The sequence below is a fragment of the Burkholderia sp. L-4 genome (assembly GCF_056856535.1).
This window is the reverse complement of sequence record NZ_JBXEOX010000002.1, coordinates 170150-284999: the sequence shown is the minus strand read 5'-3', so window position 1 is coordinate 284999 and position 114850 is coordinate 170150. Positions and strand designations below refer to the sequence as shown.

Annotated in this window: 97 protein-coding genes and 3 pseudogenes (2 of these 100 cut by a window edge); 48 read left to right on the top strand and 52 right to left on the bottom strand. The window is 67.8% G+C overall.

The annotated features are described in order from the left end of the window. Window positions 1–492: the 5' end (the start) of a YadA family autotransporter adhesin gene (locus tag AC1VVG_RS18045; RefSeq protein ID WP_482835977.1), read on the bottom strand. It extends 1182 nt beyond the left edge of the window; 492 of the gene's 1674 nt are visible here — the first part of the coding sequence; its start codon is at window positions 490–492; its stop codon lies beyond the left edge, outside the window. Between AC1VVG_RS18045 and AC1VVG_RS18040 the strand changes: the two genes are divergently transcribed. Then, the gene (locus AC1VVG_RS18040) at window positions 455–1081 is read left to right on the top strand and encodes a hypothetical protein (protein WP_482835976.1); all 627 of its coding nucleotides are present in this window, start codon (window positions 455–457) and stop codon (window positions 1079–1081) included. The genes AC1VVG_RS18045 and AC1VVG_RS18040 overlap by 38 nt on opposite strands. Here the strand turns inward: AC1VVG_RS18040 and AC1VVG_RS18035 are convergent. The 6 genes from AC1VVG_RS18035 to AC1VVG_RS18010 form a co-directional block, all read right to left on the bottom strand. Further along, the gene (locus AC1VVG_RS18035) at window positions 1026–6827 is read right to left on the bottom strand and encodes an ESPR-type extended signal peptide-containing protein (RefSeq protein ID WP_482837181.1); all 5802 of its coding nucleotides are present in this window, start codon (window positions 6825–6827) and stop codon (window positions 1026–1028) included. The genes AC1VVG_RS18040 and AC1VVG_RS18035 overlap by 56 nt on opposite strands. Window positions 6828–7843: 1016 nt before the next feature. Continuing rightward, window positions 7844–8182 carry a hypothetical protein gene (locus tag AC1VVG_RS18030; RefSeq protein WP_034185996.1) on the bottom strand — a complete coding sequence of 113 codons (339 nt, stop codon included), beginning with the start codon at window positions 8180–8182 and terminating at the stop codon, window positions 7844–7846. Window positions 8183–8500: 318 nt separating this feature from the next. Further along, entirely contained in the window at window positions 8501–9403 is a 903-nt protein-coding gene (locus AC1VVG_RS18025; protein ID WP_034185997.1) for a hypothetical protein, read from the bottom strand. Window positions 9404–9498: 95 nt separating this feature from the next. Beyond that, window positions 9499–9717: a hypothetical protein gene (locus AC1VVG_RS18020; RefSeq protein WP_006480563.1), complete on the bottom strand. Its 219-nt coding sequence runs from the start codon at window positions 9715–9717 to the stop codon at window positions 9499–9501. Window positions 9718–9955: 238 nt separating this feature from the next. Further along, the gene (locus AC1VVG_RS18015) at window positions 9956–10606 is read right to left on the bottom strand and encodes an NADPH-dependent FMN reductase (protein WP_034185998.1); all 651 of its coding nucleotides are present in this window, start codon (window positions 10604–10606) and stop codon (window positions 9956–9958) included. A 318-nt stretch (window positions 10607–10924) separates the two neighbouring features. After that, complete coding sequence (locus AC1VVG_RS18010) at window positions 10925–11230, bottom strand: NIPSNAP family protein (RefSeq protein ID WP_049028850.1); 306 nt, start codon at window positions 11228–11230, stop codon at window positions 10925–10927. A gap of 281 nt (window positions 11231–11511) precedes the next feature. Between AC1VVG_RS18010 and AC1VVG_RS18005 the strand changes: the two genes are divergently transcribed. Then, window positions 11512–12300 (top strand): GNAT family N-acetyltransferase, encoded by a 789-nt coding sequence (locus AC1VVG_RS18005; protein ID WP_049028849.1) that lies wholly within the window; start codon window positions 11512–11514, stop codon window positions 12298–12300. Window positions 12301–12785: 485 nt separating this feature from the next. Here the strand turns inward: AC1VVG_RS18005 and AC1VVG_RS18000 are convergent, their stop codons facing one another. The 3 genes from AC1VVG_RS18000 to AC1VVG_RS17990 all read right to left on the bottom strand — a co-directional run bounded on the left by AC1VVG_RS18000 (window position 12786) and on the right by AC1VVG_RS17990 (window position 18276). Next, window positions 12786–13439, bottom strand: coding sequence for a lytic transglycosylase domain-containing protein (locus AC1VVG_RS18000; RefSeq protein WP_482835975.1), 654 nt, complete (start codon window positions 13437–13439; stop codon window positions 12786–12788). A 104-nt stretch (window positions 13440–13543) separates the two neighbouring features. Further along, window positions 13544–14899, bottom strand: coding sequence for a DUF3999 domain-containing protein (locus AC1VVG_RS17995; RefSeq protein ID WP_482835974.1), 1356 nt, complete (start codon window positions 14897–14899; stop codon window positions 13544–13546). Next, window positions 14896–18276 carry a DUF2339 domain-containing protein gene (locus AC1VVG_RS17990; protein WP_482835973.1) on the bottom strand — a complete coding sequence of 1127 codons (3381 nt, stop codon included), beginning with the start codon at window positions 18274–18276 and terminating at the stop codon, window positions 14896–14898. Before AC1VVG_RS17990 ends, AC1VVG_RS17995 begins: the two co-directional genes overlap by 4 nt. Window positions 18277–18771: 495 nt before the next feature. Here AC1VVG_RS17990 and AC1VVG_RS17985 point away from each other — a divergent pair. From AC1VVG_RS17985 to AC1VVG_RS17930, 12 genes and pseudogenes are all read left to right on the top strand, one after another. Beyond that, a pseudogene (locus AC1VVG_RS17985) lies at window positions 18772–20063 on the top strand (quaternary amine ABC transporter ATP-binding protein); the annotation flags it as partial. Continuing rightward, entirely contained in the window at window positions 20056–20952 is an 897-nt protein-coding gene (gene choW, locus AC1VVG_RS17980; protein ID WP_034186004.1) for a choline ABC transporter permease subunit, read from the top strand. The pseudogene AC1VVG_RS17985 and the gene choW, both read left to right, overlap by 8 nt. 108 nt (window positions 20953–21060) lie before the next feature. Continuing rightward, window positions 21061–22059: a GlxA family transcriptional regulator gene (locus AC1VVG_RS17975; RefSeq protein ID WP_034186005.1), complete on the top strand. Its 999-nt coding sequence runs from the start codon at window positions 21061–21063 to the stop codon at window positions 22057–22059. Window positions 22060–22169: 110 nt separating this feature from the next. Continuing rightward, window positions 22170–23117, top strand: coding sequence for a choline ABC transporter substrate-binding protein (locus tag AC1VVG_RS17970; RefSeq protein ID WP_482835972.1), 948 nt, complete (start codon window positions 22170–22172; stop codon window positions 23115–23117). A gap of 586 nt (window positions 23118–23703) precedes the next feature. After that, a complete protein-coding gene (locus tag AC1VVG_RS17965; protein ID WP_482835971.1) occupies window positions 23704–24741 on the top strand; it encodes a fimbrial protein in 1038 nt (345 codons plus the stop codon). A gap of 64 nt (window positions 24742–24805) precedes the next feature. Further along, window positions 24806–24988, top strand: coding sequence for a hypothetical protein (locus AC1VVG_RS17960; protein ID WP_049035325.1), 183 nt, complete (start codon window positions 24806–24808; stop codon window positions 24986–24988). Window positions 24989–25195: 207 nt separating this feature from the next. Beyond that, on the top strand, window positions 25196–26398 hold the full coding sequence (locus tag AC1VVG_RS17955; protein WP_482835970.1) for an HlyD family secretion protein: 1203 nt from the start codon (window positions 25196–25198) through the stop codon (window positions 26396–26398). A 3-nt stretch (window positions 26399–26401) separates the two neighbouring features. After that, window positions 26402–28501 carry a peptidase domain-containing ABC transporter gene (locus AC1VVG_RS17950; protein WP_482835969.1) on the top strand — a complete coding sequence of 700 codons (2100 nt, stop codon included), beginning with the start codon at window positions 26402–26404 and terminating at the stop codon, window positions 28499–28501. Then, window positions 28498–29805: a TolC family outer membrane protein gene (locus AC1VVG_RS17945; RefSeq protein ID WP_482835968.1), complete on the top strand. Its 1308-nt coding sequence runs from the start codon at window positions 28498–28500 to the stop codon at window positions 29803–29805. Before AC1VVG_RS17950 ends, AC1VVG_RS17945 begins: the two co-directional genes overlap by 4 nt. Then, the gene (locus AC1VVG_RS17940; RefSeq protein WP_226103930.1) at window positions 29795–30709 is read left to right on the top strand and encodes a hypothetical protein; all 915 of its coding nucleotides are present in this window, start codon (window positions 29795–29797) and stop codon (window positions 30707–30709) included. The genes AC1VVG_RS17945 and AC1VVG_RS17940 overlap by 11 nt, the downstream gene beginning before the upstream one ends. Window positions 30710–30730: 21 nt before the next feature. Then, window positions 30731–30829, top strand: a pseudogene (locus AC1VVG_RS17935) (glycine/betaine ABC transporter substrate-binding protein); the annotation flags it as partial. A gap of 248 nt (window positions 30830–31077) precedes the next feature. After that, on the top strand, window positions 31078–31704 hold the full coding sequence (locus AC1VVG_RS17930) for a trimeric intracellular cation channel family protein (protein ID WP_059556941.1): 627 nt from the start codon (window positions 31078–31080) through the stop codon (window positions 31702–31704). 9 nt (window positions 31705–31713) lie between these two features. Here AC1VVG_RS17930 and AC1VVG_RS17925 read toward each other — a convergent pair whose 3' ends face one another. Continuing rightward, the gene (locus AC1VVG_RS17925; RefSeq protein ID WP_482835967.1) at window positions 31714–32139 is read right to left on the bottom strand and encodes a PACE efflux transporter; all 426 of its coding nucleotides are present in this window, start codon (window positions 32137–32139) and stop codon (window positions 31714–31716) included. A gap of 147 nt (window positions 32140–32286) precedes the next feature. Here AC1VVG_RS17925 and AC1VVG_RS17920 point away from each other — a divergent pair, with 147 nt between their 5' ends. Next, window positions 32287–33231, top strand: coding sequence for a LysR substrate-binding domain-containing protein (locus AC1VVG_RS17920; RefSeq protein ID WP_482835966.1), 945 nt, complete (start codon window positions 32287–32289; stop codon window positions 33229–33231). On the opposite strand, the gene AC1VVG_RS17915 is transcribed toward AC1VVG_RS17920, so the two are convergent. The 3 genes from AC1VVG_RS17915 to AC1VVG_RS17905 all read right to left on the bottom strand — a co-directional run bounded on the left by AC1VVG_RS17915 (window position 33218) and on the right by AC1VVG_RS17905 (window position 35493). Then, complete coding sequence (locus tag AC1VVG_RS17915; RefSeq protein ID WP_049035331.1) at window positions 33218–34348, bottom strand: WD40/YVTN/BNR-like repeat-containing protein; 1131 nt, start codon at window positions 34346–34348, stop codon at window positions 33218–33220. The two genes, AC1VVG_RS17920 and AC1VVG_RS17915, sit on opposite strands and share 14 nt — an antisense overlap. 67 nt (window positions 34349–34415) lie before the next feature. Then, window positions 34416–34685 (bottom strand): MoaD/ThiS family protein, encoded by a 270-nt coding sequence (locus AC1VVG_RS17910; RefSeq protein WP_034186013.1) that lies wholly within the window; start codon window positions 34683–34685, stop codon window positions 34416–34418. 118 nt (window positions 34686–34803) lie between these two features. Further along, complete coding sequence (locus AC1VVG_RS17905; RefSeq protein ID WP_034186014.1) at window positions 34804–35493, bottom strand: aspartyl/asparaginyl beta-hydroxylase domain-containing protein; 690 nt, start codon at window positions 35491–35493, stop codon at window positions 34804–34806. Window positions 35494–35701: 208 nt separating this feature from the next. Between AC1VVG_RS17905 and AC1VVG_RS17900 the strand changes: the two genes are divergently transcribed. After that, window positions 35702–36046, top strand: a complete 345-nt coding sequence (locus AC1VVG_RS17900; protein ID WP_124607561.1) for a DUF4148 domain-containing protein — start codon at window positions 35702–35704, stop codon at window positions 36044–36046. A 71-nt stretch (window positions 36047–36117) separates the two neighbouring features. Further along, window positions 36118–36393: a DUF4148 domain-containing protein gene (locus AC1VVG_RS17895; protein ID WP_034186202.1), complete on the top strand. Its 276-nt coding sequence runs from the start codon at window positions 36118–36120 to the stop codon at window positions 36391–36393. Window positions 36394–36573: 180 nt separating this feature from the next. On the opposite strand, the gene AC1VVG_RS17890 is transcribed toward AC1VVG_RS17895, so the two are convergent. The 3 genes from AC1VVG_RS17890 to AC1VVG_RS17880 form a co-directional block, all read right to left on the bottom strand. Beyond that, entirely contained in the window at window positions 36574–37101 is a 528-nt protein-coding gene (locus AC1VVG_RS17890) for a cytochrome b (protein WP_034186016.1), read from the bottom strand. A gap of 69 nt (window positions 37102–37170) precedes the next feature. Next, window positions 37171–38586 (bottom strand): ATP-binding protein, encoded by a 1416-nt coding sequence (locus AC1VVG_RS17885; RefSeq protein ID WP_059556938.1) that lies wholly within the window; start codon window positions 38584–38586, stop codon window positions 37171–37173. Further along, a complete protein-coding gene (locus AC1VVG_RS17880) occupies window positions 38583–39242 on the bottom strand; it encodes a response regulator (RefSeq protein ID WP_034186018.1) in 660 nt (219 codons plus the stop codon). Before AC1VVG_RS17880 ends, AC1VVG_RS17885 begins: the two co-directional genes overlap by 4 nt. 294 nt (window positions 39243–39536) lie before the next feature. Here AC1VVG_RS17880 and AC1VVG_RS17875 point away from each other — a divergent pair, with 294 nt between their 5' ends. The 3 genes from AC1VVG_RS17875 (at window position 39537) to AC1VVG_RS17865 (ending at window position 42204) form a co-directional block, all read left to right on the top strand. Then, a complete protein-coding gene (locus AC1VVG_RS17875; RefSeq protein WP_049029880.1) occupies window positions 39537–39887 on the top strand; it encodes a hypothetical protein in 351 nt (116 codons plus the stop codon). 62 nt (window positions 39888–39949) lie between these two features. After that, entirely contained in the window at window positions 39950–41119 is a 1170-nt protein-coding gene (gene hpnI, locus AC1VVG_RS17870) for a bacteriohopanetetrol glucosamine biosynthesis glycosyltransferase HpnI (RefSeq protein WP_080287712.1), read from the top strand. Further along, entirely contained in the window at window positions 41116–42204 is a 1089-nt protein-coding gene (locus AC1VVG_RS17865; RefSeq protein ID WP_482835965.1) for a lysylphosphatidylglycerol synthase domain-containing protein, read from the top strand. Before hpnI ends, AC1VVG_RS17865 begins: the two co-directional genes overlap by 4 nt. Before the next feature lie 28 nt (window positions 42205–42232). On the opposite strand, the gene denD is transcribed toward AC1VVG_RS17865, so the two are convergent. The 8 genes from denD to AC1VVG_RS17825 all read right to left on the bottom strand — a co-directional run bounded on the left by denD (window position 42233) and on the right by AC1VVG_RS17825 (window position 50395). Then, window positions 42233–43204, bottom strand: a complete 972-nt coding sequence (denD, locus tag AC1VVG_RS17860; RefSeq protein WP_482835964.1) for a D-erythronate dehydrogenase — start codon at window positions 43202–43204, stop codon at window positions 42233–42235. A 28-nt stretch (window positions 43205–43232) separates the two neighbouring features. Then, on the bottom strand, window positions 43233–44009 hold the full coding sequence (gene otnI, locus AC1VVG_RS17855; RefSeq protein WP_482835963.1) for a 2-oxo-tetronate isomerase: 777 nt from the start codon (window positions 44007–44009) through the stop codon (window positions 43233–43235). A 67-nt stretch (window positions 44010–44076) separates the two neighbouring features. After that, a complete protein-coding gene (locus AC1VVG_RS17850; protein WP_059556935.1) occupies window positions 44077–45402 on the bottom strand; it encodes an MFS transporter in 1326 nt (441 codons plus the stop codon). Window positions 45403–45528: 126 nt separating this feature from the next. Next, a complete protein-coding gene (gene otnC, locus AC1VVG_RS17845) occupies window positions 45529–46167 on the bottom strand; it encodes a 3-oxo-tetronate 4-phosphate decarboxylase (RefSeq protein WP_049029523.1) in 639 nt (212 codons plus the stop codon). Then, entirely contained in the window at window positions 46164–47453 is a 1290-nt protein-coding gene (gene otnK, locus AC1VVG_RS17840) for a 3-oxo-tetronate kinase (protein WP_482835962.1), read from the bottom strand. Before otnK ends, otnC begins: the two co-directional genes overlap by 4 nt. A gap of 19 nt (window positions 47454–47472) precedes the next feature. Then, window positions 47473–48363 carry an L-threonate dehydrogenase gene (ltnD, locus tag AC1VVG_RS17835; RefSeq protein WP_049029526.1) on the bottom strand — a complete coding sequence of 297 codons (891 nt, stop codon included), beginning with the start codon at window positions 48361–48363 and terminating at the stop codon, window positions 47473–47475. A 70-nt stretch (window positions 48364–48433) separates the two neighbouring features. Next, a complete protein-coding gene (locus AC1VVG_RS17830) occupies window positions 48434–49138 on the bottom strand; it encodes a FadR/GntR family transcriptional regulator (RefSeq protein ID WP_034186027.1) in 705 nt (234 codons plus the stop codon). A 189-nt stretch (window positions 49139–49327) separates the two neighbouring features. Then, window positions 49328–50395 carry a GlxA family transcriptional regulator gene (locus AC1VVG_RS17825; protein ID WP_034186204.1) on the bottom strand — a complete coding sequence of 356 codons (1068 nt, stop codon included), beginning with the start codon at window positions 50393–50395 and terminating at the stop codon, window positions 49328–49330. 287 nt (window positions 50396–50682) lie between these two features. On the opposite strand from AC1VVG_RS17825, the gene AC1VVG_RS17820 reads away from it, so the two are divergent. From AC1VVG_RS17820 to AC1VVG_RS17795, 6 genes are read left to right on the top strand one after another with little or no spacing between them, the layout of a single operon-like run. Continuing rightward, window positions 50683–52068 carry an L-serine ammonia-lyase gene (locus AC1VVG_RS17820; protein ID WP_034186028.1) on the top strand — a complete coding sequence of 462 codons (1386 nt, stop codon included), beginning with the start codon at window positions 50683–50685 and terminating at the stop codon, window positions 52066–52068. Window positions 52069–52082: 14 nt separating this feature from the next. Next, complete coding sequence (locus AC1VVG_RS17815) at window positions 52083–53327, top strand: sarcosine oxidase subunit beta family protein (RefSeq protein ID WP_006480591.1); 1245 nt, start codon at window positions 52083–52085, stop codon at window positions 53325–53327. Window positions 53328–53342: 15 nt separating this feature from the next. Next, window positions 53343–53657, top strand: coding sequence for a sarcosine oxidase subunit delta (locus tag AC1VVG_RS17810; RefSeq protein ID WP_034186029.1), 315 nt, complete (start codon window positions 53343–53345; stop codon window positions 53655–53657). Then, window positions 53654–56665, top strand: a complete 3012-nt coding sequence (locus AC1VVG_RS17805) for a sarcosine oxidase subunit alpha family protein (RefSeq protein ID WP_059556933.1) — start codon at window positions 53654–53656, stop codon at window positions 56663–56665. The genes AC1VVG_RS17810 and AC1VVG_RS17805 overlap by 4 nt, the downstream gene beginning before the upstream one ends. Then, a complete protein-coding gene (locus AC1VVG_RS17800; RefSeq protein WP_049036441.1) occupies window positions 56655–57287 on the top strand; it encodes a sarcosine oxidase subunit gamma in 633 nt (210 codons plus the stop codon). The genes AC1VVG_RS17805 and AC1VVG_RS17800 overlap by 11 nt, the downstream gene beginning before the upstream one ends. Next, on the top strand, window positions 57284–57724 hold the full coding sequence (locus tag AC1VVG_RS17795) for a dihydroneopterin aldolase (protein ID WP_034186032.1): 441 nt from the start codon (window positions 57284–57286) through the stop codon (window positions 57722–57724). The genes AC1VVG_RS17800 and AC1VVG_RS17795 overlap by 4 nt, the downstream gene beginning before the upstream one ends. Before the next feature lie 223 nt (window positions 57725–57947). Here the strand turns inward: AC1VVG_RS17795 and AC1VVG_RS17790 are convergent, their stop codons facing one another. From AC1VVG_RS17790 to osmF, 6 genes are all read right to left on the bottom strand, one after another. Beyond that, the gene (locus tag AC1VVG_RS17790) at window positions 57948–58634 is read right to left on the bottom strand and encodes a lytic transglycosylase domain-containing protein (RefSeq protein ID WP_482835961.1); all 687 of its coding nucleotides are present in this window, start codon (window positions 58632–58634) and stop codon (window positions 57948–57950) included. Between the two features lie 169 nt (window positions 58635–58803). Next, on the bottom strand, window positions 58804–59199 hold the full coding sequence (arr, locus tag AC1VVG_RS17785) for an NAD(+)--rifampin ADP-ribosyltransferase (RefSeq protein WP_049036444.1): 396 nt from the start codon (window positions 59197–59199) through the stop codon (window positions 58804–58806). A 32-nt stretch (window positions 59200–59231) separates the two neighbouring features. Beyond that, window positions 59232–59999 (bottom strand): ABC transporter permease, encoded by a 768-nt coding sequence (locus AC1VVG_RS17780; RefSeq protein ID WP_482835960.1) that lies wholly within the window; start codon window positions 59997–59999, stop codon window positions 59232–59234. After that, complete coding sequence (locus tag AC1VVG_RS17775) at window positions 59996–60934, bottom strand: ABC transporter ATP-binding protein (RefSeq protein ID WP_200087877.1); 939 nt, start codon at window positions 60932–60934, stop codon at window positions 59996–59998. Before AC1VVG_RS17775 ends, AC1VVG_RS17780 begins: the two co-directional genes overlap by 4 nt. Continuing rightward, on the bottom strand, window positions 60931–62109 hold the full coding sequence (locus AC1VVG_RS17770) for an ABC transporter permease (RefSeq protein WP_069705517.1): 1179 nt from the start codon (window positions 62107–62109) through the stop codon (window positions 60931–60933). Before AC1VVG_RS17770 ends, AC1VVG_RS17775 begins: the two co-directional genes overlap by 4 nt. Then, window positions 62106–63029, bottom strand: coding sequence for a glycine betaine ABC transporter substrate-binding protein OsmF (gene osmF / locus AC1VVG_RS17765; RefSeq protein WP_069705516.1), 924 nt, complete (start codon window positions 63027–63029; stop codon window positions 62106–62108). The genes AC1VVG_RS17770 and osmF overlap by 4 nt, the downstream gene beginning before the upstream one ends. A gap of 166 nt (window positions 63030–63195) precedes the next feature. Between osmF and AC1VVG_RS17760 the strand changes: the two genes are divergently transcribed. Further along, the gene (locus AC1VVG_RS17760; protein ID WP_200087878.1) at window positions 63196–64125 is read left to right on the top strand and encodes a 2-hydroxyacid dehydrogenase; all 930 of its coding nucleotides are present in this window, start codon (window positions 63196–63198) and stop codon (window positions 64123–64125) included. Window positions 64126–64146: 21 nt separating this feature from the next. On the opposite strand, the gene AC1VVG_RS17755 is transcribed toward AC1VVG_RS17760, so the two are convergent. Together AC1VVG_RS17755 and AC1VVG_RS17750 are read right to left on the bottom strand one after the other, a co-directional pair. Next, window positions 64147–64515 (bottom strand): NUDIX domain-containing protein, encoded by a 369-nt coding sequence (locus AC1VVG_RS17755; protein WP_482835959.1) that lies wholly within the window; start codon window positions 64513–64515, stop codon window positions 64147–64149. A 131-nt stretch (window positions 64516–64646) separates the two neighbouring features. Continuing rightward, entirely contained in the window at window positions 64647–66611 is a 1965-nt protein-coding gene (locus AC1VVG_RS17750) for a Xaa-Pro dipeptidyl-peptidase (RefSeq protein ID WP_482835958.1), read from the bottom strand. 503 nt (window positions 66612–67114) lie between these two features. Between AC1VVG_RS17750 and AC1VVG_RS17745 the strand changes: the two genes are divergently transcribed. Beyond that, window positions 67115–67924 carry a hypothetical protein gene (locus AC1VVG_RS17745; protein ID WP_069705512.1) on the top strand — a complete coding sequence of 270 codons (810 nt, stop codon included), beginning with the start codon at window positions 67115–67117 and terminating at the stop codon, window positions 67922–67924. A gap of 8 nt (window positions 67925–67932) precedes the next feature. Here AC1VVG_RS17745 and AC1VVG_RS17740 read toward each other — a convergent pair whose 3' ends face one another. Beyond that, entirely contained in the window at window positions 67933–69201 is a 1269-nt protein-coding gene (locus tag AC1VVG_RS17740; RefSeq protein WP_083286537.1) for a lipoprotein-releasing ABC transporter permease subunit, read from the bottom strand. Between the two features lie 291 nt (window positions 69202–69492). Here AC1VVG_RS17740 and AC1VVG_RS17735 point away from each other — a divergent pair, with 291 nt between their 5' ends. Continuing rightward, window positions 69493–75495, top strand: a complete 6003-nt coding sequence (locus AC1VVG_RS17735) for an alpha-2-macroglobulin (RefSeq protein ID WP_482835957.1) — start codon at window positions 69493–69495, stop codon at window positions 75493–75495. 54 nt (window positions 75496–75549) lie between these two features. Continuing rightward, window positions 75550–77961: a penicillin-binding protein 1C gene (gene pbpC, locus AC1VVG_RS17730; protein ID WP_482835956.1), complete on the top strand. Its 2412-nt coding sequence runs from the start codon at window positions 75550–75552 to the stop codon at window positions 77959–77961. A 21-nt stretch (window positions 77962–77982) separates the two neighbouring features. Here pbpC and AC1VVG_RS17725 read toward each other — a convergent pair whose 3' ends face one another. The 6 genes from AC1VVG_RS17725 to AC1VVG_RS17700 form a co-directional block, all read right to left on the bottom strand. Beyond that, window positions 77983–79389 carry a methyl-accepting chemotaxis protein gene (locus AC1VVG_RS17725; protein ID WP_069246007.1) on the bottom strand — a complete coding sequence of 469 codons (1407 nt, stop codon included), beginning with the start codon at window positions 79387–79389 and terminating at the stop codon, window positions 77983–77985. 248 nt (window positions 79390–79637) lie between these two features. After that, the gene (locus tag AC1VVG_RS17720; RefSeq protein ID WP_069246006.1) at window positions 79638–80708 is read right to left on the bottom strand and encodes a porin; all 1071 of its coding nucleotides are present in this window, start codon (window positions 80706–80708) and stop codon (window positions 79638–79640) included. 360 nt (window positions 80709–81068) lie between these two features. Then, window positions 81069–82949: a sigma-70 family RNA polymerase sigma factor gene (locus AC1VVG_RS17715; RefSeq protein WP_482837180.1), complete on the bottom strand. Its 1881-nt coding sequence runs from the start codon at window positions 82947–82949 to the stop codon at window positions 81069–81071. Beyond that, window positions 82933–83247, bottom strand: a complete 315-nt coding sequence (locus AC1VVG_RS17710) for a high-potential iron-sulfur protein (RefSeq protein ID WP_034186207.1) — start codon at window positions 83245–83247, stop codon at window positions 82933–82935. The genes AC1VVG_RS17715 and AC1VVG_RS17710 overlap by 17 nt, the downstream gene beginning before the upstream one ends. Before the next feature lie 98 nt (window positions 83248–83345). Then, the gene (locus AC1VVG_RS17705; protein WP_034186046.1) at window positions 83346–84551 is read right to left on the bottom strand and encodes a c-type cytochrome; all 1206 of its coding nucleotides are present in this window, start codon (window positions 84549–84551) and stop codon (window positions 83346–83348) included. 80 nt (window positions 84552–84631) lie between these two features. Further along, window positions 84632–86353, bottom strand: a complete 1722-nt coding sequence (locus AC1VVG_RS17700; protein WP_034186047.1) for a methanol/ethanol family PQQ-dependent dehydrogenase — start codon at window positions 86351–86353, stop codon at window positions 84632–84634. A gap of 432 nt (window positions 86354–86785) precedes the next feature. Between AC1VVG_RS17700 and AC1VVG_RS17695 the strand changes: the two genes are divergently transcribed. Then, window positions 86786–89116, top strand: coding sequence for a TonB-dependent receptor (locus tag AC1VVG_RS17695; protein ID WP_482835955.1), 2331 nt, complete (start codon window positions 86786–86788; stop codon window positions 89114–89116). 59 nt (window positions 89117–89175) lie between these two features. On the opposite strand, the gene AC1VVG_RS17690 is transcribed toward AC1VVG_RS17695, so the two are convergent. Continuing rightward, window positions 89176–90165 (bottom strand): alpha/beta fold hydrolase, encoded by a 990-nt coding sequence (locus AC1VVG_RS17690; RefSeq protein WP_124669598.1) that lies wholly within the window; start codon window positions 90163–90165, stop codon window positions 89176–89178. A 317-nt stretch (window positions 90166–90482) separates the two neighbouring features. On the opposite strand from AC1VVG_RS17690, the gene AC1VVG_RS17685 reads away from it, so the two are divergent. From AC1VVG_RS17685 to AC1VVG_RS17655, 7 genes are all read left to right on the top strand, one after another. Further along, window positions 90483–92513: a sigma-54-dependent Fis family transcriptional regulator gene (locus AC1VVG_RS17685; protein ID WP_049035952.1), complete on the top strand. Its 2031-nt coding sequence runs from the start codon at window positions 90483–90485 to the stop codon at window positions 92511–92513. 314 nt (window positions 92514–92827) lie between these two features. Then, window positions 92828–92902 carry a pyrroloquinoline quinone precursor peptide PqqA gene (gene pqqA, locus AC1VVG_RS17680; protein ID WP_006485436.1) on the top strand — a complete coding sequence of 25 codons (75 nt, stop codon included), beginning with the start codon at window positions 92828–92830 and terminating at the stop codon, window positions 92900–92902. 70 nt (window positions 92903–92972) lie between these two features. Beyond that, window positions 92973–93896 carry a pyrroloquinoline quinone biosynthesis protein PqqB gene (gene pqqB, locus AC1VVG_RS17675; protein WP_049035953.1) on the top strand — a complete coding sequence of 308 codons (924 nt, stop codon included), beginning with the start codon at window positions 92973–92975 and terminating at the stop codon, window positions 93894–93896. A 2-nt stretch (window positions 93897–93898) separates the two neighbouring features. Continuing rightward, window positions 93899–94618, top strand: coding sequence for a pyrroloquinoline-quinone synthase PqqC (gene pqqC, locus AC1VVG_RS17670; RefSeq protein WP_034186052.1), 720 nt, complete (start codon window positions 93899–93901; stop codon window positions 94616–94618). Further along, the gene (pqqD, locus tag AC1VVG_RS17665) at window positions 94615–94896 is read left to right on the top strand and encodes a pyrroloquinoline quinone biosynthesis peptide chaperone PqqD (RefSeq protein WP_049035955.1); all 282 of its coding nucleotides are present in this window, start codon (window positions 94615–94617) and stop codon (window positions 94894–94896) included. The genes pqqC and pqqD overlap by 4 nt, the downstream gene beginning before the upstream one ends. Window position 94897: 1 nt before the next feature. Next, window positions 94898–96037, top strand: coding sequence for a pyrroloquinoline quinone biosynthesis protein PqqE (pqqE, locus tag AC1VVG_RS17660; protein WP_482835954.1), 1140 nt, complete (start codon window positions 94898–94900; stop codon window positions 96035–96037). A 212-nt stretch (window positions 96038–96249) separates the two neighbouring features. After that, window positions 96250–96948 (top strand): energy transducer TonB, encoded by a 699-nt coding sequence (locus AC1VVG_RS17655; protein ID WP_482835953.1) that lies wholly within the window; start codon window positions 96250–96252, stop codon window positions 96946–96948. Window positions 96949–96966: 18 nt separating this feature from the next. On the opposite strand, the gene AC1VVG_RS17650 is transcribed toward AC1VVG_RS17655, so the two are convergent. Next, entirely contained in the window at window positions 96967–97305 is a 339-nt protein-coding gene (locus tag AC1VVG_RS17650; protein ID WP_482837179.1) for a helix-turn-helix domain-containing protein, read from the bottom strand. Window positions 97306–97383: 78 nt separating this feature from the next. Between AC1VVG_RS17650 and AC1VVG_RS17645 the strand changes: the two genes are divergently transcribed. Both AC1VVG_RS17645 and AC1VVG_RS17640 read left to right on the top strand, forming a co-directional pair. After that, window positions 97384–98283: a hypothetical protein gene (locus AC1VVG_RS17645; RefSeq protein ID WP_034186055.1), complete on the top strand. Its 900-nt coding sequence runs from the start codon at window positions 97384–97386 to the stop codon at window positions 98281–98283. A 207-nt stretch (window positions 98284–98490) separates the two neighbouring features. Beyond that, complete coding sequence (locus AC1VVG_RS17640) at window positions 98491–98721, top strand: hypothetical protein (RefSeq protein ID WP_034186208.1); 231 nt, start codon at window positions 98491–98493, stop codon at window positions 98719–98721. 85 nt (window positions 98722–98806) lie between these two features. On the opposite strand, the pseudogene AC1VVG_RS17635 reads toward AC1VVG_RS17640, so the two are convergent. The 5 genes and pseudogenes from AC1VVG_RS17635 to AC1VVG_RS17615 all read right to left on the bottom strand — a co-directional run. Then, window positions 98807–98932, bottom strand: a pseudogene (locus tag AC1VVG_RS17635) (helix-turn-helix domain-containing protein); the annotation flags it as partial. Continuing rightward, on the bottom strand, window positions 98929–99807 hold the full coding sequence (locus tag AC1VVG_RS17630; RefSeq protein ID WP_175026750.1) for an alpha/beta hydrolase: 879 nt from the start codon (window positions 99805–99807) through the stop codon (window positions 98929–98931). The pseudogene AC1VVG_RS17635 and the gene AC1VVG_RS17630, both read right to left, overlap by 4 nt. Before the next feature lie 110 nt (window positions 99808–99917). Further along, complete coding sequence (locus AC1VVG_RS17625; RefSeq protein WP_034186057.1) at window positions 99918–100658, bottom strand: alpha/beta fold hydrolase; 741 nt, start codon at window positions 100656–100658, stop codon at window positions 99918–99920. Then, window positions 100655–101461, bottom strand: a complete 807-nt coding sequence (locus AC1VVG_RS17620; protein ID WP_482835952.1) for a DinB family protein — start codon at window positions 101459–101461, stop codon at window positions 100655–100657. Before AC1VVG_RS17620 ends, AC1VVG_RS17625 begins: the two co-directional genes overlap by 4 nt. A 105-nt stretch (window positions 101462–101566) precedes the next feature. Beyond that, window positions 101567–101998: a YciI family protein gene (locus AC1VVG_RS17615; protein WP_049035962.1), complete on the bottom strand. Its 432-nt coding sequence runs from the start codon at window positions 101996–101998 to the stop codon at window positions 101567–101569. Window positions 101999–102205: 207 nt separating this feature from the next. Between AC1VVG_RS17615 and AC1VVG_RS17610 the strand changes: the two genes are divergently transcribed. Beyond that, window positions 102206–102436 carry a hypothetical protein gene (locus AC1VVG_RS17610; RefSeq protein ID WP_034186060.1) on the top strand — a complete coding sequence of 77 codons (231 nt, stop codon included), beginning with the start codon at window positions 102206–102208 and terminating at the stop codon, window positions 102434–102436. Window positions 102437–102481: 45 nt separating this feature from the next. Here the strand turns inward: AC1VVG_RS17610 and AC1VVG_RS17605 are convergent, their stop codons facing one another. From AC1VVG_RS17605 to AC1VVG_RS17590, 4 genes are all read right to left on the bottom strand, one after another. Further along, entirely contained in the window at window positions 102482–102721 is a 240-nt protein-coding gene (locus AC1VVG_RS17605; protein WP_482835951.1) for a hypothetical protein, read from the bottom strand. Beyond that, window positions 102718–104142, bottom strand: a complete 1425-nt coding sequence (locus AC1VVG_RS17600) for an MFS transporter (RefSeq protein WP_482835950.1) — start codon at window positions 104140–104142, stop codon at window positions 102718–102720. Before AC1VVG_RS17600 ends, AC1VVG_RS17605 begins: the two co-directional genes overlap by 4 nt. Before the next feature lie 152 nt (window positions 104143–104294). After that, window positions 104295–105056, bottom strand: a complete 762-nt coding sequence (locus AC1VVG_RS17595; protein WP_034186063.1) for an ABC transporter permease — start codon at window positions 105054–105056, stop codon at window positions 104295–104297. A gap of 3 nt (window positions 105057–105059) precedes the next feature. Further along, entirely contained in the window at window positions 105060–106004 is a 945-nt protein-coding gene (locus AC1VVG_RS17590) for an ABC transporter ATP-binding protein (protein ID WP_473375625.1), read from the bottom strand. A gap of 420 nt (window positions 106005–106424) precedes the next feature. On the opposite strand from AC1VVG_RS17590, the gene AC1VVG_RS17585 reads away from it, so the two are divergent. The 7 genes from AC1VVG_RS17585 (at window position 106425) to AC1VVG_RS17555 (ending at window position 113825) form a co-directional block, all read left to right on the top strand. Beyond that, a complete protein-coding gene (locus tag AC1VVG_RS17585) occupies window positions 106425–106721 on the top strand; it encodes a cupin domain-containing protein (protein ID WP_226227894.1) in 297 nt (98 codons plus the stop codon). Between the two features lie 620 nt (window positions 106722–107341). Then, on the top strand, window positions 107342–108955 hold the full coding sequence (locus AC1VVG_RS17580) for a DUF2957 domain-containing protein (RefSeq protein WP_482835949.1): 1614 nt from the start codon (window positions 107342–107344) through the stop codon (window positions 108953–108955). Window positions 108956–109026: 71 nt separating this feature from the next. Continuing rightward, complete coding sequence (locus AC1VVG_RS17575) at window positions 109027–110280, top strand: DUF2957 domain-containing protein (protein WP_482835948.1); 1254 nt, start codon at window positions 109027–109029, stop codon at window positions 110278–110280. A 74-nt stretch (window positions 110281–110354) separates the two neighbouring features. Next, window positions 110355–111179 (top strand): OmpW/AlkL family protein, encoded by an 825-nt coding sequence (locus tag AC1VVG_RS17570; protein WP_034186067.1) that lies wholly within the window; start codon window positions 110355–110357, stop codon window positions 111177–111179. A 121-nt stretch (window positions 111180–111300) separates the two neighbouring features. Continuing rightward, window positions 111301–111804, top strand: a complete 504-nt coding sequence (locus AC1VVG_RS17565) for a hypothetical protein (protein WP_049035976.1) — start codon at window positions 111301–111303, stop codon at window positions 111802–111804. Window positions 111805–111990: 186 nt separating this feature from the next. Next, window positions 111991–112494: an activator protein gene (locus AC1VVG_RS17560; RefSeq protein WP_226252756.1), complete on the top strand. Its 504-nt coding sequence runs from the start codon at window positions 111991–111993 to the stop codon at window positions 112492–112494. Between the two features lie 209 nt (window positions 112495–112703). Next, complete coding sequence (locus AC1VVG_RS17555; RefSeq protein ID WP_059556915.1) at window positions 112704–113825, top strand: hypothetical protein; 1122 nt, start codon at window positions 112704–112706, stop codon at window positions 113823–113825. 270 nt (window positions 113826–114095) lie between these two features. On the opposite strand, the gene betA is transcribed toward AC1VVG_RS17555, so the two are convergent. After that, window positions 114096–114850, bottom strand: partial view of a choline dehydrogenase gene (betA, locus tag AC1VVG_RS17550; RefSeq protein ID WP_059556914.1) — the 3' portion only. It continues 946 nt past the right edge of the window; 755 of the gene's 1701 nt are visible here — the last part of the coding sequence; its start codon lies beyond the right edge, outside the window — the gene reads right to left on this strand; the stop codon is at window positions 114096–114098.

Below are 114850 nucleotides of genomic sequence, written 5' to 3'. Positions count from 1 at the left end.
GCTGGCCGTGGCCTGGTTGCCCAGCGCGATCGTGTTGTCCGCGGTGGCCTGGTTCGCGCTGCCGAGGGCGAGCGCGCTGGCGCCGGTTGCGGTGTTCTGGTTGCCGAGGGACACCGCGCCGTCGCCGGTCGCCGTGTTGTTCGCACCCATCGCCACCGCGCCGGTACCCGTCGCCACGTTCGGATCGCCGATCGCGACCGCGCCGTCGCCGGACGCGGTGTTGCCCGAGCCGATCGACACGGCCTTGCCGCCCGTTGCCGACGCGTTCTGGCCGATCGCGACCGAGCCTGCGGTCTGCGCGTTCGAGCCGTCGCCGACGGCCACGCTGCTGGCGCCCGCCGCGCTGGCGTTCACGCCGGCGGCGAGGGCGTTGGTGCCGGTTGCGCCCGTGTTGTCGTAGTTGGCTTGCTGCGTGCCGTTGTCGTTGACGCTGTAGTAGTGCGTCTTCGCTGCGTTGATCGCGGTCGACGTCGAGGTCGACAGCGACGACACCGAGCTGTTCGTGCTGCTCAGGCCGGTAGACAGCGAGCCGATGCCGGTCGACGTCGACGTGGACAGCGACAGGATCGTGCTGTTCGTGCTGCTCAGGCCAGTGGACAGCGAGTTGAGGCCGGTCGAGGTCGAGGTCGACAGGGACGTGATCGAGCTGTTTGCCGACGAAAGGCCGGTCGAGGTCGAGGTCGACAGCGAGGTGATCGAGCTGTTCGCCGAGGACAGGCCCGTCGACGTGGAAGTCGACAGCGACGACACCGAGCTGTTCGTGCTGCTCAGGCCGGTGGACAGCGAGTTGATGCCGGTCGAGGTCGAGGTCGACAGCGAGGTGATCGAGCTGTTCGCCGAGGACAGGCCCGTCGACGTGGAAGTCGACAGCGACGACACCGAGCTGTTCGTGCTGCTCAGGCCGGTGGACAGCGAGTTGATGCCGGTCGAGGTCGAGGTCGACAGCGAGGTGATCGAGCTGTTCGCCGAGGACAGGCCCGTCGACGTGGAAGTCGACAGCGACGACACCGAGCTGTTCGTGCTGCTCAGGCCGGTGGACAGCGAACTGATACCGGTCGAGGTCGAGTCGACAACGACGTGATCGAGCTGTTTGCCGACGAGAGGCCCGTCGAGGTCGAAGTCGACAGCGAATCGATCGAGCTATTTGCCGAGGACAGGCCGGTCGAGGTCGAGGTCGACAGGGACGTGATCGAGCTGTTCGCGGACGACAGACCCGTCGAGGTCGAGGTGGACAACGACGTGATCGAGCTGTTCGCCGACGACAGGCCGGTCGAGGTCGAGGTCGACAGGGACGTGATCGAGCTGTTCGCGGACGACAGACCCGTCGAGGTCGAGGTGGACAACGACGTGATCGAGCTGTTCGCCGACGACAAGCCGGTCGAAGTCGAGGTGGACAACGACGTGATCGAGCTATTCGCCGAGGACAGGCCGGTCGAGGTCGAGGTCGACAACGAATCGATCGAGCTGTTGGCCGACGACAAGCCGGTCGAGGTCGACGTGGACAGCGAGGTGATCGAGCTGTTCGCCGAGGACAGGCCCGTCGAGGTCGACGTGGACAGCGACGTGATCGAGCTGTTCGCCGACGACAGGCCGGTCGACGTCGAGGTCGACAACGAATCGATCGAGCTATTTGCCGAGGACAGGCCGGTCGAGGTCGAGGTGGACAGCGAGGTGATCGAGCTGTTCGCGGACGACAGACCCGTCGAGGTCGAGGTGGACAACGACGTGATCGAGCTGTTCGCCGAGGACAGACCCGTCGACGTCGACGTCGACAGCGAAGTGATCGAGCTGTTGGCCGACGAGAGCCCCGTCGACGTCGAGGTCGACAGCGAGGTGATCGAGCTATTGGCCGACGACAAGCCGGTCGAGGTCGACGTGGACAGCGAGGTGATCGAGCTGTTCGCCGACGAGAGGCCAGTCGAGGTCGAGGTCGACAGCGAAGTGATCGAGCTATTCGTCGACGACAGACCCGTCGAGGTCGAAGTCGACAGCGAATCGATCGAGCTGTTGGCCGACGACAGGCCCGTTGAGGTCGAGGTCGACAGCGAAGTGATCGAGCTGTTCGCCGAGGACAGGCCGGTCGAGGTCGACGTGGACAGCGACGTGATGGAGCTGTTCGCGGACGAGAGGCCCGTCGACGTCGAGGTCGACAACGAATCGATCGAGCTGTTGGCCGACGACAAGCCGGTCGAGGTCGACGTGGACAGCGAGGTGATCGAGCTGTTCGCCGACGAGAGGCCAGTCGAGGTCGAGGTCGACAGCGAAGTGATCGAGCTATTCGTCGACGACAGACCCGTCGAGGTCGAAGTCGACAGCGAATCGATCGAGCTGTTGGCCGACGACAGGCCCGTTGAGGTCGAGGTCGACAGCGAAGTGATCGAGCTGTTCGCCGAGGACAGGCCGGTCGAGGTCGACGTGGACAGCGACGTGATGGAGCTGTTCGCGGACGAGAGGCCCGTCGACGTCGAGGTCGACAACGAATCGATCGAGCTGTTGGCCGACGACAAGCCGGTCGAGGTCGACGTGGACAGCGACGTGATCGAGCTATTCGCGGACGAGAGGCCCGTTGAGGTCGAAGTCGACAGCGAAGTGATCGAGCTGTTGGCCGAGGACAGGCCCGTCGAGGTCGACGTGGACAGCGAAGTGATCGAGCTGTTGGCCGAGGACAGGCCCGTCGAGGTCGACGTGGACAGCGAAGTGATCGAGCTGTTGGCCGAGGACAGGCCCGTCGAGGTCGACGTGGACAGCGAAGTGATCGAGCTGTCTGCCGACGACAGGCCGGTCGAGGTCGAGGTCGACAGGGACGTGATCGAGCTGTTGGCCGACGAGAGGCCCGTCGAAGTCGAGGTCGACAGCGAGGTGATCGAGCTGTTGGCCGACGACAAGCCGGTCGAGGTCGAGGTGGACAGCGAAGTGATCGAGCTGTTCGCCGAGGACAGGCCCGTCGAGGTCGACGTCGACAGCGAAGTGATCGAGCTATTTGCCGACGACAGGCCGGTCGAGGTCGACGTGGACAGCGAGGTGATCGAGCTGTTCGCCGAGGACAGGCCCGTCGACGTCGAGGTGGACAGCGAAGTGATCGAGCTGTTCGCCGACGACAGACCCGTCGAGGTCGACGTGGACAGCGAAGTGATCGAGCTGTTTGCCGACGACAAGCCGGTCGAAGTCGAGGTGGACAGCGAAGTGATCGAGCTGTTTGCCGACGACAAGCCGGTCGAAGTCGAGGTGGACAGCGACGTGATCGAGCTATTCGCCGAGGACAGGCCGGTGGAGGTCGAAGTCGACAGCGACGTGATCGAGCTATTCGCGGACGACAGGCCCGTCGACGTTGACGTGGACAGGGACGTGATCGAGCTGTTCGCCGACGAGAGGCCAGTCGAGGTCGAAGTCGACAGCGAGGTGATCGAGCTGTTAGCCGACGAGAGACCGGTCGAGGTCGAGGTCGACAGGGACGTGATCGAGCTGTTCGCCGAGGACAGACCCGTCGACGTCGACGTCGACAGCGAAGTGATCGAGCTGTTGGCCGACGAGAGCCCCGTCGACGTCGAGGTCGACAGCGAGGTGATCGAGCTATTGGCCGACGACAAGCCGGTCGAGGTCGAGGTGGACAGCGAAGTGATCGAGCTGTTGGCCGACGAGAGCCCCGTCGACGTCGAGGTCGACAGCGAGGTGATCGAGCTATTGGCCGACGACAAGCCGGTCGAGGTCGAGGTGGACAGCGAAGTGATCGAGCTGTTGGCCGACGAGAGGCCCGTCGACGTCGACGTCGACAGCGAGGTAACCGAGCTGTTGGTCGAGCTGAGGCCCGTCGACAGCGACGTGATACCGGTCGACAGCGACGCGATGGCGCTGCCCGACGTCGACACCGTCGTCGACAGCGAGTCCACGACCGAATTGGTAGCGTAGAGTTGCGAGCCGTTGATCGCATCGGTGCTGTTCGCGGCGATCCGACCGGCCGCGACATTGGTCACCTGACGCTCGGCGCCAGGCGCACCCACGCTGACCACGCTGGTCGGATTGCCGCCTTGGAACGTCGCCGTCACGCCACCGACAGTGCCGGTCGGCGTCGGGTTCGGCGCCGCCGTCGTGGAGCCGCTGCCGAGTGCAACGTCGCCGGCGTTGTTGGCCGTCGCGTTCTGGCCGATCGCGACTGCACCGTTTGCCTTCGCGTTCGCGGTGTCGCCGACTGCGACGCTGCTCGTACCCGCGGCGCTGGCGGCCACGCCGGCGGCGAGCGAATTGACGCCGGTCGCGCCGTTGTTGTAGTAGTTGGCCTGTTGCGTACCACCGTCGTTGACGCTGTAGTAATGCGTCTTGGCGGCTTCGATCGCGGTCGAGGTCGACGTGGACAGCGAGGTGATCGAGCTGGTGGAGGAGCTGAGACCGGTGGACAGCGACGAGATACCGGTCGAGGTCGACGTGGACAGAGACAGGATCGAGCTGTTGGCCGATGACAGACCCGTCGACGTGGAGGTCGAAAGCGACGTGATCGAGCTGTTGGCCGACGAGAGGCCCGTCGACGTGGACGACGACAGCGACGTAACCGAGCTGTTAGCCGAGCTGATGCCCGTGGACAGCGAGTTGATGCCGGTCGAGGTTGAGGTCGACAGCGAGGTGATCGAGCTGTTGGCCGACGACAGACCCGTCGACGTGGACGACGACAGAGACGTGACCGAGCTGTTTGCCGAGCTGATGCCCGTGGACAACGAGTTGATGCCGGTCGAGGTTGAGGTCGACAGCGAAGTGATCGAGCTATTGGCCGAGCTGATGCCCGTGGACAACGAGTTGATGCCGGTCGAGGTTGAGGTCGACAGCGAAGTGATCGAGCTGTTGGCCGAGCTGATGCCCGTGGACAACGAGTTGATGCCAGTCGAAGTCGAGGTCGACAGCGAAGTGATCGAGCTGTTGGCCGACGAGAGGCCGGTCGACGTGGACGACGACAGAGACGTGACCGAGCTATTGGCCGAGCTGATGCCCGTGGACAGCGAGTTGATGCCGGTCGAGGTCGAGGTCGACAGCGAAGTGATCGAGCTGTTGGCCGATGACAGACCCGTCGAGGTGGACGACGACAGCGACGTGACCGAGCTATTGGCCGAGCTGATGCCCGTGGACAACGAGTTAATGCCGGTCGAGGTCGAGGTCGACAGCGAAGTGATCGAGCTGTTAGCCGACGAGAGGCCCGTCGACGTGGACGACGAAAGCGACGTAACCGAGCTGTTAGCCGAGCTGATGCCCGTGGACAACGAGTTGATGCCGGTCGAGGTCGAGGTCGACAGCGAGGTGATCGAGCTGTTGGCCGACGACAGGCCCGTCGAGGTGGACGACGACAGGGACGTGACCGAGCTGTTAGCCGAGCTGATGCCCGTGGACAACGAGTTAATGCCGGTCGAAGTCGAGGTCGACAGCGAAGTGATCGAGCTGTTGGCCGACGACAGACCCGTCGACGTGGACGACGACAGCGACGTGACCGAGCTGTTAGCCGAGCTGATGCCCGTGGACAACGAGTTGATGCCGGTCGAGGTCGAGGTGGACAGCGACGTGATCGAACTGTTAGCTGACGACAGACCCGTCGACGTGGACGACGAAAGCGACGTGACCGAGCTGTTTGCCGAGCTGATGCCCGTGGACAACGAGTTGATGCCGGTCGAGGTCGACGTCGACAGCGAAGTGATCGAGCTGTTGGCCGACGAGAGGCCGGTTGACGTGGAAGTCGACAGCGAACGGATCGAGCTATTCGCCGACGAAAGGCCGGTCGACGTGGAGGACGAAAGCGACGTAACCGAGCTATTGGCCGAGCTGATGCCCGTGGACAGCGAGTTGATGCCAGTCGAGGTCGAGGTCGAGAGCGACGAAATCGAGCTGTTTGCCGACGACAGGCCGGTCGACGTCGAAGTCGACAGGCTGCCGATCGCGCTCGTGGTCGTGCTCATGCCGGTGCTGAGCTGGGCGACGGTGACCGCGTCCTGCGGTGCCGAGCCGTCGGCGACGTTGGTGATGCGGCGCAGTGCCGTGGAGCTGCCGACGGACACTTCCGACAGCGGTGCGGCGCTGCCGGTGAGGTAGCCCGTCCCGCTCGGTGCCGCAGCGCCGGTCACGCTGCCTGCACCGATCGCGACGCTGGACGCGTAGTTGGCCGTGCCGCCGAGTGCCAGGGCGTTGGTGCCGGTTGCCGTCGCGGCATTGCCGATGGCGGACGCGCCGGAGCCGGCCGCGGTGGCCGCCGAACCAAGTGCCGTGCCGTTGGTGCCTGCCGACGTGACGACCGCGTTCGAGCCGATCGCGATACCCGACGTCGTTGCCGAGTTGACGTTGGAAAAGCGGCCCAAAGCAATGGCGTTGGTGCCGGCTGCAACGGCACCGCCCGAGCCCGAACTGTTGCCGCCGCCGATTGCGATCGAACTGCTGCCCGACGCCGTGGAGTCGTTGCCGACCGCCGTCGCCCCCGTGTTCAGCGCCTTTGCGCCCGAGCCGATACCGATCGCGCTTGCGCCGGTCGCCGTCGTGGCCTGACCGAAAGCCTGCGAATAGTTGCCCGACGCCGTTGCGTTCGCGCCGATTGCAATCGACGTCGAACCACTGGCCGTCGTGGTGCTCCCGTTGTTACCGCCAATTGCGATCGCCTGTGCGCCCGTTGCGGAGACGCCGCCCCCGCCGTTGCCTGCTACATACTGCGCATGCGCGACGCCCGCCCCCGCGACGAGAACGGCGGCTGCAACGGCCTTCACGACGGCCGACTTGTTCGGCTTGCCCCGGGCCGAATCGTGTTCCGATGCCGCGACCCAGGCGCCAAGAGCTTCGTTCCAGATCGAGCGGTATGTGCGGTTCATGTCCTGCTACCTCCAAATGTGCACGCCACACACCGGTCTCTTTTGTTAGAGGAATGCTCCGTGCGCTCGCGCGAATCTCAAAATTGATGGGCGGAGTTTATTGGAGGTGGTTTTTATAGATTGATAAAAAGTGATAAATAGACGGTTTTGAAAGTTAAAAGATGGTTAATGAACCGCGTTTCTGCGTGTCAATGAAGAATGATTTTGAAAGATGTAAGAATGTGTCTCGTTGGGTTCTGGCTTGCTTGGGGTTGTCAATATTTTTGTATGAAAATCATGTACTTACACTTGTTGTGTGGGCTGGGTTACACAAGCGAACGCCTCAAAAGTAAGACAAATGAAATAGCAAACGTTTGCGCATCGGCAAATTCTTTCAGCAATGTAATGTTGATTTGCCGGCCGATGGATAATGTCTTTGAAATCTTGTTAACCTGTTAATTTGAGATTTAACTCAAATTGATTTTTATTTAAATTGATTTCGTGAAAATCAATTTAATTGAAAATATTGAATATCCGACTGTGCTGAATTGCGCATCCTGGCCGACGCCGGTGCCCGTCTGACGGGCGTTCCGGGCCGGCAGGTTCGCCAAAGTTGTAAAAAAGTGCTACGGAGCAATTGATCAGCGCCCAAGCATTCTTTTTCGGATTTGTCCTATTGACGATATCGGCGTGTAAGTGGAGCGGGATGGGCGGGACAATCGGCGGGAGGCCGCCCTGTGGCGGTCTCCTGTCGGGTAACGACAGATTGTTGAACGCGCCGGCAGGGCATGTCGGCAGGGCCCCCAAATTGTCAGATCAGGGGTGACAATTGGCCCGTGTGCCGCATAAAAAAGGGCGGGTACACCTGTGTCGGGGACGCGACATATGGCGGCTACGCGCGCTCGACGCGTCGAAGCTTCAAACCGACAACTGCTGGCCAAGGCGGAACAACGCGGGTTCGATGCCGTGCCCCGTCCCGGAAGCACGGGCGATCCTTTGTGTCTACATGCCGACTTGCCGAACGAGCGTGGCCGCCGTCACGGTCTCACTGCGGGCGTACAGTCGATGGCCACGGTGGCGGACGGCCCCTGCGTCGCACTCGATCCGGCCAGCGCGGTCAGCAACCCGGCCTGATTGGTCAGGCACTGAACGTTGACCGTATGCGCGTCGATTGGAGTCATCGTGATATTGCGGCCTTGCCACATGAAGACAAGGTTCGTCGACGGGATGTTCAAAGGCGTTGTCGTGCCGGTGGCGGTGCATTGGCCACCGGAGGGCGAACTGCATTGCAACGAGATGGAGGAGCCGGCGGCGAATGTGGTGCCGGCGGCGCCGGCAAGGACGATCCCGGCCACGGCATGGGAAATCGATTTCATTTGGAATCCTGAGTAGTATATGGGAGGCTTGACGATCCGGCCGCGCCATGGCCTGACTCACGAACCGTCAGCCCTCTCGCGACGCGTGCGGCGACATCCCCGGTACGGCCAGCGCCGGCCTGTCATCGCGCAACATAACGTACGTTGGCGTGACGACGCATGTCAAGAAAATGCAGGGCCTGAAAGCGATTCGGTCGTAGCGGTAGCGAGTGCCGGCCGAGGGGCGGCATTTGCGAACCTCGAGCGTGCCTGTGACGGTGTTCCGCAGACGCGGCGATCGCCGGTTGCCGGACCCGGCAACCGGGCAATCCTCCGGTCTTACTTCTTCAGAAACCGCAGCGCGAACCGCGCCATGCGCGGCACGAACATCGGGCGCAGCAGGCGCTCGTCGTACCCGGCCATCCGCCGGTCGTTCTCGGCCAGACACAGCTCGATCAGCTCGCGCGGGTTCAGCGCGTCGCCGATATCCGCGGTGCCGGTCGCCGGGAAGTTCGCGTCGCGCGCGGCGCCATTCGCATCGATGCCGCGCGCGATGTTCATGCGGTCGCGAATCAATTGCACCCACACCGCCGCGACACGCGCGAAGAACCACGGCCGGCGCCACCACGGCATCGTGCGCCAGTACCACGCATACCAGTTCACGAAGAACAGGATATGGCGGCCTTCTTCCTGGATCACGGGCTCGAAGGTGTCGACGAGCTCGGGCGGGAAATAACCGGAGCGCTGCGCGGAGCGGAACAGGCCGAATGCGAAGAAGCTGTCGATGCATTCGCTGAAGCCCGTCATCATCCACGACCATTCGGGATCGGTCGGCGCCGGGTAGGGCGGCTCCGGCGCGAGCCGGATGCCGTAAGCCTCGACGAGCTTCGACAGCACGACCTTGTGGCGGGCTTCCTCGTTGCCGTCCATCTCGAGCGCGCGGCGCAGCAGCGGATCGCCGACCGTCGCCGCGTAGGTGGCGACGCGGATCGACGCACGGCCTTCGGTTTGCACCGCGATGTCCCAGATCGGCAGCGACGTGAGCCGCCGAAGTTCATCGGGCTTGAGCGGCGGCCAGTCGATCACGGCCGGCTTGTACGGATTGTGTGTGTCGAGCAGCATGCGGCAGAACATCTGCATGTGCGCATCGGAACCGATCCGGACCGGACCTTGCCTCTCGAAGGTCCAGTTGCGCATTGCGTGATCTGCGGCTGCGTGCTCTTCCTGCAGCGTGTCACTCATGGCTATTGTTATGCGATTGCGGATCGAAAGATTCTTGCACAGCTTCCGTAATCGCGTATTTTCGAGTGGCCATGTGCACGCCGGCCCGGCGGACGTCAAGCGTTGGTGTCGACCCAGAGGCGGCCCCAGCGCGACGCATAGGCGAGCGCGTGCTCCTCCTCGAAGAAGAAATCGATTGCATCGAACGACACGGAGCGCGGCGACGGCCCGCCGCTCGCCCGCTCGATCGTCAGGTTGGCGGCGAACAGCCCGTTCGGCAACCGGGCAGCGGCGGGAGCGACTTCATAGCCCTTGTAGCGGATCGTACGGTTCATGGCATGCGCGGAGAAAGTTCGGACTTTCAGCGTACGAAAACCTGCCGGCGCCGTGAACCAATCTTTCGGCCAATGCTAATCACGCGGCAGGCCGAATCGTTATCGAGGGGGGACGCGGGGGAAGGGCGACGCAGGGGAGACGACGGCGTGCGCGGCCGGCGGTCGCGCATCGGAAAACGCGCCGCGCGCGCCCGTCGAACCTTGTCGGCCGGGCGCGCGCGACGTAATGCGGCGGAGATTACTGGTTGGCGATCTTCAGCACGGGGGCGAGCGCATCGACCGATGCCGCGTGCGACGCTGCCCGATGCGATGCGAAGGCGAGCGCAAACTCGGCCGCTTGCGCGCCGACCGTCTCGAGCTGCGCGGCGACTTTCGGATCCGAGCAGTCGTCGGCGCTTTCGAAGCGTGTTTCGAGCGTGTTCACGGTCGCGCCGAACGGCGTCGGCCAGCCGCGCAGCGCATGGACGATCGACCGCACCGACGTGAGCACGGTGCCGGCCGCCTGCCAGCCGTAAGCGGTGACGATCAGGCCGACCGCGCGGCCGTCGAGATAGGGGCGTTCGTCGGCGCGCAGTTCCTCGAGCGTATCGAGCGCGTTCTTCACGAGACCGGAGACGCCGCCGTGATAGCCGGGCGTCGCGATGATGATCGCGTCGGCCTGGCGCACGGCGTCGATCAGTTCGCGCTGCGCGTCGGTCAGCGTTTTGTGTTCGGGGGCGTAGTGCGGCAGCGTATGCAGGAACGGGCCGTCGAACAGGCGCGTTCGTGCGCCGGCAGCCTGTGCACCGCGCAGCGCGAACGTCAGCGCGCGTTCGGTGGACGACGCGGCTCGGGTGGTGCCGCCGATACCGACGACGAACGGGCGGCGGTGTTGATCGAATGCAGTCAAGGGGCGCTCCTGGGGGATGGCTTGCCCGGCTAAGCACAGGCTTAAAACCAGATGGTAACGACCCCGCCGCCACTCTGAAAACGACTTTTCGTTCTATCGATATGCCGCGCGACGGGGCAAACGTGTGCGAGGCCGCGCAAATCGATAGCAGAAATGCTTGGTTGGGACGGTGCGCCAAGGTCGATAAGATGAATCCGTCTCCTCCATGATGTCTCTACTGACATGGGTTGGCCCCGCCGCGCGGATGCAGGCGGGGCTTTTTTTTGGTTCATCGAGGATGGCCGGAAAACGGGGCGCGATGCTTTCGGTCGTGACGCGTTATTCGAATACCGGCCGGAAGAAGCTGCGCTCATAGCGGACGATGCAGCGCGTTTCCTCCGCGTAGCGGAACGCGGCCTGGCAGGCCGGATCCTCCATCGAGCGTTCACGGTAGCGCTCGTATTCGGCGAGACTCGGGAACGAGAACATCGCGAGCGCGATGTCGTTCGCGCCTTCGGACGGCAGGAAGTAGCCGTGATGCGTGCCGCCGAACTTTTCGACGAGCGGAATCCACATCTTGCCGTAGGTTTCGAACTCGGCGAGCTTGTACGGATCGATGACGTAGCGAAGGAAGCAGGTGACCATGAACACTCGCATTGCGGTATGGGAGCAGCGAGTCTGGAGCGCGTCGCCGCACGTGTCAACGGCATGCGTGCCCGGCATCGATATCGCCGCGTGACGGGGTGCTTGCGCGAACAACGATCGGTGTGATTTCAGGGGTTTGCAACGACACGTGCGGCGTTGCGGGACGTACCGTTTTCATCGCGTCCGCCACGCCCGCTTCCCCAAACTTTTACGACATTTTTTCTTGCGACAGCGGCTGGCGCGCTCATAGACTTCGGGCATCCCCATCACGGAGCATGGCCATGTCGATACCCTGGAACGCGATCGCCGAACGTCCTTCCGTCGCGCCGCCTTTCGTGAGCGCCGACCGGGTGGTCGTACGGCGTTTCGATCCGGCATTCGACAGCTATGCGCAACTCACGCCGATGCTGCATCGCGCCTTCGCGCGGCTCGGCGCGATGGGGCTGAACTGCACGTGCGTCGATCAGGACGAGGACGTCACGCGCCGCCGCGCGGAAGCCGGCGAGTGCTACGTCGCCGTCCGTGGCGGGCGCGTCGTCGGCACCGCGACGCTGTATGCGACCGATCCGTCCTCGGCATGCTCGCTGTACCGGCGCGAAGGCGTCGCGAGCGTGCGCCAGGTGGCGGTGGACCCCGATTGTCAAAGCCGCGGGATCGGCGCGTTGCTGCTGTCGTTCGCGGAGCAGTGGGCCGCGTTGCGCGGCTACACGCTGCTCGCACTGGATACGCCGCATCCCGCCGCGCACTTGCTGGCGTTCTACGGCGCGCAGGGCTTCGAGGTCGTCGACGTGATGCGTTTTGCCGGCAAGCGCTACGACAGCGCGATTCTCTGCAAGCGGCCCGTCGCGCATGTTGCGCGGCGTGTGTCGCCGGTGTCGCGGCTGGCCGCACGGGTCGCGGCCGTGCGGCGTCTTGCGTATGGGTTGCCGTCGCGCGTGGCCGCGGTGGCCCGGCGCGATCTGCACGTGCGCCGCGGCGCGGGCTGGGCCGCGCGTCGTGCGGCCGGCGCCGCAAGCTGCCGCTCGTCGCCGTGGCGGCCGCGCCAGCACGGGCGCTACACGTTCGGCTGAGCGCCGCGCCCCGGTTCCCTTTCCGGTTTTTGCCGCGTAGGCGTCACGTGAGCGGAGTGTGGCGCTCCCGCTCGTGTACGGCCCTCGATACCCCCCGCCGCGTCGCGGCGAACGGACGTTTACGCGCTTTTTATGCGCTGGCGTGATCCTTTGCCGCGGTCTTCACGCGAACCTTCATAAGATGGTCGTATGGAACCCGGACGCGGCTCGTGCGGTTGCACGCAGGCAGCCGTCGCGCGACGCACCGGCAAGAGGACGCCCACCATGCCTCTCGCTCATGTGGCTCATGTGACATGACTCGCGCCGCGTGCGCTGTTCCGCCATCCGGTGATGTTTTGCACGTACGTCGGCAGCATCCCGCCGACGCTTGCTCGAAGCGCCGCGCTGTTCATCCAGGTCGAAGCGCCGGCTGCATTACCGCACAGCGCGAAACACGGCGGGGCCGCGAAGACGCTTTCGGCGCCCCCTGGTGTCGCGCGTCGCGCTCAGGGATTAGCGGCCGTCCGCAGTGCATTGGCCGGGGTGCCGTTCGACCGGCGCAATTGCGCATCGAATTGCCGCACGCGCAGCGCGACGCGCTGCGCATAGCGTTTCGTGCCGCCGTTGTAGCGCACGAGCGCGGTTTCGATGTCGCCGTCCGCATCGTCGAGATAGCCGCGGAAGATCGCCGCACCGATCCGCACGTTGGTTGCCGGATCGGACAGGTCTTTCACATGCGCGACGAGGTCGCGGTGCGCGGCGGGCAGCACCTGCATCAGCCCGCGCGCACCCGCGACGCTGGTCGCGTGGCGATCGAAGCCCGATTCGACCGCGATGATCGCGAGCAGCAGCGCCGGTGCGAGCCCGTAGCGGTCCGATTCGGTCTGCACCGCGCGCGCGATCGTGCAGGCTTCGGCATACGCGACGTGAAAGCGGTTGCGCAGTGCGGTGACGATCGTGTCGAGGGTGGGCGACGGCGACGCGGCGGGCGTGCTGGCGGCGGTCACGGGCACGGCCGGCGCGTCGTCGGCGTGCGCGGGCAGCGCGACCGACAGCGACAGCGCGAACGGGAAAAGCAGCGCAAGCCGTTTCAACGGCAGCGTCGGGCACGGACGCGTGCGCAGTGCCGGCCGGTCGTGCAATGGATAGGTTTCCTGCATGTCGTCGCGTCATGGTTCCGATGCGACGACTGTACGCAGTTACGCGTTGCGACCGTCGAAAGAAACGGGCGTGCCTAATAAACGCTGCATAAAGACGCGCGGCGTCACGCGTCGCGGCCGCGCGAGTCGCCGCCGCCTTTCGCGAGTCGCCACGCGATCGTGCCGAGCACGCCGACCGCGACGACCAGCGCGCCCCACAGCACGAAGCGGCGAGTCGCGTCGGTATCGGCGGGCGCCGGCGCGACCGCCGATACCGGCAGTGCCGCGCCGACCCGTGCGGGCCGCACTTCGGGCGCCATGCCGACCAGCAGCGCCTCGCGGCTCACCGCCGACGACACGAGCGACGCGTTGCCGACACCGAGCGTAAACGGCGGTGTGCCGCGCGCGACGAAGGTCAGCGCGGCCGGATGCCAGCCGATCGCGACGGCCGGCTGCCCGCCGCCGAACCCGCCGTTACGCATGTCGACGACGATCCGCCATGCACGGTCCGTATTCGCCGCGAACTCGAGCGGCGGATTGCGCTGCTCGCCGGCCTTGCCCTGCAGCCGGAACAGCACGGCGCCCGCGACGTCGCGCCACGGCACCTGCGCGTCGGAGCGGCTCTGCAACGTCGCGCGCGCAACCGTATTCGGTTGCGGCAGGTCGATGCGCACGCGATCGACCGGATAGGCGCCATCGGTGTCGAACAGATACTCGCCGGCCGTACCGCCGGCACGCACGCGCACGGCGTTGCGCCATTGGCGCGGCACGGACGCGGTATCGGTTCCGCGAGCGTCACGCGGATGCGTCTCGACGTCGATCGACGCGATCGCGGGTGCGTCGTCGAGCCAGTCCAGCCGCAGGTAGCGGGGCGCCGCGCCTTCGAGTGCGATACGCTCCTGCACCAGCATGTCGTCGCCGTGGCCGACTTTCAGCAGTTGCGTGCTGCCGAGCGACCGCCAACTGCGCAGGTCGTCGCTCGCTTCGATCGCGACACGTCCCTGGTAGCGGTCGTCGCCCACATGCACGAGCAGCGCGTCGATGGTGCCGTCCGTATGCGACAGGTCGACGAGATCGGTGCCATGTTTCGTGCGCGCCGGCGCGGCGCTTGCCGCGCGCAGCGCGCCGTCCGGGCCGACCGTCACGCCGAGCGGCGCGCCGCCGTTGTCGGCGCGGGCCGGCGGCAGCGGAAACCAGTGCACCGGCGTGCGCGTCGGCGGCACTGCGGGCGTGGTCGCGGCGGGGGCGTCGAGCGAATACGGCACCGGTTCGCCCGCGCCGTTGAAGATGCGCACGTCGCCGAGATCGTCGCGCCGGCTCGCCGCATACACGCGCTGCGGCACGGTGAGCTGGTAATACGCGGCGCTGCCGTCGAGGTCGAGCGCGAAGCGATGTGTCACGCGTGCGACGTCCGGCATGCCGTCGGCCGCCGCGAACGACGCGAGCAGGCTCAGTCCGAGCAGGGCGGCGAGTCGCTTCATGACTGCTCGTCCTGTTGTGCGGCGGCTTTCGGCGGCAGCGGCGAGAAATAGCCGATCAACAGCAGCAGCACGCCGATGCCGATGAACGACACGATGCGCTCGATGCCGGTCACGTGCGACAGGTCGAACAGGAACAGCTTGATGACCGTGAGCGCGAGCAGCGCGGCGCCGACGAACCACAGCGGACGCAGCCCGCGGCGCGTGGCCCAGATCGCGATCGCGAGCGCGCAGAGCGTCCAGTACACGGATACCGAGGCCTGCACGAGCGTCGATTCCGCCATCGCGCCGAATTCGTACGGCACGCCTGCCCAGTGATGCAGCGTGCGCAGCAGGATCGCGTTCAGCCACAGGAACGCGGTGGCGCCGGCCGCGCTCAGCAGCGCGACGCGATACTTGCCGAACGACCCGCCGAGCTTGCGCGCGCGGATGAACCACGACGCGGCGAGCGCATAGACGACTGCTAGCACGAGATCGAGCGGGTTGAAGAGCGGCACGCGCGCCCAGCTTCCGCCGTCCTGCGTGAAGTTCGCATAGAAGGTCCACATCCACATCACTACGATCAGCGGCAGCGACGCGAATGCGCAGATACGGGCGATGCCGTCGCGGCGCGTCAGCCACATCCCGGCGAACGCGAACAGGCTCCAGCCGACCATGAACACCTGCTGGATGCCGAACGACGACAGCACGGTGTCGAGGTCGTAACCGGTGTGGAAGCGGTGATGCAGCGTGCGCAGCATCAGCGCGTTGAACCACAGGAACACGGTCGCGATCGCCGCATAGTCGACCACGCGCGGATGCCACGCGACGCCGAGCGCTTTCAGGCGGCGCAGCCACGCGGCGAACGCGACGAAGACGAGACACTGCGCGATGTCGAGCGGATTGAGCAGCGGCAGCCAGAAGAGGGGTGCCGCGCTGCCGTCGCTGACCGTGCTCGCGATGCTCCATAACCACAGCAGCGCGGCGAGCGGCGCGGCGCCCCACACCTGGTACGCGCGCGGGAACGCCGCGACCGGCCAGCGCAGCCGCGCGCCGGGGCCCGACACGAGCAGGAGCAGCGCGCCGAAGCCGTATGCCCATGCGCTCCAGCTCCATGCGCCTTCGGGGACGAACGCGCGCAGGCGCCAGAAGCCTTCGAGCGACAGCAGCCCGCACAGGGTCCAGAACATCAGCGTATGCAGCGGCGCGACGATGCCGGCGGCAATCGATGGCACCGTGCCGCTCCCGGCATCGGCGCGAGCCGGGCCGCGCGCCTGCCGCCACAGTAATGCAAGCCCCGCGCCGACGGCGACGGGCCATGCGAATGCGCCGATACCCGACAGCGGGGCTTCATGCGCATCGAACGCGCGCAGCGCGAGCAGCGCCAGCACCGGCGTGAGCGCGAGCGCGGGCCATTCGGCGAGCGGCCACGCGAGCTTGCGGCGCGCGACGTGCGCGAGCCACGCGGTGCCGGCCGCGAACAGCGCGGTCGTGTCGACGACGAAGCGGTCGGCATGCAGATCGACGTGGCGGCTTGCATGGACGAGGATCTCGTGCAGCCCGCCGCTGACCCACCACAGCAGCCCCCATGCAGCGGCCGCGACGCCGATTTCCGGCATCCACGCGTGCCACGCGCGCGCTTCGTCGCGCCCGTGCAGCCACCAGCCGGTGAACAGCCCGGCGAGCGCGATCAGCAGCATCGCGATGTACGGGCTGTTGAGCACCGGCAGCGCGGTGGCGTCGGCCGGCCCGAGCAGGCTCGTGAAGAACGCGCCGGCCGCGGCGATCTGCATCAACAACCCGAAGCCGAACGGCAGCAGACGCTTCTGGCGCACGCCGAGCCACACGATGGCCGCGCCTTCGATCGCCCACGCGGCGCTCGTTGTCGGCCCCGAAAACGCGAGCGGCACGGCCAGCGTCGCGAAGATCACCGCGAGCGCGAGCATCGATTCGAACAGCAGCCCGAGGCGGTCGCGGCGCCGCGCGAGCCAGGCCGCGACCGCAACGTAGAACGCCGACAGCGCGACCGCGCTCCACGCGAGCCCGAACGGCATGCCTTTCACGAGCGACGCCTGCAGCGCGGTCGCGACGATCGGCGTGCCGAACACGAGCGTGCCGTCCACGTAGTGCCGCAACGCGATTTCGCGTTTCAGCGCATACAGCAGCGCGATGCCGACATACATCAGGAAGAACAGGATCAGGAACGGCTCGGTGCTCGCGAACAGCGCGGGACGGTAGGCCGTCACGCCCCAGGCCGAGCCGATCGTGAACGTGAAGACGAAGCCGAGCAGGTTCAGCGGACGCCATGCCTTGAACCACGCGATCGCGAAGATGCCGGCGTTCAGCAGCGCGTAGTAGCTGAACAGCGCGACGTGGTTGCCCTGGCCCGTCGACAGCAGCACCGGTGCGAGGAAGCCGCCCGCGCTGCCCATGAACGCGAGCGGCAGCGCGTTCTGCCGCACCGCGAGGAACGCGCTCAGCGCGCAGACCGCGACCATCAGCGGAAACGCGGCGCCGACCGGAAGCAGCGCGTAAAGCTTCGTCGCGGCGAAGATCGTCAGGTACAGGATGCCGATGCCGCCGCCTTGCAGCACGAGGCCGTACGCGGCGCGGCGTGCGCGCACGCGCCAGCCGATCGCGAGCAACGCGGCCGCGGCGAGCGCGGTGCCCGCGAGGCGGAATTCGATCGGCAGCATGTTGTTGTCGGCCGCGTACTTGAGCAGGAACGCGACGCCGAAGAACAGCACGATGATGCCGACGCGCACGACCGTGTTGCCGCCGAGCAGCCAGTCGCGCGCGGCGCCGAATGCGCGGTCGACGAGGCCGGGTTCGCGCGGCGCGGGCGGGGCAGGGCGGGCGGGTGCGGCGGCGGGACTTGCCGTCGGGCCGACGGGAGCCGACGCGGGTACGGCCGGACGCGCCGCGGTGGCCGGCGCGGGCGTCGCGGCAGGCGCCGGGATCGAGGCGGCGGCCGATGTGTCTGCTCGTGCGGCGGCAGGTTGCGCGGGCTGTACCGGCGGTGGCGGGACGGGCGTCGACGGCGGCGCGGTTGCCGCACCGGCCGGCACCGTTTGCGCGACGCTTCCGGCGGTCGCCGCACCGGCCTTCGCGCCGGCCAGTTGGGCGCGCAGCGAGTCGAGTTCGCGCGTGAGCGTGTCGACGGTCGCCTCGAGGCGCGCGACGCGATCGGCGAGCGGCAAGGGCGCGGAGGGCGATGTCGCGGACAGCGCGAACGCATCCCGAGCGGCGGGCGTGTTTCTGGGATGGCGTTGCTGAAGTGCGCGACCGATGGCGAACCCGGCGGCGGCTCCGAGCAGCGCACCGCTCGCGGCCGAGAAATCCCCGATCAAGGCGGCGATGCCGCCCACGACGAAACCGATTACGGCGAATGCCCAGTTCAACGCCTTGCTCCCTCTCGCTATCGTTATCGTCCTTCGATCGCGGATCGCACCGGATCGAGGCGGTTTCAGCACGGCCGGCAGGCGAACCGGCAGGCGCGTGCCGCGTGGGTGGCCTCTCGTGCGAAAGGCCCGCGGCGACGTCGCGCTCAACGTGCTTGCGGGGAATGTAACACAGCGGACCGTCGCGGATTTCCGGGGTGGGCGCGGTATCGCGGCGTGCGCCGTCAGGTGTCGTCGCGCGGCTTTTTGCACGGTCATGCTTTTTACCGGTGAATGCGATGGATGTTTTCGTCTGAACAGAGCGCCGCCGGATCGGACGCGGATTTGTCGCAAAGCGACGCGCGGCCGAGGCGCGTTGGCGCAAAAACTCATGCGATGCGTGCCGCGCTGCTGCGCACAAGTCCGGCGGGGGATGCCCGTCGTTGCTGGGTGTGCGCGTATTGCACCGCCGCAATCGGGTGCCGCCGCGCGGCGCGGCCCGCCAGGCGGGGCTGGAGGGTGTGTCGTATTTGCGCAAGCGTTTGTCGTAATTCGTCGGCAGGTCGGGGTTTTTTCTGGCAACTATGTAGGCACGCTATGACAAGCGCGAGTCCCCGCTACACGAGGAGAAGGTTTCGATGGATGCCCCCAAGGTCGTGGTCGAAGGTCTGTGCAAGGTGTTTGGAAGCAACCCGCAGCAGGCGCTCGACATGCTCGCCGCCGGCGCGACGAAAGACGATGTGCTCAAGCGCACCGGTCAGGTCGTCGGCGTGCACAACGTCTCCTTCGATGTGCAGGAAGGCGAAATTTTTGTGCTGATGGGCCTGTCCGGCTCCGGCAAGTCCACGTTGATCCGCCTCGTGAACCGGCTGGTCGATCCAAGCGCCGGCAAGGTGATGATCGACGGGCTCGACGTCGCATCGGCGCGCCGCTCGGCGCTGACCGCGCTGCGCCGCAAGGACATGAGCATGGTGTTCCAGTCGTTCGCGCTGATGCCGCATCGCACCGTGGTGTCGAATGCCGCATTCGGCCTGGAGGTCGCCGGCGTCGGCAAGAAGGAGCGTGAGCGCCGGGCGATGGAAGTGCTCGAGCAGGTCGGCCTCGCGCCGTTCTCGCACAAGCTGCCGTCCGAGCTGTCGGGCGGGATGCAGCAGCGCGTCGGCCTGGCCCGCGCGCTGGCCGTGAACCCGTCGCTGATGATCATGGACGAGGCGTTCTCCGCGCTCGATCCGCTCAAGCGCCGCGAAATGCAGGACGTGTTGCTGCAACTGCAGAAGGAACAGCGCCGCACGATCATGTTCGTGTCGCACGATCTGGAGGAAGCGCTGCGCATCGGCAACCGCATCGCGATCATGGAAGGCGGCCGGCTCGTGCAGGTCGGCACGCCGCAGGACATCATCGCGAACCCGGCCGACGATTACGTCCGCGCGTTCTTCGACGGCATCGACACGAGCCGCTACCTGACGGCCGGCGACCTGATGCAGACGGGCGCCGTGCCGATCGTGTCGAAGTGCGATGCCGCGAACGTCGCGGCGACGCTGAACGGCAGTGCCGACTATGCGTTCGTGCTCGACGCCCAGCGCAAGATCCGCGGCTTCGTCACGCGCGAAGCGATCGGCCAGGACACGCCGTCGGTGCGGCCGATCGAAAGCATCCGGCACGACGCGTCGCTCGAACATGTCGTCGCACGTGTGGTCGCGAGCCCGAATGCGCTGCCCGTCGTGGACGACGACGGCTGCTACTGCGGCTCGGTCGATCGTGCGCTCATCCTGAAAGCCATCACGCGTTCGCGAGGTTCCCATGTCTGAAATGATTCCGCTCGGTACCTGGGTCGACCAGTCCGTTCACTACCTGCTCGACCACGACGCGAAGACGTTCGACGCGATCGGTCAAGCGATCGAGGGGCTCGCCGCATTCGTCGAGCATGGCCTGCAGGCGATCCCGATGTGGTTGATGATGGCGATCTTCATCGGCGTCGGACTGTGGCGGGTGGGCTGGCGCTTCGCGCTGTTCACCACCGCGTCGCTGCTGCTGATCTTTGCCACCGGCTTCTGGGATCAGACCATCATCACGCTCGGCCTCACGCTGTCGTCGACGATCATCAGCCTCGTGCTCGGCATTCCGCTCGGCATCTGGGCCGCGAAGAGCAAGTGGGTCGCCGCGATCGTGCGCCCGATCCTCGACCTGATGCAGACGATGCCGGCCTTCGTCTACCTGATTCCGGCCGCGATGCTGTTCGGTCTCGGCCGCGTGCCGGGGATCCTGTCGACGGTGATCTTCGCGATGCCGCCGGCGGTGCGCCTGACGAGCCTCGGTATCCGCCACGTGAACCGCGAGATCGTCGAAGCCGGCCAGGCCTTCGGTTGCACGCCCTGGCAGCTGCTGTACAAGGTTCAGTTCCCGAACGCGCTGCCGTCGATCATGCAGGGCGTGAACCAGACGATCATGATGGCGCTGTCGATGGTGATCATTGCGTCGATGGTCGGCGCGGGCGGTCTCGGCAACGACGTGCTCGCGAGTATCCAGCGCCTCGACATCGGCCTCGGTTTCGAAAGCGGTCTGTCGGTCGTGCTGCTCGCGATCATTCTCGACCGCATCACCGAAAGCTTCGGCCGTGCGCCGGGCACGGTGAAGGCGCCGCTGTTCGCCGGTCTCAAGCAGCTCTTTCGCGTGAAGACCGCGCCCGCACAGGCCTGATCTCCGGCGGCCGGTACACCCGCCGGCCGCTCACCCTGAACAGATGACGGCTTCCGCGGCCCGAGCCGCGGGGCTGGCCCCCTGCAACCTCCTCGCCAGGAGACCGATGTGACGTCTGCCGTCGCTGTGGCGCCCGCCGCCTGCGTTTCACCGGTTTCGTCCCTCGCCCATTTCGGCTTCCTGACGCTGCCGAACTTCTCGATGATCGCGTTCTCGAGCGCGGTCGAGGTGCTTCGGATGGCGAACTACGTCGGGCGTGCCGACCATTACCAGTGGTCGATCTACTCGCTCGACGGCGCGCCCGCGCATGCCAGCAACGGCATCGCGGTGCGGCCCACGCAGGCGCTCGACTACGAGAACCTGCCCGACGTGATGATCGTGTGCGGCGGCATCCGCATCCGCGACGTGGTCGACGAGGGCGCGCGCGATACGCTCGCGGCGCTTGCCGAGCGCGGGCTGCCGCTCGGCGGCATCTGCACGGGCGCGTACGCGCTGATGTCGAGCGGGCTGCTCGACGGCTATCGCTGCACCGTGCACTGGGAGAACCTGTCCGCGCTGCATTCGGAGTTTCCGCAGGTCGGTTTCGCCGACGAGCTGTTCGTCGTCGACCGCGACCGGCTGACCTGCACGGGCGGCACCGCGCCGCTCGACCTGATGCTGAACCTCGTCGGCATGCGCTTCGGCCAGCAACTGGCCGCGCAGGTGTCCGAGCAGTTCATCCTGGAGCGCATCCGCAGTTCGACCGACACGCAGCCGATTCCGGTCGATGCGCGCGTCGGCTTCTCGCGCGCGGAGCTGATCGAGGTCGTGCGGCTGATGGAGGCGAACATCGAGGAGCCGCTGTCGCTCGAGGAACTCGCGCGGCTCGTGCGGCTGTCGCAGCGGCACCTGCAGCGGATGTTCAAGGTGTACCTGAACGTGTCGCCGACCCACTATTACCTGACGCTGCGCCTGAAGCGCGCGCGCGACCTGCTGCGCACGACCGACGCGTCGATCGCGCGCGTGACGACGGTCTGCGGCTTTCATTCGCCGTGTCATTTCAGCAAGGCCTACCGTGCGCAGTTCGGCCATGCGCCGAGCTACGAGCGACGGTTGCCGGGGCGCTGAACGGCGCCGCCACGCAACATTCGGTCCGCGACGTCGCCGGGATCGCGGCGCGCGGCTTCAATAAACGATCCCGCATTCAAGCAAACGACATCACTTTGAGGAGAAGCAAGATGAAGCGCCTATTGATCGCAGCGGTGTGCGGAATCGGGGTAACCGCGCCGATGTCGGCCGTTTATGCGGCCGATCCGCCCGTATGCAAGAACGTGCGCTTCGCGGATGTCGGCTGGTCCGACATCGCGGCGACCACGGGCCTCGCGTCGACGATGCTGCAGGGCCTCGGCTACAACCCGACGAAGACGATCGCCTCGGTGCCGATCACGTTCGCCGGGATCAAGAGCAAGCAGATCGACGTGTTCCTCGGCTACTGGTCGCCGACGATGGACCCGATCATCCAGCCGTTCACGAAGGCCGGCACGATCAAGGTGCTGGCGACGCCGAACCTGACCGGCGCGAAATACACGCTCGCGGTGCCCGACTACGTGTACCAGGGCGGCCTGAAGTCGTTCGCGGACATCCAGAAGTACGCGGACAAGCTCAACGGCAAGATCTACGGGATCGAGCCGGGCAACGACGGCAACCTGCTGATCAAGAAGATGATCGACGGCAACAAGTTCGGCCTCGGCAAGTTCAAGATGGTCGAGTCGAGCGAGGCCGGGATGCTGGTCGAAGTGAATCGTGCGATCCGCGACAAGCAGTGGATCGTGTTCCTCGGCTGGGAACCGCATCCGATGAACGTGCAGATGAAGATCGACTACCTGAGCGGCAGCGACGACGTGTTCGGCCCGAACTACGGCGAAGCGAAGGTGCTGACGGCCACGCCGCCCGACTATGCGCAGCGCTGCCCGAACGTCGCGAAGTTCGTGTCGAACCTCCAGTTCACGACGACGATCGAGAACCACGTGATGTTGCCGATCATGAACAAGGAAGACCCGAACAAGGCGGCCGCCGAGTACCTGAAGGCGAACCCGCAGGCGCTCGACAAGTGGCTCGCCGGCGTGACGACGCTCGACGGCAAGCCGGGTCTGCCGGCGGTGAAGGCGTATCTCGGCGTGCATTGAAGGTGGTTTGCAGGTTCGGGCTGCAAGCGCCCGCCTCCGGGAAACCGGGGCGGGCGTTTTTTCGCATGCGCGGCACCGTGACGATCCGGTCCCGCGGCGCCGCTTCCCGCGTCCAGTGACGTTTTGCGAAGCGTCCGGTTGACCGTTACCCGCGTCAAAAAATAAAACACGGCAATCCGCCGATCGACGCGTGTTCCGCCCGCGCACTTTGTCGCGATATTTCTGACTTGTCCGATTGGCTTCGACGTAGCCGGGCATGAGAATAACGCCTAGTTCACAAGGCGGACGGCAACATGACTCGGTCGATGCTTGCGGGCGCCTTGTGCAACCGGCCATGTTCCTGTCGAGGATCGGGTAGCGATTTCGTTTGCAGTCGACCGACGAAGATCGGACGGGCCGCATCTTGTCGTGCGTCGGAAAAGACGCGAAACGACATCTCACGCTGGGCTGCGGCGAACGACATACATGGTCCCTGAATATCTTGGCGAGGCTGACGTGGCAGTGGCGTCGGCGGCTCGCGGAGTCGATCATGCATCGAAGGGGAATTGCAGTGAACGACGAAAGTCGTGGCAACACGCTGAAGCGTATGTCATTTGTCCCGGCGGCGTGCCGCTGCCTGCCCGGCTTCTGCGCCGGCGTGGCGCTGCTGGTGTTTGCATGCCTGCCGTCGCGAGCGATGGCCGCCTGCGAGCTCGGCACGGGCGGCGTCTATCGCGTATCGCTGTCGCTGCCGGCGAGCGTCACGGTGCCGCGCGATGCGCCAGCGGGTACCGTCATCACGAGCGCGCGATACACCTATTCGTTCAATCAGTCGAAGCCGGTCGGCGTCTACTGTACGACGGGGACAACCGTCGAAAACCAGAGCGGATCGGGGGTGCAATCGTCCAACGGCATCATTCCGACAGGTACCCGGGGCATCGGCTACCGGTTGCGCCTCGAAGCGGACGGCTATGCGCCGGACACCGGTTCTTACACCATACCGGTGTCGGTCTTCAATACCGCGTCGCGGTGCGGCTATCCGGCGAGCGGCAAGTGCTACGTCTATCTGGGCACGCCGGTCGTGCTGGAACTCGTCAAGACGGGCGACGTGCCGCACAACGCGGTGATTGCCGGCGGGCTGCTCTTCACGCAGCGCATCGGCGGTCTGGCCGCGTCGACGGTCACGCTGTCGACGCCGCAAGTGAGCGTCGCATCTCAGAGCTGCACCGTGACGTCGAGCAAAGTGAACGTACGCTTCGGCCGGATCGGCGCGCACATGTTCGGCGGGGTCGGCAGTGCGGCGTCCGCGGTTCCGCTCGGTATCTCGATCGATTGCCGGGGCGTGTCGTCGAGGATTGCGGTGACCTTCACCGACGTCTCGTCGCCGAACAACCGTTCGAATGTGTTGTCGCTGACGAGCGATTCGACCGCGCGCGGCTTCGGCATCCAGATATTGTCCGACGCACGGCCGATCTCGTTCGGCCCCGATTCGTCCGTCGCCGGCAATCCGAACCAGGTCGTGATCGGCACGGTCAGCAACACGATTTACGAAGTGCCGTTCTCGGCGCGCTACATCCGCACGGCGTCGGACATCAAGGCCGGCACGGCCAACGGTCTCGCGACGTTCACGATGTCGTACCAGTGATGTGCAGCGCCCCGTGGCCGCGGCATGGTTGGCCAAATCGTTTTCAACCCAAGGAGCAGGGAAGATGAAAAAAATCGATCGCACGACGCTCGCGCAATCGCAACTGGCGGGAGGTTGCTGCAAGCGGCGGAGCACGCCGACAAAGAACACACGCTCGGCGCCGCAGCCTACCGCCACGCCGCCCACCACGACGCCGCCGACCACGACGCCGCCCACCGGCGGTGGCGGCGTGACGATTCGGCCGTAGCGCTGATTCCCGGCTGTCGCGAACCGGTCGACGGTTCGCGCAGTTCCGCTGCCACTCCGTCGCCGGCATCACGCCGGCGCGTTCATGCACGGCACGTATGCCGCGTGATGCGTCGCACCGGGTTCCGCCCTGCACGCGGCCTGTCGCCGCGAGTCGGTCGACAGGCTGCCGGGCCGCGCGGGCGGCCCGACATCCGGAACATCGAAATTGGATTGGGAAGCTGGAAAACTGCCGCGCTTCGCGGATGTGTCGTGGCGCTGGATCGCATACTGCGCGTCGGCCATCGTCGGCGCGGGCATTGTCTTTGCATGTGTTCAGGAAATCGAACTCAAGCGGGACGTGCCGTGCGAAATCGTGTCGCCGTTCGATGTCAGGATTACAGGTCATGAGGGGCTCGTGACGGCTGTGTACGTGGCGTCGGCCACCCCGGTGCGAAAAGGGCAGCCGCTGTTCCGGCTGGCACGCGACCTGACGTTGTCCGCCGACGGCCGCCCAAGGCCGGTCTTCGACGAAGCGTCGCGCGACAGGCAGACGGCCGCGACGAACGCGCAATTCGACGATCGCATCGCCGCGCTGCAGGCTCGCATGCAGGCGGCCGGACGCACGGAGGCGGCGCGCATGCGCGAACTCGACGCACTCGGCGATCGGCAGCACCGCTTGCGGCAGATGGCCGACGACGCGCGGCGCAGGCTTGCCCGTGTCGAAGGCGCCGCCGACTACGTCATTGCCGATCGCATCGAGCAGGCACGCATCGAGGTCCGTCAGAACGAAGCGGAGATTGCCCAGGGAGATGCCCGGCATCAGGCGCTGCTTGCCGATCTCGAAACCTTGCGCGGTAGCCGCCGCGAACTCGACGCGCAGGTCCGGGAACTGCATGCGCAGCGCGATCGTGAAGTGCAGGACATTCTGGTGCGTTACGAGGCGGCGCGGCGGGACATCACCGTATCGGCGCCGAACGACGGCATCGTGACGTTTTCGGGCCTCGTGCCGGGGAATGCGCTCGCGTCCGACGACGTCGCGATCGTGATTTCGACCAGCCCGAAACCGTCGCTGTCCGCCGCACTGCGCATTCCGTCGCGGCAACGCGGGTTTGTGCGGGAAGGGCAGACGGTCCGCATCAAGCTCGACGCGTTCCCCTATGCCCGCTTCGGCAGTGTCGCCGCGCGCATCGACTCGATTTCCGGCACGACGATGACCGCGGTCACGGCTTCGTCGCCGTCGTCGGCGCCCACCGGTGCGCGACCGACCGATTACATGGCGTGGGCGACGGTGCGCAGCGCGACGTTCGGCTCGCCCCGCGAGCCGCTGCGGATCCTTCCGGGCATGCATGGCACCGCGAGCGTCGTCGTCGAGCGCCGTTCGATCGCCGAGTGGGTATTCGAACCGCTGTTCCAGATGATCCGGAGTTGACGCGTGCGCGTGATTTACCAGAATGAAGTCGCGGACTGCGGATATGCATGCCTGGCGATGGTGCTGAGCCATCTCGGGCGCGCGACCGAAGTACGCGAGATTGCCGCGCGTCGTCCGGTGTCGTCGCACGGGCTGACGCTGATGGACCTTTACGACGTCGCGACCGATTTCGGGCTGGCGGTGCAGGCGTATCGGTTCGACGCCGGCGATCTGGCCGACATCCGGCCCGGCTCGATCATCCATTTCGGCGGCGCGCATTTCGTCGTCTTCGAGCGCGTTCGCCGCGGCCATGTGCAGGTGATCGATCCGGCAGTCGGGCGACGCCGCGTCGCGCTCGACATGTTCCTGTCGAGCGTGTCCGGCTATTTGCTCGAATGTGCGCCGACGCCGGGCTTGCCGCGCATTCGCGCACGTTCGCGCGTGCCGGCCGCGCTCGAGCGCGTGAGAGCGCTGAACCCGCAGTTGCGCGGGCAAATCGGCAAACTGCTGTTCGTTGCGCTTGGAAGCCAGTGCGCGATCCTGGCCATGCCGTATTTCGGCAACCTGGTGCTCGACCAGATCGTGACCAGCGACAACCGGAATCTGCTGCGGATTCTCACGCTGACATTCGCGAGCATTTTCGCGATCGGGACGTTCAGCCGCTTCGTGGAGTCGTATCTGACCGCGCTGGTTCATACGCTCGTCAACGTGAACATGACCGAAGGGCTGATCGGGCAATTGCTGCGCCACCCGATTCCGTATTTCGAGAAGCGCAACGTCGGCGACCTGTTCGCGCGCGTCAAGTCACAGGATGAAATCAACGAATTCGCAGTGCGCACCGCGATCTCGCTGCGGATCGATCTCGCGGTCGGCGGCATCGCGGTGCTGCTGATGCTCGCGCAGAGCCCGCTGCTGGCCGGCGTCGCGCTTGGCATATTCGCAACGTATGTCGGCGCGGCATTCGCGCTGTATCGGCCGATGCGTGATGCGCACATGCTGGTGCTCGAACGGACGGCCGAATGCGAGGACTTGCTGTTCGAGACGATCCGGGGGGCTCCGGTGATCAAGCTCGCGTCGGGCGAAGTGCGGCGCACGGCGATTTACATGGCGAAATTCAAGGCGTGCGCGGCGACGATGCTGCGGAGCGCGAAGCTCACGGCCTGGCGCGACGCAGTGTTGAAATTCGTCGACTATGCGGACGTCGTCGCGATTACCTGGCTGTCGGCCGGACTGATGCTCGACGGCAAGATTTCGGTCGGCGTGTTCTATTCGTTCATGATCTACAAGTCGCTCGCGTCGGAGCGGCTCGCGCAGGCGATCAACGCGCTGTTCGCGCGCCTGATGCTGACGGTGCCGGTCGCCCGGGTCGCCGATATCGTCGACGGCGAGCCGGAGCGCTATACGCCGCTGGAGCAGATCGGCCGCGCGGCCGAGACGCGGTGCTTCGAATCGATCGAGATGAGCAATGTTTCGTTTGCATATGGGGCGTCGGACCGTCGCGTGTTGACTGGCGTGAGTCTCGATATCCGGCGCGGCGACCGCATCGCGATCGTGGGGCCGTCCGGATGCGGGAAGTCGACGGTCTTCAAGCTGCTGTGCGCGGCCGAACACCCGCAGCATGGCGACGTATGGCTGAACGGCGTGCGCTACGCGAATCTCGAGGTCGACGAAATCCGCCGGCACATGACGCAGATGCGGCAGGGCGACCTGATCCTGCGCGGATCGATCGCCGACAACGTGTCGCTGTTCAGCGCAAATGTCGACCCTGCGCGCATCAACCGTCTGCTCGACGAGGTCGGCCTGCTGGACGACGTGATGCGCTTGCCGATGCGCACGCGCACGATCATCAGCGATTCGATCGCGAACATCTCGGCGGGGCAGCGGCAGCGCCTGCTGCTCGCGCGCGCACTGTATCAGCCGGCCGAGCTGATGCTGCTCGACGAGCCGACGTCGAACCTCGACGCCGCGTCGGTTCAGCGTATCGCGGCGTTGTTGCAGCGTATCGATCGAACGGTCGTCGTGATCACTCACGATCGCTCGCTCGCCGCCACGTTCGAGCGCTGTTACGAACTCGTGGATGGCGTGCTCGTGCCGGGCATTGCCAATGGCGAGCGGGCGGCATGACGATCGGACGGATCCTCGTCGCGGCGGTGCTCGCATACGTGTCGCCGCACGCGCTTGCGGACGACCTGATGTCGGTCGTGACCAGCGCGCTCGATTACGACGCGGAACTCGCCGGCGTGCGCTCGGATGTCGAAATCGGCCGTCTCGGTGTGCCGCGCGCGCGCGCCGCGCTGTTGCCGCGGATCGATGCGGGCTGGGGACGCACGTACAACCGGATCGCGACGCGGAACGTTCCGTCGATGCATTACTGGCAGAACGGCTGGACGGTATCGTTGACGCAGCCGCTGTTCGACTGGGAACGCTGGATCGCCTATCGGCAGGCGGGAACGGCGGCCGCCAAGGCGGAACTGACCTATGCGCGTGCGCAGCAGGCGCTGATGCTGCGCGCCGGGCGTGCGTATTTCGACGTTCTGGCGGCGACCGACGAATTGATGCGCGCGACGGAGTATGTGGCGGCGGTTGCCGAACAGCACGAGATCACCGTGCACCGACGGGCGGCCGGAGAGGCGACGCTGATCGACGTACGCGAGGCGCAGGCGCAGCTCGATGCGGCGCGACTGCAGCAGATCGACGCGCGGCAGGCCGTCGATTCGCGTCGCCGGATTGTCGAAACGCTGATCGGCCGGCCGCTCGGCCCGTTCGCGCGCGTGCCGGACGAAACGCCCGCGTTGCGGCTCGATCCGGATGACGCCGGGTATTGGATTGCCCAAGCGGAGCAGAAGGGCTATCCGGTCCAGATCGGCGAACTCGCCGTGCGCGACGCGCGGGATGAGGCTCGCCGAGTACGCGCGCAACGGTATCCCGTCGTGAATCTGACGGGCAGCCACACGCCGGCGGGTGCGGCATCGGGTTTCGCGCAGCCGACGACCACGACGACCGCGATGGTGACGATATCGATCCCGCTGCTGACGGGCGGTGACATCCAGGCGCGCCTCGGGCAAGCGTTGGCGGGTGAGGACAAGGCGCGCAGCGCGCTGCAGGCAGCCACCCGGCAGGCGGGGGCCGACACGCTCGACGCCTTCCAGCGGCTGCACTGGGCACGCGAGCGCGGCGAACTCCTTGGCCGCCTCGTGCGGGCCAACGAGCGAACGCTCGACGCGACGCGGATCGGCTACCGGGTCGGCAGTCGTTCCAACCTCGATGTGCTGCGAGCGAGCGAGGCACTTTTTGCGAGCCGCAAGGCGCGGCTGGGTGCGCACTACGACATGCTTGCCGCGTACCTCGCGTTGAAATCCGGTGTCGCGTCGCTGGATTTCGACGACGTCGCGCGGATCAACGGATGGTTGACCGGCGATGGCCGATAAGCGGCAGCGACGCCTCGGCTGGCGCGATCGATGGCTGCTGCGCCTGTCGGGCCGCGGGCTCGAGCGGTTGGCGCTGGCTGTGTGGGTCTTGCGGAGTCTCGGCAGCCCACGCACCCGCTGGGCGGGCCGGTTGCGCTACGAGTGGGGGCGCGACCACGTCGCGCTCACCCGTGCGCACATCTGGCGGACGATGGCGGCAGGCGAATTCGAGCGCCTGATGGATCGGCGCCTGCATGCCGAACGCGCTGCCGGCCGCGATGTCGAATGGCCGGGCCTCGAAGCGGCCACGCAAGCGCTGGCTCGAGCGATCGCCCGGATTCGCGACGAATCGGGCGGCCGTCCCGTGATCGTGTCGCCGTTTCATTACGTGTCGCAGTTTGCGAACGTGATCGTGATCGATGCGTTGCGCGACGCGCTGCAATTGTCCGAGATCGCAGTCGTATCGGGCATCGCGCGGGAAACGTATGGCGGTTTCGAGTCGACGCTGATGCCGAACGTGCGCGTGTTGCACACCTACGACGAAGTCAATCGCAATGCGCTCGGGCTGCGCGTCTTGCACGCGCTGCGACGAAACGGCGTTGCCGTGGTGTTCGCCGATGCGCCGCCGTACCTGATGCAGCGCTTTCCGATGGAGACGATCGAGGTCGCGATGTTTGGGCGGCCGGCGCGGATTCACCGTGGCGTGTTCAGGATCGGCGCGCGCGCCGGTGCGGTGCTGGTGCCGTTCCATCTCGAATTTGCGGCTGGCCGGTTCGACCATCGGATCTTCCCCCCGATTGATCTCGTGCAGGCCGACGCGCCGCAACGCGTGTCGGATTGCATCGAGCGCGCGTGTATCGATGCGTATCCGGACTGGATTCTGGCCGGGCATCCGTCGCAATACGGGTTCGCGCCGCTCAGGTAGGGCGTCGTCGCCGTCTACTCGAGCAAGGCCGCCGCCGCATGGCTGAAGGCGAACCCGCAAGCGCTCGGCAAGTGGCTCGCGGGCGTGACGGCGCTCGACGGCAAGCCGGGTCTGCCTGCCGAAGGCGTAGCTCGGCGTGCCTTGAGCATGACGCGTCGGGCTTTTTGCTGCCCGCGCCGCGAGCCGCCAGACGGTTGCCCGACGATGCGCTAGACTGCTCGATCCCCGATCGAGGAGACGGCAATGATCCGTACTGCGCCTGATGCATCCGGATGGCAATACGCGGCCGGCACGCGGCCGAACGGCGCGGCCGCTTCGGGCGACACACGCTGCAACCGGACGATGCAGCGCTTCGGCCATTCATTCGCATGAAGCGCATCGAGCACATCGTGCTCGCCGCCGACCTCGCGGGCACGGCGGTGTTTGCGATCGAGGGCGCCAATGCGGCGATCGGCGCGGGACTCGACCTGTTCGGCGTGATGGTGCTGTCGCTCGTCGTCGCGCTCGGCGGCGGCGTGATCCGCGACCTGCTGATCGGCGCACGGCCGCCCAGCGCCGTCAGCGACTGGCGTTATCCGGCCCTCGCGTTCGCGTCAGGCCTGTTCGCGTTCGTCTTTCATGCGCGGGTCGCCGCGTTCTCGCCGTCGCTGCTCACGACGCTCGATGCGGCCGGCCTGGCGTTGTTCGCGGTCGCGGGGGCGGTGAAGGCGCTCGAATTCCGCGTCCATCCGTTCATCGCGACGCTGATGGGCGCCGTGACCGGATGCGGGGGCGGTGTCGTACGCGATGTGCTGCTCGCGCGGATACCGGTCGTACTGGTTACGGATATCTATGCGAGCGCGGCACTGCTCGGCGCGGTCGTCGTCGTGTCGTGCAGGCGACTCGGGTGTCCGCCCGTCGTGGCGGCCGTGCTCGGCGGCCTTGGCTGTTTCGCGCTACGGATGGCGGCGGTGCGCTTCGGCTGGCAACTGCCGAAAATCGCGGCCGGTGCGTAAGCGTCCGGCTCACGACGCCTTCGTCGCCGCCGGCACGTCGAACACGCGATCGAACGCCCACTGGAACACGAACGCGTAGCAGAAGAAGAACGCGAACAACCCGATATCGACGACGAACGCGTCGAACCACGAGATGTCGAGCCACCACGACACGACCGGCACGAGCATGAAGATGAGCCCGCCTTCGAATCCGGTCGCATGCAGGAGCCGCCGCCCGAGCGTACGCGACGGCTGTCGGCGCGACGCTTCCCAGCGCTCGAACAGCGCATTGAAGATCATGTTCCACAGCAGCGCGATCGCCGACATCGTCGCCGACAGCGCGCCCGAATAGACGAGGTCCTGGCTGAAGATCGCGGCGATCGCGGGCGAGATGCAGGAGATGGCGATCGCTTCGTAGAGCACCGCCTGCGTGATTCTGCGCGGTAGGCCTTGCACGGTGTTTCTCCGGTTGGACGGTAATCGTCGGGGCGGTGTGCCGCGACGTCCCGCAAGGCTAGCCGCGTTGCACACCCGCTTCAATTCACCTAATCTCACCCGGATTGAATCGAATTCAACCCGGCCGTATCCGGCCCGCGAGGCCCCGTGTTCTCGAAAATCCCCCTGACCGCATTGCGTGTATTCGAGTCGTCGGCGCGGCTCGGCACGTTCAAGGCCGCCGCGGACGAACTGGCCGTGACGCCGGCCGCCGTGTCGCATCAGATCAAGTCGCTCGAAAGCCGGCTCGGCGTGCTGCTGTTCGAGCGCGGCGCGAGCGGCGTACGGCTGACGGAGGAAGGCGCGCAACTGTTTCGAGCGAGCCACGATGCGTTGCTCGCGCTCAGCCGCGGGCTGGATGCGTTGCGGCCCGATACTTCCGGCGAGCGCCCGCTCGTGCTGACCACCACGCCCGCCTTCGCGGCGATGTGGCTGATCCCGCGTCTCGGCGCGTTTCGCCGCATCGATCCGCACCTGCACATCAAGGTCGAGACCGGCAACACGCTCGTCGATCTCGAACGCGAGGCGCGGATCGATCTGGCGATTCGCGCGACGTCGCGCACGTTTCCCGCGCTGCACGAGATCGCGTTGATCGACGAGTATTTCGGCGCATTTGCGGCCACCGGCTTCGATGCGCATCGCACCGACGAGCCGCTCGACTTGATCGAGACCGTGTGGGATACCCCGCTGCCCGTGTCGGTCGACTGGGCGTCGTGGTGTCGCGCGGCCGGCCGCGAAACGTGGCTCGAACGCGCGGTGTTTCGCCATTACGACGACGAGCATTACGCGTTGCAGGCCGTGCTGCACGGGCAGGGTGTCGCGTTGCTGAGTTCGGTGCTGGCCGCCGAGCATGTCGAGCGCGGCGCGCTGATGCCGATCGAGCCTTCGGTGCGGCTCGACGGCGCGCGTTTCGTCGCACTGTGCCGTCCCGGGCGCGAGCGCGAGCCGCAGATCGCTCGGTTTCTCGACTGGCTCGACGCGGAAATCGCGCAGACGCGCGCGGCGGTCGCGCGGATGGCGCCCGGCGACCGTCGCGTCGTTACCCGAAGCTGACGCAATAGACCGGCGGCAAATGTGCGGATACCTGACGCCAGTGGTCGCCGCCGTCGGCGGAGGTCCATAACCCGCCGGTCGTCGACGCCATCGCGAGGCGCATGCCGGCATCGTCCACCGCGAGCCCGTGCCGGTACACGAGGTCGTAGGCCGGCGCGGCCGGCAATCCGTTCGACAGGCTTTCGAAACTTTGCCCGCCGTCGCGCGTGCGCGTGACGACGAGCCGGCCGTTCACCGGAATGCGGCAGGCATCCTTCACGGCCGGCACGAACCAGGCGGTGTCCGGTTCGCGCGGATGCACGGCCACCGCGAAGCCGAAGCTCGACGGTTGCGCGTCGATTCGCCGCCAGTGCTCGGCGCCGTCGGTCGAGCGGAAGATCGCGCAGTGGTGCTGTGTCCACAGCACGTCCGGATCGGCCGCGCATTGCACGACGCGGTGCGGATCCTGCGCGTTCGGCTCGCCGCGCCGCTCGGGCGGCATGTAGTCGGCTTCCATGCCTTGCGCGGTCACGCGCCACGTCGCGCCGCCGTCCGCGGTCTGCCAGACGCCGCCGCACGAGATGCCGACCGTCACGTGCCGGCTGTCGCGCGGATCGACCATCACCGAGTGGATGCCCGGCGCATCGTACCCGCCGCCGCCCCATTCGGCGCGCTCGGGGCGATCCCACAGCGCGCGGTTGAGTACCCACGAATCGCCGTGGTCGTCGGAGCGGAACAGCCCGCCGGGAATCGTGCCGGCCCACAGCACGCCCGGCTCGTCCGCGCCGCCGGCTTCGAGCGACCAGATCTGCTGAAGCGTCCACGGCGGCTGCGGCGTGCCGGACGGCTCGTCGTCCGCGTCGCCGGTGCCGGTGGGCACGGCGTCGGCCGGTCGCGGCGGGTAGACGGGGACCGCGCATTCTTCCCAGTCGGCGGCGCCGGCGCGCAGCCGATGCAGCTTCACGCCGAAGTGGCCGAGGTTGAGCGCCGCATACAGCGTGCCGTCGCGCGGGTCGGCGAGCACCATGCTGACGGGTTCGCCGATGAAGTGCGGTTCGCCGGGCGTCCAGCCGCCGCCCCCGTCGGGATGCAGGATGAACAGGCCCTTGCGGGTGGCGACGAGCAGTCGATCGTTCATGTGCGATGTCTCCTGAGCGGGCGGCCCGGCGTTCGGGCGCCGGGTCCGGTTCGATGCATCCGTCCCTTTATCCGCCCGTCAGCGCCTGGACGACATACACGCGGCTGGCGTCGTCGAGCGCATCGGACAGGCGCTGCCGGTCGCGTATCGGCTGGCCGTCGATGAACACCGACAGATGCTTTCGCAGCGCGCCCTGGTCGTCGAGGATGTAGCCGCGCAGCCGCGGCTGCTCGCTGAAAACGGTGTCGAACGCTTCGCCGACCGTGCGCGCGTCGAGGTCGCGTTCGGGCGTTTCGATATGCCGCTGGATCGACGCGGCGAAGAAGAGGTGCGCCATGGCGGTGGCTGTCAGGAGCCGTGCGGAAGGGACGGTCTGTAGTGTAGGCGATCCGCAGGAAGCCGAAAGTCGGGGGAGGGGGCGCTGCGCCGGCATGCGCGCCGCTTGCGCGCTGGAACTAGACCGGAATCGACCGCCCGCGGATCCGGATCCCGAGCCGCACGACGCCGATCACCGCATTCGACAGCCACGTGAGCAGGCGCGGCATGCCGCGCCGGCGGATGTCGAGCAGCAGCACGATGCGCACTGCCTCGCTGTCGTTCCACACCTCGTGCGTGAACGTGTCGTCCCACAGCAGGAAGCGGCCTTCGTCGAGCCGGTATTCGCGACCGTCGACCTTCAGCACCGCGGCCGGCGAGCCGTCCGCGCGCTTCGGCATCGACAGCACGAGATAGCCGCGCAGGATGCCGCGAAACGGCCCGCGATGCGGCGGGATGTGCTTGCCGGGCGCGAGGAACGACAGTGACGCCGACAGCACGTCCGGCGAGGCCGCGACGATCGATGCGATGGTCGGGCAGCGCGCCAGGTTGCGCGGGAATCGCTGGCCGTACGCCTGCATGATGAACATCCGCCAGTCGCGTGCATCGTTGGCCGAGATGTCGTACTGCTCGCGCATGATTTCGTGAAAGCGCGGGATGCGCGGCATGTCGCGCGCGACGGCGAGCGCTTCGGCCCGGATCGCGGGCCATGCGCGCACGAAACGTTCGGCGTCCGGGAACGTGGCCGTGTCGAGCACCGCGCCGCCATCGAGATGGCGGTCGTACAGGGTGCGCAGCAGGCCGGCTGCATAGTCGTAAGCGACGGACATGGTCGATCGGGGTGCGATCCGCAGAAGGTGACGTCAGTCTGCCCGATCCGCAACGGGCGCTGCGTTACGTCAGGTTACGCCGGCTGACGAATGAATGACAGTTTGACGGACGCCCCGCGCGCGGATCGACCGGCAGGGAATAAACGCAGCCCGGCCGTCGTCATACGGGTGTAGCACGTCGTCTCGTTGACTTCTGAAGGAGTGAAACATGAATACGCATTGGCTGGTGGCCGCCACGGTGGTGGCGATGTCCGTCGCGGGTGTCGCGACGCAAGCGTCGGCACAGGCGCTGACGCGCGCGCAGGTCACGCAACAACTGATCGACGCGGAACACAACGGGTTGCGCTTCGTGACCGATACGTCGTATCCGGACGTGAGCCCGCTGTTCCGGCAACAGGCCGAACGGATGCCGCAGCGCCAGGCGAGCACCGCGGTCGGCGGCGATCCGGCCGTGTCGTCCGAAGCCGGCAGGCCGGCGACGATGCCGTCGCATCCGCGCGCGGCCGCATGCGTCGGCCCCGCGAGCTTCTGCACGATCTATTTCGGCAGCTGACTGACCGGCCTGCCTCCGCAGGTCACGCATTCCCCGCGGTTGATTGATATGCAACATCGAAGGAGTTCATGATGAGAACATATATCGCACTACTGACGATGATCGGCGCGATCGTCGGTCAGTCGGCATTCGCGCAAGCGGCCGCGCCGCTGACGCGCGCGCAGGTTCGCGACGAACTGATGCGTCTGGAAGCGGCCGGGTACGACCCGGCGAAGGGCGACGACGGCGAGTATCCGGCGGACATCCAGGCCGCGGAGGCGAAGCTCGCCGAGCAGGATCGCGCGCGAATGGCGGCGTCCGCCGCGCATGCGCCAGCTGCCGGCATGCCGGTGCAAACCAGCAACTAGGTGCCGACGTGATCGTGTGTGAGGTCCGGCCGTCGTGTTCACGGGGCGGCAAGCCGCATGCCCTTCTGCGCGCCACGCGACGTGGCCGAAGGGCGCCGGTTGTCGTGCCGCTGATTGCACGCCGCTTCGCGCGGCGTCGCGATCAGCGGGTCGACCGGCTCCGATGAGCCGGCAGGTCGATCACCAGGGCATCATGCGCTGCACGACCTGGTCGCGCAGCACGAAGCGGTGCAACAGCGCGGCCGCCACGTGCAGGCAGATGCCGGCGAACAATACCCACGCGAGGACGCCGTGCACGTCGCCCATCGCGTGCCCGAATCCGGAGCCGGCCGCCGATAGCGCCGGCAACGGAATGACGCCGACCAGCGTCACGGCCCACGCGCGCGACGACGCGTTGATCCAGCCGAGCAGCGGCACCGCGATCAGCAGCGCGTAGAGCGCGCCATGCGTGGCGCCCGACAGCACGCGCATCGCGGGCGACAGGTCGCTGGCAGGCGGTCGATGCGTCGCGCGCCACAGCACGCGGCACGCCATCGCCGCGAGCAGTGCCGTGCCGACGATCAGGTGCGCGGCGATCAGGCCGACCGGTTGCGTGTCGCGATGCACGTCGGGCATCGTCCAGCCGATCGCGTATTGCGCGACGATCAGCGCCACGATCAGCCAGTGAAGAAAACGGGCGACGGCGTCATAACGGGCGGGTGCGGACATGGAGACTCCGGACGGATGAAAGGGGACACGGTTTTGGGGGGATTCTACGGTCGAATCCTTAACGAAACGTTAAGCACGCGGCGTCGATCCGTCCGCATCCGCCGACGGCAGCGCGATCGCCACGCCGAGGCCCTGCCCGCCGATGCCGGACTCGAACTGCACGGTGCCGCCGAAATACTGCGCGATGCGGGTGACGATCGACAGCCCGAGCCCGCTGCCGGGCGACTGCGCACCGCTGCCGCGATAGAAACGGTCGCCAAGCCGTTCGTGCTCGCCGGGCGCGACACCGGGCCCGTCGTCGCGCACGACGATGCGTTGCCATGCGCCGTCGTCGTACACGCCGATGTCGATGCGCCCGCCACGGCGGCCGTACTTGACGGCGTTGTCGACGAGATTGTCGAGCAGGATGCCGATCAGGATCGGATCGGCACCGATTGCGCGCGTGGAGAGGCCGCCGGCCGCGATGGCGATGTCCTTGTCGGCGGCCTTCGCCAGATGGCGGTCGATGGCGGCGTCGACGAGTTCGCGCACGACGACCGCGCGCGTCGGAATGCGTTCGTACTCGTCGAGCCGGGCGAGCAGCAGCAACTGCTCGGCGAGCCGCGCGCTGCGGTCGACGCCTTGCACGACGCGCTGCATCGCCAGCTGCTTGTGCGCCGGATCGTCGGTCGCGATCGCCACCTGCGCCTGCACCTTGATCGCGGCGAGCGGCGTCTTCAGTTCGTGCGCGGCGTCGGACGTGAACGCGCGCTCGCGCACGATCGATTGTCGCAGCCTCGCCATCAGGCGGTCGATCGCGTCGACCAGCGTGCGCACTTCGTCCGGCACGGTCGCGATGCCGAGCGGTTCGAGCGAGCGCGCATCGCGCGCGCCGATCAGCGCGGACAGGGTCTTCAACGGCGCGAGGCTGCGGGCGATCGTGACCCAGAGCAGCAGCGCGAGCACCGGCAACGCGACGATCAACGGCAGGACGATGCCGCGCGCGATGCCGGTCGCCAGGTCGCTGCGCGTATTGACGGTCTCCATCACGCGCACGCGGCGCCCCGACGTGCTGTCGCGCAGTGCGTACGTGCGCCACGGCGTATCGCCGATGACGATCGTCCGCGGCGCACCGAGCGGGTCGCGCGCATCGGGCAACGCTGCCGCGGTCGCGGGCAGGCTCGACGCAACGACGTTGCCTTGCGCGTCGCGCACGTCGAACAGCACATCGCGCGGCAAGCGATCGCCGTCGTTGGCGGCGCCGTGCGCCGACGCGCCGAACGCGAGTTCGACCCGTGCGTCGGGCGGCACGCGGGCGAGGCGGTCGAGGTCGGCCGGCGCGAGATTGACCAGCAGCGACGCGTATTCGGCGAGACGGGCGTCTTCCCATTCGCCGATCTCGCGCGTCGCGTAGTGGATGCTGCCGAACACGGCGACGAGCCAGACGACGGTCACGCAGCCGATCGCCATCAGCGACACGCGGCGTCGTATCGAGCGCGCGATCATCGGAGGTCGACGACGTAGCCGATGCCGCGGACGGTGCGGATCAGTTCCGCGCCGAGCTTCTTGCGCAGGTTCGAAACATGAACCTCGATCGCATTGCTTTCGATGCCTTCCTGCCAGCCGTACAGGCTGTCCTCGAGGTGCGCGCGCGACTGCGGAACGCCCGGGTGACTGACGAGCTGAACGAGGATCGCCCACTCGCGCGACGTGAGCGCGATGCGCGCCGCATCGCGCGTCACCGTATGCGCGGTGAGGTCGATCGTGATGTCGCGCCACACGATTTCATCGCCGGCCCGGCCCTGCGAGCGCCGCACGAGCGCGCGGCAGCGGGCGAGCACTTCGGACAGCTCGAACGGCTTCGCGAGATAGTCGTCCGCGCCGTCGTCGAGGCCGCGCACGCGGTCGGCCACGGTGCCGCGCGCGGTCAGCACCAGCACGGGGACCGTCTCGCCCGCCTCGCGCAGCGCGCGCAGCAGTTCCGTTCCCGATTTGCCGGGCAGGCCGAGATCGAGCACGACGAGCGCGAAGCGCGTCGTCGCGAGTGCGGTGGCGGCGGCATGACCGTCGCGCAACCAGTCGACGTGATAGCCGGCCTGGCTGAGGCTGATCTCGAGGCCGCTGCCGATCAGGTCGTCGTCTTCAACAAGGAGGAGTCGCATGGTCGATTCGTGTACGGACATGCGCGATTGTACGAGCCTGACCACGCGCGCCGTGCAATGGAATGTAATCGGACCCCGTGCGAATGTCGCGCGATTCTGAAGAACGCTTAAGGTTTGGCGCCGTTAATCCCGCTACCATCGGCCACGACATTTCTCGGGCGGTTCTCCGTTTCCCCAGATCCCGAACCGGGCGGGTGCGTGCGGCGCGAGCCGGACGCACCCGCCCGTCAATCCGCGATCCTTTCGATCGACCTACGGTCGATGCGTGTCGCCCGTACGGGAGGTTCAATCCTGATGGCATCCTCGACGATCGAGCGATGGCGTGCCTACCTGCTGATCGCCGCACTGGCCGGCATGTTCATCCAGTGTTTCGTGCTGGTCTCGTTGCTTGCATGGCGCGTACCGGAAGCATTTTTTACCACGATGACGTTTCGCCTCTCGATCGTCGTGGCGCTCGCCGCCGCCATTCTTTCGGTTCGCAAGCTTGCCGGCGCGGCGTTCAGGTCCGCGCTGGCATGTGGCGATGTGCGCATGACCGGTATCGATCGCCGCACGGTAGTTGTGTCATCTGATTGCGCGTACCGTCGCTGGGTCGTCCTTCATATCCGGCTCAACGGGAACCGATACGGCGGCGTGCACGGGTGAGCCCGCGTGCGCGCCGCCGTTCCCGGGCGTCGCGGTCGTACGGGTCACCACTGGGGAGAAGCATGATTCTGCTGCATGTGCTGCACGCGCTGGCCGGGGCAATGTCGATCGTCTGCGGGCTGGGCGTGGTGCTGGGCATTGCGTATACGATCACGGCCAGCGTGCTGGTCGGCCGGTTCTTTTCCCGGGCGGCGGCGGAGCCGCGCGCGTATCCGGGCGTCACCGTCGCGAAGCCGCTGCACGGCGACGAATGGAATCTCGTCCAGCATCTCGAAAGCGGCTTCGTGCAGAATTATCCGGGGCCCATCCAGCACCTGTTCGGCGTGCACGATGCCGGCGACGCGGCACTCGCGGCCGTCGAAACGCTGCGCGCACGCTACCCGGACGCGAACATCAAGGTCGTCGCCGATGCGCGGCTGTACGGGCCGAACCGCAAGATCGCCAATCTCGTGAACATGCTCGAACATGCGGAGCATGCGGTGCTCTGTCTCGCCGATAGCGACGTGGTGGTCGAGCGCGATTATCTGCGCGCCGTCGTCGGCGCGCTACAGCAGCCGGATGTCGGCATCGTGACGAGCGTGTATCGCGGCGTCGCGTCGCCAGGCTTCTGGCCCGGCGTCGCCGTCGCGATGACGAACTACCATTTCCTGCCGGGCGTGATCACCGGGCTCGTCATCGGGCGCGCGCGGCCGTGCTTCGGGCAGACGATTGCGATCACGCGCGAGACGCTCGAACGCATCGGCGGGCTGGCGCGTTTCGCGCATCACCTGGCGGAAGATCACGCACTCGGCGAGGCGGTGCGGCAGGCGGGCGCGCAGGTCGTCATTCCGCCGTTCGTCGTCGGGCACGCGTGTGTCGAGGAGACGTTCGCGCGGTTGTACGCACACGAGTTGCGCTGGAGCTGCACGATTCGCGCGGCCGACCGGCTCGGTCATGCGGGGTCGGTGCTGATGCACCCGCTGCCGCTCGCGCTGCTGGCGCTGCTGTTCTCGGGCGGCGCGGCCGCCGCATGCGCGCTGACGATCGCGGCACTCGCCGCGCGGGTGCTGCTGATGGTGAAGACAAGCCGCGCGACCGGCGCGGGCCTGCGCGGCGCGTTCCAGCTGCCGTTCGTCGATCTGCTCCAGTTCGTCGTGTTCGTATCGAGCTTCTTTTCGTCGCATGTCGTGTGGCGCGGCACGCGCTTTCGCGTCGACCGGGAAGGCCTGCTGTCGCCGGCCGCTGAATCGTGACCACCGGCACCAACACCGACGCCGCCCGTGCGGAACCGGGCGCCGCGCGCGGCGACGCCCGGCTGCGGCAGGCGGGGCGCGCGGCCGCGCTCGGCGGGCTGGCGCTCGCGGTGTGGCTGATCTGGCGCGAACATCCGCTCGATATCCTGCATCGCCTGCGGATCGCCGGCGCGGGGCTGCTGGTCGCCGCGCTCGCGCACATCCTGCCGATGCTCGCGAATGCGTGGGACTGGCGGATGCTGATCCGCGGCCCGCGCCGGCCGTCGTTCGTGACGATGCTGAAGCTCGTGTGGATCCGCGAATCGGTCAACGGGTTGCTGCCGGTCGCGCGCATCGGCGGCGAGATCGTGTCGTTCGGCCTGCTGCGGCAGGCCGGCGTGCGTCCGGCGACCGTCGTGGCGAGCCTCGTCGCCGACATGCAGCTGACGCTGATCAGTCAGCTGATCTTCGCACTGGTCGCGATCGGCTACGTGCTCGAACGCGTGTCGTCCGATGCCGCGCGGGTGGCCGCGCACCTCGCGATCGGGATGGCCGCGCTGGTGCCGGTGCTGCTGCTGTTCGCGCTGGTGCAGCATGCGCGGCCGTTCGAGCGCGCGATGCGCGTACTCAACCGTGTCACGAGCGGCAAGGTGGTGGCGCTGGTCGGCGAATCGGCGCGGACCGATCAGTCGATCCGGTTGATCTGGAGAAAGACGGGCGTCGTCGTGCGCTACCTGGCGATCTGGCAGACGCTGCAGTTCGCGGGTTACGCGCTGGAAATCTGGCTGGCGCTGTATTTCCTCGGCGCCGATCCGACGTTTGCGCAGGCGCTCGCGATCGAGGCGCTGATCCAGCTGGTGAGCAGCATCGCGTTCCTGATGCCGGGCGGCCTGGGGGTGCAGGAGGGCGGGTTCGTGCTGCTCGGCGGGCTGCTCGGGTTCGACCCGCCGACCTGCCTGGCGCTGGCCGGCGCCCGCCGCGTGCGCGACTTGCTGTTCTATCTGCCGGGCCTGCTGGCGTGGCAATGGGCGGCCGGTTCGTCGAACCGGCCGGGCGGCACGACACCCGCGTCGTTGCCCGCCGGAGAATCCGCCCGGCCGCGCTGACCCGGCCGCATGAGGCGCGACGCGCGAGTCAGCGCTGCGCGTCGGCGATATGACCGCGGATCACGTCGGCGAACGACGTATCGCCCTTCAACCCGAGCGCTTCCGCGCGCGACGTGTCCCAGCGGCCCGGCCAGCTGCCGACGATCTTCTCGATGCGTTCGTCGGGCGCATGACGGATCAGCTTCACGACCTCGTTGCCCGCGACCTCGCGCAGCGCTTCGATCATTTCGTCGACCGAGACCGACAGGCCCGGCAGGTTGATCACGCGCTTGTTGCCGAGCGTCGCGCCGTCGAGCTCGCAACCGGCGACGAGCGCGTCGATCGCGCCGCGCGGCGACAGCAGCCACAGCCGCGTCGAGCCGGGCACCGGGCAGACGCTTTCCTCGCCGTTCAGCGGTTCGCGGACGATGCCGCTCGCGAACGACGACGCGGCGGCGTTCGGCCGGCCCGGCCGCACGCTGATGGTCGGCAACCGCAGCACGCGGCCGTCGACGAAGCCGCGCCGCGCGTAGTCGCACAGCAGCAGCTCGGCGATCGCCTTCTCGGCGCCGTACGACGATTGCGGGTTCAGCGCGGTATCGTCCTGCACGACGTCGGGCAGCGTGCCGCCATACACCGCGACGGAGCTCGTGAACACGACGCGCGGCCGGTGGCCGCGTGCGCGGCACACTTCGAGCAGCGCGCGCGACGCGTCGAGGTTGATCCGCATGCCGAGATCGAAATCGGCTTCGGCCTGCCCGCTGACGATCGCCGCGAGGTGGAAGATCGCGCCCGTCCGCGCGTCGATCGCGCTTTCGAGCACGGCGCGATCCGCGATGTCGCCGACGATCGACGTCACGCGCGCGTCGCCGAAATCGCTGCCCTTGACGACGTCGAGCAGCACCAGCTCGTCGATCTTGCCGGTCCGGCCGTCCGGGCCGGTCAGCTCGCCGCGCTCGAGCAGCTTGCGTGCGAGACGCTGGCCGAGAAAGCCGGCACCGCCGGTGATCAGTACTTTCATGTTCGTTGCCCTCTGAGGAATGCGTGAATTACAGGTACGGCCTGAGCCAGCCGAGGCCTTCCGACGTGCCGGTCTTCGGGCGGTATTCGCAGCCGATCCAGCCGTCGTAGCCGAGCGCGTCGATCAGCGCGAACAGGTACGGGTAGTTGAGTTCGCCGACATCCGGCTCGTGGCGCTCGGGCACGCCGGCGATCTGGATGTGGCCGATGCCCGCGAAATCGCGCTTGAGCTTCATCGCGAGATCGCCTTCGACGATCTGGCAGTGGTAGCAGTCGAACTGCACCTTCAGGTTCGGCGCGCCGATTTCCGCGCGGATCGCCTGCGCGTCGTCCTGGCGGCTCAGGAAATAGCCGGGCATGTCGCGCGGGTTGATCGGCTCGATCAGGACCGTGATGCCGTGCGCGGCGGCGGCTTGCGCCGCATGGCGCAGGTTCGCGAGGTAGGTGTCGCGATGGCGCGCGCGGTCGGCGCCCGGCGCGACCATGCCGGCCATCACGTGCAGCTTCTTGTTGCCGAGCACGCGCGCATAGTCGAGCGCCTGGTCGATGCCGCGCCGGAACTCGTCCTCGCGGCCCGGCAGCGACGCGATGCCGCGTTCGCCCGCGGCCCAGTCGCCCGGCGGCGCGTTGAACAGCGCCTGTTCGAGATGGTGCGCGTCGAGACGCGCGCGGATGTCCTCGGCCGCGAAGTCGTACGGGAACAGGTACTCGACGGCCTTGAAGCCGTCGTACGCGGCAGCGGCGAAGCGTTCGAGGAACGCATGCTCGGTGTACATCATCGAGAGGTTGGCGGCGAAGCGTGGCATGGCAGCGGGTCCTGTGAATGATTGGGGCGGGGCGCCATGCGCCCCGCGTCGAATGAAGGCGGCCGGATCAGCGGTTCACGAGTTTCGCGGGCGTGAGCCACACGGCGAGCGCGCCGATCACGAGCATCGCGGCCAGCACGTACATGCCGGACGACGTGCTGTGCGTGACGTCCTTCAGGTAGCCGATCACGTACGGGCTCGCGAACCCGGCGAGGTTGCCGACCGAGTTGATGATCGCGATCCCGGCCGCGGCCGCGGAGCCCGCGAGGAACGCGGTCGGCAGCGACCAGAACAGCGGCGCGCAGGTCAGCACGCCGCCTGCCGCGAGCGACAGGAACACGATCGACACCGCCGTATTGTGCGAGTACGACGCGGCGACCGCAAACCCGACCGCGCCCATCAGCGCCGGCACGATCAGGTGCCAGCGGCGTTCGCGGCGCTTGTCCGCGCTGTGGCCGAACAGGTTCATCACGACGATCGCGACGACGAATGGAATCGCGGACAGCAGGCCGATCTGCAGCGTGTCGGTGATGCCGGTCGATTTCACGAGCGTCGGCATCCAGAACGTGAGGCCGTACTGGCCCGTGACGAACGCGAAATAGATCAGCGACATCCACCACATGCGCGGGTCCGAGAACACGGCCTTCAGCGAATGGCCGTGCTGCTGCCGTTCCTGCGGCTGCGCGGCGATTTCGTCCTCGAGGAGCTGCTTCTCGCGCTCGTCGAGCCACTTCGCGCCGCGGATGCTGTTGTCGAGATACAGGATCGTCGCGATGCCGACGAGCACGGCCGGCACGGCTTCGATCATGAACATCCATTGCCAGCCGTGGAAGCCCGAGCCGCCGTGGAAGCGCTCCATGATCCAGCCCGACAGCGGGTTGCCGAAGATGCCCGACACGGGAATCGCGGACATGAACACCGCGATGATCTTCGCGCGCCGGTGCGACGGGAACCAGTACGTGAGGTACAGGATCACCCCCGGATAGAAGCCGGCTTCCGCGAGGCCGAGCAGGAAGCGCAGCACGTAGAACTGCGTCGGCGTCTTCACGAACGCGAACAGCGCGGACAGCAGGCCCCACGTGATCATGATCCGCGCGATCCAGATGCGCGCGCCGATGCGGTGCATCAGCAGGTTGCTCGGCAGCTCGAACAGGAAGTAGCCGAGGAAGAAGATGCCCGCGCCGAGCCCGAACACGGTTTCGCTGAACGCGAGATCCTGCGACATCTGCAGCTTGGCGAAGCCGACGTTCACGCGGTCGAGATACGCGACCACGTAGCAGAGCATCAGGAACGGCACGATGCGCCAGAACACTTTCTTGTAGGTGCGGTCGAGTTCGGCCGCCTGGGCGGGCGCGGCGGGCGAGCGGCTTGCGGCCGCGTCGAGAGCAGTCATCGTCGTCTCCTTGAATATCGTGTGCCGGCGGCGCGTACGCCGCCGGATCGTGTGTGTGTGCTGACGGAAAGACCCGCGCACACGGCGGGCATGGGAATCGGTGCGTGACGCGCGCGGTGCGCGGCGTTACCAGCGTGCGCCGAAGCGCTGGCGCAACGCGTCGAGCGCCGCGTCGGACAGCGGCTCGGGCTTCGGGTTCGTCATCAGCCACAGCCGCGCCGTCTCCTCGAGCTCCTCGAGCGCGTACGACGCTTGCGATACCGACGGCCCCCACATCACGGGGCCGAGGCGGTCGAGCAGCACGCCGCGCACTTGGTCGGCCAGCGCCGCGACCTCGGCGGCGACGGCCGGGTCGCCGGGGCGGCGGTAGCGGATCAGCGGAACGTGGCCGACCTTCATCACGTAGTACGGCGTGATCGGCGGCAGCACGTCGGTGTCGCGCCACACGCCCGCGAGCGTCAGGGCGACGAGGTGCGTCGAATGCGTGTGGACGACGCCGTTCGCTGCCGCGTTGCGCGCGTAGATGCCGCGATGCAGCGCGAGCGTCTTCGACGGCGTGCCGCCCGAGACGGACTGGCCGTCCGGGCCGACCTTCGCGATGTCGTTCGGGTCGAGCCGGCCGAGGCAGGCGTCGGTCGGCGTGATCAGCCAGCCGTCGGGCAGGCGCGCGCTGATGTTGCCGGCGCTGCCGACCGCATGGCCGCGCGCATACAGGCTCGCACCGACCACGCAGATCTCTTCGCGCAGTTTCGCTTCGTCGCTCATCGTGCGGCTCCATCCAGCGCGCGCAGCGCCTTGTCGAAAAAGTCCGTCGTGCCGAAGTTGCCGGATTTCAGCGCGAGGCCGAGCGGCTCGGCGTCGATGGTGGCGGTGGCCGGCACGCCCGGATCGATCTGCGCGCCGATCTGCAGCGATTTCACGTCGAGCGCCTGCACGACCGCGCCGGACGTTTCGCCGCCGGCAACGACGAACTTGCGCACGCCGAGCGCGCGCAGGCCGCGTGCGATCGCCGCGAGCGTGCTTTCGACGAGATGGCCGGCGGCCTCGACGCCGAGTGCCTGCTGCACGGCCTTCACTTCGTCGGGCGTCGCCGTTGCGTAGATCAGCACGGGTTGCGGCAGGTGCGAGCGTGCAAAGGCGAGCGCCTGGTCGACGACGAGCTCGCCGCGTGCCGCCGCGAGCGGATCGATGCGGAAGCTCGGCCGCGTCGCGCGCCACGCGGCGACCTGCGCGTGGGTGGCTTTCGACGCGCTGCCGGCGAGCACGGCCGACAGCCCGTCGAGACGCGGCAGCGACGCCGCGTTGTCGCGCTCGGGCAATTGCTCCGCGCGGCGGAAATTCGCCGGCAGGCCGAGCGCGATGCCCGAGCCGCCGGTAACGAGCGGCAGGCCCGCGCACGCTTCGCCGAGCACGTAGAGATCGCGGTCCGACAGTGCGTCGGCGATCGCGAAGCGCGCGCCTTCCGCGCGCAATTGCTCGATCCGCGTGCGCACGGCGGCCGCGCCGAGCGCGATCGTGTCGTAGCGGATCAGGCCGACCGCCGACTTCGTCTGCCGCTGCAGCACGCGCACGAGGTTCGCGTCCTTCATCGGCGTGAGCGGGTGGTTCTCCATCCCCGATTCGTTCAGCAGCACGTCGCCGACGAACAGGTGACCGCGGTAGATCGTGCGGCCGTTCTCCGGGAACGCCGGGCACGCGATCGTGAAGTCGCCGCCGGCCGCGTCGAGCAGCGCGTCGGCCACCGGCCCGATGTTGCCCGTGTCGGTCGAGTCGAACGTCGAGCAGTACTTGAAGAAAAACTGGCGGCAGCCCTGCGCGCGCAGCCACGCGTACGCGTCGAGCGATTGCGCGACGGCGTCGGCCGCGGGGATCGTGCGCGACTTCAGCGCGACGACGATCGCATCGGCGTCGAGCGTGGCACCGCCGGCGGGCACGCCGATCGTCTGCACGGTGCGCATGCCGCTCTTGACGAGCATGTTCGCGAGATCGGTCGCGCCGGTGAAATCGTCGGCGATGCAGCCGAGCAGGGGACGGGAAGCGGAAGCGGTCATGGCAGGAACGTCGTTCGAATCAGCGGGCGGGCGGCAGCGTGATGCCGGGGAAGGTCTTGATCACGGCGGAATCGTCCTCGCCGCCGTGGCCGGCGCTCGACGCGCTCATGAACATCTGGTGCGCGGTGGCCGACAGCGGCAGCGGGAACTTGCTGCGGCGCGCCGTATCGAGCACGAGGCCGAGATCCTTCACGAAGATGTCGACGGCCGACAACGGCGTGTAGTCGCCGTTCAGGATGTGCGGCACGCGGTTCTCGAACATCCACGAATTGCCGGCGCTGTGCGTGATCACGTCGTACAGCGCGTCGGCGTCCACGCCTTCGCGCAGGCCGAGCGCCATCGCCTCGGCCGCCGCCGCGATGTGCACGCCGGCCAGCAGCTGGTTGATGATCTTCACTTTCGAGCCGATGCCGTGCGCGTCGCCGAGGCGGTAGACCTTGCCGGCGATCGCGGCCAGCACGTCTTCGCAGGCCGCGTACGCGGCGGCCGGGCCCGACGTCATCATCGTCATTTCGCCGGAGGCCGCGCGTGCGGCGCCGCCCGACACGGGCGCGTCGAGCATCTGCAGGCCGGCGGCCTCGATGCGTGCGCCGAGCGCGACGGCGAACTCGGGCGCGACGGTCGCGCTCGCGATCACGACGCCGCCCGGCTTCATCGCCGCGACCGCGCCGTGTTCGCCGAACAGCACCGTTTCCGTTTGCGCGGCATTGACGACGAGCGTGACGACGACGTCGCACTGCGCGCCGAGTTCGGCCGGCGTCGCGCAGGCCACGCCGCCTTCGGCGGCGAACGCCTGCAGCACGGTGTCGCGCACGTCGCATGCGTGCACGCGCAGGCCGGCGCGCAGCAGCGAGCGTGCTACGCCGAGGCCCATCGCGCCGAGGCCGATGACTCCAACATTTCGTGACATGGTCAACCTTGATCGATTCGGGAGAGGTTCGTGACGGCGGCGGCGCCCGTGCGGGCAGCGGCCGCCGGCTTCAGCAGATGCCGGCTTCCGCGAGACGGCGGGCGGCGTTGTACATGTGCGTACGCGCCGCGTTGCGCGCGGCCATCGGGTCGCGTGCGCGGATCGCGTCGGCAATCGCCGCATGCTCGTCGCGCACCTGGCGCGAGAAGTCCTCGCGCGTCGCTTCGTTGCGCCGCGTGACCTTCACGCCGGCTTCGAGGTACTGGTTCAGGAACTGCAGCGTCTTCAGGAAATACGGGTTGCCGGTGACGGCCGCGATCGTGCGGTGGAACGCGACGTCTTCCGCGACGCCGTCGCGACCAACGGCTACCGCATCGTCGATCTTGCGCAGCGCGTCGTCGATGTCGGCCATGTCTTCATCGCTGTGGCGCAGCGCCGCTTCGGCCGCGACTTCGGCCTCGATCGCGCGGCGCACCGCGAGCAGGTGCGGCAGCGACGTGGCTTCGACCGCTTCCGCGTAGTCGATCCGCAGCGGCCGGATCGCGCCGTGCTGGTTCACGAACACGCCGCTGCCCTGGCGCGGCTCGACCACGCCTTCGTTCTTCAGCCGCGAAATCGCCTCGCGGATCACCGTGCGGCTCACGCCGAACTCCTGCGCGAGCACGGCTTCCGTCGGCAGCTTGCCGGTGGCCGAGAAACTGCCGACTTCGATCTGCTTGAGCAGTTGCTGCGCGACGTGGTCGCTCATCGCACGGGCGGGAATTTTCTCGAACATGACGCTCTGGTTTGTAAGGTGATGTGGTCATCATACAAATTTGAGTGAGTATCAGCATCCGGGATAACCCTCGATTTTGGACGACCAACTTCGGCTAAGTTGACTGAAACCGGTTCCAACGCCGTCTAAACCGACCCGAACGCGTGGGGTTGCGTGGTCGATTGGAAAGAGGGGCGGTGTGCGTCGCCGTCAGTCGGCGACGTCTTCGACCGGATCGGCCGCGGCCAGCTCGCCGGCTTCGACCCCTTCGCCGCCGCGCTCGCGATAGGCTGCCGGCGGCACGCCGAACTGCTTGCGGAATTCGCGCCCGAGGTGCGATGCGTCGGCGAATCCGCAGCTCGACGCGATATCGGCGACCGTGCGGTCCGAACTCGTCAGCAGCCACGCGGCGGTGCGCAGCCGCACCTGCTTCGCGAATGCCTGCGGGCTTTTGCCGGTCTCGGCCTTGAACAGCCGCTCGAGCTGCCGTGTCGACAGGTCGAGCTTGCACGCGAGTTCCTCGAGCGGCAGTGCGCGTCCCACGTGTTGTTCCATCAGGAGAATCGCGCGCTTGACCTTCGGGTGCGTCGCCGGTTCGAGGCCCGGCGGGTGCGGCTGCGGCGCGTTGCCTTTCTGCATCTCGCCGACGAGCAGGATGCGCAGCGCCTTCTGCACGGTGGCGTGATCGAAATGGCGCAGCAGGATCGCCGCCGCGACATCGATCGACGCGCGGCCGCCCGAACAGGTGATCCGGCGCCGGTCGATCACGAACAGGCGGTCCGCGATCAGCAGGTCGGGATCGGCCGCGGGGAACCGCTCGATGAAATCCCAGTAATGGAACCAGCTCACGCAGGTCCGGTAGCCGTCGAGCACGCCGGCGCGCATCAGCGTGAACACACCGGTGCAGATGCCGACGACCGTCGCGCCGCCGGCCGCCGCGCGGCGGATGAAGTCGAGCGTTTCAGGGCCGGCCTGCGGCCCCGAATGCAGCAGCCCGCCGACCACCACCACGTAATCGAACGGCTCGGCCGCGTCGAACGTCTCCCACGGCGTGATCTGGATCCCGCAGCTCGCGCGCACCGGCGCGAGCGTCTCGCCGATCACGCTCCACGCGCAGCGCACGGGCTTGCTGTAGTCGCCGTCGTCGGCCGACAGACGCAGCATGTCGACGAAGCCCGAGAAGGCCGTCAGCGTGAAGTTCGGCAGCAGCACGATGCCGAAGCGGATGCGCCGCGGCGCGGGTTCTGCGAGGGGGGAAGCGGGTACGTCGGGGGTCATCGCGGCCAATCTCGTCACGCCGGGCGGGCGGTCTCACTCGTTTCACACTGTTTGCGGGTTGCGGCTGCCGGAGGCGACGCGGATGCAGCCAGCGTCGCCGATCGGCCGCGGCCGGACTTGTGGTTTTTCGTCGCCAACCATCGCCAAAACGCACTTTCGGGGTAGCCGGCGCGGCGCTTGGCGGCGGTATCCCACGCCGATGCCGTTTTTGTTCTATCGGCCGATTTTACGCTTTGATGTACTGAGGCCCAACGACATTTCACGACCGCCCATCCAGAGGAAGCCAGATGAACGTCAGCGCGTTCGACCTGTTCAAGATCGGCATCGGCCCGTCCAGTTCGCATACGGTCGGCCCGATGATCGCCGCGTGCCGCTTCGCGTCGCACGTCGAGGACGCGAACCTGCTCGGCTTCGTGCGCCGCGTGCGGGTCGAGCTGTACGGCTCGCTCGGCGCGACCGGCAAGGGCCACGGCACCGACAAGGCCGTGCTGCTCGGCCTCGAGGGCCACCTGCCCGACACGATCGATCCCGACCTGATCGAGCCGCGCCTCGCCGTGATCCGCGCGGAGAAGACGCTGTCACTGCTCGGCAGGCAGACGGTGCGCTTCGACGAAAAGGAGCACATCGGCTTCTATCGCAAGCTGATGAGCGGCACGAGCATCGTGCACCCGAACGGCATGCGCTTCCAGGCATTCGACGAGCACGGCCAGCTGCTCGTCGAGAAAGAGTATTACTCGGTCGGCGGCGGCTTCGTCGTGAACCGCGACGGCGATCGCGTGAACGGCGTGCGCGCGGCGGTCGAGGTGCCGTACCCGTTCCGCACCGGCGACGACCTGATGCGCCAGTGCCGCGAGCACGGCCTGTCGATCGCCGAGCTGATGATGCGCAACGAATGCGCGCTGCGCCCCGCCGACGAAGTGCGCGCCGGGCTGCTCGCGATCTGGCGCACGATGGCCGCCTGCGTCGAGCGCGGCTGCAAGGTCGAGGGCGACCTGCCGGGCCCGATGCGCGTGAAGCGCCGCGCGGCCGAGCTGAACGGCCGCCTGCGGGCGCGTTCGGAAGAGTCGCTGCGCGACCCGCTGTCGATGCTCGACTGGGTCAACCTGTATGCGATGGCCGTGAACGAAGAGAACGCGGCCGGCGGCCGCGTGGTCACCGCGCCGACCAACGGCGCGGCCGGCGTGATCCCCGCGGTACTGCACTACTACGTGAAATTCGTGCCGGGCTCGAACGAAGCCGGCATCGTCGAATTCCTGCTGACGGCCGCGGCGATCGGGATCATCTACAAGGAAACCGCGTCGATCTCCGGCGCGGAAGTCGGGTGCCAGGGCGAAGTGGGCGTCGCCTGCTCGATGGCGGCCGCCGCGCTCGCCGCCGTGATGGGCGGTACGCCCGACCAGGTCGAGAACGCGGCCGAGATCGGCATGGAGCACAACCTCGGCATGACCTGCGATCCGGTGGGCGGGCTCGTGCAGATCCCGTGCATCGAGCGCAACGCGATGGGCGCGATCAAGGCGCTGAACGCATCGCGCATGGCGCTCAAGGGCAACGGCCAGCACTACGTGTCGCTCGACTCCGTGATCAAGACGATGCGCGAGACCGGCGCCGACATGAAGACGAAATACAAGGAAACGTCGCGCGGCGGTCTCGCCGTGAACGTCATCGAATGCTAACGAAGGACCACAACATGAGCCGCTACTCGATATTCAGCCTGTTCCGCAACGGTCTCTCGTATCACGAGAACTGGGAAAAGCAGTGGAAGAGCCCGGAACCGAAGAAGGAATACGACGTCGTGATCGTCGGCGGCGGCGGCCACGGCCTCGCGACCGCGTACTACCTCGCGAAGGAACACGGCATCACGAACGTCGCGATCCTCGAGAAGGGCTGGATCGGCGGCGGCAACACCGCGCGCAACACGACGATCGTGCGTTCGAACTATCTGTGGGACGAGTCGGCCGCGCTGTACGAGAAGGCGATGAAGCTGTGGGAAGGGCTGTCGCAGGACCTGAACTACAACGTGATGTTCAGCCAGCGCGGCGTGATGAACCTGGCCCACACGCTGCAGGACGTGCGCGACACCGAGCGCCGCGTGAATGCGAACCGGCTGAACGGCGTCGACGCCGAATTCCTGACGCCCGCGCAGATCAAGGAAATCGAGCCGACGATCAACCTGAACAGCCGCTACCCGGTGCTCGGCGCATCGATCCAGCGCCGTGCGGGCGTCGCGCGCCACGATGCGGTGGCGTGGGGCTTCGCACGCGGCGCCGACCGCGCCGGCGTCGACATCATCCAGAACTGCCAGGTGACGGGCATTCGCCGCGAGGGCGGCGCGGTGGTCGGCGTCGATACGGTGAAGGGCTTCATCAAGGCGAAGAAGGTCGCGGTGGTCGCGGCCGGCAATACGACGACGCTCGCCGACATGGCCGGCGTGCGCTTGCCGATCGAAAGCCACCCGCTGCAGGCGCTGGTGTCCGAGCCGATCAAGCCGGTCGTCAACTCGGTGATCATGTCGAACGCGGTGCACGCGTACATCAGCCAGTCCGACAAGGGCGACCTCGTGATCGGCGCGGGTATCGACCAGTACACGGGCTTCGGCCAGCGCGGCAGCTTCCACATCATCGAAAGCACGCTGCAGGCGATCGTCGAGATGTTCCCGGTGTTCTCGCGCGTGCGGATGAACCGCCAGTGGGGCGGCATCGTCGACGTGTCGCCGGACGCGTGCCCGATCATCACCAAGACCGACGTGAAGGGCCTCTATTTCAACTGCGGCTGGGGCACCGGCGGCTTCAAGGCGACGCCCGGCTCGGGCTGGGTGTTCGCGCACACGATCGCGCGCGACGAACCGCATCCGCTGAACGCGCCGTTCGCGCTCGACCGTTTCTACACGGGCCACCTGATCGACGAGCACGGCGCTGCCGCCGTCGCGCACTGAACGAGGAGAAACAACATGTTGCTGATCGAATGTCCGTGGTGCGGGCCGCGCGCCGAATCCGAATTTTCGTGCGGCGGTGAAGCCGACATCGTGCGCCCCGTCAACAACGAGAACATGACCGACCGCGAATGGGGCGAGTACGTGTTCATGCGCGAGAACAAGCGCGGGCTGCACAAGGAGCAATGGCTGCACACGCAGGGTTGCCGCCGCTGGTTCAAGGTCACGCGCGACACGGTGACCTACGATATCAAGGGCTACGAAAAATTCGGTGGGGCTGCCATCAGCGGCGCCGCTGCCGGCAACGCACACGAAGAGGGCACGAGCAAATGAGCCAGAAAGACCGCCTCGGCACCGGTGGCCGCATCAATCGCGCGATTCCGTTGACGTTCACGTTCAACGGCCGCACGTACCAGGGCTTCCAGGGCGACACGCTCGCGTCCGCGCTGCTCGCGAACGGCGTGCACTTCGTCGCGCGCAGTTTCAAGTACCACCGTCCGCGCGGCATCGTGACGGCGGACGTGGCCGAACCGAACGCTGTCGTGCAACTGGAGTCCGGCCCGTATACCGTGCCGAACGCGCGCGCGACCGAGATCGAGCTGTATCAGGGCCTCGTCGCGACGAGCGTGAACGCCGAGCCGACGCTCGAGAACGACAAGTACGCGATCAACCAGAAGTTCTCGCGCTTCATGCCGGCCGGCTTCTACTACAAGACGTTCATGTGGCCGCGCAACATGTGGCCGAAATACGAAGAGAAGATCCGTGAAGCGGCCGGCCTCGGCAAGGCGCCCGACGTGCTCGACGCCGATCGCTACGACAAGTGCTACGCGCACTGCGACGTGCTCGTGGTCGGCGGTGGCCCGTCGGGCCTCGCCGCCGCGCATGCGGCCGCGACGGCCGGCGCGCGCGTGATCCTCGTCGACGACCAGCGGGAATTGGGCGGCAGCCTGCTGTCGTGCCGCGCGGAGATCGACGCGAAGCCCGCGCTGCAGTGGGTCGAGAAGATCGAGGCCGAGCTGCGCAAGCTGCCCGACGTGACGATCCTGTCGCGCAGCACCGCGTTCGGCTACCAGGACCACAACCTCGTGACGGTCACGCAGCGCCTGACCGATCACCTGCCGGTGTCGATGCGCAAGGGCACGCGCGAGCTGCTGTGGAAGGTCCGCGCGAAGCGCGTGATCCTCGCGACCGGCGCGCACGAGCGTCCGATCGTGTTCGGCAACAACGACCTGCCGGGCGTGATGCTGGCGGGCGCGGTGTCCGCCTACGTGCATCGTTTCGGCGTGCTGCCGGGCCGCAACGCGATCGTGTTCACGAACAACGACCGCGCATACCAGACCGCGCTCGACCTGAAGGCGTGCGGCGCGAAGGTGACGGTCGTCGATTCGCGCGCGTCGTCGAACGGCGCGCTGCCGGCCGCCGCGAAGCGGCAGGGCGTGACGGTGATGAGCGGGGCGGTCGTCACGGCCGCGTCGGGCAAGTGGCGCGTATCGTCGGTCGACGTCGCGTCCCTCACGAACGGCCAGGTGGGCGGCAAGCTGCAGACGATCCCGTGCGACCTCGTCGCGATGTCGGGCGGCTTCAGCCCGGTGCTGCACCTGTTCGCGCAGTCGGGCGGCAAGGCTTGCTGGAACGACGAGAAGGCCTGCTTCCTGCCGGGCAAGCCCGTGCAGGCGGAAGCGAGCGTCGGCGCGGCGGCCGGCGAATTCGGGCTGGCGCGCGCATTGCGGCTCGCGGTCGATGCGGGCGTGGAAGCGGCGAAGGCCGCGGGCTTCACGGCCGCGCAGCGCCCGGTCGCGCCGCAGGTCGCGGAAACCGTCGAAGGCGCACTGCAGCCGCTGTGGCTCGTCGGCAGCCGCGAGGCAGCCGCACGCGGGCCGAAGCAGTTCGTCGACTTCCAGAACGACGTGGCGGCCGCCGACATCCTGCTCGCCGCGCGCGAAGGCTTCGAGTCGGTCGAGCACGTGAAGCGCTATACGGCGATGGGCTTCGGCACCGACCAGGGCAAGCTCGGCAACATCAACGGGATGGCGATCCTCGCGGGCGCGCTCGGCAAGACGATTCCCGAAACGGGCACGACGACGTTCCGCCCGAACTACACGCCCGTGTCGTTCGGCACGTTCGCGGGGCGCGAAACGGGCGATTTCCTCGACCCGATCCGCAAGACCTGCGTGCACGAATGGCACGTCGAGCACGGCGCGCTGTTCGAGGACGTCGGCAACTGGAAGCGGCCGTGGTATTTCCCGAAGAACGGCGAGGACCTGCATGCGGCCGTGAAGCGCGAATGCCTCGCGGTGCGCAACAGCGTCGGCATCCTCGACGCATCGACGCTCGGCAAGATCGACATCCAGGGCCCCGACGCGGTGAAGCTGCTGAACTGGATGTACACGAACCCGTGGAACAAGCTCGAAGTGGGCAAGTGCCGCTACGGGCTGATGCTCGACGAAAACGGGATGGTGTTCGACGACGGCGTGACCGTGCGCCTCGCCGACCAGCATTTCATGATGACCACCACCACCGGCGGCGCGGCGCGCGTGCTCACGTGGCTCGAGCGCTGGCTGCAGACCGAATGGCCCGACATGAAGGTGCGGCTCGCGTCCGTCACCGACCACTGGGCGACGTTCGCGGTGGTCGGCCCGAAGAGCCGCAAGGTCGTGCAGAAGGTGTGCCAGGACATCGACTTCGGCAACGAGGCATTCCCGTTCATGAGCTACCGGAACGGTACCGTCGCGGGCGCGAAGGCGCGCGTGATGCGGATCAGCTTCTCGGGCGAGCTGGCCTATGAAGTGAACGTGCCGGCGAACGCGGGCCGCGCGGTGTGGGAAGCGCTGATGGCGGCCGGTGCCGAGTTCGACATCACGCCGTACGGCACCGAGACGATGCACGTGCTGCGCGCGGAGAAGGGCTACATCATCGTCGGCCAGGACACCGACGGGTCGATCACGCCGTACGACCTCGGGATGGGCGGGGTCGTCGCGAAGTCGAAGGACTTCCTCGGCAAGCGCTCGCTCGCGCGGTCGGACACCGCGAAGGAAGGCCGCAAGCAGTTCGTGGGCCTGCTGACCGAAGACGAACAGTTCGTGCTGCCGGAAGGCGCGCAGATCATCGCGAAGGACACGCAGGTGTCGGCGGTCGATCCGACGCCGATGATCGGTCACGTGACGTCGAGCTACTACAGCCCGATCCTGAAGCGCTCGATCGCGCTCGCGGTGGTGAAGGGCGGCCTGAACAAGATGGGCGAGAGCGTCGTGATTCCGCTGGCCAACGGCAAGCGCATCACCGCGACGATCTCGAGCCCGGTTTTCTACGATACCGAAGGGGTGCGCCAGCATGTGGAATGAAACGAGAAACCAGACGCAGGTGGCGGGCGCGGGCGGCGTGACACTTGAATCGCCGTTCGTCGGCGCGGCCGATGTGCTGAAGCCGCATCAGGCGCGCGCATCGAAGAAGTTCACGCTGCGCGAGCGGCCCTTCCTCGACCTCGTCAACGTGCGCGGCGAGTTGAGCGATCCGGCGTTCGTCGCCGCGTTCGAGCGCGTGGTCGGCTGCCGGCCGCCCGCGGAACCGAACACGGTTGCGCGTGGCGCCGAGTACGACGTGCTGTGGCTCGGCCCCGACGAGTGGCTCGTGCGCTCGAACGGGCCCGTGCCGGCCGGCGTGCTCGAGGCGAAGCTCGCGGAAGCCGTGCAGGGTTCGTATGCGGCGGCCGTCGATGTCGGCAGCGGTTATACGGTCGTCGAGATCAGCGGCGAGCGCGTGCGCGACGTGATCGCGCGCGGCTGCCCGCTCGATCTGCATCCGCGCGTGTTCAAGCCGGGCCAGTGCGCGCAGTCGCACTACTTCAAGTCGCCGATCACGCTGATCCCGACCGGCGACGACACGTTCGAGATCGTCCTGCGTCGCAGCTTCGCGGACTATTTCGTGCGCATCATGCTCGACGCCGCGGCGCCGCTCGTGTCATGAAGCCGTTCGACGAACCGTTCGTGGCGATCGACGCGCCGCGCCTGCGCGGGCGCGGCTGGAGCGTGTTCGTCGACGAACTGAAGGTGCCCGCGCGGATCGGCATTCATGCGCACGAGCATGAAGCGCCGCAGCCGATCGTGATCGACGCGCGGCTCGGGTATCGCTGCGAGCCGAGCGAGCAGGGCGAGTGGATCGATTACGACGGCTATTGCGCGCGTGTCGCGTCGTTCCTGTCGCACAAGCCGCATACGCGGCTGCTGGAGACGCTCGTCGCCGATATCGCGGTGCTGTCGTTCCGCGAGTGGCCGGCGCTGGAGTCGCTCACGCTGTCGGTGTACAAGCCGAAGATCCGGCCGGGGACGAAACGCGTCGGCGTGTCGCTGGACTGGACGCGGGGGGACTACTTGCGGTGGACCGGGGCGGCCGGGCAGCTTTGATCAAAGGGGGCTGGATCAAGGCACGAGGGAGGTGATCCGGAGACTCCACGGGGCGGCGGCGCGAATGCGCCGCCGCACGCGTTTATCGTTCCTGAAATATGCGAAGAATGTGACGTTGCCGCCCATTGGCGCTTGTGTTCCTGAAATACCGGAACAATTGATGGTTCGGCCTGTGAATCGCAATATGTCGGATCGTCGACGCGCGAACGCGGGTGCGCATTGCTTACTTCGCGTTGCGGTTCGCGGCGGGCGCAGGGCCGGACGGATCGCTGACCGGCACCATCTGCGCCTTCCCGTCGTTCGCGGTATTCGCGGCTTGCGCATCGTCATCGGGTTCGAGCACGAACCGGAACGAATCGACCCGTTGCATGACCTTCGCCGCATACGCGCTGGATCCGCCGCTGTAGCTCTTCAGCCCGGCCTGGACGTTGCCGCCGGCCGCTTTCACGTAGCCGGAGAGAATCCGGGAGCCGGCCTCGATGTTCGCATTCGGTTCGGTCAGGTCCTTCACGTTGCGCAGCATGCCGCGGTGCGCGGACGGCACGACCTGCATCAGCCCGGTCGCGCCGTGCTGGCCGCGCGCCTTTTCCTGGAAGCGCGATTCGATCGAGATGATGGCGTAAACGAGGGCGGGAGGCAGCGAATATTTCGTCGCGGTGACGCTCACGATATCGGCGAGCTTCGCGGCCTTTTCTCTTGCGACGCCGAATTTCTTCGTCAGGTAGGACGTGATGCGGCGGTTTGCTTCGTTCGGCTGATCGTTGGCGTTCGCGAGCGGCGCGGAGGCGACAGCCGGCGCCGATGCCAGCACGTCGGGCGCAGAGGCGGGCATAGCGGGCGTTTGCTCGGCCGATACCTGTTGCGCAATGCCGAGCGAGAGCACGATCAGCCAGAAAAACCGTCGTCGCATGGTCGAGTGCGGGGAAATGGGAGGCGCACAGTATATCGGCCAATCGCGCCAGACGGTCGAGCGCCGGCTCGAATGAAAGCGATGTGTAGGCTTGTGACGTTCGCAACGATCGACGCGGCGATCGACGCGGCAATCGTTGCGCGGACACGCATCGGAGTCCGGATGACCGCTAGTTGATGATCTCGCCGATGCCGGTTTCGATGCGGATTCTCAGCTGCTGAATGAACGCCGGATCGTACGGTTCCCAGTGATCGAGTTCGCCAACGATCTTCAAAGGCGATGTGCTTCGATACGAGCGCGTCGGATTGCCCGGGAATTTCTTGTCCGTGACGTTCGGGTCGTTTTCGAATGCCCCGGTGGGCTCGACGATATAGACCCGCGGCTTGCCGTCGCCTTTGGCCATTTCCGCGGCCAGGCCAGCGCCCTTGGGCAGGGCCGTGAAATAAACGTGATTCATCACGACGTCATCCCGATAATTCGATCTGAAGCCCGCCGTCAGCAAGTCGCCGATCCGCAAATCCGCTTTCGTGCCATGAAAAAACGGGCCGGTGTCCAGGACGCCCATGGCTTCTCCTTCGAAAAATGTTGCCGTGTTTTCTAGGCGCGCCGCGCGCTCGCCACTCGCGCAATCGACCCGATCGCATCGCTGACGACCACCGCGAGCAGCCCGACGATCACGCCACCTTGCAGCACGAACGCGGTGTTCGACGTCTGCAGGCCCGCGATGATCACGTCTCCGAGCCCGCGCGCGGCGACCGTCGAGCCGATCGTCGCGGTGCCGAGATTGATCACGACCGCGAGCCGGATCCCGTTGACGATCACCGGAAACGCGAGTGGCAGTTCGACCGACACGAGTTGCTGCCAGCCGCTCATCCCCATCCCGCGCGCCGCGTCGACGACGTCGCGCGGCACGTCCTCGAGCCCTGCGATCGTGCTTTCGAAAATCGGCAGGAGCCCGTACAGCACGAGCGCGATCAGTACGGGCTTCAGGCCGAAGCCGACGGCCGGCACGGCCAGCGCGAGCACCGCGACCGGCGGGAAGGTCTGGCCGATATCGACGACGCTGCGCGCGACCGGCAGGAAATCCGCGCCGGCCGGCCGCGTGACCGCGATGCCGGCCGCGACCGCGACGATCGTGCCGATCAGGCTCGACAGCGCGACCGTGCCGAGATGCGCGAGCGTGAGATCGAGCAGGCTCGCACGATCGTAGATGACCGGCGCGCCGTTGTCCGCAAACGGCGCGAATACCCCCTGCAGCCACGCGGGGCGCAACAGCAGCACGAGCAGCAGCGCGAGCGCGGCCGCGCGGGCGACGTACGCGGGAAGCGCCGAACGCGTCGGCCGCACGCTGCCATGCGCCGTCATGCGGGCTTCCTCGCATGCGCGCGGATCGCATCGAGCGTGATGCGGCGCGCATTGCGCTCGCCGCCGTCGTCGACAGGCAGCGCGTCGACGCCGCGCCACAGCAGCTCGGACACCGCATCGCGCAGCGTGCGCGTCGCGGCGATCGGCTCGCCGTCGGCGTGGCCGGGTTCGGCCACCGTATCGATCGGCGTCAGCGCGAGCAGGCGCAGCGGCCGGTCGACCCCCGCGACGAGCTGCTCGACGACACCGGCCGCCGGCTTGCCGAGAATCTCGGCCGGCGGCGCGACCTGCAGCAGCCTGCCGCCGTCCATCACCGCGATCGTATCGCCGAGCTTCAGCGCTTCCTCGATGTCGTGCGTGACGATCACGACCGTGATGCCGAGGCGGCGCTGCAGCGCGAACAGGTCGTCCTGCGCCTTGCCGCGAATGATCGGGTCGAGCGCGCCGAACGGTTCGTCCATCAGCAGCATCGCGGGCTCGGCCGCGAGCGCGCGCGCGACGCCGACGCGCTGTTGCTGGCCGCCCGACAGTTCGTGCGGCAGCTTGCCGGCGAATTCGGCCGGCGCGAGATGGAACAGGTCGAGCAGTTCGTTCACGCGCGCGTCGATGCGCCCGGGCGGCCAGCCGAGCAGGCGCGGCACGGTCGCGATGTTGCGCGCGACGCTCCAGTGCGGAAACAGCCCATGCCCCTGGATCGCGTAGCCGATGCCGCGCCGCAGTTGCTCGGGCGCGACGGTCGCCGTATCGACGCCATCGATGCGGATCGTGCCGGTGGTCGGCGCGATCAGCCGGTTGATCATGCGCAGGAGCGTCGACTTGCCGCTGCCCGACGCACCGACGAGCGCGGTGATCGTGCCACGCTGCATCGTCAGCGACACGTCGTCGACGGCGACCACGTCGCCGAAGCGTTTGCCGACCCGTTCGATCTCGATCATCCTGCACGCCCCTTCGCGAGCGATGTCGCGGCTTCGAACACGACGGCGGCCGCCAGTGCGAGCGCGATCGTCGGGATCGCGCCGAGCAGCACGAGATCGGCGGCCGATTGCCCGATCCCCTGGAAGATGAAGGTGCCGAACCCGCCGCCGCCGATCAGCGCGGCCACCGCGGTCAGGCCGATGTTCTGCACGAGCACGATGCGCACGCCGCTCAGGATCACCGGCAGCGCGAGCACGAGATCGACGCGCAGCAGCCGCTGCGCGCGCGTCATGCCCATCGCGCGTGCCGCTTCGGTCACGTGCGGCGGCACCTGCCCGAGCCCGACCACGACGCTCGAGGCGATCGGCAGCAGCGAATAGAGGAACAGCGCGAGCACGGCCGGCGCGACGCCGATCCCGCGGATGCCGAGCGCGGCCGCGAGCGGCACGTGCGCGGCGAGCAGGCCGAGCGGCGCCATCATCAGCCCGTACATCGCGATGCTGGGGATCGTCTGCACGACGTTGAGCACGGGCATGGCGAGGGTCCGCACGGACGCGACGCGCGCGCATGCGATGCCCAGCGGCAGGCCCGCGACGAGCGCGGCGGCCACCGAGCCGCCCGCGAGCGAGACGTGACGGATCGCCTCGCGCCAGAAATCGTCGCTGCGCACCGCGTATTCGCGCATCACCGAGAGGCCGTCCCACCAGCCGCTGGCGAGCGGCACCGAAATCGCCGCTATCGCGACGACGAGCGCGACGAGGCGCCGCCACGGGCCGAACGCGAGTCGTGCGAGCGCGTCGGCGACGAGCACGGCCCACGCGAACAGCAGCAGCCAGACGCCCGCGTCGGGCGACACGCGGGCCAGCATGTCGTCGGGCGCGACGACATGCCGCGCGGCCGCGCCGACCGCATACGCCAGCGTCGCGAGCCCCGCGCAGCCGGCCGCGAGCCGCCAGGCGGGGCGGCTCGCCGTCATCGCCCACAACGCGCCGGCGGTCCACAGCGCGGCGAGCGCGGCGCCCTGCATCGCGGGCAGCGCGGCGAACACCGACAGCCCGGTGCCGGCCGCGATCCGGTTCGGCCGCAGCACCGCGAACGACAGGCCGAACACGGCGACGATCGTCAGTACCCCGATCAGGATGCCGACCTTGTCGAGTGTCACGCGCCGCGCGGATGCGGCCGCGCGATCCGTCATTTAACGAAGCCCTTCGCTTTCAGGTAGCTTTTCGCGACGCCGGCGGCCGGCTCGCCGTTGATCTGGATGCGGGCGTTCAGCGATTGCAGCGTCTTCAGGTCGAGGCTCGCGAACACGGGCTTCAGGTAGTCGGCGATCTGCGGATGCGCTTTCAGCACGGCTTCGCGGATCACGGGCGCCGGGGCGTAGACGGGCTGCACGTGCTTGTCGTCGTCGAGCACCGCGAGGCCGCTCGACGCGATGCCGCCGTCGGTGCCGTAGACCATCGCGGCATTCACGCCGTCGGTCTGGTTCGCGGCGGCCTTGATCGTCGCGGCCGTGTCGCCGCCGGACAGCACGACGAGCTGTTCGGGCTTCATCTTGAAGCCGTACGCCTTCTCGAACGACGGCAGCGCGGACGCGCTGTTCACGAATTCAGCCGATGCCGCGAGCTTCACCTTGCCGCCGCCGGCCACCCACTTGCCGAAATCGGAGAGGGTCTTCAGGTGCTGCGACTGCGCGACGGGGGCGAGCAGCGCGACGCCCCACGTGTTGTTCGCCGGCGCCGGCTCGAGCCACACGAGGTGGTTCGCCGCATAGTCGAGCTTCTTCGCGGTGTCGTAGCCTTGTGCGGCGTTCTTCCACACGGGGTCGTCGGCCTTGTTGAAGAAGAACGCGGCGTTGCCGGTGTATTCCGGGTAGATGTCGATCTCGCCGCTCGTGAGCGCCTTGCGCACGATCGGCGTCGTGCCGAGCGCGATCTTTTCGGTGACCGGAATGCCGTGGGCCTTCAGCACCTGCGCGACGAGATTGCCGAGCAGGTTGCCTTCGGTGTCGATCTTCGACGACACCACGACGGGCGTGTCGGCGTGCGCGCCGGGCGCGACGATGGCGGCGGCGAACACGAGGCCCAGGATCCGGGCGGGCAGGGCGAGCTTCATTGGGCCGATCTCCAGGACGGGGGCGTACGCCGAAAGTTACTTGACTGAGCCGGCTTTGGCAAACCGCGTGCGGCGGTGTGTCCACAGCCCGTGTGGGGATAACCCGCATCCGTCGCGTGCGCTTGTTACACTGAAATTCGTTCCCTGCCTGCGGACACTTGCCGACATGAAGCCCGAGTTGCTGGTCCTCATCGCATTGCGCGGCGACGCGCAGCGCAAGATCGCCGCGTCGTTCGACGTGCGCCATGCTCCGACGCCCGACGAACGCGCAAGCGCGATCGCCGAACACGGCGGCACGATTCGCGCGGTGCTGACCAACGGCAGCACGGGGCTCACCGCCGCCGAGATCGACGGGCTGCCGCAACTGACGTTCGTCAGCGCGCTCGGCGCGGGCTACGAGCACATCGACGTCGCGCATGCGAAGGCGCGCGGCGTCACGGTCGTCACGGGCGCGGGCACCAACGACGATTGCGTCGCCGATCACGCGCTCGCGCTGCTGCTCGCGGCGGTGCGCAACGTCGTGCAGCTCGATGCGAAAACCCGCGCGGGCGTGTGGCGCGAGGGGTTGCCGATGCCGCCGAACGTGTCGGGCAGGAAGCTCGGCATCGTCGGGCTCGGCAAGATCGGCGAGAAGTGCGCGCGCCGTGCGGCCGGCTTCGACATCGAGATCGGTTATCACAACCGGTCCGAGAAGCCCGTTCCCTACCGCTATTTCGACCGGGTCGACGCGCTGGCGCAGTGGGCCGACTTCCTGATCGTCGCGACGCCCGGCGGCGCGGGCACGCGGCACCTGATCGACCGCACCGTGCTCGATGCGCTCGGGCCCGGCGGTTTTCTCGTCAACGTGTCGCGCGGCAGTGTTGTCGATACGGCTGCTTTGGCGGACGCGCTGCGCGAACGGCGCATCGCCGGTGCGGGGCTCGACGTGTACGAAGGCGAACCGGAGCCGCCGCGCGCGCTGACGGATCTCGACAACGTCGTGCTGACGCCGCACATGGGCGGCTGGTCGCCCGAGGCGCTCGATCGGTCGGTGCAGCAGTTTCTCGACAACGCGGCGCGGCATTTCGCGGGGCAGCCGGTGTTGACGCCGGTGTGAGTGCCGAAGGGCGGGCGCGAATCAGCCCGCCTGCCTGCGGAATGCCCAATAGAAATCCGGCAGGTTCGCCGGTTTGTCGGCATCGAGGTCGAGCCAGCCGAACGGGTTGTGCTCGTCGCTCAGGACGATTTCATGACGATCGCCCCGGCACTCGAAGCACACGATGAGCACGCGCTTGCCCGGCACGACCTCGCACGAGCGGCTCGCCACGTGGCGGATCGCCGAGGCGACGATCCCGCATTCCTCCCGCACTTCGCGCGTGACGGTTTCCTCGAGCGATTCGCCGGCTTCGGGCCAGCCGCCCGGCAACGCCCATTCGTCGCGTGGATTACGCAGGAACAGGACCGAGCGGCCGTCACGGACGATCGCTTTCGCGCTGAGGGGGATCATGGGAGGGCACCGTTGGCGTTCGATTTTCGCAGCCTGGCGCAGGCGTGCCGTTCCTGCAGCGATCCCCCGCCCGCGCCGACGGGCGCGCAGGCGGGGGCGGCCGTGCCGTCATGCCGGCAGCCGGCGTGCGACTACACGCCCGCCGACGTCGAAGCCAGCGGCACCGTCACCGACGTGCCGGCCGGATCGAGTGTCAGGCCCGTGCCGGGCGCCGGCCGCAGCGTCGCCTCGTAGTCGCTGGAGAGGACGACGAGCCCGAGCCGGTGGCCGGCTTCCAGCTTGTAGTCGCGCGGCATGAACGTCAGCTTCAGGTCGTACGGCAAGCCGGGCAGCACGGGTTCCGTCAGCCACTCGGACAGCCGGTTGCGCGGGTCGGTCCAGGCGCGCGTGACGATCGTGGCCGTGCCGTCCGGCGCGCGATCGACCAGCAGCGCCGTCACGTTGGCGACGCCGGTGAAGGTCAGCCTGACGCGTGCGGTCGCGGTGCCGGACAGGCGCGCCGCGGCCGTCAGCGGCGCGGTTTCGAAGCGGCTGCGGTTTTCGCCCGTCGGCGTGTTCGCCAGCGTGAGCGCCGGAATGCGCGCATCGTCGGTGAAGCGCGCGAGCGGGCCGCCGCTCGGCAGCCGCAGCAGCGTGCCGGTGCTTGCGCCGTCGCCGCCCGCGAAGTAAGTGACCGGCGTCGCACGGCGCGCGGCCCAGTCGGCTTCCTTCAGCAGCGTGCCGTCGGCCTGCTCGATCACCGCGCGCGGATCGCGCTCGACGCCGTTGCTGTAGCCGATCAGGTAGCGCGTGAACCACCGGTTCACCTCCGCGGTCCACGCTTCGCCCATCGCCGGCACGCGCGTCGGGTCGGTGTGCTTCAGGCGGTGCAGCCACAGCTGCGTCGGCACGCCCTGGCGCCGCATCGCGAGATACCACGACGTCGACTGGTCGACGCGCACGTTGTCGTCGGTGAGCCCCTGCGCGACGAGTGCCGGCGCGACCGCGAACCCCGTCGGGATGTCGCGCGCGGCCCAGAACGGCGAATAGTCGCCGGTCTTGCGGTCTTCCTGCTGCAACGCTTCGTCGATCAGGTGCGTGCAGCGTTCCGGATGCGCGTTCGTCAGCAACGCCTTGATGTATACGTCGACGTCCTCGCCCTGATAGCCTTCCGGCGCGCGCACGAGGCCGCCCGAGCGGTAGTAGCCGTACATGTTCGTCAGCCCGGCGATCGGCACGATCGCGTCGAGCCCGCGTGTGCGCAGGCTCGCGACCATCTTCGGCAGCGTGCCGTCGTACGACACGCCGTACATGCCGACGTGGCCCGTCGACCAGTTCGCGACGACCGTCTTGCCGTTCGCGTCCTTCGCGGTCGCGTCGCGGCCGAGCCAGCGGATCACCGACGCCATCGCGACCGATTCGTCGCGCGTCAGGATCGTCGGGCAGCCGTCCGAGCCGGCGGTGCCGAGCGAATCCGCGTAGACGATCGTGAAGCCGCGCGGCACGAAGTAGCTCTCGATCCACGAGCGGCCGGCGGCGGCCGCTTCGACCTGCTGCAGCATCCGCGACTGCGGCGCGGCGGCCAGGATGCGCGTGGATGCCGATGCCGGTGCGCCGGCGTTCGCGGCCGGATGCGGCGTGCCGTCGAGTTCGACGTCGACGTCGTGGTCGGGGCTGTCGGCGAGCCCCGCGTAGTACGGGCTCGCGAGCACGATGACGGGCGTGCGTGCGCCGTTCGCGGTTTCGGACGGCCGCACGATGCGCACGTGGATGCGGTCGCGCGTGCCGTCGCCGTCGGAATCGACCGGCGTGTCGACCCACGCGTTTTCCTCGATCGTGCCGCCCGACAGCGACGGCTGCACCTGGCCGTTGCTGATCACCGGCTTGTAGCGTCCGTTGCTGGCCGGATTCGCGTACGGGACACCGGACGGCGACACGTGCGACGCCAGCGACTGCGCATCGGCCGCCGCTGCGGCGGCCCCCTCCTGTTGGCCCTGCGCGAGTGCGGATACCCCCGCCGCGCTGCCGCCGTCGTCGCCGCCGCACGCGGCGAGCGTCGCGGCTGCCACGAGCGCGGGCAGCCACGCGCGCCGGAATCCGGTTCGATGAATGTTCATTGGATCGACCTCGTCTCTTGTGATTGTCTGGAACCGGCGCGGCTCGCGATACGCCCCCTGCGGCCTGGCCGGGTACTGCATCGGATGAAGCGGAACTGCACCATCAAAAGCGGCGGGCGACGCGCACCGGCGTCTCGCCCCGAACGGAGCGCGAATGGCGCGTCAGCGCGGCGGCGGCACGGAATGAATGAAGGAGTGCGAATCAAATGCAGGCATGACCGGGCTTCCTTCAGGTTTCGGATGAAACGGAACGGCGCGATGCGGTGACGCGGGAATGTTGCGAACGGCGGTGCGGCAATGGCAGGAAAGCGCGAAACGAGCCGGCACGGCGGGCCGGATTGCTTTCCGGAAGCTTGCGCAAAAGTTATCTCAGTGAAATGTCCGTGTCAAACTTTTTTAGCTTGAGTCAAACAAAGTTTGCATGTGTCGACGCGATACCGTCTCAACTTTCGTGGAATCCGTCCGTAAACCGTGAAAAACAGTCTGAAAGGAGAGAGAGGGCAATGACGATTTCGGTTACGGCTGCGGGCGGCCTGTCGCTCGCGCAGATGGCACAGGCGGCGCTCGACGGGCGCCAGGGCACGGATACGGCGGATTCCGGGAACCCGCCCGGCCAGCCGCTCACGGTCAGGGCGCTGGATCCTGAAGCGATGCAGGCGGCGCTGACCAAACAGTTGTCGATGGTCGGCGACCTGACGATGAAGCTGCGCGGCGTGACCGACCCGCTCGCGGCGAGCATGCAGGAGATCGTCGCGAAGCGGCCGGATCTGGCCGACGCGTCGTTCGACTTCACGACCGACAACGGGCAGATCAAGGTCGACTCGACGAGCCTGCCGGAGAGCGACCGCGCGTGGATCGAGTCGACGCTGAACGCGAATGCCGGCCTCGTGGCCGCGGTGAACGCGTTTCACGACCAGGCGGTCGACCTCGCCGCGCAGGGCGCGGCCGTGCGCGGCGACACGTTCACCGACAGCGACCGCGCGGCGGCCGGCCGGAACGCCGATGCGCGTTTTCATTTCATGAGCCTGCTCAACGCGTCCGTCGCGCGCAACCAGCCGCTGACGTCCGGCCAGCGCCTCGTCGCGGAAGACGGCACGCCGCTGACGGTCGGGCAGTCGGCCGGCACCGCGCGCGGCACGCTCGCGTTGCTGAATACCGTGCGCCAGTTGTCGTCGGGCACCGCGATCCTGGTCGACCCGTCAGGCCACAAGACGGCCGCCATGCGCGCGGAACTCGTCGACGTCGGCCTCGACGTGCTCGCCGCCTACACGCCGGACGGCAGCCACAGCGTCGGCTTCCACGAGACCGCGTAACGCGCGGCCTATTCGTCGCGCAACGCCTCGGCCGGCCGTACCCGGGCGGCGCGCCAGCTCGGGTACAGCGTCGCGGCGCACGACATCAGGAAGGCGGCCGCGGCGATCTCGATCACGTCGATCGCCGACAGCTTCGACGGCAGCGAGCTGAGGAAGTACACGGACGGGGTGAGGAAGCGGATGCCGAGCACCTGCTCGATCGCCGGCAGCACCCACGGGATGCTCACCGCGATCGCGCAGCCGGACGCGACGCCCGCGAGCGTGCCGGCGAGGCCGATCGTCATCCCCTGGATCGCGAAGATCTTCATGATCGAGCGCGGCGGCGCGCCGAGCGTGCGCAGGATCGCGATGTCGCCCTGTTTCTGCGTGACGGTCATCACGAGCGACGACACGAGATTGAACGCGGCGACCGCGACGATCAGCATCAGGATCAGCGACAGCATCCGTTTCTGCAGCCGTTCGGCTTCGAACCACGTGCGGTTCTGCCGCGTCCAGTCGCGGATGTACAGGTCGCCCGACAGCGTGCGCGACAGCGCGAGCGCGATCTCCGGCGCGCGCTGCAGGTCGTCGACGCGCAGCCGGACGCCGGTCGGCGCGGGCACGTTGAACAGCTTCCGCGCGTCGCGGATGTGGATGTACGCGAGCGCGCTGTCGTACTGGTAATGGCCGGACTCGAACGTGCCGACCACGTTGAACTGGCGGAACCGCGGCAGCGCCTCGCCGATGCGCGCGCCGTGGCCGGGCGCGAAGAACGTGATGCGGTCGCCGATCTTCACGTGCAGCGCATCGGCGAGCGCCGCGCCGAGCACGATGCCCATCTCGCCCGGCACGAGCGCGTCGAGGCGGCCGGTCTTCAGCTTGCGCGCGATCTCGGACACGCGCGGTTCGAGCACGGGGTCGATGCCGCGCAGCGCGACGCCCGTCACGCTGCCCGCGTTCGTCAGCAGCGCCTGCGCGTCGACATAGGGCGCGACCGCGCGCACGGCCGGGTTCCGCAGCGATTCGTGCGCGGTCAGCCGCCAGTCCGGCATCGAACCGGTCGGCGAGAAGATTTCCACGTGCGCGAGCACCGACAGCATCCGGTCGCGCACCTCGGTGCGAAAACCGTTCATCACCGACAGCACGACGATCAGCGCGGCGACGCCGAGCGAAATGCCGGCCATCGCGGCGCCGGCGATGAACGACACGAAGCCGTCGCCGGCCGAGCGCCGGCCGCCGCGCGCGTAGCGCAGCCCGATCTGCCATTCGAACGGGAGTTTCAAGCGGTTTCCTTTCATTTCGATTCGATCCTGCCGAGCCGCGCATTCTAGCGAACGCGGCGCGGCCGTGTCCCGAGGTCGGGGCGGAGAGCCGAAACCTGCCCGTCCGGCCGGTCGTCGGGCGGCGTTGCGCGCCGGCACACCGATATTTCCATCCTTTCGGGTCTGATCGATAATGGCGGCCAGCATCCGGTCGAACACAACATTCCAAGCATTACGGCGCAACCAGGGCCGCGCCGTCACAGACCGATAAATCTCGGGGAACGCCGCCGAAGCCGGCCGCACGTCCTTGAACAAGGAAATAACAACATGGATTTGCTGCGCTTCCTGCTGCTCCTGCCGATTCGCGTGGCGGGCTTCGTCTGGTGGCTGCTCGGCTGCGCGCTGCGGCCGCTGGTCGGCGACGTGTCGTGGACGGCGCCCGCGTGGATGGGCATCACCGCCGCGGCCGTGCGCCGCCGTCCGTGGCATGCCGGCGGCCTGGTGCTGCTCGCGGCCGCGCTCGGCTACGGCGGCTACTGGTTCAAGCATCGCCCGAAGCCGCCCGAGCCCGAAACCGTCGGCTTCACCGTGAAGGCGCCGGCGATCACGACCTACGAGGTCGACGACACCGACAAGCCGAAGATCACCGTGCATCCGCTCGAAGTGGCGTTCGCGCAGTCGGCCGCGCCGATCGAGCGGGTCGGCAAGCCGGCCGGCGACGGCATCGAGATGACGCCCGCGCTGAAGGGCGCGTGGGAGTGGGTCGACGACAAGACGCTGCGCTTCACGCCGGCGGCCGACTGGCCGGTCGGCGCGCACGTCGAGGTGCGTTTCGCGGTGCACCGCGTGTTCGCGCCGCAGGTGATCATGCGCGACGATCGTTTCGCGTTCGACCTGCCGGCGTTCGCTGCCACCTTCGGCAACAACGAGTTCTACCAGAACCCCGACAGCCCGGCGGAGAAGCAGGCCCTGCTGCAGTTGCGCTTCAACTACCCGGTCGATCCGGCCGAGTTCGAGAAGCGCATCGGCCTCGTGCTGGTCGGCCGCGACGGCAAGAGCGCGTCGCCGCTGCGCTATACGGTCAACTACGACAAGATGAAGACGAGCGCGTGGGTCTACTCGCAGCCGCTCGAGATCCCGCGCGATCCGCTGTCGGTGCGGCTGGACGTCGACAAGGGCGTGAAGAGCGCGCGCGGCGGCAACGGCACGCCGGACGTGCTGCATGCGTCGGTCGGCGTGCCGGGGCTGTACAGCCTGTCGATCGGCAACGTCGCGCCGACCCTCGTCGACAACGAGCGCTACGAGCCCGAGCAGGTGCTCGTCGCCGAAACGTCCGACGGTGTGCGCAGCGCCGATCTCGCCGCGCGCGCGAAGGCGTGGGTGCTGCCGAAGCGCAAGCCGGGCGTCGAGCAGTCGGACGACGATCCGCCGTACGAATGGAACGTGGCCGACATCAGCGACGCGGTGCTGAAGCAGTCGAAGCCGCTGCCGCTCGAAGCGGTGCCGACCGAGAACGATTTCGCGACGCTGCAGAGCTTCAAGTACCACGCGACGCCGGGCGAGCGCGTCGTCGTGCGGGTCGAGGGCGACCTGAAGTCGGCCGGCGGCTACCTGCTCGGCAAGCCCGTGACGAGCGCGTTCACGGTGCCCGACTATCCGAAGCTGCTGCGTTTCATGGCGGACGGCTCGCTGCTGTCGATGAGCGGCAGCAAGCGGCTGTCGGTCGTGTCGCGCAACCTGCCGGGGATGAAGGTCGAGATCGGCCGCGTGCTGCCCGACCAGATCCAGCATCTCGTGAGCTTTAACAACGGCACGTACGCGCGGCCCGAGCTGTCCTATTCGTTCAGCGAGGATCACATCGTCGAGCGCTTCGTGCAGACGCGCGCATTCCCGGCCGGCGAGCCCGGCAAGGCCCATTACGAAGGCATCGATCTCGGCCAGTACCTGAAGGGCGGCAAGCGCGGCGTGTTCCTGCTGCACCTGTCGAAGTTCGATCCGGCGGCCGCGAAGAAGCAGACCGACGACGCGAAGGATGACGATGCATCGTCCGCAGACGGCAGCCAGGATCAGTCCGACAACGCCGATGCGGGTGACAGCAGCGGCAACGGCAATGGCGACGATGGCGACAGCGCGCTCGGCGACACGCGCCTGATCGTCGTGACCGATCTCGGGATGCTGGTCAAGAAGGCGCTGGATGGCAGCCAGGACGTGTTCATCCAGTCGATCCGCACCGGCAGGCCGGTTGCGGGCGCAACCGTGTCGGTGCTCGCGGTCAACGGCCAGGCACTGTTCACGCAGACGACCAGCGCCGACGGCGTCGTGCATTTTCCCGCGTTCAAGGGGCTCGACCGCGAGAAGCGTCCGCAGCTGTATGTCGTGAAGAAGGACACCGACCTGTCGTTCCTGCCGGTGGCCGGGCGCGACCGTCAGCTCGACTTCTCGCGCTTCGACGTCGACGGCGAGCGCAACGCGACGGGCCAGGGGCAGCTGTCGGCGTACCTGTTCTCGGATCGCGGCCTGTACCGGCCCGGCGATCCGTTCCACATCGGCCTGATCGTGCGCGCGGCCAGCTGGGCGCGCAGCCCGGCCGGCGTGCCGCTGCAGGCGGAAATCGTCGATCCGCGCGGGATCACCGTCGAGCGCAAGCCGGTGACCGTCGATGCAACGGGCTTCACCGAACTCGGCTACACGATCGCCGAAACGGCGCCGACCGGCACGTGGACGGTCAACCTGTATATCGTGAAGGACGGCCAGCCGGGTGCCGAGCCGATCGGCAGCACGACCGTCCAGGTGAAGGAGTTCCTGCCCGACCGGATGAAGGTCGACGCGAAGCTGTCGCGGCAGGTCGTCGAAGGGTGGGTGAAGCCGAAGGGGCTGAAGGGCATCGTCGATGCGCAGAACCTGTTCGGCACGCCGGCCGAGAAGCGCCGCGTCGCGGCGACGCTGACGCTGCGCCCCGTATGGCCGTCGTTCCGCAGCTGGCAGGGCTATCACTTCTTCGATGCGCGGCGCGCGAAGGAGGGCTACACGACGACGCTGCAGGACGGCACGACCGACGACAAGGGCCATGCCGAGTTCGACCTCGATCTCGACAAGTACGCGGACGCGACCTACCAGCTGTACTTCCAGGCGAAGGCGTACGAAGCGGAGGGCGGGCGCAACGTCGCGGCGAACGCGCAGACGCTCGTGTCGAACAACGACTGGCTCGTCGGCTACAAGTCGGTCGACGATCTCGGCTACGTGAAGCGCGGCAGCCCGCGCTCGGTGCGGCTCGTCGCGATCGATCCGGGCGCGAAGGCGATCGACGTGAAGGACCTGCGTGCGCAGCTCGTCGAGGAGCGCTACGTGTCGGTGCTGACCAAGCAGGATTCCGGCGCATACAAATACGATTCGCGGCTGAAGGAAGTACCGGTGGACGAGAAGCCGCTGTCGATTCCGGCCGCGGGGCTCGACGTCGCGCTGCGTACCGACAAGCCGGGCAGCTACGCGCTCGTGATCCGCCGCGCGGACGGCACCGCGGTGAACCGGATCGAGTATTCGGTCACGGGCGCCGCGAACGTCACGCGCTCGCTCGACCGCAACGCCGAGCTGCAGGTGAGCCTCGCGAAGCACGACTTCAGGCCGGGCGAGCAGGTCGAGATCGCGATCCGCGCGCCTTATGCGGGCAGCGGGCTGATCACGATCGAGCGCGACAAGGTGTACGCGCACGCATGGTTCCATGCGGACACGACGAGCTCGATCCAGCACATCACGGTGCCGGCCGGTTTCGAAGGCAACGGCTACATCAACGTGCAGTACATCCGCGATCCGTCGTCGGACGAGATCTTCATGAGCCCGCTGAGCTACGGCGTCGTGCCGTTCTCGGTGAATCTCGACGCGCGCCGCAACGCGGTGAGCGTCGAGGCGCCGGCGCTGGTGAAGCCGGGCGATACCGTCAACTTCACCGTGCATTCGGCGAAGCCGGCAAAGGTCGTCGTGTTCGCGGTCGACGAAGGCATCCTGCAGGTCGCGCGCTACAAGCTCGGCGATCCGCTGAAGTTCTTCTTCCGCAAGCGGATGCTCGAAGTCGGCACGTCGCAGATCCTCGACCTGATCCTGCCGGACTTCGAGAAGCTGATGGCGATGGCCGCGCCCGGCGGCGACGCCGACGACGCGATCGGCCGGCAGCTGAACCCGTTCAAGCGCAAGCGCGACAAGCCGGTCGTCTACTGGTCGGGGATCGTCGACGTGAACGGCGACACGCGCCTGAGCTACACGGTGCCCGACTACTTCAACGGCAAGCTGCGCGTGATGGCCGTGTCGGTGTCGCCGGACCTGGTCGGCACGTTCGAAGGCGCGACGACGGTGCGCGGCGATTTCGTGCTGTCGCCGAACGTGCCGACGACGCTCGCGCCGGGCGACGAGGCCGATGTCAGCGTCGGCGTCGCGAACAACCTGACGGGCGTGGGCAACCAGCCGGTGCCGGTGGCGGTCACGCTGAAGACGGGCCCGCAGTTGCAGGTGATCGGTCCGGCGACGCAGAATGTCGCGCTCGCGCCGCAGCACGAAGGCGTCGCGATGTTCCGTGTGAAGGCGACCGATACGCTCGGTTCGGGCGCGCTGTCGTTCGGCGCGCGCTACGGCGCGAAGGGCGCGCAGCAGCGCGTCGACGTGTCGGTGCGGCCGGCCGCCGCGTTCCGCACGCAGCTCGACATCGCGCGCGTCGATCCGGGCAAGAAGGCGAGCGTGCCGAACCTGCGGTCGATGTACGACGCGTACGCGTCGCGCGACGCGAGCATCTCGACCGCGCCGCTCGTTCTGTCCGAGGGGTTGTCGTCGTATCTCGTGAACTTCGACCACGCCTGCAGCGAGCAGATGGTCAGCGCGGTCGTGCCGCGCGTGTTCGCGGCGAAGTGGCTGTCGGTGCGCGCGCTGACGAGCGCGATGCATGCGCCCGAAGCCGGTGCCGACGCGGCGAATGCGAGCGCGATCGCGCAGTTCCTCGGCGTGCTGCGCGGCCGGCAGAACGCGCAGGGTGGCTTCGGGCTGTGGAGCGCGACGCCCGACGCCGATCCGTTCGTGTCCGCGTATGCGATGCACGTGCTGCTCGATGCGCGCGATCGCGGCATCGCGGTGCCGAAGGACATGCTCGATGCCGGCAACGCCTATCTGCAGAAGCTCGCCGCGAACGACGCGCTCGGCTCGCTCGACCTGCTGCGGCAGCGCGCGTACGCGGTGTACCTGCTGACGCGCCAGGGCAACGTGACGACCAACAGCCTCGCGGCCGTGCAGAAACGGTTGCAGGAGGCGTACCCGAAGGACTGGAACAACGATCTCGCGGCCGCATGGCTCGCCGCGTCGTATCAGCTGCTGAAGCAGGACAAGGAAGCCGCCGCGCTGATCGCGGGCCCGCAGGCGTTGCTCGAACGCAAGCGCGCGTCGGACGGCGATTACGTGACGGGCTACTACATCGACCCGCTGACGCGCGACGCGAGCGTGCTGTACCTGCTCGCGAAGCACTTCCCCGAACGCGTGAGCAAGCTGTCGCCGCGCGCGATGGACAACCTCGCCGCGCCGCTCGTCGACAACCGCTACAACACGCTGTCGTCGGCGATGACGATTCTCGCGCTCGACGCATACGCGGCGTCGAACGCGGGCCAGCTCGACCGGCTCGCGATCGACGAGGTGCGCGCGGGTGCCGGCGCGAAGGACGTGTCGTCGATCCAGGCGGGCCTCGTGCGCTCGGGCACGTGGGCGGCCGGCGCGTCGCGCGTCGACTTCGTGAACGGCAGCACGCTGCCGGCGTGGTGGGTCGCGAGCCAGTCCGGCTACGACCGCGGCACGTCGACGAAGGCGATCAGGAACGGGCTGGAGATCGTGCGCGACTACACCGACACGAACGGCAAGCCGCTCGACAGGATCACGCTCGGCCAGGAGATCGACGTGCACCTGAAGATCCGCGCGACGGGTTCGGCGAACGTCGGCAACATCGCGATCGTCGACCTGCTGCCGGGCGGCTTCGATCCGGTGATCGCGCCGCCGCCCGCGACGGACACGCAGGATGGCGACGGCAACGGCGGCGCGTCGGCGCCGGTGGCCGATGCGCCGTGGCGGTCGCCGATCGGCGTGACGGGGTCGACGTGGCAGCCGCAGTTCGCGGATGTGCGCGAGGATCGCGTGGTGATCTACGGCACCGCGACGACCGACGTGCGCGAATTCGTCTACCGCATCAAGGCGAGCAACGCGGGCCGCTTCGTCGCGCCGCCCGCGTACGGCGAGTCGATGTACGACCGCCGGGTGCAGGCGCAGGCGCCGGGCGGCACGGCGCTGACGGTGGAGCGCGCGCGATGACGAGGCGGATGCCGCGGCGTTGCGCGCCACGTCGAAAGCGGGGAGTGCTCGCGCGTGGCTGAAGCATCCGTGCGTCGGCGCGCGCTGCACGGCGCCGGCCGCTGGCTGCACCGCTGGCAGAACTGGCTCGTGGGCGTGCTGCTCGTGGTCGGCGCGCTGGTTGCGTGCCGGCTGTGGCCGCATCCGCCGCTGCGCGACTGGAAGCCGTCGTCGGTCGCGGTGACGGACGCGCAGGGCCGGTTGCTGCGCCTGACGCTCGCGAAGGACGAGCGCTACCGGCTATGGGTGCCGCTCGACCGGATGTCGCCGCAGCTCGTCGAAGCCGTGATGCTGCACGAGGACCGCTGGTTCTGGTGGCATCCGGGTTTCAACCCGTACGGGCTCGCGCGCGGCGCGTGGATCACGTACGTGCGCGGCGGCAATCCGCAGGGCGGGTCGACGCTGACGATGCAGCTCGCACGCTCGCTGTGGAAGCTGAACACGCGCACGCCGGCCGGCAAGCTCGCGCAGGTCGCGCGTGCGCTGCAGCTCGAGCTGTTCTATTCGAAGCGGCAGATCCTCGAAGCCTATCTGAACGACGCGCCGTACGGGCGCAACGTCGAAGGCGCGGGCACCGCGAGCGTCGTCTATTTCGACCGGATGCCCGATGCGCTGACGTTGCCCGAAGCGCTCGCGCTCGCGGTGATTCCGCAGGACCCGGCGCGGCGCGTGCGCGGCGGGCAGGACGAGATCAACCGCGCGCTGGCCGCGTCGCGCAACCGGCTGTTTGCGCGCTGGCTGACGACGCATCCCGGCGATGCAGCGCTGAAGCCGCTGTTCGCGTTGCCGCTCGCGATGCGGCCGCTGTCCGCGCTGCCGTTCGACGCGCCGCATGCGGTCGACCAGGCGCTCGCCGCGCGCGGCGCGTGGCGCACGACGTCGGGCGGTGCGGCGGACGACAGCGAGGCCGGCGCGCGGCTCGTGACGACGCTCGATCTCGACCTGCAGCGCACGCTCGAACGACAGGTTGCACGCTATGTCGCGCGCAACGACACGCGCGGCGTGCGCAACGCGGCGGCGATCCTCGTCGATACGCGCGACATGGGCGTGAAGGCGCTGGTCGGCTCCGCGAACTTCTTCGATCGCACGATCGACGGGCAGGTGAACGGCACGCTCGCGCGGCGCTCGCCGGGCTCGACGCTCAAGCCGTTCATCTATGCGCTCGGCTTCGACCAGGGCGTGCTGCATCCGCAGACGGTGCTGCGCGACGTGCCGACGTCGTTCGGCCCGTACGCGCCGGAGAATTTCGACGGCCATTTCCTCGGGCCGATCACCGCGACCGACGCACTGAACCGCAGCCGCAACGTGCCGGCCGTATGGGTCGCGTCGCAGCTCAAGTCGCCGGATCTGTACCGGTTCCTGCAGGAAGCCGGCGTGCGCCGCCTCGCGAGCGCGCAGCACTACGGGCTCGCGCTCGTGCTCGGCGGCGGCGAAGTGACGATGCAGGATCTCGCGGCGCTGTACGCGATGCTCGCGAATCGCGGCGAGTTCCGGCCGCTGCGATTGCGCGCGGACGAGCCGGCGCGGCCCGCCCGGCGCCTGCTGAGCGCCGACGCGAGCTACATGACGATGGACATGCTGCGCCAGCACCTGCGCCCCGACGAGACGAGCGGCGCGCAGCCGTCGAGCGTGCTCGTGTACTGGAAGACCGGCACGTCGTGGTCGTTCCGCGATGCGTGGACGGCCGGCGTGTTCGGCCCGTACGTGCTGGTCGTGTGGGTCGGCAATTTCGACAATTCGGCCAATACGGCCTTCGTCGGCGTCGATGCGGCCGCGCCGCTGTTCTTCCAGGTCGTCGATGCGATGAACGCCGAGCGCCCGCTCGCCGAGCCGCCGCGCGCGATGCCGCCGCGGCTGAAGCGCGTGCGGATCTGTCTCGCGAGCGGCGATCTGCCGAACGAATGGTGTCCGCAACAGGGCTGGACGTGGTTCATTCCGGGCACGTCGCCGATTCGCGTGAGCAACGTGCACCGGCCCGTCGTGATCGACGATGCGACGGGGAAGGCCGCGTGTCCGCCGTACGACGGCAAGCGCACGCATACGGAGATCTTCGAGTTCTGGCCGTCGGACCTGCAGCAGGTGTTCGCGCAGGCCGGTATTCCACGCAGGCGGCCGCCGCAGAATGCGGACTGCCGCGATGCGGGGCAGGTGGAGGGCGACCCGCCGCGGATCACGTCGCCGCTGCGCGGCAGTACGTATGCGATGCGGGTGACGCGCACCGGGGAGACGCGCATCGCGTTCAACGCGACGGCCGATGCGAGCGCGCATGCGTTGTACTGGTTCGTCAACGATGCGTATGTCGGCCGCAGTACGCCGGGCGACGCGCTGTTCTGGCAGCCGGGGACGGCCGGCAGCTATACGGTGCGGGTGGTCGACGATCACGGGCGCAGCGATCAGCGGCCGCTGGGAGTGGGGCTGGAGCAATAGGCGCGGCCCGCACGCCCCGGTTCAGACGCTGTAGCCGATTCGCAGGACGCCCCACGGCCGTGCGCCGACGACGATCGGCGCGGAGACGTCCTTCATCAGCGCGAACTGGCCGTTGCCCATGTCGCGGCGATAGGTCTGCAGCAGGAACGGCTTGTCATGCGATACCGACATGCGCGCCGTCCGGTCCGTGTAGATCCGGCGGTTCCGGCAATTCGCGGCGTTCCAGGCGGCGTCCGCGCGCTGCGGCAGCGAGAACTTCCGGTTGTGGGTCGGCAGGTAGCACTGCCGGTCGAAGCTCGCGCAGTAGACGATGCGTTCGTCGAGGGCGAGGACCGGCTCCTGGACGGCCGGCAGCACGCGATCGGTGAATGCCGTGAAGCGCGTCATGAACTGTTGCGGGTCGGTGCCCGGAATCGGTTCGTAGTGCGTGTCGAACAGCGCGTCGAGTGCGATATCGCCGCGGCTTACCGCTTCCTCGAAGAGTTTGCCGATCGCGGCGGCCGTGCTCCGCGCGGTGTCGATCAGGCGCGTGTCGGGCGATTCGATGCCGGTCGCGGCGGTGAGCTCGATGAGCGTCTCGGAAACGGAGAGCAGATTGCCGAGCCGGTCCTTGGCCTGCGAGAAATTGTCGGCCGAGTTCTCGACGCCGGACGCCATCTCGCCTACCTGCTCGTCGAGTCGGTGGCACTGCGCCTCGATCTCGTCCGTCAGCGACGCGATCTGTTCGGCCCCGCCGGCAAGCTCGGTGATCGCGTGCCCGGTCGCGTGCACGACCTCGCCGATCGTGCGCGTGCCCTCGCGCACGCGATGCGCGCGCGCGGCGTTGTCGGTGCCTTCCGCGAGCAGGCGCTCGGTCTGCTCGGCGAGCCGCGCGAGGGTCGTCTCGATCTGAGCCGTCGCCTGCCCGGTTTTCGCAGACAGGTTCTTGACCTCGGCCGCGACGACCGCGAAGCTGCGGCCCGACTCGCCGGCCCGCGCGGCCTCGATCGCGGCGTTCAGCGCGAGCAGGTGGGTCTGGCGCGCGATGACGGAGATTTCCTCGGACACGGCCCGCACGTGATCGAGCGCGTCGCGCAGCGCGCCCATCTGGTCGCCGATCGTGGTGACGCCCTCGACGAGGCCGTGAATGTCCGCGAGCGATGCCTCGATCGTCTGCTGCGACTGCCGGACCGCATTCGACGCATTGGCGCTGACGTCGCGCACCTGCTGCGCGGCCTCGGCGATCCGGTGGTTGCCGCGCAGCGTGAGGGCGGCCGATTCGCGCAGCGTATGGCATACCTCGGCCTGCCGGGCGACGCGGGCCGCGACTTCCTCGACGTGGCCCGATACGTCGCAGATCTCGATGCCGAGCCTGCCGGCCTGTTCGGCGATGTCGCCGACGAGCGCGCTCGTCGAACGGCGGCCGCGGCCGATTCCGAAGAAGTTCACGTGGGTGGGTCTCCTTGAAAGACGCGCGCCGGGTTCCCGGCGGAGGTTGGGCGTGCGTTCCTGACTTGACGGCCGCCCGGCCGCGGACTTGAGGTCGGGTAAACATCGAGATCGGCGTGCCGGACGACCGGACCGGCACCGGGCGGGGCGCGTTTGCGTCGGGTTTGCGCCGCGTTGCCGTGCCGGCCTTGCCGACTTGCGCAGCCGAACGGGCGGCGCGTGCCGGCCGCCCGTTCGCGAGCGCTGCGTCAGAACACGTGGCGGATGCCGGCGTTGACGCCGACCGTCGTGCCCGGCAACCCGTACAACGCGCCGCCCGTGATGCCGAGGCCGGTATTCATCGCGCCGTGGTTGTTGACGACGCCGACCTGCGCATACAGGCCGGTTCGTTTCGACAGGCTGTAGTCGGCGCCGACCGCGGCAAGCAGCGAGTGATTGTGCGAATCGTTGCGGTCGGTCGTGTACCACGCGCCGGTATTCAGGTCGAGGGCCGGCGTGACGCGATAGTCGAGGCCGGCGCTATACACGTTGTTGCTGAACGAGCCGGCGACCTTGTAGCTCGTGAACGACGCCTTGCCGGTCACGGGGCCGAACGTGTAGGCGGCACCGATCGTGCGGCCGACGAACGCGACCGTGCTCGCAACCGGCGTCGGGGACGTGCCGCCGTTGCCGTCGTAGAGCGCCGCGTTGAGCATGAAGCCGCCGTTCGTATAGGTGACGCTTCCGGAATACTGGCGTCCCGCCTGGAAGTCGCCGGCCTTTCCGCCGAAGCCGAACATCGCGCTGGCCGTCAGCCCGGCGATCGTCGGGCTCGTATACGAAATCGCGTTCGGGTTGAAGAGGCCCGTGACGAGCACGTTGTCGACGTACGGCACCAGTGCGGCGCCGAAGTGGGAGACGTTGCGCGGGTCCGATCCGAGTATCGCGAGCACGAACGGCGAGAACTGCAGGCCGACCTTCGTTTCGCCGAATCCGCCGTCGATCCCGACCCACGCCTGGCGGCCGAAGAAGTTGCCGTTCGAATGGCCGAACGCGCCATCCGTGACGTTGAAGCCGCTCTCCAGCTTGAACTTCGCGTGCAGCCCGCCGCCGAGATCCTCGCTTCCGGTGATGCCGAAGTTGGTCGGCGTCATGCCCGTGTCGGTCAGCGCGAACTGGCGCCCGGCGTTGCCGCCGGTTGCCGAATCGAGCGATCGGCTCGTATAGAGCAAGGCGGCGTCGAGGTCGCCGTACAGCGTGACACTGCTCTGCGCGAAACCGCTCGTGCTTGCCGCCGCGCCGAGCAGCGCCGCGCAAATCGTCCATGTCCTGCTCTTCATCGTCTGTCTCCGTTTTTTTGAGTGTTGTAATACGTATTACTAATTAAAAGCGCCGTAACGGAATCGATGTGAGCCGCCTGCATGCCGTGCCGTCGGGGAACGCACGGCGATGCTTGTTGCCGGCGCGAATGTGATTCCTGACGGCGCTCGGGAAAATGCAACATGCATGCCAGGCGCGCGACCGGTGCGTGCAGGCGGGGAAAGCCGCGACAGCCGGGCGCGTGGCGAACCACCTGGTCGACCCAGCGACATCGCGGACGGTAACGCGACACGAGGAAGCGTTCAGAAATGCAGCAGATCGTGTTGCAGTCCTGATCAGTTTTCGTGCGAGCGGAATGATGGTCGCCCGGCGCCGCCGCGTCAGGCGATCAGCGAGCGCAGCGCCGGTGCGTGCCGGAATTGCCGGATGCGTTCGAGCGCGGATACCTCGAGCTGACGAACGCGTTCGGCCGACAGGTTCAGTTGCCGGCCGATCTCGCGCAGCGAATACTCGCTTTCGACATCGATGCCGTACCTCAGGCGAAGAATCCACGCTTCGCGTACCGGGAGGCAGTCGATCAGCGCGGCAACCGCGGTGCGCAACTGGCCGGCGCTCGCCGCTTCTTCCGGCGTCGGCGCATCCGCGTCGATCGTGACGTCGCCCAGCGTGAGGTCGTGATCGGGCGAAACCGGCAGGTCGGCGGAGATCGGTTCCCGCACGATGCTCATCAGTTCGCGCACCTTGTCGACGGGCAGCCGCATCTGCGTGGCGAGCGACCGTGCGTCCGCGACGTCGCCGGTCCGCTGCCGGTGCAGTCGTGCGAGCCGCGACAGCTTGTTGAGCGAATCGACCGTATGCGCGGGCACGCGTATCGTGCGTCCGAGCTCGGCGAGCGCGTGCGTGATCGCCTGGCGGATCCACCACATCGCATACGTCGAGAATTTGAAGCCGCGCCGGTGATCGTAGCGATCGACTGCCTTCATCAGGCCGATATTGCCTTCCTGGATCAGATCGGAGAAGGGCAGGCCGCGATCGGCATAGCGTTTGGCGACCGAGACGACGAGCCGCAGATTGCTCTGGAACAGCTTCGTTCTCGCGGGTTGCATCGCACGCTCGATACGCGAAAGCCTCCCATCGAGCGCGATCGCGATGTCGAGCGGCAGCGGCGACTGGGCAGCCAGGCGAGCGAGCGCGCTGCGCGCTTCGAGCAGCGCCGGCGCATGACGGGCGAGGGCGGCCGCGCAGCCGGGATGCGCGGTGCTGCATGCGTGTAGCCATGCGCGTACGTCGTCGCATCGTGTGAACAAATCGTGGCGCGCGGATTCGATCCGTATGCCCGAGGCGGCCAGCGTATCGGCGAGCCGTTTTTCGACCGTGCGCGCCTGAGTCGCGCGCGCGCCGTTCGCTTGCGCGATACGTTCGATCGCGCGCGAGGTGAAGCGAATTCTGCCGGTCGATGCGGCTGCGTCGCGCAGCAGTGCCCGGTAAGCGGCCGACGCGAAACCGTTCGCATGCAACGCGTGCTGCATCGCCGATGCCGGCGCAGCGGCGCGCTCGAGCGCGTCGACGATCGTATCGCGCCACGCCGGGCTGTCGAGGGCAAGACCGGCGCCGTCGTCGGAAACCGGCGATGCCACGGTCGGATCGCCCGGCAACATCGTCGGCGCACGCGCTGACGGCTCGGCATCGCCGACGAACCCCGTCACGTAAACCGACGCCGCCACCTTGCCGGCGCGGATGTCGTCCGCGATCGCCGCGATGACGGCGAGCGCCGCCGGATCGCGGCTCAAGGCGCCGATGCATGCCGCGCGGCCGTTTTCCAGGCGAAGCGCGAGCGCGATTTCTTCGTCGCGTTCGAGCAGCGGCGTCGCGCTCAATTCCCGCAGATAGAGCCGGATCGGGTCGTTGGTCCGGCCCGCGGGCAGGTCGTCGGCCGCGAGCGGCGTCGATGCGTCGGCGAGCGGCGCCGCGACTTCCGACACTTGCGCGAAATGGCGGTCGAGCGTCCATGCGGTACGCGCGTCCGCATGCTCGCGCACGTCGATGCCGAGCTCGCGCAGAATCGACGCGGCTGCATCGAAATCCGGACCGTCGGCCGCGTCGCCGGGCGACGCATCGGCGATTTCGCCGCGTGTCACGTATCCGCGGTCGATGCCCAGCGCGATCAGCGCATGCAAACGGACCGCGTATTCGGCGTCCGTGCCGCGACGCGGCGCGCCGTCGCGCCCGGGCCCGGGCCCGGCGTCACGCGAGCTTTGCATAGACGTTGCACCAGCCTTCGGCGGCAACCGCCTTGCCCGCGAACATCGGGCACGTACCGAAGGATTCGCCCGCGGCAGCCTTGTAGAAGCGGCAGTTCGAACACGTCTGGCCGGCCTGGTACTTCGGGAACTTGCCTGCGTCGACGGTCGTCGCCTTTGCGCGGTAGCCGAGCGTCTTCGCTGTCGCGTCGTTTTCGTCGACGGGCGGTGCGGCGGCGAATGCGCGCGTGCCGGCCGCGAGCGCGGCGCACAGGCCGGCAGCCTGAACGAAGAAGGTCCGGCGATGGCGGGAGATCATGATGTCATCCTGAATGAAATGAAGGAAAAAAGTCCGGCCCGCGCGCCGGGCGTGCATCCCGGCGCGACGGTCGATCGAAGCGAAGGTGGGCGGGGAGCTTACTTGCGCGGCCCGGCGATGAGCGGCGCCTTCGAGGCGTTGGCGATATCGGCGGTCAGCTTGCTCTTCGACGTGTCGTAGCCGTTCGAGTAAAGCAGGAACGCCATCAGGTCCTCGTATTCCTCCGCGGTCAGCTTGCCGGGGCGATCGGCCGGCATGTTGCTCGACATGTACAGGAAGATGCCGCCGACGGTGATGTGCGACTTGCCCTCGGGAGCGAACGCCTCTCCGCTCAGCGCGGGCGCGGTATTGCCCTCGAGCTGGTCGCCGTGGCATTTCGCGCACGCATCGGCGTACAGCTTCTTGCCGTGCTGCACCTGCGTCTGGTCGAACGACGGGACGCCGCTGCCTTCGCCCGTCGACACCTTGATGAAACCGCTTCTTGCCGGCCGCTGCGCGGACGCGAGCGCGCCGTCGAGAAACCGGCCGGGCGCGGTCGTGGCAGCGGCTTGCGCGATGTCGTCGGGAAGCGTCCAGCCGCGCGTGAGCGACGCGAGACGACCGTTGCCGCTCATCTGCGACAGCGCGGCGTCGATGCGCTTCTGCAGCGCGTCCTTGCCCGGCCCGAAGGCGAACGACAGTTGCCAGTCGGAGTATGGCGACGACGTCGCCGCAACCTGGAACCGTTGTTTCGGATGCGCGCGCGCATAGGCGACGACACTCGGATACCAGACGATCGCGCGCTGCGCGCGGCCGGCGGCGAGCGCGCCGATCGTTTGCTCGCTCGTGTTCTCGAGGTCGAAGCGGGCGTTCGCCTGCTGCGCGGCGATCAGCTGCGACGGGCTGCCGTACGTGGCCGCGATCGTTTCCTTCGTGCCGGCCGGTGCGTGCGCATCGCGCAGCGACACGCTGACGTAGCCGGAGCGCAGATAGCCCTGCGAGAACGTCATTTTCGATCCCGACGCATCGGCGATCGCCGAACGCGGGAAGCCGGCGATCACGTCGCAGTCGCGTTCGAGCGACTTCGTCAGCTCGCTGGCGGAGATGCCGTCGTCGTCGCCATTGTCGTCGACACCGCGTTTGTTGAAGGTCGCGGCGATGCCCGCGGTGCGGAACACTTCGCGCGCAACGGCGCGGTCGAGCGCCGTGGTCGGACTGCCGGGCAGCGTGCAGACGCGCACGCCGGCCGACGCGGCTGCCGGTGTCAGCGCCACGCCCACGGCGAGCAGACTGGCGACGGTAACGGAGGTGAGACGAGTATTCATGGTCGTGTGTCCGGTTGAAGCGGGTGGGGCGTCGCGCCCGCATCGGGCGCATGCGGGCGCGACTCGGGGCTGGCGCGCGTTCAGTCGAGCGCGAACACGTAGAGCGTGCCGCCGCGCGGAACGTCCTTCGCGATGTCGGCCATCGGGCCGCCCCAGATCGGGTTCGCGCCGCCGTAGCCGGCGAGCACGGCGACATACTCCTTGCCGTCGACCTCGTACACCGACGGTTGCGAAATGATGCCGCTCGCCAGTTGCGGGCTTTCCCACAGCACCTTGCCGGTCGCCGTGTCGAACGCGTACAGGTGGCCGTCGAGCGAGCCGCTGAACGCGAGGCCGCTCGCCGTGGTCGCGACGCCGCCGTTCCACGGCTTCTTCGACCAGTGGCTCCACAGCTTCTTGCCGGTGTTCACATCGATGGCCGTCAGTTCGCCGTAGCCTTCGCTGCCCGGTTCGGGCTTGATCTCGAAGCCTTCGCCGAGATACGGCAGGCCTTCCATGTAGCTGACCGACTTGCCGGTCAGGCTCATGCACGCGTGCAGTGCCGGCACGACCGCGATGTTGCGTTCCTGGTCGTACGAGATCGACCACCAGTTCTTGCCGCCGAGGAAGCTCGGGCACGTTTCGATCGTCGTGCCGGCCTTCGGGAACTTCGATGCGTCCTGGATCGGTTTGCCGTCGGCCGTGTAGCCGGTGACAGACAACGCCTTCACGAACGGCGTCGCGTAGATCAGCTTGCCGGTCGTGCGGTCGATCGCGTGGAAGAAGCCGTTGCGGTCCGCGTGGATGATCGCGTCGTAGTCCTTGCCCTTGTACTTGATGTCCGCGAGGACGGCCGCATTCACGCCGTCGTAGTCCCACGTGTCGTTGTTCGTGTACTGGTAGTGCCACTTCAGGTTGCCGTTCTTCGCGTCGAGCGCGAGCAGCGAGTCGGAATACAGGTTGTCGCCGGGGCGCAGCGCGGCGAGCCACGGGCCGGGGTTGCCGACCCCCCAGTACAGCGTGCGGGACGCGGCGTCGTACGTGCCGGTGAGCCACGCGGCGCCGCCGCCGTGGCTTTGCATGCCGTCGGGCCAGGTTTCCGCGCCCTTTTCGCCGGCGGCGGGAATCGTGTAGCGCTTCCAGACCTGCGAGCCGTCCTCCGGGTTCAGCGCGGCGATATAGCCGCGAATGCCGTATTCGCCGCCGGACGTGCCGACGACGATCGCGCCGTCGATCGCGAGCGGCGCGAGCGAGAACGCGTAGCCGAGGCCCGGCTCGAACATCTGCTTCTTCCACACGAGGTTGCCGGTCTGCGCGTCGAGCGCCGCGATTTCACCGCTCAGCATCGCGATGTAGACGTTCTTGCCGTACAGCGCGACGCCGCGGTTGACGACGTCGCAGCACGCGGTCTTGAACGAGGCCGCGCCGAGCTTCGGCTCGTATTTCCACAGCTGGCGGCCCGTCTTCGCGTCGAACGCGTAGACGTTGTCCTTCGGCGTCGTCACGAACAGATAGTTGCCGTTGACGATCGGCGTGGCTTCGAAACCCTGCTTCAGGTCGGCGGGGAACTTGTACGCCCAGACCTGCTTGAGATCCTTCGCGTTCGACGTGTCGATCTGCTTGAGCGGCGAATGCGAGCGGCCGTCGTAGGTGCGGTAGTAGGTCAGCCAGCCGGGGTCGCCGTGTGCATCGGTCAGGCGCTGGTAGGTCACGGCCGGGTAGTCCGCGGCCGCTTCGACGAGGCCGGGGTTCAGTGCGATGGCGGCGGCCACCGCGACTACGGTCGTCGCCAGCCGGCTCGCTGAAGCCGAGAGTTTCTTCATGGTTGTCTCCTGAGTCATTGTGGTCGCACCGCCGCGAACGATTCGTCGCGCCGGCACGGTTGGGGTGTCCGGGCCGAGTGCACTGCCCTTTACGCAAGTCGCATGCCATCGCGGCGGGATGCCGGTGCGGCGCGGTACACCGGCGGATCGCGGGTGATGTGCCGATCGGCGAGACGCGCCGTGACGTCGACGCAGGTGTTGCATTCAGGTACACCGTCGCGCGCGAAGTGTTGCCAAACATGACAGGTGGCGCAGTCCGCGGCGCAGCGGGCCGCCGGTTGCACGCATGCCGTTCCGCAGCGATGCGCGGCGCGGCACGCTGCGCTCGTCCGCGCTGCGCTGGCACGGTTCTCGCACGCCCGCTTCGCGACAACTCGTCGCCGCGCGGTGCATCGCCCGCGCCGGCGGAATAGGAATGCGGAGACAACGTAAATGATCAGGAGACCAAAGGCCGCCGGGTGTGACGGCGCGACACGACGTGGCCGGCGTGCGCGATGCGTCGGCACGACCCTCGGCGCGCTCGCGCTGTTCGGCTTGCCGCCCGGCGGCGTGCGCGCGCAGCAGCAGCCGGACGCCGCCGCGATCGTGCCGCCCGCGCCGGCCGTCATGCTGCCTGCGGTGGTGGTGGTCGGCACCACGCCGCTGCTCGGGATCGGCACGCCGCTGTCGAAGGTGCCGGCGAACGTGCAGACGGTGCGCGCGGCGGAACTCGAGATCCAGCACCGCGCGACGCTCGCCGATTTCTTCGCCGCGAACCTGCAGAGCGTGACGATCTCGGATGCGCAGGGCAATCCGTATCAGACGGACGTCAACTATCGCGGCTTCACCGCGTCGCCGCTCCTCGGCACGCCGCAGGGATTGTCGGTGTTCGTCGACGGCGTGCGCGTGAACGAGCCGTTCGGCGACGTCGTGAACTGGGACATCCTGCCGGTGCAGGCGATCGACCGCGTGCAGCTGATTCCGGGCTCCAACCCGGTGTACGGGCTCAACACGCTCGGCGGCGCGCTCGCGATCACGACGAAGAACGGCAAATCGAGCCCGGGAGGCGAAGCGGAGGTGTCGGGCGGTGCGTGGGGCCGCAAGACCGCGAGCATCGAGCAGGGCGGCACGATCGGCCCGAACCTCGACTACTATGCGACCGCGAACCTCGCGAACGACGGCGGCTGGGCGGACCATAACGCGAGCCGCGTGCGGCAGGCGTTCGGCAAGCTGCGCTATACCGATGCGGACACGACGCTGTCGATCGCCGCAGGCGGCGCGGACAACACGCTGTCCGGCACCCAGACGATCCCGCGCTCGTTCGTCGACAACCCGAAGCAGGCGTATACGTATCCGGACCGGAACCACAACAGCGCCGGCTACCTGACGCTGTCGGGCGATCGCTTTTTCGGCGAGAACGTCGAGCTGAGCGGCAACGCATACTACCGGCACCTGCGCAACGCGAACACGAGCAGCAACAACAATACGGATTACGGTTCGGTGAACGACGACGGCACGGTCGACACGGTGCAGGGCAGCAACGCGCAATCGACGATCGTCACCGACAGCTACGGCGGCAGCGTGCAGCTCACGCTGCTCGGCAAGCTCGGCGGAATGGCGAACCGGCTGGTCGCGGGCGTCTCGGCCGATGCCGCGAACTCGAGCTACGTCGCGTCGTCGCAGGACGCATCGTTCACCGATGCGCGCGAGGCGATCGGCATCGGCGATTTCGTCCGGCAGACCAGCGCGAAGACGCGCAACGCGAGCGTCGGTGCATACCTGAGCGATGCGCTGTCGCTGACGCCGCACTGGACGCTCACGCTGTCGGGCCGCTACGACTGGTCGAAAGCGCGAATCGGCGACGAGAGCGGCGTGCAGCCGCTGCTCGACGGCAACCATGTATTCTCGCGCTTCAACCCGGCAGTCGGGCTCAACTGGAATCCGGTCGCGGGATTCACCGCGTATGCAACCTACAACGAGGGCATGCGGTCGCCGACCGCGATCGAGCTCGCGTGCGCGGACCCGTCCGCGCCGTGTTCGCTGCCGAACGACTTCATCGCCGACCCGGCGCTCAAGCCCGTGATTTCGAAGACGTTCGAAGCCGGCGTGCGCGGCCGCGTCGGCGCGGCGACGACCTGGAGCGCCGCGGCCTATCGCACGACACTGAGCGACGACATTCAGTTCATCAGCAGCCCGGCCAGCGCGCAGGGCTATTTCCGCAACGTCGGCGATACGCGGCGGCAGGGGATCGAGCTCGCCGGCCGCACGCGGTTCGGCCCGCTCGGTGTCGGGCTGTCGTACAGCCATGTCGAGGCGACCTACCGGTCTTCGTGGACCGAACACAGCCCGGCGAATTCGGCGGCCGACGCGAACGGCAACGTGACGGTCAAGCCGCGCGACCGCATCCCCGGCATTCCCGCGCATACGGTGAAGCTGCGGCTCGACTACGCGGCGACGTCCGCGTGGGACATCGGTACGAACGTAACGTGGCGCAGCGGCGTGTATGCGCGCGGCGACGAGAACAACGAGGACGTCAACGGCCGGATCGCAGGTTACGTGCTGGTCGATCTCGACATGCGTTACCGGATCACGAAGCGGTTCGAGGTGTTCGCGAGCGTGACGAACCTGTTCGACAGGCGCTACGCGAGCTTCGGCGCACTGGGCCAGAATTTCTTCAACGGGCCGAACCACACCTTCGACGGCGCGAATCCGGTGAACGAGCAGTTCGTCGGGCCCGGCGCACCGCGCGGCGCATGGGTCGGCGTGCGCTACGCGTGGGATTGAGCGCGGCGCGTTCGCTCGTGTCGTCGCGCGGCGTCATGCCGCGAGCGGGCGCGGGGCCGTCAGGTCAACGGCACCGTCGCGAACATCGCATGCGCGGCGCGTGCGACGCTGCGCGCCAGTGCCGGGTCGCTGGCCAGATGCCCGGCCCGCACGCGTTCGATTTTCGCCTCGGGTACGGCCCGCGCGAGGCGCTCGACGTTGCGGACCGGGCAAACGGGATCGTGTATCCCGTGCGCGGCGAACAGCGGCACCTGGGCCTGGGCGGCGCGTCGCGCGAGCGCGAGCACGCGGCGCTCGCCGAGCCAGCAATCGCGTTGCAGGTAGTGCGCCTGGATCCGGTATTTGTCGATCAGCCGCCCGACGGTCTCGTTCGACCGGATCGTGCGGACGGGCGAGCGGCGCGTGCGCACCGATGCGAGGAGGGCGTTTTCATAGGCGTGCCACGCGAGCGCCACCGCGCGCTGTCGGGCTGCGCTTGCGCCGCGGCGCAGCCGCTGCGCGCAGCGCGCCAGCAGGCGTTCCGGCTGGCCGCCGCCGGCTGCCGCATGCAGGCGGCGCCATTCGCGCGGGGCACGTGTGCGGGACGTCACGAAGAGGCCGCGGACTTCGCGTCGCGACGTCAGGAACAGGCCGCGCAGCACGACCCCGGTCACCCGCTCCGGATGCGTGCCCGCATACGCGAGCGCGAGCGCGGCGCCCCACGATCCGCCGACGACGCCCCAGCGTGCAATGCCGAGCTGCGCGCGTACCGCCTCGAGATCCGCGATCAGCCGCGCGGTGTGGTTGTGACGCGTGCCGCCGCGCGGCCCCGACGCGCCCGCGCCGCGCTGGTCGACGAGCACCACGCGCATGCGCGCGAGGTCGAACAGCCGCAGGATGCCGGCCTGGCTGCCGCTGCCGGGCCCGCCGTGCAGCACGACGACCGGGTGGCCCTGCGGGGCGCCGGCCACGGCGAACGCGATCGATTGCGCGTCGCGATGCAGGCGCCGGCGAACGGGCATGGCCGGCGAGGCGGGCGATGGCGTGGAGCGAAGCGGGCGGCGTGTCATGTCGATGGGGTTCGCGCGGAATAGGAACGGTAACCGTCGGCGGCCGGGCAGTCGCCGGGCCTGCCCTGCGACCAAGCGAGAAGCGAGCCAGCGGCGCGCCGGCCGCGAAGATCCGGATTCGCACGGGTAGTCACGCGGCGGGAATTCACGGTATCACGCAGGCATGCCGTCGCGCGACGCGACACGCCCGCCCGTGCCCGGACGACTGATTACATTGTCCTTTCATGAAGTTGAGCGGCGTCGGCGTGGCCCGATGCTTGCTTGCAATGACGGCAAAGAGTCCGGCAGTTGACCGGAAGGATCCCCCGGAGGAGACAATGCGCGATGACGTAGAGCAGGCGGCCGGGTCACGGGCCGTGCATCCCGCTGGCTGGCCCGCGCCGTCGATCCAGAAGGCCCATGAGCGCTCGGAGACATTCGGCCTGCAGGTATCGGCGCGGCCCGATTACGACGTGCTGTCGACCTCGGCGCTGGTGCTCAAGCGCGAGCAGAGCCGGGTGCTGTGCGTGCACGCGATGCCGGTGATGGAGACGCTGCACGAACAGATCGTCAATACGCAGAGCATGATCGTGCTCACCGATGCGGAGGGGCTGATCCTGCACTCGATCGGCGACGACGATTTCCTGCGCCGCGCGGAAAAGGTCGCGCTGCGCCCGGGCGCGAACTGGGCGGAGAACCGGCAGGGCACCAACGCGATCGGCACGGCACTGGCCGAGCTGTGCCCGATGGTCGTCCACGGCGACCAGCACTTCCTGGCCGCGAACCGCTTCCTGACCTGTTCGAGCGTGCCGATTCTCGATCCGTACGGGGATGCGATCGGCGTGCTCGACGTGACGGGCGATCACCGCAGCTATCACCAGCACACGATGGCGCTCGCGAAGATGTCGGTGCAGATGATCGAGAATCACCTGTTTACGACGACGTTTCAGGAAACGCTGCAGGTATCGTTCCATGGCCGCCCCGAGTTCCTCGGCACGCTGATGGAGGGGATCGTCGCGTTTACCGCCGACGGGCGCTTCCTGTCGGCCAATCGCAGCGCGCAGTTCCAGCTCGGCATGCCGCTCGCCGTGCTGCGCGCGCACACGCTGTCGTCGCTGTTCGACGTCACCAGCGCGCAGCTGATCGACCGCATGCGCGCGAGCACCGACCGGCACCTGATGCTCAATCTCGGCAACGGCGCGGTGGTCTGCGCGCGCGTGCACTTTCGCCGCGCGACGCTCGCCGAAGGCAGCCGGCCGACGGACGTCCACGATGCGGGGGCGCCGGCCGCGCGCGCGAACGCGGTGCCCGCGCCGGCGGCGGGCACGTCGGCCGGCCTGTCGCGGCTCAACTATCTCGACACCGGCGATGCGCAGGTCGCCAGCGTGATCGCGAAAGTGCGCAAGGTGATCGGCAAGGACATTCCGATCCTGATCACCGGCGAGACCGGCACCGGCAAGGAACTGCTCGCGCAGGCGATCCACAACGACTCGCCGCGCCGCGACGCGCCGTTCGTCGCGGTCAACTGCGCGTCGATTCCGGAGACGCTGATCGAGTCCGAGCTGTTTGGCTACGAGGAGGGGGCGTTCACCGGCGCGCGCCGCAAGGGGGCGATCGGCAAGCTGCTGCAGGCGAACGGCGGCACGCTGTTTCTCGACGAGATCGGCGACATGCCGTATCCGCTGCAGGTGCGGCTGCTGCGCGTGCTGCAGGAGCGCCTCGTCAACCCGCTCGGCTCGACGAAGACGATCGCCGTGGATATCGCGATCATCTGCGCGACGCACCGCGACTTGCGCGACATGATCGCGCAGAACCGTTTCCGCGAGGATCTCTACTACCGGTTGAACGGCCTCGTGGTGCGCCTGCCGCCGTTGCGCGACCGCACGGATCTCGCGGTCGTCGTGCAGAAGATGCTGCAGCGCGAAGCGTTCGCGGGCCCGGGGCGTCCGCCCTTGTCCGTCGCGCCGGACGTGATGGCGCTGTTCGTGCGCTGCACGTGGCCTGGCAACTTCCGCCAGCTCGGCAACCTGCTGCGTACGGCGGCGGCCATGGTCGACGACGACGGCGAAATCCGCCGCGAGCACCTGCCGGACGACTTCTTCGACGACCTGCGGCGTGGCGATGCGCAGGCCGTGCAGGCCGCGCCCGATTCGTCCGCCGCGGCGGGCGCCGGGCCCTGTATCGCGGATGCGTTGCCGGCCGCCGACGCGCGGCTGCAGGACGTCGCCGCGTCCGCGATCGCCGCCGCGCTCGCCCGTCACGGCGGCAACGTGTCCGCCGCGGCGCGCGCGCTCGGCGTCTCGCGCAACACGATCTACCGGAAGATGCCGGCAGCCGACGCGGGGCGCCCGCCGTCGGACGAAAGCTGACGCGCAGCCGTCGCGCCGGGCGCGGCCTGTCACAGCCGGTGTGTCAAGTTGCAACACCGGTGTTCAACGATTCAACACCTGTCACCACTCGCGGACATCGCGCCGCCGGGGTGGCGGCCCGCATTCGCACGAATCGTGTCGGCCATTCGTAAGGATTGCGCCCCGATCCCCGGACGAGGGCCGTCTGCCGCCGCCGCACCGCCGAAATACGGCTTCGGCACGCTCCTTGCTGAAGAGTAACCGACCGCTCGATTGCCGCGGTCGTTCGACTCATCCAGCAACGCATCAATCCTCAACTCGACAGGAGACACACCATGCAGTGGACGACACCGTCTTACACCGACCTGCGCTTCGGCTTCGAAATCACGATGTACATCGCCAACCGCTGATCGCCGCGCGTGCCGCCCGCTTCGCCGTGGTCGGCGCGGGCGGCGCGGGCGGTCTCGGGAGCTGACGCCCATGAAGATCAAGATACTCGGCTCGGGAGCCGGCGGCGGCCTGCCGCAATGGAACTGCAATTGTGCGAACTGCCGCCGTGCGCGCAGCGGAAGCGGCCACGTGCTGTCGCGCACGCAGTCGTCGATCGCGGTCAGCGACGACGGCATCGACTGGGTTCTGGTCAACGCGTCGCCCGACATCCTTTCCCAGTTGCGCGCGGCGCCGGACCTGCAACCGGCGCGCGCGATCCGCGACAGCGGCATCGCCGCCGTCGTGCTGTGCGACGCGCAGATCGATCACGTGACGGGCCTGCTGATGCTGCGCGAGCGCTCGACGCCGCTGCCGCTCTACGCGAGCGCGCCGGTACTCGACGACCTGTCGACCGGTTTGCCGCTCGTGCCGCTGCTCGGCCATTACTGCGGCGTTGCCGCGCACACGATCGTGCCCGGCGAGCCGTTTGCGGTGCCGGCGGCGAGCGGGATCCGTTTCACCGCGATTGCCGTCGACAGCAAGCCGCCGCCTTATTCGCCGCGGCGCGCGTCGGCCGCGCCCGGCGACAACATCGCGCTGTCGATCGAAGACGTCGCGAGCGGGCGGCGCGCCTTCTATGCGCCGGGACTCGCGTCGGTCACCGACGACGTACGCGCGGCAATGGACGGCGCCGATCTCGTGCTGGTGGACGGCACCTTCTGGACCGGGACCGAGATGATCGATCTCGGCCTGTCGGGCAAGCACGCGTCCGACATGGGACATCTCGCGCAGTGCGCGGAACACGGGCGGCCCGGCATGATCGACTGGCTCGACAGGTTGCCCGCGCGAACGCGCAAGGTGCTCACGCACATCAACAACACGAACCCGATTCTCGATCCGCATTCCGTCGAACACGCGCACCTGCGTGCGCATGGCATCGATGTCGCGCACGACGGCATGCAATTCCAGGTCTGACGATGAACGCACCGATCCCCGCTACGGCGTTGCACGCGACGCCCTGGACCGCGACCGAATTCGAGGCGCGCCTGCGTGCGCTCGAATCGCGCTATCACATCCATCATCCGTTCAACCGGCGGCTCAACGGCGGCGCCTGTTCGCCCACGCAGATTCGCGGCTGGGTCGCGAACCGCTTCTACTACCAGATCTGCATCCCGCTCAAGGATGCGGCGATCCTGTCGAACTGCCCGGATCGCGAGACGCGGCGCCGCTGGATCCAGCGGCTGATCGACCACGACGGGCAGGGCGACAACGCAGGCGGCATCGAGGCGTGGGTGCGTCTCGGCGAGGCATGCGGTCTCGAGCGAGACGAACTGTGGTCGCTCGAACACGTGCTGCCCGGCGTGCGTTTCGCGGTGGATGCGTACGTAAACTTCGCGCGGCGCGCGCCATGGCAGGAGGCGGTGTGCTCGTCGCTGACCGAGATGTTCGCGCCGCAGATCCATCTTGACCGGCTCGCGGGCTGGCCGTCGCATTACCCGTGGATCGAGCCGGCCGGGCTGCATTACTTCCGCAGTCGCGTGCCGCTCGCGCAGCGCGACGTCGAGCACGGGCTCGCGGTCACGCTCGCGCATTTCACGACACCGGAAGCGCAGCAGCGCGCGCTCGGCATTCTGCAATTCAAGCTCGACATCCTGTGGTCGATGCTCGACGCCGTCGAAAAGGCCTACCCGTTATGAATGCGATCGAAGCCGCCAGCGGCGTGCCGCTGCGCCCCTGCCTCAGGGGCATGTACCGCCTGCAATGGGAGGCGGCCCAGGAGGCGTACGTGCTGCTCTATCCGGAGGGCATGGTCAAGCTGAACCCGAGTGCGGGCGAGATTCTCGCGCGCTGCGACGGCACGCGCGAACTGGACGACATCATCGGCGAGCTCGAGCGCCTGTTCATGCAATCGGATCTCGCGACCGACGTCTACCGTTTCCTCGATCATGCGCGACTGCGCGGCTGGCTCGACTGACATGACGTCCGACACTTCCCGTCCGTCCGCGCCGCTGTGGCTGCTCGCGGAACTCACGTACCGCTGTCCGCTGCACTGCGCGTTCTGCTACAACCCGGTCGACTTCGCGACGCACGGCGCGGAACTCGACACCGACACGTGGCGCACGGTCATCAGCGATGCGCGCGCGCTCGGCGCCGCGCAAATCGGGTTCTCGGGCGGCGAACCGCTGCAGCGCGGCGACCTCGAGACGCTCGTCGCGCATGCGCGCGGGCTCGGCTTCTATACGAACCTGATCACGTCGGGCATCGGGCTGAACGTCGCGCGCATCGAGCGGCTCAAGGCCGCCGGGCTCGACCACATCCAGTTGTCGCTGCAGGATTCGACGCGCGAGCTGAACGATTTCCTGACCAGCACGCGCACGTTCGAACTGAAGCGCGACGTGGCGCGGCTGATCAAGGCGCACGGTTACCCGATGGTGCTCAACTGCGTGCTGCATCGCTACAACCTGCCGCACGTGGGACAGATCATCGAGATGGCGCTCGACCTCGGCGCCGATTACCTGGAGCTCGCGAACACGCAGTACTACGGCTGGGCGATGCTCAATCGCGACCAGTTGATGCCGACCGTCGAGCAGGTGCGCGAGGCCGAGGATACGGTCAACCGCTATCGCAAGCTGATCGGAGAGCGCTGCAAGATCCTGTTCGTCGTGCCCGACTATTTCGAGCGCCGCCCGAAGGCCTGCATGAACGGCTGGGGTTCGGTGTTTCTCGGCGTCGCGCCGGACGGCACCGCGCTGCCGTGCCATGCCGCGCGGTCGCTGCCGGGGCTCGCGTTGCCGAACGTGCGTGACCGGTCACTGCGGGAAATCTGGTACGACAGCGACGCGTTCAACGCGTTTCGAGGCGACGACTGGATGCGCGAAACGTGTCGCACGTGCGACGAGCGGCACGCGGATCACGGCGGTTGCCGGTGTCAGGCATACCTGCTGACGGGCGATCCGAACGAGGCCGATCCGGTGTGCGAGAAGTCCGCCCATCACGGCCAGGTCGAACAGGCCGTGCAGTTCGCGCGACGTCGCGCGCCGCGCGACGAACGGCCGCTGGTGTTTCGCAGCAAGGAGAATTCGCTCGCGCAATGCGGCGCGGCGTGCGACGGCTGACGGGGCGCGGTCAGGACGAGCGCGGGTGAGGCAGCGCGACGCAATGGATGTCTGAACGATCGATACGCAGTCCTCCGGATATATCTGGCGCAATTTCGCGCGTAACGAAGGCTGAACGCGGGACGGAGTGCGTGATGCGTGCGACTGATGCGGGTATTCGAAGGATGAACGGGGCGCGCGGCGCCCTCCACGATCGCGTCGACCCTGGCGGCGTGCGTATCGCGTTGGCGATCGCCGCGACCTGTGTGCTGCATGTGGGCGTATTGATCCTGCTCGCCCGCGAACCGGCCGTGCGCGGCGTGACCGTGCAACGCCGGGTGATGGTGGCGACGCTGATTGCGCCGGCACCGGCAGTGCCGACGGCGGCGGCTGCCGCGGCGAATTCGAGGGCTGCGTCGCACGCGATGCATCGCACGGTGTCCGCGCCTCGCTCGCCGATGAGCAGCAAGCTGCCGACGATCCAACCCGCCGCACCGGATCGAACCCGGCCGCCGGCACGCGATGCGGCGGCGCCGTCGCCGCCCGTGCCGTCCGCGACGGCAAGCGAGCGAAGCGTCACGCCGCACGACGACGCGCATCCCGACACCAGGCAGGCACGATCCGAATCGCAGACCTTACCGGCGCCCGCGACGCCGCGCTTCGTCGCGCATCCCGACTGTGCGCTGGCCACCCCCGGCTACCCGCCGCAGTCGTTGCGTACGGGCGAGCACGGCACCGTACTCGTCGAACTGGTAACCGATGCGGCCGGCCGGGTGGTCGCTGCGCGTGTCGTGACCGGCAGCGGTTTTTCGCGCCTCGATGCGGCGGCGCGCGACGCGGTGCTGGAGAGCCGCTGCGCTGCGCAGGTCGAGAACGGCACGCCGATGCCGATGCGGGCGCGCGTGCCGATCACGTTCACTCTCGATGAATGACCGGGCCCTCTGGCGACATCACCCGTCATCCGCCTTCGCCTGCAAATCCTTCAGCCCCTGGATCACGACCAGCAGCGCGCGTCCGTGCTCGTCCGACCCGTCCCACGCGTCGACGATCGCGTCGCGCAGCAGGTCGTTGTAGCGCCGGCGCGACGGCTCCGTATCGACGCCATAGAAATTGCATAGCTTGGTGAATGGCGCGCTGCGGCGCAGCCGCCGTCCGTTCGACAGCCGCAGGCGCGACACGGTCGGCTGGCTGACCCCGGAAAGTCGCGCTATTTCGCTGGACGAGCGTGTGTCTGCCAGCAGGCGGCGCAACAGGTCTTGAACGGGAAAATCTTGGTCCGGGGCTTCCATGCGATGCATTATACCTATACAGTTACGGCTGTTGAATGGGCTTGCTGTCACCAGCGAGGCTGTATCCCGAGAAAGTTGATGACACTGAAACACCTCCCTCCCACGTTCTGCTGGACCAAGATCGGTACCGAGTCCGGCGAGGAACTGCCGACCGTCGTGCTCCGCAAGGAATGGGAGCGCCGGCTAGGGGGCGGGCGTTTTCTGTGGGGCATCAACCAGCCGCTCGGCAGCAGCGCGCAAGTCGCCGCGCATCGCACGGGCTCGTTGCTCGCGTTGTTTTCGCCGGTCGCGTCGCGCCCGCGCGCGGGCGAGCGCAAGGACGCGCTGCTGTGGAATGCATGGGTCGACGCAAGCGGGCAGGTGCGGCCGTTGCCGCCGCATACGTTCATCGCCAGCCGCTCGACGTTGCCGTCGGGCCGGCGCCGCGAACAGCACTACGCACTCGTGTGTGCGTCGTCCACCGCGCTGACGGTCGGCACGCAGCTGCGCGTGTTTCCCGATCATCTGCGCAGCGTGAGCACCGGCAAGCCGCTCGGCGCCGCACAGGGTGCGGCCGTGGTCGATTGCGTCGGGCGGGCGAGGGAGCAGACGGGCAAGAGCTATCCGCTCGCGTTGTCGGTCGAGCTCGAAGCGCCGTATTTCGTGCGGCTCGCGCAGCCGTGCGTGCTGAAGGCGCGCGATCTCGCGGAAGTGAACAAGGCCACGCGCGCGGGCGATTTCGATCGCTTCGTCGAGCTCGTCGCGCGCCTGCGCGGCCGTTCGCCGACGGACGCCGTGCGCGGCGTCACGCGCGATCTGTTCGACGTGCCGCCGATCGAAACGGCGGCCGCGTATGTTGCGCCCGCCCATGTGGCGCGTATGCGCAACCGGCCGGCCGTCGAGCATCCGCGCGATCTCACCGGCGATCTGTTCGACCTGTCGCCGGGCGACGCGGCTGCGTTTGCAGGGCTTGCGCATCCGCGTATCGGGCGCGCGTGACGCCAGGCGCGCGGCAGGCCGCGCAAGAATTTGTTGCAATCTCGCCGTGGCGGATCGGCGAGCGCAGAGGGACAATCGGCACGAAGCGCGCTGCGCGGCGGCCGATGCGTCGATACGCGATGGGTCGTGGTTCACGCCGCCGACATGCGCACCACGTACACTGAGCGTCGGCGTGCTTCACACTGCAATCCTGAGGGAGGAGTGTCGATGTCGACCCACATCTGTTCGCGGGAAGCGCAGGCCGCACAGCGCTTCGTCGAAGCCACGCGCAACGTCGATCAGGCGTTTCGCGCGGTGCGCGGCGAAAGCGACGACGACGGTTCGTCGGCCGAATACGCACGTGCGATGTCGCGCCTCGATCGCGCGCTCGACGAACTGGCGCGTGCACAGGAATGCTTCGATCGCGTCGTCGGCGCGGACGCCACGCACGGCAACTGACCGATTCGTTTCCGCCGTTGTCTTCGCACGCCGGGCCGCGTGCGTACCGCTTCATGCGAGCGGGTTGCCCGGCCTGTCAATCCATCATCGTGTAACCGAGTGCCGATTGCGGCACGCCGAGTCGGGCGGCCGCACGCGTGAAGCTGCGCTCGCGCGCGACGGCGACGAAGACAGGCAAGCCTGCCGGGTTGTCGCGCGGCGCGTGCGTCAGCCCGCGCGCGTCATGCCCGGCGCGGCAGGCGCGGGACGGTACGCGTAGCCGCGATGCTGGAACGACGTCGCGAAGAACCGCATCTGGTAGCGGATCGCGTTCGCCCAGTAATCCCAGGTATGACCGCCGGGCCGTTCCGTATAGTCGTGCGGCACGCCGAGCGCGACGAGCCGTTCGTGCAGCGTGCGGTTCGAGTCGACGAATGAATCGTCGCGACCGCAATCGATAGTCAGGTCGAGATGCGCACGGACGAACGCGCGCGCGCTTTCGACGATCACGTTGCGGTTCCAGAACGACGGATGGCGCACGGGATCGCCGAACACGTGGTCGATGCCCGGCTCGTCCGCGCAGCAGCGCGGATCGACCGCGCCGCTGATGCTGCCGACCGCGCCGAACGTGTCGGGCCGGTCGAGTGCGATGCGCAGCGCGCCGAAGCCGCCCATGCTGAGCCCGGTGATCGCGCGCGCGTGCTGCGTCGCGATCGTGCGGAAATGCAGATCGACGTAGGACACGACTTCGTCGCCGATGAAGGTTTCGTAGCGGCTGCCCGAATCGAACGGGCTGTCGATGTACCAGCTTTCGTGTCCGCCGTCGGGCATCACGAGGATCGCGTGATAGCGGTCGGCCAGCGCGGCAATGCGCGTGTTCGACGTCCAGTCGGTATGGTCGCCGCCGGAGCCGTGTAGCAGATAGACGACCGGATAGCGTTCGTCGCCGCGGTTGCCGTGCGTGTAATCGTCGGGCAGCACGACGGTCGCCTTCAGCGTCTCGTGCATCGCGGCGCTCGGGATCGCGACGACCCGCGCGTGAAACGCGAACGCAGGGCTCGTGACAGCGAGCAGCAGAAGCAGCCAGAAGGTACGTGCCAGGTTCATCGATCCTCGCATGTGTCGACTCGGTCCGGCGCCGGGCACCGGGAAAACCCTGTTCAGGCGACTCTAGCAACCGTGCCTTTCAGACAAATTTCGGTGAATCCTACGGGTTGTCAGGTGGGCGGCGCGGCGACGATGCGCTCGATGGCGGCGCGAAACGCATCGGGCTGCTCGGCCGCGATCAAGTGACCGCAGCCTGCGATCGTGTCGAAGCCCGCACAGCGCGCGAGCGCCCAGTCGGGCACGTGCCAGCCCGCGCGCGAGCGTTCGCCGGCGACCAGCCAGACGCCGTGACGCTCGAAGACTTGCGCGAGCGCCTGCAGGTAGCCGGGAGCGCCGGTCGTCGCGACCACCGAGCGGCCCATCGCGCGCAGCGTCGATGCCGGCTGATGCGCGAGCCAGCGGCGTGCGGCGTCGAGCTGGCTCGGCGACGGTGCGTCGATCGCGCCGCGCAGCCAGTCGAGCGGGGCGGCGCGCAGGCCGTCGAGCATCGCGTCGGCCTCGTCGGGCGTCATGCGGCCGACCGCCGCCGACCAGAACGCATCGTCGAGCGTGAAGTTGCCTTCGACGTTGACGACATGCCGCACGCATTCAGGATGTGCATGCGCGAACAGCATCGCGATCGCGCCGCCGACCGAATGGCCGACGATATCGACCGGCTGCGCGCCGAAATGCGTGGCGACGGTCCGGCGCACGTGTTCGACCTGTGCGGCAAGCGAGATCGCATCGAACGGGGTTGCGCGATGCGCGCCGTAGCCGAGCAGGTCGGGCGCGAGATGCGGGCCGTTCCATCCGCGCACGTCGAACGTGCCGATGAAACCGTGAATGAAGACGACGGGCGCGGGCTGGGTCATTCGGCGGATACGGAGGGCAGGGGCGGCAACGCGAGTTCGGCGAGCAGTTCGTCGAGTTCGAGCATGTGCGTGCGGTCGTGGTCGAGCAGTTCGCGCACGAGTTCGTCGAGCGACATCCGGCGGATCCCGTCGCGCAGCCCGCAGCGCGCGCGTTGCGACGGTTCCAGCGCGGCGGCCGTGGCGCACAGCGCGGCGCGACCCGATCGGAATGCGTCGACCGCGGGGGCGAGCGGCTGCGCAAGATAGTCGCGCTGCGCGGCGAGGGCGGTACCGTCGACCGACTCGATCACGGGCAATTCGGCCGTACGCACGACGTAGATGCGCTCGGCGAACACGGCGTCGAGGTCGCGCAGGTGGTACGCGTGTTCGACGAGCGAGAAGCCGGTACCGGTCGGGCGGCGCGTGCGCAGCGCGACCGGCACCCGCGCGGCATACGCGGCGAGCCGGTCGGGCATGCGGGCCAGCGCGGCGACGACGTCGGCGAGCGGCAGCCGCCGCGGAAACGGGCTGAACACCGCACCGTAGCTGAACAGCGCGCCGCCGAGCCGCCCGCGCGCCTGCACGACCTCGTGACCGTGACGGCGCATGACTTCCGCGACCATCGCGCCGCAGAACTGGCGAGCCGTCGTGTCCGCTTCGATTTCGGGGAATTTGCGCGCGATCTCGTCCTGGATCGCGCCGATCGCGGCGACGCCGACGCGCGACAGCGCCGCGAACTCGAGATAGCGCTCGGGCTGTTCGATCAACGCTTCGAGCTGGGCGCCGAGCGCGGTCGTGCGGAAACGGTCGAAACGGGAATGCATGACGAACGGGTTTCGATTGGTAACGTATCAAAACGATACGTTACCAATCGGGTGCTCGTCAACCGGCGTCTCCGGACACGCGCGAGGCGCGTGCCCGCCTGCTGCTCAGGACTTTTGCCGCGCGTCGACTTCCGCGCGCATCCGCGCTTCCTGTTCCTTCAGTTCGGGGGTGAACGCGTCGCCGAAATCCTCGGCTTCGAACAGCGGGCGGATCTCGATGTCGGAGTCGCCCGGCATCGGGTTCGGGCAGCGCTTCACCCATTCGACGGCTTCTTCCATCGATTTCACCTGCCATAGCCAGTAGCCGGCGACGAGTTCCTTCGTTTCGGCGAACGGGCCGTCGACGACGGAGCGATGCGTGCCGGAGAAATGCACACGCTTGCCGTGGCTGCTGGGGCGCAGCCCGTCCGCGTCGAGGAGGATGCCGGCCTTGACCAGTTCCTCATTGAAGCGGCCCATTTCGGCCATGCTTTCGGTGTCGGGCATCCGGCCGGACTCGGAATCGGCGGTGGCTTTGACGATGACCAGGACGCGCATTGTCGTATCTCCTGAAAAATGAATGGGGGAACCGCCGGCCGCATCGACGGCAAAACGATCGGTTACGACAACACGACGTACGAGAAGGACGCGTATCGACAGCGCGCGCGAAGAATTTTCCGCGAAGGGCGAACTGGCGGCCGCCGCCGCGGAGCGCATCACCAAAACTGGTATGCTGATCTTCACCACGTTGACGCGGAGGGTGCCATGGCTGCTAAGGAAGTCTCGAAGAAGAAGTACCTGAAGATCCTGAACAAGCGCCTGCGTGCGGAACCGGCCGCGCCGGCCGGCGCGTCGTTTGTGTTTTTCCCGCTGGGTGCGAAGGCGAAGCACGCGACCGGTGTCGTGTCCGGCGACACGCGCAGCAAGCGCGAACTGGCCGTGATGGCCGCGGTCCAGCGCAAGGCGGCCGAAGAGTTCGTCGTCGCCGGTGCCTGACCGGCACCGGCCGCACCCTCATCGTTGAATTGCCGCCTCCGCGGCTTACGCGGCGGCGGCTTCGCAGTGCGCGATCGTCGCGCCGGGTATCGGCAGGAAGAGGCCGAGATCGGGTGCCGGGATCCGCCGCGGCGCGTTCGCCACGTGCGCGAGCGACGGCAGGTCGTCCGGGCGCCGGATCGATTCGAGGATGACCGGCCACGGGCGCGAAGCCTGATGGCTGACGCAGCGGCCGGGAACGGCGCTGAACGCGTTCCCGGCCTGAAAGCGAACCCCGGCGATCACGACACCTTATCCGCCGCCGCCGCCGGATACCGGCCGCTGCCCCCGGCCGCGTCGCCGGCCGCCAGTTGTTCCAGCGCGAGGCCCTTCGTCTCGATCCCGAGCGTCCACACGGCGATCGCCGCCGCGACGAACGACAGCGCGCCGAGCGTGAACACGCCGCCCTGGCCGAAGATCGGCAGCACGACACCGACCACGTAAGGCCCGATCAGCGAACCGACGCGTCCGATCGCCGACGCGAAGCCCGACCCCGTCGCGCGCGCGCCGGTGCCGTACAGTTCGGGCGTGTACGTGTACAGCGCGGCACACATCCCGAACAGGAAGAACTGCATCGCGAGGCCCGTGACGATCAGCAGCGTCGTGCTGCCGCCGTACAGCGCGCTCTGGCCGTAGGCATACGCCATCGCGCCGCCGCCGATCAGCGACGCGATGCAGGTCGGCTTGCGCCCCCAGCGCTCGACGAGCCATGCGGCGCACAGGAACCCCGGCACGCCGCCCAGCGAGATCAGTACCGTATAGAACACCGATTTCGTGACTTCGAAGCCGGCTTGCTGCAGCAGGGCGCCGAGCCACGACGTGAGGCCGTAGAAACCGAGCAGCGCGAAGAACCACAGCAGCCACACCATCACCGTGCGGCGACGGTACACGCCGCTCCAGATCTCGCGCAGCGCGCCGTGGCCGCGTGCGACGACCGGTTCCGCGAGTCGCGACGGCGGCGGCAGCGTCGTGACGCCGGCCGAGCGCATCACTTTCGCCTCGATCGCGTGCATCACCGTGTCGGCTTCCGCGTGCCGGCCCGCGTGCTCGAGCCAGCGCGGCGATTCGGGCACGATGCGGCGCACGACGAGCACGAACACCGCGGGAATCGCGAGCAGCGCGAACACGGTGCGCCAGCCGAACTGCGGCAGCACGAAGTACGCGACGACGCCGGCCGTGATGAAGCCGAGCGGCCAGAAGCCGTCCATCAGCGCGATCAGGCGGCCGCGCTTCTCGGTCGGCACGAACTCGGACAGCAGCGTCTGCGCGACCGGGAATTCCATGCCCATCCCGATGCCGAGCAGCACGCGGTAGACGATCAGCGCGTCGACGCTCTGCGCGGTCGAGCACAGGTACGACGCGGCACCCCACAGCACCATGCTCCACTGGAACACGGGCCGGCGGCCGAAGCGGTCGGCGAGCAGGCCGGCGACGGCCGCGCCGAGCACCATCCCGAAGAAGCTCGCGCTCGCGACGAGGCCGGCGGCCGCGGTCGACAGCCCGAACTCCTTGCGGATCGAGCCGAGCACGAACGTCATCGTGCCGAGGTCGACCGAGTCGAAGAAGAACGCGATCGCGATGATGAAGAAGATGCGCTTGTGATAGCCGGAGAACGGCAGGCGTTCGAGCCGGGCGGCGGCGGAGACGGGAGCGGTGGCGGCGGGCATGGCGTCCTCTGAAATGAAAAAGGGGCCGCGCAGCGCATGCTCCAGGGCCCCGATGCTTCACGTTCAGTAGACGCGACCACAAACTGCCGCATCAGAGGAAAAACGCCGCCTGCTTGCCCAAATGCGTCATCGGCGGCGCATGCCACGTCGATTCAATTCTTCAGCTTGTAGCCGGTGCGGAACATCCACGCGACGATCGCGAGCAGGATCACGAGGAACAGCCCGGTCGCGGCGAGGCTGATCCACACGTGCACGTCGGCCAGCCCGTAGAACGACCAGCGGAAACCGCTGATCAGGTAGACGATCGGGTTGAACAGCGTGACGACGCGCCATGCGGGCGGCAGCATGTCGACCGAGTAGAAGCTGCCGCCGAGGAACGTGAGCGGCGTGATGATCAGCAACGGCACGAGCTGCAGCTTCTCGAAGCTGTCGGCCCAGATGCCGATCACGAAGCCGAACAGGCTGAACGTGATCGCCGTCAGCACGAGGAACAGCACCATCCAGAACGGATGCAGGATGTGCAGCGGCACGAACAGGCCGGCCGTGGCGAGGATGATCACGCCGAGCAGCATCGACTTCGACGCGGCCGCGCCGACGTAGGCGATCACGATCTCCCAGTACGACACGGGCGCGGACAGGATCTCGTAGATCGTGCCGGTGAAGCGCGGGAAGTAGATGCCGAACGATGCGTTCGAGATGCTCTGCGACAGCAGCGACAGCATCACGAGCCCCGGCACGATGAACGACCCGTAGCCGATCCCGTTCACGTCGCTGATGCGCGAGCCGATCGCGGAGCCGAACACGACGAAATACAGCGACGTCGAGATCACCGGCGCGATGATGCTCTGCATCAGCGTGCGGCGCGTGCGGGCCATTTCTGCGCGGTAGATCGCGCGGATTCCATGCCAGTTCATGCGTCAGGCTCCTTGCACGCCGTTGCGGCGGTTGTCGATCAGGCTGACGAAGATATCCTCGAGCGAACTCTGCGTCGTGTGCAGGTCGCGAAAGCCGATGCCGGCCGAGCCGAGCGCGCTGATCAGTTTCGCGATGCTCGCGTCGTCGCGCTGCGAGTCGTACGTGTAGACGAGCGCGGCGCCGTCGTCCGCGCGTTCGAGCCCGAACGGCGCGAGCGCGGGCGGCACCTCCGCGAGCGGGTGCTCGAGTTGCACGGTCAGCTGCTTCTTGCCGAGCTTGCGCATCAGCTCGCGTTTTTCCTCGACGAGCACGAGCTCGCCGCCGAGGATGATGCCGATCCGGTCGGCCATCTCTTCGGCTTCCTCGATGTAGTGCGTGGTCAGCAGGATCGTCACGCCGCTTTCGCGCAGCGAATCGACGAGCTTCCACATGTCGCGGCGCAACTCGACGTCGACGCCGGCCGTCGGCTCGTCGAGGAACAGGATGCGCGGCTCGTGCGACAGCGCCTTCGCGATCATCACGCGGCGCTTCATGCCGCCCGACAGCGTCATCAGCTTGTTGTCGCGCTTGTCCCACAGCGACAACGCCTTCAGCGTCTTCTCGATATACGCGGGATCGGGCGCCTTGCCGAACAGCCCGCGGCTGAACGACACGGTCGCCCAGACGCTTTCGAACGCGTCGGTGGTCAGCTCCTGCGGCACGAGGCCGATCATTTCGCGGGCCGCGCGGTATTGATCGCGGATGTCGTGACCGCCGACCGTCACGCGGCCTTCGGTCGGCGTGACGATGCCGCAGATCGAGCCGATCAGCGTGGTCTTGCCGGCGCCGTTCGGCCCGAGCAGCGCGAAGATCTCGCCGGGGCGGATGTCGAGGGTCACGTGCTTCAGCGCCTGGAAGCCGGACGCGTAAGTCTTGGAGAGGTCGGAGACGGAAAGGATCGGTTGCATGCTCACGGATGGTACGGCCGGCCGGCGCGACGCCGCGCCGCGCGTGCCCGGCGTCGTCGCCGCTGCGAAGCGGCCGGGACCGGGGACGGCATGGCGGTCGGGCGTCATGTCGAACGACGTTGTGGTGCGGGATCGCAGGACCGCCATATTAGCAATCGGTAGATCGAAATGCATTCCGGTGGAAAGGCCGCGTATTGCCGGCGCCGGATTTGCATGAATCGGCCGTACTTCGATCAGCAAATACGTGCTTTATTTGAATTGAGCGAACAATTTGCCGCATTTCTCATGATTCCCGCCGCGACCGTGGTTCCGCCGTTGCGGCACGTCGACTGTGCTGCCGGAAGACCCTTGCGCCGTACCGGGACGGCACGCATCGCGCTCGCGATAATGCGTTCCTTTCATCGTTCATGGAGCGGGCGCATGTCTTTGGTCGATTTCAAGTCCGTGGCCGCCGCGCAGGCCGCCGCATGGAAATCCACGATCGTCGGCGAGGTCGGGCCGGCCCGGATCAAGGTGCTGCGCATGGATGCGCAGCCGTACGACGCGGAAGTGCACGACTACAACGAGGGGCTGCTGGTGCTCGACGGCACGCTGATGCTCGAGGTTGACGGTGGGACGGTGGTGGTCGGGGCCGGGCAGATGTATCTCGCGCGCGCCGGGATACGTCACGCGGTGCTGCCCGGCAGCCACGGCACGCTCGCGATCATCGACGTATGAGGTTGCGCCGCAACATGCGTGCGGGCCGCTGAAGGCCGCCTGGCCTGGCTCGGCGCGGATTGCGCGAGTGCCGTTCAAACGCGTGTTCCACAGCCCGGGTATTTGTCTGAGCAAATAAAATGAAGGCTGTTTGAAAATCTGTTAAATACCGTGTAAACGCTAGGATCGCGCGGGTTCATTCGTTTGGAACTCTGCATCCATTTACTTGTTTGAATGGTCCGATCATAGTCTCGACAAACGACGCATCACGATAACGAATCAAGCGTACGTATGGAGACCACACCATGAGACGCCCATCCGCGGGGCCAGCCGGACTGCCGTTTCCCGATTTTTCGCTGCATGCAGGCGCGACGCAGGTCGCGTGCCTGCGTCGTCACCTCGCCGTGTAGCGCGGCGAACCACTTTCCGTTCCGATCGTTCCGACGGCGCCGTGCCGCATGACGGCGCTGCGGGACCGCGCTTGTCTGCCGCCGCGGCGTGGGCCGCACATGCCTGACCGGCATCGCGGCCGTCTGGCGCGCATTGTCATGCGCCGCGCGTTCGGGCGGCGGCGCGATACCAACCGGCGGGCCATGCAGCCTGGCCGGACGAGACTTGTCGCACCTCAAAAGGAGGGGTTGATGATTTGCATTCCTGAATGGCGGAAGACGATCCTGTCGTGCGCGGTGCTGGTGCTGCCGTTCGTCGCCGGTTGCGGCGGCGGCGACGATCCGGGGCCGATCAACGTGCCGCAGTGCTCGGGCAGCGCCTGCGGGCCGAGCGGCGCCGAAACGACGCCGCCCGTCGTGGCGAAGCTGTGTCCGGACGCGCTCGATTACACGACGACGTATACGGGCGGCGCCGGCAGCGGCGAGTACGTGAAGGTGAAGTTCGACACGACGAAGCTCACCTACCAGATGCAGTTCATCGAATCGTCGGTGCCGACGTCGGCAGGGCAAGTCAACAACACGCGCGCGGGCCTGACGATCAGCGGCGCGTTCCATCATCCGACCAACCTCCCGACGGCCGAGCAGAACCGCTGCGCGTTCGTGCTCGACAGCGGCGCGACGAGCGACGGCGCGTATGCGGTGACGATCAATCGCGCCGATCCGCCGATGCTGTTCGTCGGCAATGGTGTCGTGGGCGGCGGGATTCCGGGGGCGACGATCGCGTTCAAGGGCATCGACCTCGGCGCTCCGTTGCCCATCGGCTACGTGCCGTCGCGCACGTTCGATTTCTATCCGTTCATTGGCTTCATCGAAACGGAAACCGATTTTTCGAAGGTCGCGGGCAATTACAACGAGGTAGGCATCCATCTGTCGCCGCTCGGCGGAGGCGGGCAGAGCGCGCCCGGGCCAATCGGCTGGGAACCGGACGTCGTCAACTGGAACCAGACGCTCAATGCGGACGGTTCGTGCACGATCACCCCGGGCAGCGACTACTCGTGCCAGACGACCGGGACGCCGTGGACGCTGCGCAAGAATGCGGACGGGTCGGCCGACAACGTGTTCGTGAGCAACGGGTTGCCGAACGCGTTTGGCGTGCTCTCGTATCCGATCGCGGGGCAGGGGTCGTCGCTCATCCTTCTTGCGTCGAGCCAGGCCAAAGGCATCATGATCGTCGGCAAGCTGAATGGCGTACGGATACCGGTCGTGATTCGCGTCGGCTACACGTATGTCGATGCGACCAATCTGCTCGCCTCCGTCGCCGATGCCGAAGTCGGTATCTCGATGCTGTCGTCGACCACCGCGATCGCCGCGAATTCGCTGAAAGGCGGCTACATCGGCGCGACCAGCGCCTCCGCCTGCGGCATCGTGACGTCTCCCGGCACGACGACCTTCTTCCCGACGGCGGGCCCGAGCTTCAATCCGAACGTGCCGCATCCGGAGCTGCCCGGCAGTTTCGTCAACGGCACCTTCCTGACGGAAGCGGGCACCTGCAACGACGGTACCGCCGTGTCGACGCTGGCTGCGAACTATACGTCCACGCTGTTCCAGGGCAATACCGCGGCATTCATCGATCCGCAGACGTCGTCGGTCTCCTCGCAGTTCGCGCTCGACTATACGCAGGCCACGCCCGGCAAGATCAAGGTGACCGCCACGCAGGACTTCAACGCGAAGGGCGCGAACGGCAACGTGGCGATCTTCAGCAAGGGCGACACCGGCTGGCTCGTGACGGCCGGCAACGTCTACGCGATGGTCGTCAACAACAACAAGGTCAACCCGTTCTTCACGGTCGGCGCGTTCGTCCAGTAACCCTGCATTGAACACGTAACACCGGCGGCGCATGCGTCGCCGCCGGCGAATCGAATTTCAAGAGGATTCCTATGAATGTGAAGCAATGGATGGCCGCGGCATCGCTCGCGCCCGTGCTGGCCGCATGCGGCGGCGACGGCGACCCGCCGCCCGCACCGGTGGTCCGGCTGTGTCCGCAGACGATCGACTACAACACGGTATTCATCGGCGGGTCGGGGTCGGGCGAGCTCGTGAAGGTGCAGCTCGACACGACGAAGATGACGTACCGGATGACCTACCTCGCGTCGCCGGTGCCGACCACCACCGGCACCGTGCAGCCGACGCGCGACACGGCGCCCGCCAATGTGGTCGACGGCACGCTGGCCGACGAAACGGGGCTGCCGACGGTGAAGCTGAACCAGTGCACGTTCCGGATGCAGAACGCGAGCCTCGACCCGAGCCGGCCCGCGCGGCTGTTCCTCGGCGAAGGCGTGCTGGGCGGCGCGATTCCCGGCGCGACGATCCAGTTCGACGGCGTGATCGGCGTCGGCAAGATCCCGAAGACGACGTTCCCGTATTACCCGTTCATCAGCTTCTCGTCGCTGGAAACCGACCTGACGAAGATCGCCGGCACGTACAACCAGCTCGGCTATCACCAGGTGCCGTCGCAGAACTTCCAGCCGGTGGCGCTCGACCAGAAGGTGACGATCAACGCGGACGGCAGTTATACGGAAACCGACAACTTCGGCAAGAAGAACGGCGGGTTGCCGCTCGCGTCGAGCGCGACCGTGAACCAGCCGTTCACGCTGCGCCCCGATGCGCCGGCGTTCCAGTCGCTCAACTACCAGCCGCAGGTTCCGCCGACGCTCGCCGCGCTCGATCCGGCGAAGGCCGGCAAGGGGATCCTGATCGTCGGCAAGCTGCGCAACCAGCTCGTGCCGATCTTCATCCGCACCGGCGCCGCGAACGCGGACCTCACGCAAGGCCCGCCGAGCGCGGACGACGAATCGGGCATCTCGTTCCTGAGCCCGCAGACGGCGATCGCGCAGGGCTCGCAGGACGGCGAGTACACGGGCGTCGACAGCGCGTTCAACTACCGCGCGACCGCGCTCGTCGGCGCGCAGGCCACGCTGCTCGATCCGTTCAACGCGTCGCAGGCCGCGCTCACGCGCGCGCTGAACCTCGACTACACGCAGAAGGTGCCGGGCGTCGTGACGACCGTGCACGCGGATGCGGCGTCGGGGCCGGCAACCGGCAAGTTCGTGTTCACCGGCGGCGTGTTCGGGTTCCTCGACATGGCCGATACGAGCAACCCGTACTTCACGGTCGGCGCGTTCGTGCAGTGACGCACGCCTGGATGGAGACACGGTGGCGCCGCGCGCGGATGCGCGGCGCCCCGACAGAACGAGGGGGAGACTTCATGAAGAAGCTGATTGTCGCGGGTGTCGCCGCAGTCGCGTCGACGCTCGCATCGGCCCAGCAGGCGGGCGACAACGTCGCGACGCTGGGCTGGCTGCACATCATGCCGCAGGATTCGACCAACGGGTTGACGACGAATCTCGCGAGCATGCCGATCAACGGGCCGCTGCGCCTGCCGGGCTCGTTCACGTCGCCGGGCACGAGCCTGACGGTCAACAATGCCGATACGGTCGGCCTCACGCTCACGCACTTCTTCACCGACCACATCGCGGTGACGTCGGTGCTCGGCGTGCCGCCCGAATTCACGCTGACCGGCCACGGCGTGATCAAGCCGCCGGGCCCGGCCGGCGCGCTCGGCAACGTCGACATGGACAAGTCGGCGAACCAGCCGGCCGTGAAGAACGCGCGGCAGTGGAGCCCGACGATCATCCTGCAGTACTACTTCAATGCGCCGACGGCGAAGTTCCGCCCGTTCGTCGGGATCGGCGTGGCCTACAGCTGGTTCAGCAACATCGAACTGAACGGCAACTTCGCGAAGGACATCAACGAGAACCTCGGCAGCGTGCTCGCGGCCGGCGCCGGCAAGCCGGGCGCGACGTCGGTGGAGGGCAAGGCGTCGTCATCGTTCACGCCGGTCTACAACGTCGGCGCGAGCTATGCGATCGACAAGCACTGGGGGCTGACGGCGACGCTGACCTATATGCCGCTGAAGACCTACTCGTCGCTCGTGATCAAGGCGGCCGACGGCTCGACGCTCGCGACCACGCGCACGCGGCTGAAGGCCGATCCGCTGATCACGTTCGTCGGGATTTCCTACAAGTTCTGAGCCGACCGGCGCGCATGACGCGTGCCGGCGGTTTCCTGCGCCCGGCTGGCCGGATCGTTCCGGCCGGAAGGTCGCGTTCCTGGCGGCGTGCCGCCATTTGTGAAGAGAGGGGGCAGTTCAAATGAGCATTCGCAAAATCGTATCGCTTGTTGCTGCAGTGGCTTTCACCGCGGTTTCGGCCGCGCCTGTTTTCGCCGTCACCGTTTCGCGTGCCGACGGCCAGCCGATGAATCCGAACGGCGAGCCGTTCTCGGCGTCGGGGCTGACGGCGCTGGCCAAGGGGTCGATCAACGCGAACTGCAACGCGACCTTCAACGGCACGATCACGTCGACCGGCATCGTCAACATCACGTCGACGACGTTCTCGGGCGGCGCGACGTGCGGCCTGATCAGCGGCAGCGCGAGCAGCACGTCGCCGTGGACGGGCCAGGCCGACAGCACGACGCAGTTGTCGATCAACAACGTGAAGGTGAACGTCACGTTGCTCGGTACCTGCGGGCCGAGCAAGGTCGTGACGGCGTGGAGCGATTCGAACTCGTCGCTGACCTTCGACAAGTCCGCGCTGACGCCGGATTGCACGGTGAGCGGCACGGTCGCCACGTCGCCGAAGTTCCACGTGCAGTAAACGCCGGGCGATCGAAGCGGAACCCGCCGCGCACGAGGGCCGTGCGGCATGTGCGGCGGGTTTCCGCGGCTTCGATGGGTTCGTGCCGTCGCGCGTATCGGCGCGGCGGCCGGATTCATTCGGCGGCGCGGTCGTTTCTGCCGGTGTGCCGCCATTCATATCAAAAAAAGAGAGAGGGCAATGCAGATGAACATTCGTCCAATCGCATCGCTTGTCGCTGCCGTGGTATTCACCGCGGTTTTGGCCGCGCCCGCCTTTGCCGTGACGGTTTCTCGCGCGGACGGTCAGCCGATGAATCCGAACGGCGAACCGTTCTCCGCGACGGGAATGACCACGCTCGGCAAGAAGGCGATCAACACCAACTGCGCGGTGACGTTCAACGGAACGATCACGCCGGCGGGCGTGATCCGCATCACGTCGGCGCAGTTCGGCGGAGGCAACTGGTGCCCGCTGATCAGCAGTACGGCGAGCAGCGCCGCGCCGTGGACGGGGCAGGTGGACAGCGCGACGCAGCTGTCGATCAACGATGCGCAGGTGACCTTCACGCTGCTGGGTTCTTGCGGTCCCGACAAGCTCGTGGCGGCGTGGAACGATTCGAACGCGTCGCTGACCTTCAACCAGGCCGAATGGGCGCCGGACTGCAGGTTGGCCGGCACGCTCGTCGCGTCGCCGAAGCTCCACGTGCAGTAACCGTCGCGGAGCGCCAGCCGTGCGCGAGGATCGTGCGGTTCGCACGCGGCCATGTTCGCTTCCTCGATGTATTCGCGTCGTCGCGCTTATCCGCGTGCCGGCCGAGCCGCCCGTGTCGCGATCCGGCATGGGCGGGCCCGCGGGGCGGGCGTGACGTACTGCGCTTCCCCGATTCGATCGAAACAAAACGATTCCAATTGGCCGGAACCATGCTTACCGATCCAGCAAAGTATGGCGATGCCCGCGACGCCACGCCCGACCGGCTGCGCACCGCCGCGTGGCTGCAATACCTGATCGACCATCTCGACACGGCGTCCTGCACGATGACCGCGCGCGATGCCGGCGACACGGCCGTCGCCGCGTCGTACACGACGCGCGCGGGAACCGGCGCGCGCCTGTCGCGCGAAGCGGCGGCCGCGCTCCACCGGCTCGTCCCGTGGAGCGCGTCGGACGGCGGCGGCTGCGCGTGCGACCCGGCCGATCCGCTCGGCGCGTGCTCGCATGTGCCTTCCGTCCGTCAACTCGCTGAGGCCGAACGTTGCTGCCCGGGCTCGCGTGCCGTATTCGACTCCGCGCACGGCGTGATCGAGGTGTGCGCATTCGACGATCCCGACATCGGCTGGGCCGCGCTCGAACGCATTGCCGGCGGCGTCGAACGCCACGGCGAAGACGCGCGAGAACGCGTCGCGAACCCACCTGACGGGCCGCGCGAGATGCCGCCTGCGAAGAACCCGAGAGAAAGGCTGACCGCTATCGCGGCAGCGAACGGAGAAACGCCGACCCACCCCGGTGCCGTCATCGACGCGATCGTGCTGCGCGCATGCGGCCCGCGAGACGACGCGGCGCGCATCGACGAGATGGCCGCGCTCGCGATGTTCTCGGCCGGGCTCGCGGCCGGCAACGGCGTGTCGGTTCAGGCGTACGGCGGGCAGCACAATCTCGTCGCGCGGGCGATCCGTACGCATCGCGCCGATCTCGCGTCGATGGACGGGCTGCTTGCCGCGCTCGCCGTTTGCCGGCTCGATCGACTCGTCGGCGCGGGCAGCTTCTGGGCCTGCTACCTGCTGGCGGGCATCGCGATCGCCGCACCGGATACGGTGCGGGAAATCGGCGGTCGCTTCCACGGCGACACCTGGCAGGCGTGGCTCGACCACGTGCTCGCGTGGCCGGCGGTCAGCCGCTTCGGGCCGACGGAGGATGTCGCGTTCGACCGCCTGCGCGACGCGATGAGCCTGACGTCGCGCTGGAATCCGATCGTCCGCGGCAAGCGGGTGCGCACGCGGGGCGTGACGATTTCCCGCTCAGGCGAAGACGGGAGCAAGGCCGGCTGACGGGGGGCTTGGCCTGGATGAAACGGCCGGCACCGCCTCGCGCGCAGGCGCTCGCCCCGGGGCGACATCCCGGGCCGCGTTGGCACGTGCGGGCGCGGCGTCGCGCCATCGGCAGCGTCGTGCAACCGCAGGCCTGCCGCGCCGACCGGCCGCGCAACGCCTCGGTTCCGCGCTCCATCGACCGGACGCAGTATGTGATGCCGCCGACCATCGCGATCGGCGGCGTTTCATCAGGACACCATCCAGGTTCGGGCAGCGCGCCCGCCGTCGTCAGACCGTCTCGGGCTGCCGCACGGCCTTCGCGACGTTTCTCGCCATCGCGCCGTTCGCGACGAAGTAAGGGACGTCGACCCGCGCGAGCGGCTGGCGGCCGCGGATCTTGTCGGCAATCTTCTCGGCGATCATGATCGTCGGCGCGTTCAGGTTGCCGGTCGTGATGATCGGCATGATCGACGCATCGACCACACGCAGCCCTTCGAGCCCGTGGACGCGGCCTTCTTCATCGACCACGGCCATGTCGTCGTAACCCATCTTGCACGAGCACGACGGATGGAACGCGGTCTCCGCGCGGGCGCGCACGAACGCGTCGAGTTCCTTATCGCTCTTGCAGTCGGCACCCGGGTTCAGCTCGCGGCCGCGATAGCGGTCGAGCGCGGGCTGGCGCATGATCTCGCGCGTCGCGCGGATCGCGTCGCGGAACTCGCGCCAGTCGAGCGCTTCGGCCATGTAGTTGAACAGGATGCTCGGATGGTCGTTCGGGTCGCGCGAGCGCAGCTTCACGCGGCCGCGGCTCGGCGAGCGCATCGAGCCGACGTGCGCCTGGAAGCCGTGCATCTCGATCGCGTTCGAGCCGTTGTAGTTGATCGCCACCGGCAGGAAGTGATACTGGATGTTCGGCCAGAGGTCGTCGTCGCGCGTGCGGATGAAGCCGCCCGCCTCGAAGTGGTTGCTCGCGCCGAGGCCCGTGCCGTTCAGCATCCATTCGAGGCCGATCTTCGGCTGGTTCCACCACTTGAGCGCCGGGT

Excerpts from the sequence above, each read along its gene's own strand:
- AC1VVG_RS17880 (WP_034186018.1), bottom strand. The coding sequence starts at position 39,242 with ATGCGACTCCTCCTTGTTGAAGACGACGACCTGATCGGCAGCGGCCTC.
- AC1VVG_RS17940 (WP_226103930.1), top strand. The coding sequence starts at position 29,795 with ATGGCCGATAAGCGGCAGCGACGCCTCGGCTGGCGCGATCGATGGCTG.
- AC1VVG_RS18010 (WP_049028850.1), bottom strand. The coding sequence starts at position 11,230 with ATGGTCACCTGCTTCCTTCGCTACGTCATCGATCCGTACAAGCTCGCC.
- hpnI (WP_080287712.1), top strand. The coding sequence starts at position 39,950 with ATGATTCTGCTGCATGTGCTGCACGCGCTGGCCGGGGCAATGTCGATC.
- AC1VVG_RS17600 (WP_482835950.1), bottom strand. The coding sequence starts at position 104,142 with ATGCCCGCCGCCACCGCTCCCGTCTCCGCCGCCGCCCGGCTCGAACGC.
- AC1VVG_RS17650 (WP_482837179.1), bottom strand. The coding sequence starts at position 97,305 with ATGGAAGCCCCGGACCAAGATTTTCCCGTTCAAGACCTGTTGCGCCGC.
- otnK (WP_482835962.1), bottom strand. The coding sequence starts at position 47,453 with ATGACCGCTTCCGCTTCCCGTCCCCTGCTCGGCTGCATCGCCGACGAT.
- AC1VVG_RS17645 (WP_034186055.1), top strand. The coding sequence starts at position 97,384 with ATGACACTGAAACACCTCCCTCCCACGTTCTGCTGGACCAAGATCGGT.
- choW (WP_034186004.1), top strand. The coding sequence starts at position 20,056 with ATGTCTGAAATGATTCCGCTCGGTACCTGGGTCGACCAGTCCGTTCAC.
- osmF (WP_069705516.1), bottom strand. The coding sequence starts at position 63,029 with ATGAAGCTCGCCCTGCCCGCCCGGATCCTGGGCCTCGTGTTCGCCGCC.
- AC1VVG_RS17750 (WP_482835958.1), bottom strand. The coding sequence starts at position 66,611 with ATGAACATTCATCGAACCGGATTCCGGCGCGCGTGGCTGCCCGCGCTC.
- AC1VVG_RS17755 (WP_482835959.1), bottom strand. The coding sequence starts at position 64,515 with ATGATCCCCCTCAGCGCGAAAGCGATCGTCCGTGACGGCCGCTCGGTC.
- AC1VVG_RS18035 (WP_482837181.1), bottom strand. The coding sequence starts at position 6,827 with ATGAACCGCACATACCGCTCGATCTGGAACGAAGCTCTTGGCGCCTGG.
- AC1VVG_RS17590 (WP_473375625.1), bottom strand. The coding sequence starts at position 106,004 with ATGCAACCGATCCTTTCCGTCTCCGACCTCTCCAAGACTTACGCGTCC.
- AC1VVG_RS17580 (WP_482835949.1), top strand. The coding sequence starts at position 107,342 with ATGATTTGCATTCCTGAATGGCGGAAGACGATCCTGTCGTGCGCGGTG.
- AC1VVG_RS17735 (WP_482835957.1), top strand. The coding sequence starts at position 69,493 with ATGGATTTGCTGCGCTTCCTGCTGCTCCTGCCGATTCGCGTGGCGGGC.
- AC1VVG_RS17970 (WP_482835972.1), top strand. The coding sequence starts at position 22,170 with ATGAAGCGCCTATTGATCGCAGCGGTGTGCGGAATCGGGGTAACCGCG.
- AC1VVG_RS17565 (WP_049035976.1), top strand. The coding sequence starts at position 111,301 with ATGAGCATTCGCAAAATCGTATCGCTTGTTGCTGCAGTGGCTTTCACC.
- pqqC (WP_034186052.1), top strand. The coding sequence starts at position 93,899 with ATGAACGCACCGATCCCCGCTACGGCGTTGCACGCGACGCCCTGGACC.
- AC1VVG_RS17740 (WP_083286537.1), bottom strand. The coding sequence starts at position 69,201 with ATGAAAGGAAACCGCTTGAAACTCCCGTTCGAATGGCAGATCGGGCTG.
- AC1VVG_RS17915 (WP_049035331.1), bottom strand. The coding sequence starts at position 34,348 with ATGAACGATCGACTGCTCGTCGCCACCCGCAAGGGCCTGTTCATCCTG.
- AC1VVG_RS17575 (WP_482835948.1), top strand. The coding sequence starts at position 109,027 with ATGAATGTGAAGCAATGGATGGCCGCGGCATCGCTCGCGCCCGTGCTG.
- AC1VVG_RS18025 (WP_034185997.1), bottom strand. The coding sequence starts at position 9,403 with ATGAGTGACACGCTGCAGGAAGAGCACGCAGCCGCAGATCACGCAATG.
- AC1VVG_RS17640 (WP_034186208.1), top strand. The coding sequence starts at position 98,491 with ATGTCGACCCACATCTGTTCGCGGGAAGCGCAGGCCGCACAGCGCTTC.
- AC1VVG_RS17615 (WP_049035962.1), bottom strand. The coding sequence starts at position 101,998 with ATGCGCGTCCTGGTCATCGTCAAAGCCACCGCCGATTCCGAGTCCGGC.
- ltnD (WP_049029526.1), bottom strand. The coding sequence starts at position 48,363 with ATGTCACGAAATGTTGGAGTCATCGGCCTCGGCGCGATGGGCCTCGGC.
- AC1VVG_RS17585 (WP_226227894.1), top strand. The coding sequence starts at position 106,425 with ATGTCTTTGGTCGATTTCAAGTCCGTGGCCGCCGCGCAGGCCGCCGCA.
- AC1VVG_RS17790 (WP_482835961.1), bottom strand. The coding sequence starts at position 58,634 with ATGCGACGACGGTTTTTCTGGCTGATCGTGCTCTCGCTCGGCATTGCG.
- AC1VVG_RS17695 (WP_482835955.1), top strand. The coding sequence starts at position 86,786 with ATGATCAGGAGACCAAAGGCCGCCGGGTGTGACGGCGCGACACGACGT.
- otnI (WP_482835963.1), bottom strand. The coding sequence starts at position 44,009 with ATGCCACGCTTCGCCGCCAACCTCTCGATGATGTACACCGAGCATGCG.
- AC1VVG_RS17625 (WP_034186057.1), bottom strand. The coding sequence starts at position 100,658 with ATGACCCAGCCCGCGCCCGTCGTCTTCATTCACGGTTTCATCGGCACG.
- otnC (WP_049029523.1), bottom strand. The coding sequence starts at position 46,167 with ATGAGCGACGAAGCGAAACTGCGCGAAGAGATCTGCGTGGTCGGTGCG.
- pqqD (WP_049035955.1), top strand. The coding sequence starts at position 94,615 with ATGAATGCGATCGAAGCCGCCAGCGGCGTGCCGCTGCGCCCCTGCCTC.
- AC1VVG_RS17815 (WP_006480591.1), top strand. The coding sequence starts at position 52,083 with ATGAGCCGCTACTCGATATTCAGCCTGTTCCGCAACGGTCTCTCGTAT.
- AC1VVG_RS17805 (WP_059556933.1), top strand. The coding sequence starts at position 53,654 with ATGAGCCAGAAAGACCGCCTCGGCACCGGTGGCCGCATCAATCGCGCG.
- AC1VVG_RS17960 (WP_049035325.1), top strand. The coding sequence starts at position 24,806 with ATGAAAAAAATCGATCGCACGACGCTCGCGCAATCGCAACTGGCGGGA.
- AC1VVG_RS17555 (WP_059556915.1), top strand. The coding sequence starts at position 112,704 with ATGCTTACCGATCCAGCAAAGTATGGCGATGCCCGCGACGCCACGCCC.
- AC1VVG_RS17690 (WP_124669598.1), bottom strand. The coding sequence starts at position 90,165 with ATGACACGCCGCCCGCTTCGCTCCACGCCATCGCCCGCCTCGCCGGCC.
- AC1VVG_RS17630 (WP_175026750.1), bottom strand. The coding sequence starts at position 99,807 with ATGAACCTGGCACGTACCTTCTGGCTGCTTCTGCTGCTCGCTGTCACG.
- AC1VVG_RS17560 (WP_226252756.1), top strand. The coding sequence starts at position 111,991 with ATGAACATTCGTCCAATCGCATCGCTTGTCGCTGCCGTGGTATTCACC.
- AC1VVG_RS17595 (WP_034186063.1), bottom strand. The coding sequence starts at position 105,056 with ATGAACTGGCATGGAATCCGCGCGATCTACCGCGCAGAAATGGCCCGC.
- AC1VVG_RS17770 (WP_069705517.1), bottom strand. The coding sequence starts at position 62,109 with ATGACGGATCGCGCGGCCGCATCCGCGCGGCGCGTGACACTCGACAAG.
- AC1VVG_RS17795 (WP_034186032.1), top strand. The coding sequence starts at position 57,284 with ATGAAGCCGTTCGACGAACCGTTCGTGGCGATCGACGCGCCGCGCCTG.
- AC1VVG_RS17850 (WP_059556935.1), bottom strand. The coding sequence starts at position 45,402 with ATGACTGCTCTCGACGCGGCCGCAAGCCGCTCGCCCGCCGCGCCCGCC.
- AC1VVG_RS17780 (WP_482835960.1), bottom strand. The coding sequence starts at position 59,999 with ATGACGGCGCATGGCAGCGTGCGGCCGACGCGTTCGGCGCTTCCCGCG.
- AC1VVG_RS17715 (WP_482837180.1), bottom strand. The coding sequence starts at position 82,949 with ATGCAAAGCTCGCGTGACGCCGGGCCCGGGCCCGGGCGCGACGGCGCG.
- AC1VVG_RS18030 (WP_034185996.1), bottom strand. The coding sequence starts at position 8,182 with ATGAAATCGATTTCCCATGCCGTGGCCGGGATCGTCCTTGCCGGCGCC.
- AC1VVG_RS17700 (WP_034186047.1), bottom strand. The coding sequence starts at position 86,353 with ATGAAGAAACTCTCGGCTTCAGCGAGCCGGCTGGCGACGACCGTAGTC.
- AC1VVG_RS17775 (WP_200087877.1), bottom strand. The coding sequence starts at position 60,934 with ATGATCGAGATCGAACGGGTCGGCAAACGCTTCGGCGACGTGGTCGCC.
- AC1VVG_RS17745 (WP_069705512.1), top strand. The coding sequence starts at position 67,115 with ATGACGATTTCGGTTACGGCTGCGGGCGGCCTGTCGCTCGCGCAGATG.
- AC1VVG_RS17875 (WP_049029880.1), top strand. The coding sequence starts at position 39,537 with ATGGCATCCTCGACGATCGAGCGATGGCGTGCCTACCTGCTGATCGCC.
- denD (WP_482835964.1), bottom strand. The coding sequence starts at position 43,204 with ATGAAAGTACTGATCACCGGCGGTGCCGGCTTTCTCGGCCAGCGTCTC.
- AC1VVG_RS17610 (WP_034186060.1), top strand. The coding sequence starts at position 102,206 with ATGGCTGCTAAGGAAGTCTCGAAGAAGAAGTACCTGAAGATCCTGAAC.
- AC1VVG_RS17890 (WP_034186016.1), bottom strand. The coding sequence starts at position 37,101 with ATGTCCGCACCCGCCCGTTATGACGCCGTCGCCCGTTTTCTTCACTGG.
- AC1VVG_RS17825 (WP_034186204.1), bottom strand. The coding sequence starts at position 50,395 with ATGACCCCCGACGTACCCGCTTCCCCCCTCGCAGAACCCGCGCCGCGG.
- AC1VVG_RS17620 (WP_482835952.1), bottom strand. The coding sequence starts at position 101,461 with ATGCATTCCCGTTTCGACCGTTTCCGCACGACCGCGCTCGGCGCCCAG.
- AC1VVG_RS18000 (WP_482835975.1), bottom strand. The coding sequence starts at position 13,439 with ATGCAGGAAACCTATCCATTGCACGACCGGCCGGCACTGCGCACGCGT.
- AC1VVG_RS17910 (WP_034186013.1), bottom strand. The coding sequence starts at position 34,685 with ATGGCGCACCTCTTCTTCGCCGCGTCGATCCAGCGGCATATCGAAACG.
- AC1VVG_RS17705 (WP_034186046.1), bottom strand. The coding sequence starts at position 84,551 with ATGAATACTCGTCTCACCTCCGTTACCGTCGCCAGTCTGCTCGCCGTG.
- AC1VVG_RS17800 (WP_049036441.1), top strand. The coding sequence starts at position 56,655 with ATGTGGAATGAAACGAGAAACCAGACGCAGGTGGCGGGCGCGGGCGGC.
- arr (WP_049036444.1), bottom strand. The coding sequence starts at position 59,199 with ATGGGCGTCCTGGACACCGGCCCGTTTTTTCATGGCACGAAAGCGGAT.
- AC1VVG_RS17895 (WP_034186202.1), top strand. The coding sequence starts at position 36,118 with ATGAGAACATATATCGCACTACTGACGATGATCGGCGCGATCGTCGGT.
- AC1VVG_RS18005 (WP_049028849.1), top strand. The coding sequence starts at position 11,512 with ATGTCGATACCCTGGAACGCGATCGCCGAACGTCCTTCCGTCGCGCCG.
- AC1VVG_RS17685 (WP_049035952.1), top strand. The coding sequence starts at position 90,483 with ATGCGCGATGACGTAGAGCAGGCGGCCGGGTCACGGGCCGTGCATCCC.
- AC1VVG_RS17965 (WP_482835971.1), top strand. The coding sequence starts at position 23,704 with ATGTCATTTGTCCCGGCGGCGTGCCGCTGCCTGCCCGGCTTCTGCGCC.
- AC1VVG_RS17570 (WP_034186067.1), top strand. The coding sequence starts at position 110,355 with ATGAAGAAGCTGATTGTCGCGGGTGTCGCCGCAGTCGCGTCGACGCTC.
- AC1VVG_RS17900 (WP_124607561.1), top strand. The coding sequence starts at position 35,702 with ATGAATACGCATTGGCTGGTGGCCGCCACGGTGGTGGCGATGTCCGTC.
- AC1VVG_RS17945 (WP_482835968.1), top strand. The coding sequence starts at position 28,498 with ATGACGATCGGACGGATCCTCGTCGCGGCGGTGCTCGCATACGTGTCG.
- AC1VVG_RS17820 (WP_034186028.1), top strand. The coding sequence starts at position 50,683 with ATGAACGTCAGCGCGTTCGACCTGTTCAAGATCGGCATCGGCCCGTCC.
- AC1VVG_RS17830 (WP_034186027.1), bottom strand. The coding sequence starts at position 49,138 with ATGTTCGAGAAAATTCCCGCCCGTGCGATGAGCGACCACGTCGCGCAG.
- AC1VVG_RS17995 (WP_482835974.1), bottom strand. The coding sequence starts at position 14,899 with ATGAAGCGACTCGCCGCCCTGCTCGGACTGAGCCTGCTCGCGTCGTTC.
- AC1VVG_RS18020 (WP_006480563.1), bottom strand. The coding sequence starts at position 9,717 with ATGAACCGTACGATCCGCTACAAGGGCTATGAAGTCGCTCCCGCCGCT.
- AC1VVG_RS17930 (WP_059556941.1), top strand. The coding sequence starts at position 31,078 with ATGAAGCGCATCGAGCACATCGTGCTCGCCGCCGACCTCGCGGGCACG.
- AC1VVG_RS17710 (WP_034186207.1), bottom strand. The coding sequence starts at position 83,247 with ATGATCTCCCGCCATCGCCGGACCTTCTTCGTTCAGGCTGCCGGCCTG.
- pqqB (WP_049035953.1), top strand. The coding sequence starts at position 92,973 with ATGAAGATCAAGATACTCGGCTCGGGAGCCGGCGGCGGCCTGCCGCAA.
- AC1VVG_RS17720 (WP_069246006.1), bottom strand. The coding sequence starts at position 80,708 with ATGAAGAGCAGGACATGGACGATTTGCGCGGCGCTGCTCGGCGCGGCG.
- AC1VVG_RS17885 (WP_059556938.1), bottom strand. The coding sequence starts at position 38,586 with ATGATCGCGCGCTCGATACGACGCCGCGTGTCGCTGATGGCGATCGGC.
- AC1VVG_RS17905 (WP_034186014.1), bottom strand. The coding sequence starts at position 35,493 with ATGTCCGTCGCTTACGACTATGCAGCCGGCCTGCTGCGCACCCTGTAC.
- AC1VVG_RS17810 (WP_034186029.1), top strand. The coding sequence starts at position 53,343 with ATGTTGCTGATCGAATGTCCGTGGTGCGGGCCGCGCGCCGAATCCGAA.
- AC1VVG_RS17760 (WP_200087878.1), top strand. The coding sequence starts at position 63,196 with ATGAAGCCCGAGTTGCTGGTCCTCATCGCATTGCGCGGCGACGCGCAG.
- pqqE (WP_482835954.1), top strand. The coding sequence starts at position 94,898 with ATGACGTCCGACACTTCCCGTCCGTCCGCGCCGCTGTGGCTGCTCGCG.